This window comes from Dyella soli, from assembly GCF_054482295.1.
Window position 1 is genome coordinate 1 of record NZ_JBTFFU010000002.1, and the last position, 112,238, is coordinate 112,238.

Genomic DNA, 112,238 nt, shown 5'->3' on the forward strand with positions numbered 1-112,238 from the left:
GCCAAGACCTATACCGACGCCACGGCAACGCAGACGCTGAACACGGCCAAGGCCTATACCGACGCGGCGCTGGGCAACCAGCAGTCGATCTCCGACTTGCGCAACCAGATGAACGACCAGTTCAACAACGTCAACCGTCGCCTGGACCGCGTGGGTGCGATGGGTGCGGCCTCGGCTCAGATGACGGCGAACACCTCGGGCCTGGCCGGTGACAACCGCGTGGGCTTCGGCGCCGGCAACTACAACGGCCAGTCGGCCTTCGCCGTGGGCTACCAGCGCGCGTTCAACAACAACCACGCCAGTGTCTCGATCGGCGGCTCGGTATCGGGTTCCGAATCGTCCGTCGGCGTCGGCGGCGGCATCAGCTGGTAACGCGAAGCGGGCGCCCGCCTTGGGCGCCCGCTTTCCTGCACAGAATCATTCGGGGAATACACATGAATCGCTCGAACTTTTTTCGCCTGACCGCGCTCGCTGCCGCCATCGGTTTCACCACGGCACACGCTGCCGGCGCCACCACGGCGGCGCCGGTGCTGCACTCGACCATCAACCTGACGACGATGAATGCCAACGATACGTATGACGGCTTCATCGTCACCTATCGCAACGGCACGACCGAAAAGACCAACGGCAGCGCAGCGGCGCAGAACGTGAGCGCCGCGGTGTCGCGAGCCAGGCTCGACGCCGCGGCCTTCAAGACGACGCCGTCGAAGGCCGTGACGGTGAGCTGGAAGCGCAAGCTCGGCATCGGCGCCGACCTCGTGCGCACCAGCCGCAAGCTGAGCCAGGGCGAAGCCGTGGCACTGATGCAGCAGATTGCTGCCGATCCGGCCGTGGCCCACGTCGAGCCCGACGTGCGCATGCACATCGTGAAGGACACGCTGCTGGCGACGAAGAGTTCGGTCGGCACCAGCACGCCGAACGATACGCTGTTCGCCAAGTATCAGTGGCACATGCGTGCGGGTAACGGCACGGTGGAAACCATCGGCGCGGATACCACCGGCTACGCCAACTATGGCGGCAGCAATGCAGCCACCGCGTGGCTGAACTACGACGGCACCGGCGTGATCGTGGCCGAGATCGACACCGGCGTGACCCAGCATCCGGACCTCAACCTCGCACTGGCCAACAGCGGCTACGACTTCATCAACGATGCGGGGACTTCCGGCCGTGCCAGCGACGGCCGCGTGGCCGGCGGCTGGGACACCGGTGACTGGGCTTCCAATGCCGTGTGTGGTTATGTCGAGAACAGCAGCTGGCACGGCACCCATGTGTTCGGCAACATCGGCGAGGTGACCAACAACGCCACCGGCATGGCCGGCGTGGCCTCCGGTGCGCAGGTGCTGCCGATCCGCGCGCTGGGCCATTGCGGTGGCATGACCTCGGACATTGCCGATGCGATCACCTGGGCTTCGGGCGGCCACGTGGACGGCGTTCCGGACAACCAGAATCCCGCGCAGGTCATCAGCATGAGCCTGGGCGGTCCCGGTACCTGCCAGGCCACCGATGCGTTTGGCACCGCGATTGCCGGTGCGATGTCGCGCGGCGCCACCGTGGTGGTCGCCGCGGGCAACAACAGTTCGGACGCTTCGCAGTTCTCGCCGGCCAGCTGTCCGGGCGCGATCGCGGTATCTGCCGTGGGCATCACCGGCAGGCGTGCGTTCTACTCCAACTACGGCAACCTCATCTCGATCGCCGGTCCCGGTGGTGGCATCTATACCAATGATGATCCGAACACCGCGACGCAGAACGACGCCGGTGCGGTGTGGTCCACGCTCAATGACGGCACTACCGTCGTGGGTAATCCGACCTACGGTGGCATGGCGGGTACCTCGCAGGCCACGCCGCATGTGTCGGGTGTGGTGGCGCTGATGGTGGGCGCGGTGAAGGCCGCCAACCAGCCGGCGCTGACGCCGTTCCAGATCCAGGAGGCACTGATCGCCTCCGCCCGTCCGTTCCCGGTGAACCAGGGTCATCCGTTCGGTGCAGGCATCGTCGATGCCAATGCCGCCGTGGCGGCCGCGCTGAATCCGAAACTCACGGGGCTGCCGACCGCGCTGTCCAGCGGCACGGCGGTATCCGTGTCGGGCAAGGCGGGTGATTCCTCGCTGTACACCATCACGGTGCCGGCCAACGCCACCAACCTCACCATCCGCACCGTGGGTGGTACGGGCGATGTGTCGCTGTACGTGAAGCAGGGCATCCCGGCGGCCGCCAACGGCAGCAACGCCGATTACGCGTCGGCCAAGCCCAATATCAACAACGAAAGCGTGGCGATCACCTCGCCGGCGGCCAACACGTGGTACGTGCGCGTGGCGGGCGTGAAGGACTTTGCCAACGTGCAGCTGATCGCCAGCTACGTTGCGCATTGATAGGGGGGCATGCCTTCCGGTCCCCTCGGGTGGGTCGATGACCACCCGAGGGGCCGGAAGCGTGTTTGGCCTGGCGAGGCCCCGGCAACAGGGCCTTGTTACCTGTCAGGGCGTGCGGGTCACGACGCAGGTGTGTTGAGGAAGTCCAGCGTCGCCTGCAACATCGATTCCATGCCGACCTTCAGCGCGCCTTCGTCCATGAAGAATTTCGGCGAATGGTTGGCCGGCGCGCTCGACGCGTCCTGGCCCACCGGCGTCGAGCCGACCCAGAAATACACGCTGGGTACCTGTTGCGCGAAATAGGCGAAGTCTTCCGACGCCATCCACGGTTTGGTTTCGACGACATGTGAGTCGCCGATGGCCTTGCCGATGCTGGCCTGCACGCGCGCGGTCAGCGCGGGCTGGTTGACCAGCACGGGGTTGCTGTCGCCGACCGGCGCCTGCACGTCGACGGTGGCGCCATTGGCGGCCGCGACATGCTCGGCAATGCTCTTGAGGTTGTCGATGGCCTGCTGGCGCATGCCCGCGTTTAACGTGCGCAGCGTGCCCTGCAGTTCCACCTGGTCGGGCACGATGTTGTAGCGCGAGCCGCCTTCGACGATGCCGAAGCTGAGCACGGCGGGCAGGTCGCCGATGTTGAGCTTGCGGCTCACGATGGTTTGCGCGGCGCTGATGATTTCCGCCGAGGTCACGATCGGGTCGACGCCGTTCCACGGCATTGCGCCGTGCGTCTGGCGGCCGTGCACCACGAGCTTGAACCAGTCCGAGCCCGCCATCGCCGGGCCCGGCCGCACGGCCACGGTGCCGACGTTGAGCGAGCTCACCACGTGCATGCCGAACATGGCGTCGGGCTTGAAGTCGCGGAACACGCCTTCCTTAAGCATCAGCGACGCGCCGCCCTGTTCGCCCGGAGGCGCGCCTTCTTCCGCCGGCTGGAACACGAACATCACTTCGCCGGGCAGGTCCTTGCGCATGCCCGCGAGCGTGGTGGCGAGGCCGAGCAGCATGGCGGTGTGGGCGTCGTGTCCGCAGGCGTGCATCACCCCCGTCTGCTTGCCGCGGTATTCGCCCTTCGCCTTGGAGGCAAACGGCAGGTCCACCTGCTCGGTCACCGGCAACGCATCCATGTCGGCACGGATGGCCAGCTTCGGCCCCGGCCTGCCACCCTTGAGGATGCCGACGACGCCGGTATGCGCGATGCCGGTATGGACTTCCATGCCCAGCTTCTTCAGCTGGGCAGCCACCATGGCCGACGTGCGTGTTTCGCGATTGCCCAGTTCGGGATGCTGGTGGATGTCGCGTCGCCACGCGGTGACCTGCGGCAGTTCGCCCTGCACGAGTTGCGCGGTGTCGGTGGCATGAGCGGAACCTGCAGCAGCAGTGGTGGCAAGGGCGAGGGCAAGCACGGTGCGACGCATGGGAAGTCTCCGCGGAAGGAGGCTCGATCCTAGCGCGTCACCGCAGCCGGCAGGGAAGAGCCAGGGCCGCTGCGGCGAAAATCGAAGCCGTTCGAAGGACACACGGGGGAATGCTATGCTCGGGCGCCGGTCACCGAGGGATCCCGCGATGCGCGCGCCAAGCTATGTCCAGGGCGTCAGCCGGCAGCCGCTGCTTGGCGACACGGTGGGTTCGCTGCTGGATCGCATTGCCGCGGCACACCCCGAGCGACCCGCGCTGGTCGTGCGCACGCAGGACGTGCGCCTGAACTACCGGCAGTTCCACGCGGAAGTCGAACGTGTCGCCGCTGCGCTGGTCGCGCTCGGCTTGCGCCCCGGTGACCGCATCGGCATCTGGGCGCCCAATCGCGCCGAATGGGTGGTGTTGCAGTTTGCCGCGCCCAAAGCCGGGTTGATCCTGGTCAACATCAATCCGGCCTATCGTCTGCACGAACTGGAGTTCGCGCTCAACAAGGTGAGTTGCCGCGCGCTGGTCCTGCCGCGGCGCTTCAAGACGTCGCATTACCTGGACCTGCTGCTCGGGCTGGCACCCGAGCTCGCTGACTGTGCGCCGGGGCAGCTGCAATCGGCGCGACTCCCCGCCTTGCGCGAGGTGATCCTGCTCGACGACGAGGGGGCGCCGGGCACACGCACGTGGCGCGAACTGGCCGGGCACGCCACGGCGGAGGCGATCGCCGGACTGCGCGCGATCGAGGGCGGGCTGGGCTTCGACGACCCGGTCAACATTCAGTTCACCTCGGGCACCACCGGCGCACCCAAGGGTGCCACCCTCACGCACCACAACATCATCAACAACGGTTTCTTCATCGGCGAGGCGATGCGCCTCACCGAGCATGACCGGCTGTGCATACCGGTGCCGTTCTACCACTGCTTCGGCATGGTGCTGGGCAATCTCGCCTGCGTGACGCACGGTGCCTGCATGGTGATCCCGGGCGAGGGCTTCGACGTACTCGCCACGCTCGAGGCCGTCGAGCAGGAGCGTTGCACGGCGCTGCATGGCGTGCCGACGATGTTCATCGCCGAGCTGGAGCACCCGGAATTCCATCGCTTCGACCTCAGCACCTTGCGCACCGGCATCATGGCCGGCTCGCCGTGCCCGATCGAGGTGATGCGCCGTGTGGTGGACGAGATGCACATGGCCGAGGTGACCATTGCCTACGGCATGACCGAGACCAGCCCGGTGAGCTTCCAGACCACCCGCGAGGATCCGCTGGAGCGGCGCGTGGACAGCGTCGGGCGCATCCATCCGCACGTGGAAGTGAAGCTGGTGGACGAGGACGGCCGCATCGTGCCGCGCGGCACGCCCGGCGAGCTGTGCACGCGCGGGTATTCGGTGATGCGCGGCTACTGGGACGACGAGGCACGCACGCGCGAGGCCGTCGACGAAGCGCGCTGGATGCACACCGGCGACCTGGCCGTGCTCGATGACGATGGCTATTGCACCATCGTCGGCCGCCTGAAGGACATGATCATCCGCGGCGGCGAGAACGTGTATCCGCGCGAGATCGAGGAGTTCCTGTACACGCATCCGAAGGTGCTGGACGTGCAGGTGTTCGGCGTGCCTGACCCGAAGTTCGGCGAGCAGGTCTGCGCCTGGGTCCGGCTGCGCGACGGCTGCGCGTCCAGCGAGGCCGAGATCCAGAGCTACTGCCGCCACCACCTCGCCTACTTCAAGGTGCCGCATTACGTGCGTTTCGTGGACGCCTTTCCCATGACGGTCACCGGCAAGGTGCAGAAATACCTGATGCGCGAGGCGATGGCGGACGAGCTCGGCATCGGCGCGGGCATGGCGCCCTGACCGGCGCGAAGGATTGTTTCGTCGGCCTAGACCGCGCGGCGCCCAGGTAGCGCGCCGCGATGCGCGGCCAGCCACGCCGGCACTTCGTTCGCCGGCAGCGGGTGGGCGATGTGGAAGCCCTGTGCCTCGTCGCAGGCCATGCCCAGCACGCTGTCGTAGAGCTGCATCGTCTCGACCCCCTCGACCACGACGCGAAAGCCCAGGCTGCGGGCCAGTTCGGTCACCGAGCGCACGATCGCCTCGTCGTGCCGGCTGCTGCCCATGCCGCGCACGAATGACTGGTCGATCTTCAGGCTGGTGGCCGGCATCTGGCGCAGCGCGGCGAGATTGCTGTAACCCGTGCCGAAGTCGTCGATCGCGATGCTCGCCCCCAGCGCGCGGATCGCGCTGAGGTGGCGGTGGGTGGCGGCGCTGTGCTCCAGCAGCGTGTTTTCGGTGAACTCCAGTTCCAGCGCTTCCAGGTTGAGGTCGTGGTGCGCGGCCACGCGCTGCAGTCGCCCCACCAGATCGGCGCCGAGGTCGGTGCTGGAGACGTTGAGCGAGAGCTTGATGTCATGGCCGGCGCGCCGCCATGCCGCCAGCTGCGCCACGCCATGTTCCAGCACCCATTGGGTGAGCGAGTGCATCAGCCCGGCGCGCTCGGCCAGTCCGATGAACTGGCTGGGCGGCACCGACCCGAGTGTCGGGTGGTTCCATCGCGCCAGTGCCTCGACGCCCACGCAGCGACCGCTGTCGAGGTCCACGCGTGGCTGGTAGTGCAGGTCCAGCTCGGCGCGCTCGGTGAGGGCGGCGGCCAGTTCGGTGACCAGGAAGAATTCCTGCTGGTGGCGCTGGTCCTGCGTGCGGTCGTACACGGCCCAGCCGCGCACGCTGCGTTGTGCCTCGTGCGAGGCGTTCATCACCAGTCGCAGCGGATCGCCGCCACGCAGTTCGTTTGCGTTGATCCTGAGCAGCCCCACGCCGGGCTGGATAGTGAGTGGAATGCCCAGGCAATCGAACGGCCGGCGCAGGCGCGCGATCAGGTCGTCGAGCCGCGCGGCGTCGGCCAGCATGCGGTCGTCGGGCAGCACGGCGGCAAAGCGCGCGGTGCCGACCTGGTACAGGCGCGTACCCTGCGGAATCCAGGCCAGCAGGCGGTGGGCGACGGCGCGCATCAGCTCATCCGCATAGGCGTGGCCCATGGCGCGGATGAACGCGTTGAAGCGCTGCACCGGAGCCACGTCGATGGCGATGGCCCAGGCATGCGGCACCTCCGCGTTCAGGTGCGCGCGCAGGTCGTCGAAAAAAGCGTGACGATGGGGTAGCTGGGTGATCGGATCGGTGCGGCCCAGGTAATGGCGCAGCACGACGCCGGTACTGGCCAGCACGGCGGCATCGCGCAGCGCGTTGTGCTCGCTGTCGGTGAGCGACGCGCGCGGCACCCGGTCCATCACGCACAGCGCGCCGATCTGCTGGCCGGTCAGGGCAAACACCGGCTCGCTGGCAAAAAAACGGATTGGCTCGGGCGCGGCGTCGAGGCTGAGCGCAGCGTCGCGGAAGCGCGGGTCGAGCAGCGTGTCGGGGACGACCTGCGAGGCCTGGCTGCGCATCGCCTGGCGATACAGCGGGTGGAGCACCAGCGGATGCTGCCCGGCCACTTCGTTGCCGCCGGCAAACCAGTACGCACCGCCGCCATTGAGCACGAGCGCCACCAGCGGGACATGCAGCGAACGCGAGACGAGTCGTACCACGGCGTCGAAGCCGGGTACCGCGAAGGCATCGGCCGGCGCGTCGCTGGCCAGCTCGCCGGCCGCGGTCGGCAGCTCCCCCCACTCGGCCGCGTGCAGCCCCGGGCCTGGTCCCGTGGTCGTGTGCATCGCGAGTTCCCCCCTTAAGGAACGGCGTTACGTCTCCCGGGGGCAGGCTACTGCAGCGCAACGGTCCCGCACAATCACGAAACCTCGCGTGCCTGCGTGCCCGTCTGGCAGCCCGTCGGGGGCCTTATTTGGTCACGCTGAAATCGATTTCGATCGGGTAGGGCGTGGGCTGGGCCGGCGGCGCCGGCACCATCAGGCTGGCGAACTGGCCGGCCATGCAACGGGCGACCGGCGTCTCCGGCTGCACTGCGATCTGGGCGAGGCGACCGTCCGCAAGAATGTTCGCCACCAGGGTGAACGGGGTCTTGTCGGCGGGCATGTTGCTGGCGATGCAGGACTTGTACATGTCCGTGGTGCCATTGCCGATGTGGTCCCAGAACTGCTTCTGGTAGGCCGGGCCGGTGGCGGCGCCTTCGGTCAGCTTGGCCTGGGTGATGCGCGCGTGGAAGTCGGCGCCGGCGGCGGGACTCAGCTGCAGGGCAAGGGCGAGCAGGATGGGCATGGCGGCTCCGGCGAATCGGGATGCGTGACGTTACCAGTTGCGCGGCCGGCATTCATGACGGCGCGCTGTCGCGCGGTTATGGTGGCGCTGCCTGTCCATGGGGGTGCATCGATGATGGCGTTACCGCGTCTGGCCGTGTTGCTCGCATCCGCCGTCATGGCGAGCGGCGCGTTGGCGGCGACCTCCGTGCCGGTGCCGCGCGCCGACGGGGCGACGACCCCGCTGCTGGTCTACGAGCCGGCGTCCACCAAGGACTGCCCGCCGCTGCTGTTGATCTCGCACGGCGCCGGTGGCAGCGAACAGGGCTACCGCTATCTCGCCGAGGCGATGCAGCGCGATGGCTGGCTCGCCATCGTGATGGGTCATCGCGAAAGTGGCAGCGCGCCGCTGCGCGCCGATATCCGCGCGCAGGGACTCAAACAAGGCATCGGTGCGCTGGTCGCTGACGCGGGGGCGTATCGCGCACGCTTCATGGACATCGACGCGGCCAGGCAATGGGCCGGGCAGCGGTGTCGCGCGCCGTACACCGCCTTGCTCGGTCATTCGATGGGCGCCGTCACCGTGATGCTGGTGGCCGGCGCGCGCAATCTGCTGGGCGTGCAGGGCGAGGGCGGCTTCGATGCCTACGTCGCGTTGTCGCCGGAAGGGCCCGGTCGCGTCTTTCCGGCGGATGCCTGGGCCTCCATCCACGCGCCGATGCTGCTGATCACCGGCACTCGCGACGGCGGGCTCGATGGCGATTACCAATGGCGCACGCAGGCGTTCGACGGGCTGGGCCCGGGTTGCCGCTGGCTGGGCGTGATCGACGGCGGCAGCCACCTCAACTTCGCCGGCCTGGGCGTGTCGGGCAAGACCGAACAGGCGACCGTGGCGCTGACGCAGGCCTACCTCGATGCCTTGCGCGCCGGGCACTGCGGCGCGCCGCCGTCGCTCCCGGGTGTGCGGGTGCGAAGCAAATAGCGCGGCCCGCCGGTCAGGGCAGGTGCTCGCTGGCCAGGTACTCCTCGCTCTGCATCTCGATCAGTCGCGATTCGGTGCGGCCAAATTCCGCGCGCAGGCGCTCGCCGTCGTACAGCTCGGTGATCGGCGCGGCGGCGGACAGGATCAGCTTCACGCGACGGTCGTAGAACTCGTCGACCAGCAGCACGAAGCGGCGGGCGGCGTCATCGGTGTAGACGGTGAACTGCGGCACGTTGGAGATGATCACCGCCGGGCCCATCCTGGCCAGCTCGATGTAGTCGGACACCGCGCGCGGGCCTTCGCACAGCGCGGCGAATTCGAACCACAGGATGTTGTCGGCGCGCTTGCGCAGCGGCACCAGGCGATCATTGAGCACGATCCCGCCGCCTTCCACCACCGCGCCCCGGGCCTGGGTCGAAAAGATGCGCGCGAGCGCGCGCTCGGCTTCCGCGCTGGGCGGCGTGTGGTAGACCGGCGCCTGCGACAGCGCACGCAGGCGCCAGTCGTGCGAGGAAATCATCTGCACGACCTGGCAGTGCTTTTCGATCAGCGCGATGGCGGGCAGGAAGCGCGCGCGCTGCAGGCCGTCCTTGTAGAGATTCGCAGGCGCCGTGTTGGACGTGGTCACCAGCGTCACCCCGCGCTCAAACAGCGATTGCAGCAGCGTGCCGAGGATCATGGCGTCGCCGATGTCGTTGACCAGGAATTCGTCCAGGCACAGCACGCGGCAACGTGAGGCGATGCTGGCGGCCACCTCGAGCAGCGGATCCTGCCGCTCGCCCAGCGCACGCAGCTGTTCGTGCACCTCGCCCATGAAGCGATGGTAGTGGCGTCGCAGCGCCATGCCATGCGGCAGGCTGGCGACGAACATGTCCATCAGGAAGGTCTTGCCGCGACCGACGCTGCCCCACAGGTACAGGCCGGTTACACCCTCCCGCGGGTCGCTGCCGAGCAGCGACTTCAGGCGTCCGAACAAGCCGCCGCCCTGGTCGGCCGCGGCGGCGATGAGGGCCGCATGCATGCGGTCGAACTCGGGCAGCAGCAGCTGCTGCGCAGGGTCGCACTGCCAACGGTGCGCCGAGACGCCTTCGAGGTAACGCGCGCTGGGCGCGAGCTGGGGGGAATCACTCATCGGTACGACAGGCTCTCAGGGCGCTTCGCCGCAGGGCGACGCGACAGACTGGACGGGATGGAGCGCGCGCGGCATCAGCCGTGCCGCAGCGGCGGCAGCCAGGGCTGGATGGCGTGCTTGACGGCGCCGCGCAGGTCCATCAGGCGCCGGTGGAAGAAGTGGCTGGTTTCGGGCATGCGCACGAGCTCGGGCTTCCTGGCCATGCCGTCGATCCAGTCGAACACAGCCTGCGGATCGACCACTTCGTCTTCTTCGCCCTGCACCACCAGCCAGGGGCAGGTCGGCAGCTGGAAGCCCTCGAACGACCAGCGCCCGGCCGGCGGCGCAATGCTGATCAGCGCGTCGGCGCGCAGCCGCATCGCATTGCGGATGGAGACATAGCTGCCGAACGAAAAGCCGGCCAGCCACAGCGCGTCATCCGGGCGCAGGCGTCGCACCCAGGCCACCACGGCGGCCAGGTCGTCGCCTTCGCCGTTGCCGTGGTCGAAACTGCCTTCCGACTCGCCGGTGCCGCGGAAATTGAAGCGCACGGTGTCCAGCCCCGACTCGCGCAGCGAGCGTTCCACCATGGTCACCACCTTGTTGTGCATGGTGCCGCCCTGCAGTGGGTGGGGATGGCAGATCACCGCCGTACCGCGCCGGGCCTCTTCGGGCAGCGCCACGTCGCTGATGGATTCGAGCTTGCCGGCCGGGCCGCCTAGCGCGAAGCTGGCAGCCTGCTCGGGAAAATGGTCGGGCTGGGTGGGGAGCGTGACGGGATTCATGGCCAAGATGATAACCGCCGTGCGTGTCGACCGGTCGCGACGGGACGGGGAGGGCGCATGAACCACCTGGCGCACACGCTGCTGGCCGGCGATGACGAGCTGCTCCAGCTGGGCGGCCTGATGGGCGATTTCGTGCACGGCAAGCCCGACCCGGCCCTGCCGGAAGCCCTGGTCGCCGGCATCCGCCTGCACCGCGCCATCGACGTCTACACCGACGCCCACCCCGAGGTGGTCGCGGCGCGCGCGCTGCTGCCGTCGCCGTACCGGCGCTATGGCGGCATCCTGCTGGACATGTGGTTCGACCACCTGATCGCCCGGGACTTCGGGCGCTGGAGCGCGAGGGGGCTGGAGGACTATTCCGCCGCCGTGCGCGACATGCTGCGCCGGCACGAGCCGTTGCTGCCGCCTACGCTGCAGCGGTTCCGCCTGTACATGGAAGCCCACGGTCTTCCCGCCGGTTATGCGCGGCCCGGGGAAATGGCGGCGGCGCTGGACGGCATCTCGCAGCGGCTGCGCCGGAGCAACCCGGTGGGCGAGTCGTTGCCGGTGCTCAGCCGGCTGGACGCGGCGCTGCAGCCGCACTTCGAGGCGTTTTACCCGCAATTGCAGGGGTTTGCCGCGGAGTGGATCGAAGCGAACGGCTCGCCCGCGCCCGAGGGAGCCGGGCCGGGCTGAGCATCGCTGGTGCGCCGGCGCCGTCCGCGGCAAACGAAAACGCCGCCCGTGGGCGGCGTTTCTCGCAGGCTTGCCTGATCAGGCTGTTACTTGGCCTGGTCGACGATCCAGTGGACAGCGTTCTTCACCTGCTCTTCGGTCAGCGCGGGGTTGCCGCCCTTGGCCGGCATCATGTTGCCGTCCGGACCCTTGTAGCCGTCGATCGCGTGCTTGACCAGGGTGTCGAGGCCCTGGGCGATACGCGGAGCCCAGTTGCTCTTGTCGCCCAGCTTCGGCGCACCGGCGATGCCGGCGGTGTGGCAGCTGTGGCAGAGGTTGTCGTAGATGGTCTTGCCGTCGGTGGAACCACCGTAGGCAACCTGCGAGGCGGCGGCCTTGGCGGCGGCTTCCTGCGCGGCGGCCATGGCGGCGCGGCCGGTGTCGCCGGCATAGACGGCGCCGGCCGGAGCGATGCGTTCGGCGACCTGCTTGGGGGTCTCCGGGTTGATTTCCTTCGGCTCGTGATCGTAGATCAACCAGGCGCCCCCAATCAGAATGAGGGTCAGCACACCCAGGCCCGCGATCAGCAACGAGAAGCTGCGCATGAAGCTCTGGTCGGATTTGGTCAGGGAACCGCTCACGCAATTACTCCAGTCAATGGACGGCCCATGCGCCCGAGTGGGCCATGGGGCAGACAACAAGCGACCGATTATAGTCGAAGCTCGCGGCAGTTTTCAGGTCATTGCGACAGTTCAGCGCCGGGACGGCCAATGCGCCTGTTTTCACGCAGGTTTCGTCATCCTGCCGCCAAATGCATGTAAAACCCTGCCATCGGTCATAGGGCACCCATGTCAACTGGCATTGTCCATTACCGTTGAACTGACCCTATGCTTTCATCCGTCGTACGAGTCAGGCGCGCGCGGCGCGCCGGTGGGGCCGGATGGCCCGCCTTCAATTCTGGGAGTTTTTCATGTCGCGTTTTTGGAAGATCGCGCTGATCGTTGTGGCCGTGATCGTGGTGGGAGCCGTCGGCTTCCGTCTGCTGCGCAAGCCTGCCACCGAGGACGGGGCGCAGGGGCAGCAGAGCGGTCAGAAGCAGGGACAGGACGGCAAGGGCCAGGACACGCCGGTGCCGGTAACGGTCGAGCCGGTGGTCAAGCAGGACGTGCCGGTGTATCTCACCGCCCTTGGCACGGTGCAGGCACTCAATACGGTCACCATCAACCCGCAGGTCAGCGGGCAGATGCTCAGCATCAATTTCAAGGAAGGCCAGGAAGTGAAGAAGGGCGACCTGCTGGCGCAGATCGACCCGCGTACGTTCCAGGCCGCCTATGACCAGGCCTCGGCCAAGCAGGAGCAGGACGAGGCCCAGTTGTCCACCGCCCAGAGCACGCTCAAGCGCAACGATGCGCTGGTGGCCAAGGGCTACGTCGCGCAGCTGGACATGGACACCTTCCGCAACAACGTGGCCAACCTGACCGCCACCGTGGCGGCCGACCGCGCGGCCGTGCGTTCGGCCAAGGTCAACCTCGACTACACCCGCATCATTTCTCCGATCGACGGCGTGGCGGGCATCCGCAATGTCGACCCGGGCAACGTGGTGACCACCACCACCTCGGTGGTCACGCTCACCCAGATCCATCCGATCTACGTGACCTTCAGCCTGCCCGAGCAGAACCTGGACATGGTGCGCAAGGCCGCCGGCGTCGGCGACGCGCTGGAAGTGCTGGCGCTGGACCGCGCCGACGCACACACCATCGCCGGCGACGGCCAGTTGAACGTGATCGACAACCAGATCGACACCACCACCGGCACCTTCAAGCTGCGTTCGATCTTCCAGAACACGACCGGCGACCTGTGGCCGGGCCAGTTCGTCAACGTGCGCCTCAAGGTGCGCACGGTGAATGGCGGCCTGGTGATTCCGGCGCAGTCGGTGCAGCGTGGCCCGGACGGCGATTACGTCTATCTGGTGCAGCAGGACCAGACGGTGAAGATGCAGGCGGTGAAGGTCGCCGGCGAAGTGGGCGACAGCCACGTGATGATCGGCGCGGGCCTGGCCCTTGCCGACAAGGTGGTGACCGAAGGCCAGTTCCGCCTCAAGCCCGGCAGCAAGGTCAAGGCGCTCAAGCCCGGCGAAGTGCCGACCGCGCCGACCGCCGCCGAGGTGGACAAGGCCAAGAAGCGTGCACAGCAGGGTGGCGGCGGCCGCCGCGGCTGAGCCCGGAGGGGCGAGGGATGAGTGGCGAGGGCGCGATCACCGCACGTTTCGCGACACACCACGGCAAGGAGGCGCCACGGACGGGCGCCTCGGCAATTCGCCCCGCGTCCCTCGCGCACCGACGTAGCGCGTCTCCAGGACTCGCGTCCGCCACTTAACAGACGGCATACCTATGGGCTTCTCCACACTCTTCATCCGCCGACCGATCGCGACCTCGCTGCTGATGGTGGCGGTGTTGCTGCTCGGCGTCCTGGGCTACCGCGAGCTGCCGGTTTCGGCGCTGCCTGAAATTTCCGCGCCTAGCCTGGTGGTCACCACGCAGTACCCGGGCGCCAGCGCATCGACGATGGCCTCGCTGGTCACCACGCCGCTGGAGCGCAACTTCGGCCAGATCTCCGGCTTGACCATGATGACCTCCGACTCGTCGGCGGGCCTGTCCACCATCGTGCTGCAGTTTGCGATGGACCGCGACATCGACATCGCGGCGCAGGACGTGCAGGCGGCCATCAACCAGGCGCGCGGCACGCTGCCCAGCACGCTGCCGTATCCGCCGGTGTACAACCGCGTGAACCCGGCCGATGCGCCGATCATGACGCTCAAGCTCACCTCGGACAGCCTGCCGCTGCGCGACGTGAACAACTACGCCGATTCGATCCTGGCGCAGAAGCTCTCGCAGGTGCAGGGCGTGGGCCTGGTGTCGATCGCCGGCAACGTGCGCCCCGCCGTGCGCGTGCAGGTGAATCCGTCGCAGCTGGCCAACCTCGGCCTGACCATGGAGGACGTGCGCAGCTCGCTCACCGAGGCCAACGTCAACGCGCCCAAGGGCACGCTCAACGGCGCCACGCAGTCCTACAGCATCGGCACCAACGACCAGCTGGCCGATGCCGCGGCCTACAAGAGCACCATCATCGCGTACCGCAACAACGCGCCGGTGCGCCTGTCCGACGTGGCCAACGTGGTCGACGGCGTGGAGAACGACCAGCTCGCCGCCTGGGCCAACGGCAAGCCTGCCGTGCTGCTGGACATCCGTCGCCAGCCGGGCGCGAACATCGTGCAGACGGTGGAACAGATCCGCAACATCCTGCCGCAGCTGCGCGCGGTGCTGCCGGCGGACGTCCACCTGGATGTCTTCGCCGACCGCACCATCACCATCCGCGCCTCGGTGGAGGACGTGCAGTTCACCCTGATCCTCACCATCTGCCTGGTGGTGGCGGTGATCTTCGTGTTCCTGCGCCGCCTGTGGGCCACCATCATTCCGTCGGTGGCAGTGCCGCTGTCGCTGATGGGCACCTTCGGCGTGATGGCCTTCACCGGCATGTCGCTGGACAACCTCTCGCTGATGGCGCTGACCGTGGCCACCGGCTTCGTGGTGGACGATGCGATCGTGATGATCGAAAACATCGTGCGCTACATCGAGCAGGGCAAGGACGGCAAGGAAGCGGCCGAGATCGGCGCGAAGGAAATCGGCTTCACCGTGCTGTCGCTGACCGTGTCGCTGATCGCGGTGTTCCTGCCGCTGCTGCTGATGCCCGGCGTCACCGGCCGACTGTTCCACGAATTCGCCTGGGTGCTGACCATCGCGGTGGCCATCTCGATGCTGGTGTCGTTGACGCTGACGCCGATGATGTGCGCCTACCTGCTCAAGCCCGATGCGCTGCCCGAGGGCGACGACGCGCACGAGCGCCATCACGCGGCGGGCAAGCGCACCTGGTGGTCGCGCCTGGTCGGCCTGTATGAAGGCTCGCTCGACTGGGTGCTGGCCCACCAGCGCCTGACCATCACGGTGGCGGCGATCACCGTGGTGGTCACCGTGTTCCTCTACATCGTGATTCCCAAGGGCCTGTTGCCCGAGCAGGACACCGGCCTGGTCACCGGCGTGGTGCAGGCCGACCAGAACGTGGCCTTCCCGCAGATGGAGCAGCGCACCAAGGCCGTGGCCGAGGCGCTGCGCCGTGACAAGGCGGTGAGCGGCGTCGCTGCTTTTATCGGTGCCGGTTCGATCAACCCCACGCTCAACCAGGGCCAGCTCAGCATCGTGCTGAAGGATCGCAGTGACCGCGATGGCCTCGACGAAGTGCTGGCGCGCCTGCAGCAGGAAGCCGCCGGCATCCCGGGCGTGGCCCTGTACCTCAAGCCGGTGCAGGACGTGACGCTGGATACCCGGGTGTCGGCCACCGAGTACCAGTACTCGTTGTCGGACGTGAACGCGACGGAACTGTCCGGCTATGCCAGCCAGATGACCCAGGCGCTGCGCGAACGCAAGGAGCTGTCCGACGTCGACAACAATCTTGCCGACCAGGGCACCTCGCTCAAGCTGACCATCGATCGCGAGAAGGCCAGTCGTCTCGGCGTGCCGGTGCAGACCATCGACGACACGCTGTACGACTCGTTCGGCCAGCGGCAGATTTCCACCATCTTCACCCAGCTGAACCAGTACCGCGTGGTGCTGGAGGTGGCGCCGCAGTTCCGCAGCAGCACCGCGCTGCTCAACCAGCTCACCGTGAAGAGCAACGGCAGCGGTGCCTTGACCGGCAGCAACGCCACCAGCTTCGGCCAGGTCGCCTCGAGCAACTCGTCGACCAGCACCGGCCTGGGCGTGGCCAACACCGGCGTCGTCATCGGCGTGGGCGGCACCATTCCGCTGGCCTCGCTGGCCACGGCCCAGGTGACCAATGCGCCGCTGGTGGTGAGCCACCAGCAGCAGCTGCCGGCGGTGACGGTGTCGTTCAACCTCGCGCCGGGCTATTCGCTTTCCGAGGCGGTGAAGGCGATCCACGAAGTGGAAGAGCAGCTCAACTTCCCGCCGCAGGTGCGCGGCCAGTTCATCGGCAAGGCAGCGGAGTTCTCCACCTCGCTGACCAACGAAGTGCTGCTGCTGATCGCCTCGATCGTGGTGATCTACATCGTGCTGGGCGTGCTGTACGAGAGCTACATCCATCCACTGACGATCATTTCCACCCTGCCGCCCGCGGGCGTCGGTGCCTTGCTCGCGCTGATCCTGTGCGGCATGAGCTTGTCGGTGGACGGCATCGTGGGCATCGTGCTGCTGATCGGCATCGTGAAAAAGAACGCGATCATGATGATCGACTTCGCGATCGAGGCGCAGCGCGAGGGCATGAAGCCGCACGAGGCGATCCGCCGCGCCTGCCTGTTGCGCTTCCGCCCGATCATGATGACCACCGCCGCGGCCATGCTGGGTGCATTGCCGCTGGCACTGGGCAACGGCATTGGCGCCGAACTGCGCCGTCCGCTGGGTGTGTCGATCGTCGGCGGCCTGCTGTTGTCGCAGCTGGTGACGCTCTACACCACGCCGGTGATCTACCTGTACATGGAACGTTTCTCCGACTGGCTGCGCGAACGACGCGAGCGTCGCGAGCTGGCCCGCGCACAGGCGCGTGGAGCGATGTGACCGGGCAGGCCAGGCGCTGGCTCGCCTGCGAAGTAACGACGACGGACCCCGAGGGGGAGCAGCCATGGGCTGCTCCCCCTTTCGGCGTGTTGGACCCGGCGGTGATTCAACCGTTCGCGCGCCCATGCGTTAAGCCTGTTGGGCCGGCGGCCCGTTCATTCCGGCGCATCCGTGCGTTGCTCCGGCTATCTCCAGCAGCTGTACTGCGGTGGCTCATCCCCAAGCCGCCATACGGCGATCCGCTTTTGGCGTTACGGTAAACCGCATGAACATCTCCGGCCCCTTCATCCGCCGTCCGATCGGCACATCGCTGCTGGCGATGGGCGTCTTCGTGGTGGGCCTGATCTGCTACCTGCTGCTGGGCGTCGCCGCGTTGCCCAACCTGCAGTTCCCGGTGATCTTCGTGCAGGCCAGCCAGGCCGGCGCCAGTGCGAGCACCATGGCCACCACCGTGGCCGCGCCGCTGGAGCGCCACCTCGGCCAGGTCACCGGCATCGATACCCTGCGCTCGTCCAGCTCGCTGGGCAGCACGCAGCTGTTCCTGATGTTCGGCAGCGGACGCAACCTGGACTCCGCCGCGCGCGACGTGCAGGCGGCCATCAACGCGGCGCAGTCCGATCTTCCCAGCGGGCTCAACGCACCGCCGAGTTACCAGAAGGCCAACCCGAACGACGACCCGATCATCGCCTTCGCGCTCACCTCCGACACGCAGTCCGCGCGCGATCTCTACGACGTGGCCGACTCGCTGCTGGCGCAGCGCCTGCGCCAGCTCGAAGGCGTCTCGGAAGTGGACATCACCGGCGCGGCGACGCCGGCCATCCGCGTCGACGTGAACCTGCGCCAGCTCAACGCGCTGGGCCTGTCGCCCGACCAGCTGCGCAACGCGCTGACCGCGGCCAACGTGACCTCGCCACAGGGCTTCCTGAGCGACGGCAAGACCACCATGGCGGTGACCGCCAACGACTCGCTGCACAGCGCCGAGGATTTCGCCAACCTGGTGATCGCCTCGAACAAGGGCGTGCCGGTGCGCCTGTCGGACGTGGCCAAGGTCTACGACGGCGTGCAGGACGCTTACCAGGCAGCGTGGTTCCACGGCAAGCCGGCGATCCTCATGTACGTGTATCGCCAGTCAACCGCCAACATCATCGGCACGGTCGATCGCGTGAAGGCGGCGGTGCCGGACTTGCGCGGCTACCTGCAGCCGGGCACGACGCTCACGCCCTATTTCGACGGCACGCCAACCATTCGCGCGTCGCTGCATGAGGTACAGGCCACCCTGCTGCTCAGCCTCGTCATGGTGATGCTGACCATGGCCGTGTTCCTGCGCCGCCTCGCGCCGACGCTGATCGCCACCGCGGCGGTGCCGCTGTCGCTCGCTGGCGCGGCGACGGTCATGTACGTGCTCGGCTTCACGCTCAACAACCTCACCCTGCTGGCGCTGGTGATCGCCATCGGTTTCGTCGTCGACGATGCCATCGTGGTGATCGAGAACATCGTGCGCCACATCGACCAGGGCATGACGCGCATGGATGCCGCGCTGTCAGGTGCGAGGGAGATCGGCTTCACCATCGTGTCGATTACCGCCTCGCTGGTGGCCGTGTTCATCCCGCTGCTGTTCATGGGCGGCATCACCGGCCTGTTCTTCAAGGAGTTCACCATCACCCTGGTGGCGGCGATCCTGGTGTCCGCGCTGGTGTCGCTGACGCTCACCACCTCGCTGTGCGGCCAGTTCCTCAGCGGTCACGACGACGACAAGCCGACCTCGCGCCTGGGCCACGCGCTGGAACGATTCCAGGCGGGCCTGCTCGGGCTGTATTCGCGGGCGCTGCAGTTTTCGCTGAAGCACGCGCTGGCCTTCGCGCTGACGCCGCTGGCGCTGATCGTGGCGACCATCTTCCTGTTCGGCGTGGTGAAGACGGGCCTGTTCCCGGCGCAGGACACCGGCCTGATCCGCGGTCGCGCCACGTCCGGCGCCACGGTGTCGTTCAACGACGCGATGGCCCGCCAGCAGCGCCTGATCGACATGCTGCTGAAGGACCATGACGTGGCGCGCGTGGGCTCGCGCCTGGGCAGCAGCCGCCAGGGCGCGTCGGGCACGTTCGACATCGAGCTGAAGACGCATGCGGAGGGCCGCAAGGACGACACCTTCAGCGTGCTTGCGCGTCTCAGCGCCAAGGCCGCGCGTTATCCCGACCTCAACGTGCGCCTGCGCCCGATCCAGGACCTGCCGAGCTTCGGTGGCGGCGGCAGCGGCCAGGGCGCGCAATACCAGGTGTCGCTGCAGGGCGACAACCCCGAGGAACTGACCCAATGGCTGCCCAGGCTGGTGGCCGAACTGAAGAAGAATCCCAAGCTCAAGGACGTCGGCAGCGACATCGACGACGCGGGCCTGCAGCAGAACATCGTGATCGACCGCGACAAGGCGGCGCGCCTTGGCGTCGGCATCGGCACCATCGACGGGGCCCTCTACAACGCCTTCGGCCAGCGACAGATCAGCACCATCTACTCCGATCTCAACCAGTACAAGGTCGTGGTCAATGCCATGCCCAACCAGACCGCCACGCCGGCGGCGATCAATGCGATCTACGTGAACAGCACGAGCGGTGCGATGGTGCCGCTCACGACGATTGCGCGGCAGGTGCCCGGCCTGGCGCCGACGCAGATCACGCACGAAAACCAGTACACCACCATGAGCATGAGCTTCAATCTCGCTCCCGGGGTGAGCATGGGCGAGGCGCTGCAGATCATCCAGAAGACCGGCGCCAACATGCGTCTGCCGGGCGACATCCGTATCAACATCGGTGGCGACTTCCGGCGCTTCCAGCAGTCGCAGAGCGGCATGTTGTGGCTGCTGCTCGGCGCGGTCGTCACCGTCTACATCGTGCTGGGCATGCTGTACGAAAGCCTGATCCATCCGGTGACCATCCTCTCGACCCTGCCGGCGGCCGGTGTCGGCGCGCTGATGGCGCTGTGGATCACCGACACCGAACTGTCGGTGATCGCGCAGATCGCACTGGTGCTGCTGATAGGCATCGTGAAGAAGAACGCGATCATGATGATCGACTTCGCCCTGGTGTCCCGCCGCGAGCGTGGGCTCAGTGCGATGGACGCGGCCTACGAGGCATGCATGGTGCGCTTCCGCCCGATCATGATGACGACGATGGTGGCGATCCTCGCCGCCGTGCCGATCGCGGTGGGCCTCGGCGAGGGCTCGGACCTGCGCCGTCCGCTCGGCATCGCGCTGATCGGCGGCCTGATCATTTCGCAGAGCCTGACCCTGCTGAGCACGCCGGCGCTATACGTGATCTTCTCCTGCCTGGCGGACCGGTTCAGTGCCTGGCGGGCGCGGCATCGGGCGCCTGGGCGGGTGCCGGCGAGTGAGGGTGTGTAAAGGGTTCTCTGGCGGCGTTGTCGCCAGCATGCCGCTTACGCAGCGGGCGTTTCGACCTCCTGCCGGAGGCCGAGTCACTTTTCTCTTGCTGGCCCAAGAGAAAAGTAACCCAAAGAGAATGGCCCTAAAGGCTGGCAGCACGGCGCGGGATACGAGCGCCGGAGCCTGTCGCAACCGGGCCGTGAGACGTGCTACCTCGACGACCGCGGCTACTCCGCCACGCGTCGATGTGCCGAGGGCTTAAAGCAATGCGAGGAGCGGCTCTTAGCCCCTCTCCCCGCGGGAGAGGGGTTGGGGTGAGGGTACGGGGCTTGCGCAGCGTTTCTATCTCGCGCGCTCCGCCCGAACCGTCATCCGCCTGCCGGCACCTTCTCTCCCACAGGGACTACCTTCGGGTCGCCGAAGGGAGAAGGGCTCCTTGGACGAGCGCTGACTTAGCCCCTCTCCCCTCGGGAGAGGGGTTGGGGTGAGGGTGCGGGGCTTGCGCAGCGTTTCAAGCTCGCGCTCCGACCGAACCCTCATCCGCCTGCCGGCACCTTCTCCCGAAGGGAGAAGGGTTGCTTCGGTGGAGCGTGCCTTAAGTCCTCGCCGCCCAGGCGCCTCGCGGTGTAGCCGCCATCCATGAGGTAGCACGCACCGAAGTGCGCCTTGCTCCAGTCTCCAGCGCTTGTATCCCGCATCGCGCTGCCAGCCTTTAAGGCCATTCTCTTTGGGTTACTTTTCTTGACTCCGGGCATCCTGCCCTCCGCCCTTTGGGCCGGCTTCGCCGTTCGCACGCGCTCCTGCGCGTGCGTGGGCCAGCAAAAGAATAGTGACTCGGCCTCCGACAGGAGGCCGAAACGCCCGCTGCGCAAGCGGCAAGCTCGCCGCAACACCACCATACTCCGGCGCATCGTTGGCGCCTCGCGCTTTCCCCTCCCGGCCGAAATCGTGACAATGAGGGGCTTTCGTCCGCGGACTATGCCCCCATGTCGGTTGGCTCCGGACGATCCGTGCGTCCCGCACGCTCCCCATTTGGTAACGCCGTAGCCAGCGAGGTCAATGCAGACAATGTCGAACACGCCCAAGATCATCTACACGCTCACGGATGAAGCGCCGTACCTCGCTACGCAGTCGCTGCTGCCGATCGTCAAGGCGTTCGTCGCCACATCCGGCATCGCGGTGGAAACCCGCGACATCTCGCTGGCCGGCCGCATCATCGCGCAATTCCCGGACATCCTCCCGGACAACCAGAAGATCGCCGACGACCTCGCCGAGCTGGGCCAGCTGGCGACCACGCCGGACGCCAACATCATCAAGCTGCCCAACATCAGCGCCTCGATGCCGCAGCTGAAGGCAGCGATCAAGGAGCTGCAGGGCCAGGGCTATGCGCTGCCGGATTACCCGGAAGATCCCAAGGACGTCAGCGACTGGAACGTCAAGGCGCGCTACGACAAGGTCAAGGGCAGTGCCGTGAACCCGGTGTTGCGCGAGGGCAATTCGGATCGCCGCGCTCCGCTTTCGGTGAAGAACTACGCGCGCAAGCATCCGCACAAGATGGGCGCGTGGAGCAAGGATTCGAAGACCCATGTCGCGCACATGGCCGGTGGCGACTTCTACGGCAGCGAAAAGTCCGCGCTGGTCGCCCAGGCCGGCAACGTGAAGATCGAATGGTTCGGCAAGGACGGCAGCCACGTCGTGCTGAAGGAAAAGACCGCGCTGAAGGCGGGCGAGCTTATCGACGCCGCGGTGATGAGCAAGAAGGCGCTGGCCACCTTCGTCGACGCGCAGATTGAAGACGCGAAGAAGCAGGGCGTGCTGTTCTCGCTGCACCTGAAGGCCACCATGATGAAGGTGTCCGACCCCATCATGTTCGGCGTGGTGGTCACCGAGTTCTACAAGGACGTGCTGGCCAAGCACGCCGATGCGCTCAAGGGCGCCGGCTTCGATCCGAACAACGGCATCGGTGACCTGTACGCGCGCCTCGGCTCGCTGCCGCAGGCAAAGCAGGACGAGATCCTGGCCGACATCAAGGCCGAGTATGCCAAGCGCCCGGCGCTGGCCATGGTCAATTCCGACAAGGGCATCACCAACCTGCACGTGCCCAGCGACGTGATCGTCGACGCCTCGATGCCGGCGATGATCCGCGACTCGGGCAAGATGTGGAACACCGAAGGCAAGCTGCAGGACACCAAGGCGGTGATCCCCGATCGCAGCTATGCCGGCGTCTACCAGGTGGTGATCGAGGACTGCAAGGCGAACGGCGCGTTCGACCCGGCCACCATGGGCAGCGTGCCCAACGTGGGCCTGATGGCGCAGGCTGCCGAGGAATACGGTTCGCACGACAAGACCTTCAAGATCGCCGGCGACGGCGTGGTCAAGGTCAGCGACGAGGCCGGCAACGTGCTGCTCGAGCATGCGGTGGAAACCGGCGACATCTGGCGCATGTGCCAGACCAAGGATGCGCCGGTCCAGGACTGGGTGAAGCTCGCCGTGACGCGTGCGCGCCTCAGCAATACGCCGGCGGTGTTCTGGCTCGACGCCAACCGTGCGCACGACACGCAGATCATCGCCAAGGTCGAGCGCTACCTGAAGGACCACGACCTCACCGGCCTGGACATCCGCATCCTTTCGCCGGTGGAGGCCACCAGGTTCTCGCTGGAGCGCATCCGCAAGGGCCAGGACACCATCTCGGTGACCGGCAACGTGCTGCGCGACTACCTCACCGACCTGTTCCCGATCATGGAGCTGGGCACCAGCGCCAAGATGCTTTCCGTCGTGCCGCTGATGGCCGGTGGCGGACTGTTCGAGACCGGCGCGGGCGGTTCGGCGCCCAAGCACGTGCAGCAGTTCCTTGAAGAGGATTGCCTGCGCTGGGATTCGCTGGGCGAATTCCTCGCGCTGGCCGCCTCGCTGGAACACCTGGCCAACCGCTATGACAACGCCGACGCGCGCGTGCTGGCCAGGACGCTGGACCAGGCCAACGGCAAGTTCCTCGACAACAACAAGTCGCCGGCGCGCAAGGTCGGCGAACTCGACAACCGCGGCAGCCATTTCTACCTGGCCATGTACTGGGCGCAGGCGCTGGCCGAGCAGAACGACGACGCCAAGCTGAAGGCGAAGTTTGCGCCGCTGGCCAAGGTGCTTACCGACAGCGAGGCCACGATCGTCGGCGAGTTGAACGGCGCGCAGGGCAAGCCGGTCGACATCCAGGGTTACTACCACCCGAACCTGGAGCTGGTCGGCAAGGCGATGCGGCCGAGCAAGACGCTCAACGATGCACTGGCGTCGCTGGGCTGATCGCCCCGCACCATCCTTGTTGCCACAGGAAGACCGCGCAAGCGGCCTTCCTTTTTCGTGTCATGCCGCGTCTGGTCGCAAGCCATTCTGCGCGCATGGTAACCGGCACGCAGAACCGGACCGGCCCGCTGCGCTAGGCTCGCAGGCATGAGCGCGCCCACCGCCGCCAGCGAAACCAGCCCACCCGCCGGACGGCCGTGGGAGGTCTTCGCCGTCTTCCTGTCGCTGGGCCTGCGCTCGTTCGGCGGGCCCATCGCGCATCTTGGCTACTTCCGCCAGGCCTTCGTCGAGCAGCGCCGCTGGCTGGACGATGCGCGCTATTCGCAGCTGCTCGCGCTGTGCCAGTTCCTGCCGGGGCCGGCGAGCAGCCAGCTGGGTTTCGCCATCGGCCTGCAACGTGCGGGCTGGCGTGGCGCGCTCGCCGCCTTCCTCGGCTTCACCTTGCCGTCGGCCACGCTGATGCTCGCCTTCGCATGGTGGGCGCCGTACCTGCGCGATGCCTGGGGACAGAGCTTGCTGCATGGACTGAAGCTGGTGGCGGTGGTCGTGGTGGCGCAGGGCGTGCTCGGCATGTGGCGTTCGCTGGCGCCCGACTGGCCGCGACGCGCGCTGGCCGTCGGGGCGGCGATGCTGCTGCTGTGGCAGCCGCAGGCATGGATGCAGCTGCTGGTGGTCGTGGTCGCCGCGCTGCTGGCGCCATGGGCGTGTCGCCGGGTCATGGCGCATGCGGGTGCCGTCGCCGCGCCGCGCTATGGACGTCCGCTCGCGGTCGTGCTGCTGGCATGCCACGCCGCGATGCTCCTGTTCGCCTTCGTCGTCGGCACCCGCGGCAGCCTGCTGGTGCAGACCGCAGCCGCGTTCTATCGCGCCGGTGCGCTGGTGTTCGGTGGCGGCCACGTGGTCTTGCCGTGGTTGCGGCAGGCGCTGGTACTGCCTGGCTGGGTGGATGAGAACAGCTTCCTGGCCGGCTACGGCGCGGCGCAGGCGCTGCCCGGGCCGATGTTCTCGCTGGCCGCCTACCTTGGCAGCCGGATGCTGGACGGGCAGGGCGGCATCGCCGGGGCGCTGGTGGCGCTGCTGGCGATCTTCCTGCCCGGCTTCCTGTTGCTGGGCGGCGTGTTGCCGTTCTGGCATCGCCTGGCCGCGCGCGCCGGGGCGGTGCGCGTGGTGGCGGCGATCAACGCCGCGGTCGTCGGGCTGCTGGCTGCCGCGCTCTACAATCCCGTGTGGACCGGTACCGTGCATGGGCCGGCCGATGTGCTCATCGCTGCCTGCGGCTTCCTCATGCTGGTCGTGGCGCGGCAGCCGGCCTGGGTGGCGGTGGTGTGGTGCGTGCTGGCCACCGGCGCAGGCACCTGGCCTGGCCACTGAACGGAAAACCCGCACGACCGGAACCGCGCCGCAGCAGGCACGGTCAGAATGCATACCCCGCAAGGAACCCACCGTGATGCCTCCAGTCACCTGCGCACATCCACGACCGGGCCGCCCGCGGCTCCGGGCCCTGCTTGCCCTGTTGCTCCTCGCCGGCACGACGCCCGCGTTCGCGCAGTCGAACGCGCCCGCCACCCCATCGACGGCACAGGCCGTCAATCTCGATGCGGTTTCGGTGAGCGGCGTGCAGCCCGGCCCGGGCCTGTGGAAGGTGAGCAAGGGCGATCACGTGATGTGGGTGCTGGGCACGCTGTCGCCGCTGCCCGACCACATGCAGTGGAAGACCGACGAAGTGGAGCAGACCATCGCCGGATCGCAGGAAGTGCTCGGGCCGCCGTCCGTGTCGCTGAAGCCGAAGACGAACTTCTTCGGCAAGCTGTTCCTGCTTCCTTCGCTGGTCGGCGCGCGCAAGAACCCGGACGGCCAGACCCTGCAGCAGGCGGTACCCGCGCCGGACTACGCGCGCTGGCTGGTGCTCAAGCAGCAGTACCTGGGCAATGACCGCGGCGTGGAAGACTGGCGGCCGATCTTCGCGGCGGTGCAGCTGTACGACAAGGCGATCAAGCGACATGGCCTCACCGCTTCCGGCGGCGTCAAGGACACCGTGCGCGACCTCGCCAAGAAGCACGGCGTGAAGTTCACCGTTGCGCGCTACACCATGCTGGTCGAGGAGCCGCGCAACGCGGTGAAGACCTTCAAGACCTCGCCGATGGACGACCGCGAGTGCTTCGGCCGCACGCTCGACACGGTGGAACGCGACATGGGCCGCATCACTGCACGTGCCAACGCGTGGGCCACCGGCGACATCGAAGCCTTGCGCGGCCTGCCCATGAACGACCAGCGCGAGGCCTGCATTGCGGCGGTGACGGAGGCGGGCTTCGCCAAGCAACTCGGTTTCAGCGACGTGCAGCGCAAGGCCCAGGCGACCTGGCTCGCCGCGGCGGAGCAGGCGCTGGGCAGCAACGCGCAGACCTTCGCCCTGCTGCCGATGGAAGAAGTGCTGTCGCCGCGCGGCCTGATGGCCCGGCTCAAGGCCGGCGGTTACCAGGTCGAAGCGCCCGACGGCAGCGACGAGGCGGGGGCGGACGCCCAGACCACGCACCCCTGACCGGGCGTCCGGCCCGGACCGGGGCGCCGGGGCCGGCCTGCCGCCACTGGCCCCGCACGCCGGGCCAGGCCTCCCGTGATGGGGCCGATACCGGTGGCATGGGCACCCCGGTTCGCCGTCCGGATCCGACTGGCATTGACACAGTCCCATCAGGGTCTGTAGCAATACCAGTGTCATGATCCGACTGCCGCTCAAGCTCGTGAACCCCGGCGGGGAAGCCCGCGCCGCATGGCTGACCCGCCTGCTGGACGCGACTGCGCCGGTGGACGTGGGCAGGCTGCTGGTCGAGGTCGTCGAGGCGCAGGGACGCGGCATCCATGCCGCCGTGCTCTGGTTCGACCCCGCGCTGGACTGCGTGCTCTCCACCGCGATGGTGGCCCCCGACGACGAGGCGCTCGCCCTGGCCCGCGCGGCCCTGGCCTGCCGCGGCAGCGTGCGCTCACCCGATGGCCGCCGGCTCGCGTGCTGTCTGCTCGCCGACGAACGGGTGGTGTTGCTGCGGACGCCGGCCGGCGCGGCCCGCGCGCCGTCGGAACGGGTGCTTGCTGATCCCAGCCTGCAGCTGGCCGTGTCCCAGCTGCGCAATGCCATGCGGCTGGCCGACCTGCAGTATTCCCACGCGCACCTGGAGCACTCCGAGAACCTGCAGAGCGCGCTGTTCGCCATTTCCGACCTGGCCGGATCCGACCTGGACATGCCGGACATGCTGCGCGAGCTGCATCGCGTGGTCAGCCGGCTGATGTACGCGGAAAACTTCTTCATCGTGCGCTATGCGCGCGACCTGGGCACGTTGCGCTTCCTCTACTACGCCGACACCAAGGACGACCAGGTCCTCGATACCACGCGCGAGATGGCGCTGGACGAACGGCGCCACACGCTGACCTGGTACCTGGTCACCCAGGGCCGGCCCCTGATGGGCAGCAGCGAGCAGTTGCTCGAGCAGGTCAATGGCCCGCTGCTGCTGGTCGGCCCCGACAGCGACGACTGGCTGGGCGTGCCCATGCTGCACAACGGCGAGGTGCATGGCGCGCTGGTGGTGCAGAGCTACGAGAACGGGCAGGTCTACTCGCGCGAGGACATGTCGCTGCTCGAGTTCGTCGGCAGCCACATCCTCACCGCGCTGGAGCGCAAGGAAAGCAAGGACCGGCTCGAACAGCGCGTGCGCGAGCGCACCCAGGAGCTGGCGGAGGTCAACCGCGGCCTGCAGCAGGAAGTGCTGGAACGCCAGCGCGCCGAACACCTGCAGGAAGTGCTGTTCAAGCTGGCCCAGCTCGCTACCGCCGACATCGACGAGAACACGTTCTACGAACGCGTGCACGAAGTGGTCAACGGCCTGCTCGACGCCGAGAACTTCTTCATCGCGCTGCTCAGCAGCGACGGCGAGCAGCTGGAGTTTCCCTACTATTTCGATGCCGGCGTGCGCCTCGCCATGTCGCGGCCGCTCGGCCGTGGCCTGAGCGAATACGTGTTGCGCAACGGCCGTCCCTGGCTGGGCATGCGCGAAGACATCGTGGCCTTGGGCAAGTCGGGCGAGGTGGTGCCGCACCATATCGGCCGGCCCGCCGCCTGCTGGCTCGGCGTGCCGCTGCGGGTCGAGGAGCAGGTCATCGGCGTGGTGGTGGTGCAGAGCTACGACAGCAACACCAGCTACGGGCCGGCCGAGCAGGAGCTGCTGGGTTTCGCCGCGCTGCAGATCGCCAACAGCATCTACCGCCGGCGCTCCGCCGCGGCCCTGTACCAGGCCAACCTGCGGCTGGAACACCGCGTGGACGAACGCACGCGCGAGCTGCGCGCCGAGATCGTCCGGCGCGAACAGGTGCAGCAACAGCTGCACCACCAGGTCATGCACGACCCGCTGACCGGATTGCCCAACCGCGGCTACCTGCGCGACCGGCTGGACCACGTGCTGGCGCTGATGCAGCGCGAAAAGGACCGGCGCTGCGCCTTGCTCTATCTCGACGTGGATCGCTTCAAGGTGATCAACGACAGCCTCGGGCACCTGGCGGGCGATGAATTCCTGCGCGCCATCGCCACGCGCCTGCGCGAGCACGTACCCGAGCCCGGCATCGTGGCGCGCCTGTCCGGCGATGAATTCGCCATCCTGCTGGAGAGCGTCGAGGCGGTGTCGTCGGCCACGCACGTGGCCAATCGCATGCTGCAGACCATCGCCGCGCCGCTGCGCATCGCCGGCAAGGAGCTGGAGCCGTCGCTCAGCGTGGGCATCGCGATCGGCGATGCCAGCTACCTCGATGCGGACGAGTTGCTGCGCGATGCGGACGTCGCGCTGTACCAGGCCAAGCAGCTGGGCCGCAAGCGCTGCGCCGTATTCGACGAGACGCTGGCGCGCGACGCCATCGACGTGCTGGCGATGGAGAGCGACCTGCGCAAGGGGCTGCAGCGCGGCGAGTTCGAGCCGTATTTCCAGCCGATCCAGCGCCTGCGCGACAACGAAGTGGTGGGCTACGAGGCGCTCATCCGCTGGAACCATCCGCAGCGAGGCGTGCTCAAGCCTTCGGACTTCATCAAGGTGGCCGAGGACAGCGGGCTGATCGAGGCGATCGACTGGTACCTGTTCGAGGCGGCGTGCGATTCACTGGCACGCCACGGCCATGGCGAACCGTTCATGACGGTCAATGTGTCGGCCCTGCACCTGCGGCGCGGCGACTTCGATGCGCGCATCGTGGAGATGCTGCACCGCTGCGAGCTGAAGGCCTCGCGGCTGGTCACCGAGGTGACCGAGGGCTCGCTGCTCGACAATCCCGAGTCCGTGCGCGCCATGCTCGATCGCCTGCGCGCGGTCGGCGTCGGCGCGGCGCTCGACGATTTCGGCACCGGCTATTCGTCGCTGAGCTACCTGCATTCGTTGCCCCTGCGCATGCTCAAGATCGATCGCGCCTTCGTGCAGGAGCTGGACAAGGCCAACAGCAACAGCACCACGGTGGTCGAGGCGATCCTCGCGCTCGCGCAGGCGCTGAACATCCAGGTGATTGCCGAGGGCATCGAGACGCAGGCCCAGCGCAGCGCACTGCTACGCATGGGTTGCGAGATGGGCCAGGGTTACCTGCTGGGACAGCCGGCGCCGATCAGCTACTGGCTGGAGCCGCTGCCGGCGCGCTAGCGTGCCGATGCGCGGTCGAGCGTCGTCAGGTCGTTCGCGTCCAGTGCCAGCGTCGCCGCGCCAGCCAGTTCCTGCAGTTGCGCCAGGCTGGTTGCGCTGACGATGGGTGCCGTCACGCTGGGGCGGGCGATCAGCCACGCCAGCGCGACCTGCGCCGGCGTGGCGCCGCGTGCCGCGGCGATCGCATCGAGCGCGGCAAGCACGGCCATGCCGTGCGCATCGAGGTATTTGCGCACGGCGCCGCCGCGCGCGGTGCTCTTGGCCAGGTCGGCCTCGTTGCGGTACTTGCCGCTGAGGAAGCCGCTGGCCAGCGCGTAATAGCTGATGACGCCGACGTTCTCGGCCACCACCAGCGGCTCCAGTTCCTTCTCGTAAGTGGCGCGATTGACCAGGTTGTATTCCGGCTGCAGGGTTTCGTAGCGCGGCAGGCCATGCTCGGAGGAAAGCGCCAGCGCTTCGCCGAAGCGGCCGGCGCCGTAGTTGGAAGCGCCGATCACGCGCACCTTGCCCTGTTCGATCAGCCGGCCGAAGGCGCCCAGGGTTTCATGCAGCGGCACCGAGGCGTCGTCCTCGTGCGCCTGGTACAGGTCGATGTAGTCGGTCTGCAGCCGCTGCAGCGAGCCATCCACGGCCTGGCTGATATTGACGGGCGACAGGCCCGGGTGTTCCGCCCATTTGCCCACCTTGGTGGCGAGCACGACCTGGTCGCGCTTGCCGCTGCGCCTGAGCCAGCGCCCGATGATGGTCTCCGACTCGCCGCCGCGATTGCCGGGTACCCAGGCGGGATAAACGTCCGCCGTGTCGATGAGGTTGAAGCCCGCATCGACAAACGCGTCCAGCAGTTCGAACGAGCGCTGTTCGTCGGCACTCCAGCCGAACACGTTGCCACCGAAGGCGAGCGGCGCGACGGAGAGCGACGAGCGACCGAGGGGGCGAAGGTTCATGAATGTGCTCCCGATGCGATGAATGGGCGGCGAGCTTCATGCATACTCGAAAGCTCGGGACGCCGGAGTATACGCGCCACCCTCGTGATGCCGAGGCGAGCGCATGGCGACGCCACCAGCGGAGGACGGCCGATGAAGGGCAAGGCGAAGACGGCATTGCGATGCGCGATCGTGATGGGTTTGTGTACATGGATCGGCGTGGCCGCGGCGCAGCAGCCTGATGCCCGGCCGTGGAACGACAGCAAGCTGTCGCCCGATGCACGCGCCAGGCTGCTGGTGGCGCAGATGACCCAGGACGAGAAGTTCCAGCTGATCCGCAGCTACTACGCGGGCCCGGATCGTCCGTCCGACAAACCCATGCCCAAGGGCGCCATCGCATCGGCGGGTTACGTGCCTCCCATCGAGCGGCTGGGCATTCCGGCGCTGGAGGAGAGCGACGCCGGCCTGGGCGTGGCGAGCTCCGATCGCATGCGCCCGGGCGACAGCGCGACACCGCTGCCCGCAGGCCCCGTCACCGCGGCGAGCTGGGATCCGCAGGTCGCCTACCGCGGCGGCGCGATGATCGGCAACGAGGCGCACGGCAAGGGCTTCAACGTGCTGCTCGCCGGTGGCATCAACCTGATGCGCGATCCGCGCAATGGCCGCAACTTCGAATATGCGGGCGAGGATCCCTTGCTGGCCGGCACCCTCGTGGGCGAGGCGATCCGTGGCATCCAGAGCCAGCACGTGATCTCCACCATCAAGCATTTCGCCTTGAACGACCAGGAGACCGGGCGCAACACCATCAGCGCGCAGATCGGCGAGAAGGCGATGCGCGAGTCCGACCTGCTCGCGTTCGAGATCGCCATCGAGCGCGGCAAACCCGGTTCGGTGATGTGTTCGTACAACAAGGTCAATGGCGACTGGGCCTGCGAGAACGACTACCTGATGAACCAGTTGCTCAAGCGCGACTGGGCCTATCCGGGCTTCGTGATGTCCGACTGGGGCGGCGCGCACAGCGCGGCCAAGGCAGCGAATGCCGGCCTCGACCAGGAGTCGGCCGGCGAGATCTTCGACAAGGAGGTGTATTTCGATGCACCGCTGCGCCAGGCGCTGGCCAGGGGCGAGGTGAAGCAGTCGCGCGTCGACGACATGGTGCAGCGCATTTTGCGCAGCATGTTCGCCGCCGGCGTGTTCGAGCATCCGGCCAGGAAGGCGCCGATCGACAGCAAGGCCAACCTCGCGGTGGCGCGCGCGACGCTGGAGGCGGGCGCGGTGCTGTTGCGCAACCAGGACGGCCTGCTGCCGCTCGATGCCGCCAGGCTCGAATCGGTGGCGGTGATCGGCGCGCACGCGGACAAGGGCGTGCTGGCGGGCGGCGGTTCGTCGCTGGTGACCGCGATGGGCGGCAACGCCGTGCCGGGCCTTGCGCCGAAGACGTGGCCGGGTCCGGTGATGTATCACCCGTATCCGCCGCTCAAGGCCATCCGCACCATGGCTCCGAAGGCGAACGTACAATACGCCGACGGCGACGACGTGGCCGCTGCTGCTGCGCTTGCCGCGAAGTCGCAGGTGGCGGTGGTGTTCGTGCAGAAGTGGTCGACCGAGTCGGTCGACGCGCCCGACCTCGCGCTGCCCGATGGGCAGGACGCGCTCGTCGCCGCCGTGGCCGCGGCCAACCCGCACACGATCGTGGTGCTCGAGAACGGTGGTCCGGTGGCAATGCCCTGGCTCGACCAGGTGGGCGCCGTGCTCGAGGTCTGGTACCCCGGCGGTGATGCCGCCAGCGCCATCGCGAACCTGCTGTCGGGGAAGGTCAATCCTTCCGGCCGCCTGCCGATGAGCTGGGCACGCGACGCCTCGCAGCTGCCCCGCGCGGAGATTCCCGCGGCGACGGGTGGCACCCCGCCGGACACGGTCGACTACGCCATCGAAGGTGCGGACGTCGGCTACCGCTGGTTCCAGTCGCGCGGGATCAAGCCTCTGTTCCCGTTTGGCTACGGGCTCTCCTACACCACTTTCCACCATGGTCCGCTCAGGCTGGCCACGCATGACGGCCAGCTGCAGGTAGCCGTGGACGTGGCCAACGCCGGCAAGCGCGCAGGTGCCGAAGTAGCACAGGTCTACGTCCGCCCGCCCGCTGCCAAGGTGCGCCGTCTGGCCGGCTTCGCCAAGGTGTTCCTGCAGCCCGGCGAACATCGCGAGCTCACCATACCGCTGGAGAAGCGGCTGCTCTCCGACTTCGACACCAACGGGCACCGATGGCTGCTGCGCGGTGGCCAGTACGAGTTGAGCGAAGGGCCTTCCTCGGAAGACCTGGGCGCGCCCGTCAGCCTGGCCCTGCCCGCCGGCCCCTGAGCCGACGCGACGCCGCGCCCTCGGCGCCGGCGTCGCTCCGGTCGGACGGGATCAGCTGCGCAGGCAGGCCGCGCCAACCAGCGCCGGCTGCATCGCCGGGGCTTTGGTGGCGGTCGACGGCGGTTGCGCCTTCACCCGCTTGCCACCCGTACGCCGATCGTCCGGCGGAGGGCTGGCCAGTCGGCGTGCCAGCTCGAGATCGGTGATGTGCCCATGCATGAACAACAGATTGGTCCAGAGCGAGCTCATGACGTCCTCCCTTGTACGGCCATGTCTGATGGAGAGCTCAAGATAGGCGCCTAGCGTGGGCTTAAAAAGCGATATATTCGCAAGCCAGGCTTGAGGAAATTTCAATATGGCACGCATCTCGCTGGATCTCCTCCAACAGTTCGTGCAGGTGGCCCGCCTGGGCAGTCTTTCGCGCGCGGCGGAGCAGGCCAACCTCACGGTGAGCGCGCTCAGCCATCAGGTGCGTCAGCTCGAACAGCGGCTGGAGCGCAAGCTGTTCGACCGCGGCCCGCGCGGCGTGCAGCTCACGCCCGAGGGGCGTCGGCTGATGGACTCGCTGGGCCATCACTTCGACGGGATCGACCGCGCCCTGGCCGGCTATCGCTGCCGCCGCGAGGAGGCGCTGACGCTCAGCACCATTCCGGGCGTCATGTCGAACTGGCTGGTGCCCCGGCTGGCGCGGCTGGTCGCGGCGCATCCGGAGCTGGAACTGAACCTGCAGTCGGGCGTGCAGCTGGTCGAGTTCGACCGTGACCCGGTGGATGCCGCCATTCGCTACGGCCGCGGTTCCTGGCCGGGGTTGACCAGCGAGCACCTGTTCGGCGAGTGGATTGCGCCCGTGGCGGCACCGGCACTGCTCGAACGCATGCGCGGCACCGATCCGGCCGACCTCGGCCGCTGGCCGCTGCTGGGCGATCCGGGCGACCGCTGGCGCGACTGGTTCGCCGCCACGGGTGGCGAGCCGCCGCGCCGCTACGTGGCGCATTTCGACAACACCGACGCCTTGCAGCGCGGTGCGCTCGAAGGCATGGGCGTGGCACTGGGCCGCATGGTGACCGCGCGCCCGATGGTTGAAGCCGGGCTGCTGCAGGTACTGGGTACGCGCTACCTGCAGATTCCCGAAGCGTATTACCTGGTGTACCCCGAGCGTTCGCGCGACCACGCCGGCCTGCGCGTCTTCCGCGAATGGGTGCATGGCGAAGCGGCCCAGTATGCCGAGGCCATGTCGTATGCCACCGCCGGCATCGTCGCCACGGCGCCGGAGCACGCCTGAGCCTGCGGGTGTTTTCGATCCGCCCGCAAGGCCTCATCATGGCCGTCTGCAGTGCTCCCCGATCCCCCGGAGAACCAAGATGAAATCGCGCGCCGCCGTTGCCTGGGAAGCAGGCAAACCCCTTTCCATCGAGCAGGTCGACGTGGCCGGCCCCAGGGCGGGCGAAGTGCTGGTGCGCATCGTCGCCACCGGCGTGTGCCACACCGATGCATTCACGCTGTCGGGCGCCGATCCGGAAGGGCAGTTCCCGGTGATCCTCGGCCATGAAGGCGGCGGCATCGTCGAGGAAGTGGGCGAGGGCGTGACATCGCTCAAGGTCGGCGATCACGTGATTCCGCTGTACACGCCCGAATGCGGCGAGTGCAAGTTCTGCCTCTCCGGCAAGACCAATCTGTGCCAGAAGATCCGCGCCACCCAGGGCCGGGGCGTGATGCCCGATGGCACGTCGCGCTTCTCGCTCGACGGCAGGCCGCTGCTGCACTACATGGGCACCAGCACCTTCAGCGAATACACCGTGCTGCCGGAAATCTCGCTGGCCAGGATCAACCCGGCCGCGCCGCTGGAGAAGGTATGCCTGCTCGGCTGCGGCATCACCACCGGCATCGGTGCCGTGCTCAACACCGCCAAGGTGGAGCCGGGTGCGAGCGTGGCGGTGTTCGGCATGGGCGGCATCGGCCTGTCCGTGGTGCAGGGTGCAGTCATGGCAAAGGCCGGCCGCATCGTGGTGGTGGACACCAACCCGGACAAGTTCGCCATGGCCAAGGCGCTGGGCGCCACCGACTGCATCAATCCCAGGGACTATCCGGACACGCCGATCCAGCAGGTCATCGTCGACCTCACCGATGGCGGCGTGGACTATTCGTTCGAGTGCATCGGCAGCGTGCAGGTCATGCGCTCGGCGCTGGAGTGCTGCCACAAGGGCTGGGGCGAGTCGATCATCATCGGCGTCGCCGGCGCCGGGCAGGAGATCAGCACGCGCCCGTTCCAGCTGGTGACCGGCCGCGTGTGGCGCGGCTCGGCGTTCGGCGGCGTCAAGGGGCGCTCGCAGCTGCCCGGCTACGTCGACCGCTACCTGGCCGGCGAGATAAAGATCGACGAGATGATTACCCGGGTGTTGCCGCTGGAGCGCATCAACGAGGCGTTCGAGCTGATGCACGAAGGCAAGGTCATCCGCTCGGTGATCCACTACTGAGCCCGGCGCGGGCGCGAAAGGCGGGGTCCAGCTTGCGGTGGTTTCATGCCGCGCGCCGGTGCGCGGCGATCGTCCATGCACCATTCGTATACATGGCGGCCGGCAAGCTGCGTGTTAGCCTGCCGCCAGCGTGATTTGAAGTCTTTCCAAGGGGTAATCAATGAAGAGCCGTATGTTCCTGGGGCTGGCAGCCGCGCTGCTGGCAGCGTGCAGTGGCAATTCCGGACAGGCCAGCGCGCAGGTCCAGGACCAGCCCGCGGGCTCCCTGGTGCCGCCGACCAGTGCCAGCGATTTCACCGCGACGCAGCTCGACCAGGTGCTGGCGGGAAGCTGGCGTTCGCCGGAGCACAAGGCGCGCGACGTCTATCGCCATCCGAAGGCCACCCTGCAGTTCTTCGGCATCCGGCCGGACCAGACCGTCATCGAGATCACCCCGGGCGGCGGCTGGTACACCGAGATCCTCGCGCCGCTGCTGCATGACAACGGCCACTACATTGCCGCCGTGTTGAAGCCCAACGCCGATGGCGAGGCGCGCCGCGACGTCACGGCGCTGCGTGCCACCTTCGCCGGCGACGCGGCGCACTACGGCAAGGCGCAGATCCTCGAATTCGATCCCAAGGCGCCGGTGCTGGGTGCGTCGGGTTCGGCCGACCTCGTGCTGACCTTCCGCAACGTGCACAACTGGGTCGAGGCGGACACCGCCCCGGCCATGTTCAAGGCGTTCTACGCCGCGCTGCGCCCGGGCGGCGTGCTCGGCGTGGTGGACCATCGTGCGGCCGACAACGCCAGCGTCGATGCCATCAAGGAAAGCGGCTACCTGCCCACCAGCTATGTGGTGAAGCTCGCCACTGACGCCGGCTTCAAGCTGGAAGACCAGAGCGAGATCAACGCCAACCCGAAGGACACCAAGGATTATCCGAAGGGCGTGTGGACCCTGCCGCCCACCTTGACGCTGGGCGAGCAGGACAAGGCCAAGTACCTGGCCATCGGCGAATCCGATCGCATGACGCTTCGCTTCGTCAAGCCGCAAGCGCCCGCGCCGGCACACTGACTCGGGAGGATCGCACCCGTCCGCGGGTGCGATCGGCAAGGCATGCTGATTGCGCTCAACAAACCCTATGGCGTGCTTTGCCAGTTCACCGCTGCGGACGGCCGCCGCACGCTGGCGGACTTCGTGGCGCAGAAGGACGTCTATCCGGCGGGACGGCTCGACCACGACAGCGAAGGCCTGTTGCTGCTCACCGACGATGGCGGGCTGGCGCACCGGCTTACCGATCCGCGGCACAAGCAGCCCAAGACCTACCTGGTGCAGGTCGACGGGCAGGTGACCGATGACGCCGTGGCGGCCTTGCGCCGGGGCGTGACCTTGAACGACGGACCGACCCTGCCCGCCGGCGTGGAGCATGCCGCCGAACCCGCGTGGCTGTGGCCCCGCGATCCGCCCGTGCGCTTCCGCAAGGCCATTCCCACCAGCTGGCTGCGCGTTACCCTGCGCGAGGGGCGCAACCGGCAGGTGCGGCGCATGACGGCCGCGGTGGGCTTTCCCACCCTGAGGCTGATCCGGGAGAGGGTCGGCTCCTATGCACTCGAAGGCCTGGCGCCCGGCTCCACCCGCGTGCTGATGCCTTGACGGCGATCAGCGCAGGCCGAAGAACGCCTCGGCCGTGGCCGTGGTGTGGGCTGCCGTCAGCTCCGCCGGTTCGCCGCGATCGCGGGCGATTTCCTCGCAGATGTGGCGCAGGAACATCGGTTCGTTGCGGCGGTGCGATGGCTGCGGTCGCACGGTGCGCGGCAGCAGATACGGCGCGTCCGTCTCGATCATCAGGCGGTTGACCGGAATTTCCTTCACCAGCTCGCGCAGGTGCGTGCCGCGCCGCTCGTCGCAGATCCAGCCGGTGATGCCGATGTGGCAATCCAGTGCAAGGTAGTCGCGCAGCGCCTCGCCGGTATCGGTAAAGCAATGCACCACGGCACCGGGAATCTTGTCGCGATAACGGCGCAACAAGGCGACGAAGTCGTGGTGCGCGTCGCGCTGGTGCAGGAACAACGGTTTCTGCACCTCCACCGCGATCTGCAGCTGGCGCTCGAATACCTGCAGCTGCACGTCGCGGGGCGAGTAGTTGCGGTTGTAATCCAGCCCCGTCTCGCCGACCGCACGCACTTCAGGCTGCGCCGCCAGCTCGCGCAGCAGTGCATCGGTGGCGTCGTCGTAGTCGATCGCATGGTGCGGATGCACGCCCGCGGTGGCGTAGAGCACCCCCGGATGCGCCTTCGCCAGCGCCAGCGCATGCGTGCTGCCGTCACGGGACGCCCCGGTCACCATCAGCCGCGCCACGCCATGCGCCCGCGCCCGCTGCAGCACGGCATCAAAGTCGTGGCGGAACGATTCGTGGGTAAGGTTGGCGCCGATGTCGAGCAGCTGCATGGTGTGGCCAGGCGGTCCAAACGCGCATTGTCCCAGATCGCCCCGGGCGGCAAAACCACGCTGAACTGCGTGCGCGACACCGTCGCATGAACCTGCTGGCCCCGGCGGTTCCAGCGAGGCATCCGGTGCCTGAACGACCAGCTACGGGGCGGGTGGCGGTCGCCGCCGAACGGTCATCCCACGGCCTTACCCTTGCGGCAGTCGCAGGAAGCGGTTCGCAAAAGCCCGCAGGAGCGAAGCTTCGTGAGATACCGTGGTCGCGTGGCGGCCGCCGGGTGTGCTACCAATGCGCCTTGCATGCCGTTGGGGGCGGCATGATCGAGGCAGGTCTGGCTCTATGAGCGGGGGTGAGCGCATGTCGGCAGCCACATGGCCGGCGGCCAACGAGGAGGGAAGGGCGATGGACAGCCAGGAGGCGGCGGTCTGTGCGCTGCTGGTTTCGCGTGGGCGGCTGAAGGACACCGATTTCGCGCGGGCGCGCCGGCTGCACGAGGAGTCGCCCGAGGGCACGCTGACGGCGCTGATGGCGCGGCTGGGGCTGGTGTCCGAGCGCGAGCTGGCCGAAGCCTGGTCCGAACTGCTGCAGACGCCGCTGTTGGCCGCGCGCGATGCCCCCGAACTGCCGCCCGCCGAGCTGGATGTTTCCGTACGCTTCCTCAAGCAGCAGCACGTGGTGCCGGTGCGCGTGGGCGAGGACGGTCTGGGGCTGGTGGTCGCGGACCCGGCCGATCCGTATCCGCTGCAGGCCATGCAGCTGGCCGCGGGGCGCCCGGTGGCGCTGCGCATTGGCCTGCGCTCGGAAATCGACGACCTGATCGAGCGCTATTACGGCTCCGGTCGTTCCGCCATGGGCACCATCGTGGAGAACCTCGACGGCAGCGCCGCGGTGGAAGACGACGTGGAGCACCTGCGCGACCTCGCCTCCGAGGCGCCGGTGATCCGCCTGGTGAACCTGATCCTGCAGCGCGCGGTCGAACAGCGCGCATCGGACGTCCATATCGAGCCGTTCGAGAACCGACTGAAGGTGCGCTATCGCATCGACGGCGTGCTGCACGAAGTGGAGGCGCCGCCGTCCAGTTCCACCGCGGCGGTGATCTCGCGCGTGAAGATCATGGCCAAGCTCAATATTGCCGAGCGCCGCCTGCCGCAGGACGGGCGCATCCAGCTGCGCGTGCAGGGCAAGGAGCTGGACCTGCGCGTGTCCACCGTGCCGACGAGCTTCGGCGAGTCGGTGGTGATGCGTATCCTCGACCGCGAGTCGGTGGTGTTCGACTTCGCCTCGCTCGGCTTCACCGACCACTTCCAGCAGCGCTTCATCGACGTGCTGGAGCGCCCGCACGGCATCCTGCTGGTCACCGGTCCTACCGGCTCGGGCAAGACCACCACGCTGTACACGGCGTTGTCGAAGATCAACACGCCCGACGTGAAGATCATCACCGTCGAAGACCCGGTCGAGTACCAGATCGAGGGCATCAACCAGATCCAGGTGAAGCCGCAGATCGGGCTGGATTTCGCCGGTGCGCTGCGCTCCATCGTGCGCCAGGATCCGGACGTGATCATGATCGGCGAAATGCGCGACCTGGAAACCTGCCGCATCGCGATCCAGTCCGCGCTCACCGGCCACCTGGTGCTGTCCACCCTGCATACCAACAGCGCCGCAGGCGGCATCACGCGGTTGCTCGACATGGGCGTGGAGGATTATCTGCTGGGCTCCACCGTCAACGGCATCCTGGCGCAACGGCTGGTGCGGCGACTCGATCCGGAAACGGCGACGCCTTACGAAGCCTTGCCCGAGGTGATCGAGCAGTTCGAGCTGCACAAGTACACCGACGAGCGCCCGATCCGTTTGTGGAAGCCGGGCAGCAGCGCGGCCAATCCCACCGGCTATCGGGGCCGCCGGGCCATCATGGAATTCCTGGTGATGAGCGATCCGTTGCGACGACTGGTGATGCAGCGCGCCGATGCCGGCGAGATCGAACGGCAGGCACGCGCCGAAGGCATGCGCACCATGTATGAAGACGGTATCGCCAAGGCGGTGGCGGGCATCACCACCATCGAGGAGGTCCTGCGCGTTACGCAGGAAAGCTGATGTCGCAGTTCCGCTACCGCGCCGTCAGTGCCACCGGCGAGATGCTGCAGGGGCAGATGGAAGCCAGCAGCGTCGAGGACGTGGTCAGTCGCCTGCAGGACCAGGGCCATACGCCGCTGGACGCGCGCGCGGCCGATGCCGACGCGGGTGCCGGCGGTCTGGCGGCGCTGTTCAAGCGCGGTCCGTTCACCGGCGACCAGCTGGCGCAGTTCACCCACCAGCTCGCCACGCTGCTCGGCGCGGGCCAGCCGCTGGACCGCGCGCTGGGCATCCTGCTGGACCTGCCCGAGGGCGAGCGCGCGAAGAAGCTGATCGAGCGGGTACGCGATCGCGTGCGCGGCGGCACGCCGCTGTCGCAGGCGCTCGACGATGAGCATGGCGTGTTTCCCAAGCTGTACATCAGCCTCGTGCGCGCGGGCGAGGCCGGCGGGTCGCTGGAAGACACGCTGCGTCGCCTCGCCGATTACCTCGAGCGTTCGCAGCAGCTGCGCGGCAGCATTATCAACGCGCTGATCTACCCGGCGTTCCTGCTGGTCGGCGTGCTGGGCTCGCTGCTGCTGTTGCTGGCCTACGTGGTGCCGCAGTTCGTGCCGATCTTCCAGGACATGCAGGTGCCGATCCCGTGGATCACCCAGGTCGTGCTCGCCGTGGGTGACACGCTGCAGTCGTGGTGGTGGTTGCTGCTGATCCTGCTGGTGATCGGCGTGCTGGCGGCACGCTCGCGGCTGCGCGTTCCGGCCACGCAGCTGGCATGGCACGCGCGCCTGCTCACCTTGCGCGTGGTCGGTCCGCTGCTGCTCAAGATCCAGACGGCGCGCATCGCGCGCACGCTCGGCACCCTGCTCAAGAACGGCGTGCCGCTGCTGTCCGCCCTGGGCATCGCGCGCCAGGTCACCGGCAATCGCGCACTGGACCAGGCGCTCGAGCAGGCCGCCGAGCAGGTCAAGGGCGGCGCCGGGCTCAGCTTCGCGCTGGCGCAGTCGCAACGTTTCCCGCGGCTGGCGCTGCAGATGGTGCAGGTGGGTGAGGAGGCGGGACAGCTCGACACGATGCTGCTCAAGGTGGCCGACACCTTCGAACTGGAAAGCCGCCGCTCGATCGACCGCCTGCTGGCCGCGCTGGTGCCGGCACTGACGATCGTGATGACCGTGATGGTGGCGATCATCATGGCCGCGATCCTGCTGCCGCTGCTCAGTCTCACCAGCAACATTCAATGAGTGGCGTGGTCCGCTGACGCCGCTCCCCGAACCATCGATCATCCGAGGTACCACCATGCGAGCAAGTCCCATCCGCCGCCGACGCGCCACCCGCGGTTTCACCCTGCTGGAAATGCTGGCGGTGATCGTGCTGATCGGCATCATCGGCGCCGTTGTCGTCACCCAGGTCGGCAAGAACGTCGACAAGGGCAAGTACGGGGCGGGCAAGGCCCAGCTCACCACGCTGAGCCAGAAGGTGGAGAACTACGCGCTGGACAACGGTGCACCGCCGCAGCAGCTGCAGGACCTGCTGGTGAAGCCGGCCGGCGCGCGCAACTGGCAGGGACCGTACGCGAAGGAGTCGGAGCTGCACGATCCGTGGGGCCATGACTTTGGCTACAAGTACCCGGGCGACCATGGCAGCTTCGACCTGGTCTTCTACGGCCAGGACGGCAAGCCCGGCGGTGAAGGCTACAGCGCCGACGTGGGCAACTGGCAGTAATGAAGGCGCCTGGCGACATGGGGCATGGCGAAGCGCGCGGCGGAATCGCGCGGCGCCGTGCCGTGTCGCGCCCGGTGCATGGATTCACCTTGCTGGAGATGCTCGCGGTGATCCTGCTCATCGGCATTGCGGCCGCGGCCGTGGCCGTCTCGGTGACGCAGGGGCTGGCCAGCGCGCGGGTGCGTGCGGCCAGCGGCGAACTGGCGGCAGCGCTGCGAGCCACGCGTACGCAGGCCATCGTGCACGAAGACGAACGCAGCTTTGACGTCGACACGCGCGCCAACACGTATCGCGCCAGCGGCGGCGAGCCGGTGCGGCTGCCCGCGGGCATGCGCATCGGCATCACCAGCGCGAAGGAAGACCAGGTCAACGTCACCACGGGTCGCATCCGCTTCTTTGCCGATGGCAGTTCCACCGGCGGCCACATCACCCTGCAGCGCGAGCGCCGGCAGTGGCGCGTCAACGTGTCGTGGCTCACCGGCGCGGTGAGCGTGGCCGACGCGGGTGCGCAGCCATGAGGCAGCGGGGCTTCAGCCTGCTCGAAGTGATCGCCGCGATCCTGCTGCTGGCGATCACCTTTGCCGCGCTGATGAAGGTGGCCGGCGGCTCCATCGCGCTCACCCGCAATGCCGACGACCACAGCCAGGCCGCGATGTGGGCGCGCAGCATGCTCGACACGGCCGGCATCGCCACGCCCTTGCAGCCCGGCAGCAGCGACGGGCGCTTCGACCGGCACTACCGCTGGCACCTGGTGGTGACGCCGTGGAGCCCGGGGCAGGTGGCCGCCAATGCGCCGCTGCAGATGGTGAAGCTCGACCTGGACGTGTTCTGGGGTGGCGTGCCGCGCGAGCATTCGGCGCATTTCAGCACGCTGCGCGCGCTCAACACGCCCGCGGGGCAGAACCCATGAGCCGCGCACGCCGGCCAGCGCGCGGCTTCACCTTGCTGGAAGTGCTCGGCGCGCTGGCGCTGCTGTCCCTGCTGTTGCTGGGCGTGTATTCGGGCGTGCGCACGGCGACCCACGCGGTGCGTTCGGGCGAGGCGGCGATCAGTCGCCTCGACGAGACGCGCTCGGCGCAGCAATTCCTGCGGCGCGAACTTGCCCAGGCGCGGGCAGTGCCGATCGCGCACACCGACAACAGCGAGCCGATCTATTTCACCGGCGACGCGCACGAGCTGCGCTTTGTCGCCGCCTTGCCCGGCTATATGGGCCGGCTCGGTCCGCAACTGCAGCAGTTGCAGCTGGTGCCCAACGGCAAGGGTGGTTCTCGCCTGGAAGCGCGCTTTGCGCAGATGCCACCCGATGGCAGCGCGCCGCGTCCGCTGGGCGAGCCCGAGGTGCTGGTGGACGATATCCGCGACGGCAGCTTCAGCTATCGCACGGCCGACACGCCGCAAGCGGCCGGCGACTGGCGCGCGCAATGGAACGACAGCCGCACGATGCCGCGCATCGTGCGCATCGTGCTCACGCTCGACGGTGGCGGATCGTGGCCGCAACTGGATGTGCCGGTAAGGGTCGATCCTTCGGCGACCCAGGGCCCCGCCGACCTGCTGCAGGGCCTGCAGCGACGGAGCACCCGATGAAGCGCACGCCTGCCTCGCCGGCCCGGCCGCAGCGCGGCGTCGCCCTGTTGGTGGTGCTGTGGGCGTGCACCCTGCTGGCCATCCTGCTGGGCGGCTACGCCATGCTGGCGCGCACCGAAGGCCTGCAGGCGCGCTACCAGTTCGCGCAGACGCAGGCGCATTACGCGGCCGAAGCCGGGGTCGTGCGGGCCATTTATGGACTGCAGGATCCGCAGCCGCAGCAGCACTGGGTGGCCGACGGACGCAGCTACCCCTTCGATTTCGACGGCGTCCGGGTCAGCATCAGCGTCATCGACGAGGCGGGCAAGGTAGACCTCAACGCCGCCACCCCCGAGGTGCTGCAGAACCTGTTCCGCGCCGCCGGCATGCCCGACGCCAAGGCGCTGGCGCTGGCGAAGAACGTGGCTGACTGGCGCAGCTTCGCCACCACGACGCCCGGCGTCGGCATCGACCCCGCCTACGCGCTGGCAGGCCGCGATTACGGCCCCCGGCATGGGCCATTCGCCACCATCGAGGAGCTGCAGATGGTACTGGGCATGGATCCGGCGGTGTACCGGGTGGTGGCCTCCCAGGTCACCCTGTGGTCGGGCCGGCCAAGCCCGGACCCGGCCACCGCGCCGCCGCTGGCGCTGGCGGCCATCCCCGGCATGACCCCGCAGCAGGCGCAGGCGCTGTCCGCCGCGCGGCAGGCGTCGCAGCCCGTACCGGGTATGGTGGCACCCCAGGGCGTAACGCATAGTATTCGTTCAGAAGCTACGCTGGCCGACGGGACGCGCGCTGTACTGCGCGCCACGGTGCGCTTGCAGGGACTGCGTCCCGGCGCACCGCCGTATGCCGTGTTGCGTTGGCAAGAGGGTGACGGGGAATGAGTTCTGCAACGCAACCGCTGCAGCTGCAGCTGGACCGCGCCCGCCGCGCGTGGCGCGGGTCGCCGCTGCCGCGCTTCCTGGCGTGGTGGGCCGGCGAACTGCTGGCGTTGCTGCCGACCCGCTGGCGCACGCTGTTCGGCGGCAGCTCGGCCTGGCACCTGCTGGCGCGTGCCGGCGACGACTGGGTGCTGCGGCGTGCCGGCAGCACCGACCTGCTGGCGCGCTGGCACGGCCAGCTCGACGCGACGGACCAGCAGGCCGCCCTCGCGCAGGCGGTGCGCGGCGTCGATGCGGAAGACTTGCGCGTGGCGCTGTGCCTGTCGCCGGCCGACGTGTTGCGTGCGCGCCTGCTGCTCCCGCTGGCCGCGCGCGACAACCTGCAGCAGGTCGGCGCCTTCGAGATGGACCGCCAGACGCCGTTCCACGTCGAGCAGGTGCGTTACGACGTGCGCGAGTTGCCGGCCACGGCGCCGGCGGGCCGATTCGCCGCGGAACTGGTGGTGGTGCCGCGCAGCACCCTCGATCCGCTGCTGGGCCAGCTGACGGCTTCTGGCCTGCAGGTCGATGCGGTGGACGTGGCCGTCGGCGCCGACCGCCTCGGCGCCAACCTGTTGCCCGTCGACCTCGTTCCGCGTCGCCGGCATCCGCGCCAGCGTCTCAACCTGGTGCTGGCGGCCAGCGCACTCGCGCTGCTGGTGCTGGCGCTGCTGCAGTTCCTGCACAACCGTGAAAGTGCGCTCGAGCAGATGCGCAGCGAAGTCGAGGCCATGCACGCCGATGCGCAGCAGGTCGCCACGCTGCGCCAGCAGTTGCAGGACAACGCCGGCGCGGCGGGCTTCCTCGCCGAGCGCAAGCGGCACACCGTGCCCGCGCTGGCCGTGCTGCAGGACATCAGCCAGCGCCTGCCCGCCACGGCATGGCTTGAGCGCCTGAGCATCGACAACAGCGGCCAGGTCGGATTCCAGGGACAAAGCCCGCAGGCGGCGCGCCTGGTCGATGCGCTGAAGGGTTCGCCGGTGATCACCGACGCCAATTTCCAGGGCACCATCCAGGTCGATCCGTCCACCGGCAAGGAACGTTTCTACATGGTGGCGCAGCTGCGCAAGATCACCGACGCCAGGCCGAAGGCCGCGACGGCCCCGGCGGGAGGCGCGCCATGAAGCTGGCCACGCTCAAGCCGCGCGAAAGCCGCATCGCCGCTATCGTGTTGCTGCTGGTGGTGCTGGTGGTCGGCTACTTCGTGCTGTTGCACTGGTGGTTCGTGGCGCCGCTGCGAAGCATTCATGCGGAGATGGACGACCTGCGCGACACGCATGCGCGGTTTGCGTCCGCCATCGCGGAGAAGCCGCGACTGCAGCAGCGCATCGCCGCCATGGGCGCGGGGCAGGTGGCCAGTCATGCATTCCTGCCCGAGGATGATCCGAACGCGGCCGCGGCCGGGCTGATGCAGCGCGTGGTCGATGCCGTGGCAGCGCATCCGCAAGGTGGCAGCTGCGACGTGACGCAGAAGATGCCGGTGCCCAATCCGCCGGCCGCGCCCGACGAGCCATATCGCAAGGTGGCCGTGAGCATCAGCCTGCGCTGCGAAGTGCAGCCGCTGGCCGAAACCCTGCACGACCTGGAGCAGGGTGCGCCCTATCTGTTCGTGGACGACCTGAGCATCTACCGCAATCCGGTGGCGGCGATGCAGCAGGCCGCGGCGCCGCTGGAAGTGCAGTTCACCCTGTCCGGCTATGTGCGCCAGCCACGCAGCACCGGCGATGCGCAGGGAGGTGCGCCATGAACGCGGCCGCCCAAAGGCGCCTGACGCCTGTGCTTGGCGGCGCGGCCGTGCTGTGTGGCGTGCTGCTGCTGTTGTTCCTGGCCGGGTTGGGACGTGGCGTGCATTGGGGCGAGCCACGGCCGATGGCGCCGCTGCCCGAAATTCACGACAAGGGCCTGCCGGCACCATTGCCGCTGTCGCAGTTCAGCGCCGTGTGGCAGCAGCCGTTGTTCAGTCCCGACCGCAAGCAGAGCCTCCACGCAGCCAGCGGCGGTGCCAGCCTGGGCGACATGCAGCTCACCGGCATCATCCTCACGCCGTCGTTGCACATGGCCTTGCTGCACGACAAGAGCGGCGCCAACGAAGTGCGCGTGCACGAGGGCGATGCGCTGCCCGATGGCAGCTGGCGACTCGCCGAACTGAAGCCGCGTTCGGCCGTGTTCGAATCGGCCAGCGGCCGCACCGAGCTCGAGCTGCCCGCCGGCGCCCCCATCGACATGCCCGCTGGCAGCGCCTCGGCGCAAGCGCCAGCCCAGGCCGCCGCAGGCCAGGTGCTGCCGCCGGGCGCGGTCCGCATGCTGGGCGGCCCGGTGCCGGCCACCGGCCAGCCGGCGGCGTCGCCGACGGCCACGAATGACACGCAGGCGGATCGCCTCCGCCTGCTGAAAGAAGCCATACAGAAGCGCCGCGTCCAGCAGCAGGCTGCGTCCCCCGAAGGAGCACACTGATTTATGTCCACCCAGCGCACGTCGCGGATCAGCCGCATCGGTACGCTCACCCTGGCCCTCTGGCTTGCCGGATGCCAGACCCTGCCGCAGCCGAGCGACAACGGCGAGCTTCAGCGGGAGGCCATGGCCGGCACGGAGAAGCCCGCCCCGACGCCACAGCCACTCAACCGCAACGTCGGCACCGAACAGGAGCCCGTGGTGCGTCCGCAGATCAGCAGCGGCACCGGCCAGTTCGTGCACGCCACCGGGCTGGCGCAGCCACGCAAGGCGGCGACGGGCGACGGCGCAGTCACCTTCAATTTTGAAAACCAGCCCGTGCAGGCGGTGGTCAAGGCGATCCTCGGCGACCTGCTCAAGCAGAACTACACCATCGTGCCGGGCGTGCAGGGCAATGTGTCGTTCTCGACCTCCGAGCCGGTGGACAGCAGCCAGGCGCTGCCGATCCTCGAGACCCTGCTCGCCTGGACCGGCAATGCGCTGGTGCAGCGCGACGGCCGCTACATCGTGATGCCGGCGAAGGACGCGGTGGCCGGCAACCTGGTGCCCAGCCTGGGTGCCGTGGCGCCGCAGGCCGGCCTGCAGGCGCGCCTGTTTCCGCTGCGCTACATCTCCGCCAGCGAGATGCAGAAGCTGATCAAGCCGTTCGCGCGACCCGACTCGGTGTTGCTGATCGATCCGTCGCGCAACCTGATCGTGCTGTCCGGCACGCCGCAGGAGCTGGCCAATTACCAGCGCACCGTGCAGACCTTCGACGTCGACTGGCTGCGCGGCATGTCGGTGGGCGTGTTCAGCCTGCAGCACGCCGGCGTGACCGAATTGATGCCGCAGCTCGATCAGATCTTCGGACCCAAGAGCGACTCGCCGCTGTCGGGCATGCTGCGCTTCATTCCCATCGAGCGCACCAACGCGCTGGTGGTGATCAGCACGCAGCCCAACTACCTGCGCGAAGTGGGCGAGTGGATCGCCAAGATCGATCGCGGCGGCGGCAACGAGCCGGAACTGTTCGTCTATGACGTGCGCAACATCAAGGCGTCCGACCTGGCGCAGTACCTCGCACAGATCTATACCAACGGCGCCGGCAACGGCGACAACAGCGGCAAGGTAGGGCCGGGCCTTACCGCCGGCTCGCTCGGCCTGGCCGGCAACGGCAACGGCAGCGGCATGGGCAGCACCGCTGGCAGCTTCGGCAGCAGCACGACCGGCGGCTTTGGCGGCGGCAACGGCACGCAGGGCAGCGCCGGCCTCAACAACAGCGCCGGCCTGAGCATGAGCGGCCAGGGCCAGCCCGGCGGCATCGGCACCTCGAGCTACGGCGGCGGCGCCTTCGGCAACGGCAACGCGAACAACGGTGCGCAGCCGGGCAAGCAATACACGTCCGACGACGGCAGCATCCGCATCAGCTCGGTGGACTCGAACAATCAGCTGCTGATCCGTGCGCGACCGTCGCAGTGGGCCGAAGTCGAGTCGGCCATCAAGCGGCTGGACAACACGCCGCTGCAGGTGCAGATCGAGACGCGCATTCTTGAAGTCAATCTCACCGGCCAGTTCCAGTTTGGCGTGCAGTGGTACCTGGAAGGCCTCGCCGGCGGCACCAACAACGGCAATGGCACCTTCACCCCGGGCGATCCGAACAACCAGCACCAGGGCGCCCTGGGCCAGGGCGGCAACCAGTACAACCCGGGCACCAGCACGTCGCCTGGCGACGGCCTGTTCTATTCGTTCGTCAATCACAACCTGCAGGTCGCCTTGCGCGCGCTGGAAATCAGCGGCAACACCAAGACCTTGTCGGCGCCGTCGATGGTGGTGATGAACAACCAGATGGCGCAGATCCAGGTCGGCGACCAGATCCCGATCAACCAGACCAGCGTGAATCCCGGCGTGGGCACGGCGGTCTACAACTCGGTCAACTACCTCAACACCGGCGTGATCCTCAGCGTGCAGCCGCGCGTGAATCCCGGCGGCCTGGTGTACATGAACATCAGCCAGCAGGTGAGCCAGGTAGACCCGACCATCGCATCGGTCAACGGCAATCCGACCATCAGCCAGCGCCAGCTCGCCACCCAGGTGGCGGTGCAGAGTGGGCAGACGGTCCTGCTGGGCGGCCTGATCCAGCAACAGGAAGGCGCCACCGACACCGGTATTCCCGGCCTCAACAGCATCCCTTTCCTCGGCCGCCTTTTCGGCACCACCAGCCGCAACCGCAACCGCACCGAGCTGATCGTGCTGATCACGCCACGCGTGGTCGGCAGCAGCGACGAGGCCCGGCAGGTCACCGAGGAGTACCAGCGCAAGTTTGAATCGCTGGCGCCGCTGAGGGCGGAAGGGACGAATGGGGCGGCGCATCCGTAAGGGGGTTCTTTCTCCCTCTTCCTTTTTGATGAGAGGGTGGATGCTCGCGGGACGGTTTCTACTCGTCGTTCCTGCGAAAGCAGGAACCCAGTGACTTGGCTGTCTGGTTGTCGCGCTTCCGTGTTCGGGCCGCTTGCGCAGCGGGCGTTTCGACCTCCTGCCGGAGGCCGAGTCACTTTTCTCTTGCTGGCCCAAGAGAAAAGTAACCCAAAGAGAATGGCCTTAAAGGCTGGCAGCGCGATGTGGGATACAAGCGCTGGAGACTGGAGCAAGGCGCACTTCGGTGCGTGCTACCTCATGGATGGCGGCTACACCGCGAGGCGCCAAAGAGGAGAGGGCTTAAGGCACGCTGCACTGAGGAAACCCTTCTCCCCTCGGGAGAAGGTGCCGGCAGGCGGAAGAGGGTTCGGTCGGAGCGCGAGCTTGAAACGCTGCGCAAGCCCCGCACCCTCACCCCAACCCCTCTCTCCCACAGGGACTACCTTCGGGTCGCCGAGGGGAGAGGGGCTAAGTCAGCGCTCGTCCAAGGAGCCCTTCTCCCCTCGGGAGAAGGTGCCGGCAGGCGGACGAGGGTTCGGTCGGAGCGCGAGCTTGAAACGCTGCGCAAGCCCCGTACCCTCACCCCAACCCCTCTCCCGGGGGGAGAGGGGCTAAGTGCGGCGGCGCCACGCATCTATCATGCCCCGATGAACTCGCCCGCTACCTTCCCCATCACGTCACTGCTGCCGGAGATCTGCGCCTCGCTCGCTGCGCATGCGCGGCTCGTGCTGGAAGCGCCGCCCGGTGCCGGCAAGACCACGCAGGTACCGCTGGCGCTGCTCAGCCAGCCCTGGCTCGCCGGGCAGAAGATCCTGATGCTGGAACCTCGCCGCATCGCTGCGCGCGCTGCCGCGCAGTTCATGTCGATGCAGCTCGGCGAAGAAGTGGGCAGGACGGTCGGTTATCGCATCCGTTTCGAAGCGAAGACCAGCGCGGCCACGCGCATCGAAGTGGTGACCGAAGGCATCCTGACCCGGCTCATCCAGGACGATCCCGAGCTTGCCGGCATCGGCGTCATCCTGTTCGACGAATTCCACGAGCGGCATCTTGCCGGCGATCTCGGCGCCGCGTTCGCGCTCGACGTACAGGGCACCCTGCGGCCCGACCTGCGCATCGTGGTGATGTCCGCCACGCTCGATGGCGAACGCATCGCGAAGTGGCTTGACGCGCCGCGCATCAGCAGCCCCGGGCGAAGTTTTCCGGTGCGCGTCGAATATCCGCCGGCGCGGGTGCAGGAAGGCACCGAACATCACGTGGCGCGGGTCGCCCGCCAGGCCTTGCAGGAAAACGATGGCGACGTCCTCGCCTTCCTGCCGGGACGCCGGGAGATTGCACGCACGCAGGCGATCCTCGAAGACGCCCTCAGCCACTCGCCGCTCGCTGCGGGTGATGGAGCAAGGGTACGGGCAGAGCGGGGCGCATCGGCACGGCCGAACCCTCACCCCCAGGCCCTCTCCCGCGGGGAGAGGGGAGAGGTGGAAGTCGTGGCGCTGCATGGCGAACTTTCGCTGGCCGAGCAGCAGGCCGCGCTCAGTCCTGCCGAGCCAGGTACGCGCCGCATCGTGCTCGCTACCAACGTGGCCGAATCCAGCGTCACCTTGCCGGGCATCCGTGCGGTGGTCGACAGTGGCCTCGCCCGCGAACCGCGCTTCGATCCCAACTCCGGCTTCACCCGACTGGAAACCGTGAACATCTCGCAGGCCTCGGCGGACCAGCGTGCCGGTCGCGCGGGGCGCGTCGCCGAAGGCACGGCGTATCGACTGTGGCCGCAGAGCAAGCGGCTCGATGCGTCGCGCACGGCGGAAATCGCGCAGGCGGAACTGTCCGGCCTCGCGCTCGAACTGGCGGCGTGGGGCATCACCGCCGGTGGCGGCAGCGACCTGCCGTGGCTGGATCCGCCGCCCGTCGGCGCGCTGGCGCAGGCGCGCGAACTGCTGGTGCAACTGGGTGCGCTCGATGCGGCAGGTCGCATGACCAGCCTGGGTCGCGCCATGCTCGAACTCGGCGCGGCGCCCCGGCTCGGCGCGGCCGCGTGGCGCGCCGAGCCGGAACTTCGTGCCCTGGTGGCCGATCTGCTCGCCCTGATGGAGGCGCGCTCGCCGCTGCGCGGCGAGCAGGCGCGCAGCGACGACTTTCGCGCCCGGGTCACGGCGCTGCACGCCTGGCGCGACCGGCGCACGGCAGGCGCGCGCGGCGGAGCCGATACCGGCGCGCTGGCGGCCATCGAGCAGGCCAGCAAGGGCTGGCGTCGTCGGCTCGACGTGCGTTCGGCGGCCAGTGGCGTGCCGGACAGCCACGCCGTGGGCGACCTGTTGCTGCACGCGTTTCCCGATCGCGTGGCGCGACGCGACGACGGCAACCCGTTGCGCTACACGCTCGCCAATGGTCGCGGCGCGCGCCTGCATGAGAACACCGCCCTGCATGGCGAGCCGTGGCTGGTGGCGCTGGACCTTCGCTTCGAGGCCCGCGACAGCCTGATCCTGGCCGCGGCGCCGGTGGACCTGCGCGTACTCGAGCGCGACTACCCGGCGCAGTTCCGCAGCGAGCGCGTGCTGCGCTGGAACGACGAACGTAACGCGGTCGAAGCGTTCGAGGAGCATCGCTTTGCCGCCATCGTGCTCGATCGGCGTAGCGTGCCGGTGACGCCGGAAGACGCCTTGCCTGCGCTGCTCGCCGCCGTGCGTGCGAAGGGCATCGACGCCCTGCCATGGAGCGAACACGCACGCCGCCTGCGCTCACGCATGCAGGCGCTGCGTGCATGGATGCCGGAGCTGGGCCTGCCCGACGTATCGGACACCGCCCTGCTCGGCACGCTGGAAGCGTGGCTGGGGCCGTACCTCAACGGCAAGCGTCGCCTCGATGCGCTCAGTGCGGAGGAACTCTCGCAGGCGCTGGGCGCCTTGTTCGACTACGAGCAGCGTCGGCAACTCGATGCACAGGTACCCGAAAGCCTCGCCGTGCCCAGCGGCATGCAGCGGCGACTGGAATACGCCGAAGGCGAGCCGCCCGTGCTCGCGGTGAAGCTGCAGGAACTGTTCGGTCTTGCCGACACGCCGCGCGTGGCCAACGGACGCATTCCCGTGACCCTGCACCTGCTGTCGCCGGCCGGGCGCCCGATCCAGGTCACGCAGGATCTCAAGGGCTTCTGGGAGCGCACCTATCCCGAGGTGAAGAAGGAACTGAAGGGCCGCTACCCGCGCCATCCCTGGCCGGACGACCCATGGACGGCCGCACCCACACACCGCGCCAAGCCGCGCGGTACCTGAGGCCACCACCCGTGCCAGCGCGTGCGCCGCTGGTTCAGAGCGCATCCACCGGAATGGACGTACTCACCAGGGCCATGGTGATGGCGATGGCAATGGCAGCCCAGAGATATCCCAGACGAGCAGCTTTCATCGTCTCCTCCGACATTCAGGCGGGCGATCGCAAACATCCCGCTTTGCGACCTTACCGGTGGCGACGTGAAGAACGCGCCTTCCGGCGGATGCCCGGCCCGTTTCGCGCCATGGCCGCCGGCTTTCCGCCGCGGGCGCTGCCGGCGCGGCCCTGCGCGGCCCATGCGGGCGCAGGCTTTGGCATCATGCGCAAGGCGTCGAGGGACGGCAAACCCGGCGCAGCGCATGGATCGCGGTCCGGATACGCAACGATCTCCCATGAGGGCAGCGCGCATGAACCCGACCAGCAGGAACGCGAGAATCGCCGGACTCATCTATCTGTTGTTGACGATCTTCGGCCCCGTCCGCCTCATCTATATCCCCGACACGCTGTTCGTGCATGGCGATGCGGAGGCGACCTCGGCCAATATCGCGGCCCACGAGATGCTGTTTCGCCTCGGCATCGCCAGCGACCTGGCCTGCGCGGTGATCCTGATCTTCCTGGTGCTCGCGCTGTACCGGCTGTTCCGGGGCGTTCACGACAGCATGGCGATCCTGATGGTGATCGTCGGCGGCGTGATGCCTGCCACGCTCTATTTCGTCAACGTGGTGAACGATGGCGCGGCGCTGATGCTGGTGAAGGGCGCCGAATTCCTGTCCGTCTTCGACAGCCACCAGCGCCATGCGCTGGCCATGTTGTTCCTGCGCCTGCATGGCCAGCAGGTCGTGGCCGCCGAAGTCCTCTGGGGGCTGTGGCTGTTTCCCCTCGCGATCCTCGTGCTCCGTTGCGGATTCCTGCCCCGCTTCCTGGGCGTCTGGCTGATCCTCAACGGCGTCGCCTATATCGTGCTGAGCATCGCCGGCACCTTGTTCCCGCCTTACGACGATGTCATCGGCAAATACACCTTCCCGGTGCAGTTCGGCGAAGTGGCCTTCATGCTGTGGATCCTGATCATGGGCGCGAAGCCGCGGACCGCGGCTCCCGCATGATGCAGTCGATGCCGCTCATGGCAGCCGGCTTCAGGTGCCGGCGCTGGCGTCGTCCTGCAGCACGTTCATGCCCTTGATGACGGCCGGGCGCTGGGCGAGCTCGCTCATCCAGCGGTCCATCGAGGGGCGGCTCGCGCGGGCATCGCCGAGCAGGGTCGGATTGCCGGCCATCACCGCGACCACCCACGGATAGATCGCGATGTCGGCAATGCTGTAATCGTCGCTGCCCACGTACTTCGAATGCGCCAGGCGCTGCTCCAGCACGTCGAGCAGGCGCCTGGATTCGGTCAGGTACCGGTTCACCGCCAGCGGAATCCGCTCGGCCGCGCGATTGGCGAAAAATCCCAGCTGCCCGAACATCGGTCCCACGCCGCCGATCTGCCAATGCAGCCACTGCAGGGTGGTGTAGCGCGGCGCGCCGCCAGTGGGCAGCAGCTGTCCGGTCTTCTCGGCCAGGTACTGCAGGATGGCGCCGCTCTCGAACAGCGTCACGCCGGTGTCCCGATCGACGATGGCCGGTATCTTGCTGTTCGGCGAGATGGCCACGAAGCCGGGCAGGAACTGCTCGTCGCGACCGATGTCCACCGGGTGCGCCACGTAGTCCAGCTGCAGTTCCTCGAGCGCGATGGCTGGCTTGCGGCCGTTGGGCGTCTTCCAGGTATAGAGATCGATCATGGCGTCCTCGACGAATGGTTGGCTGTGGCGCGAGCGGATGGTACGCGTCGCCCTGCCACGCACCCATCCCTGGCGGCGCACTTCACTTGATACCTCGCGTAACAAGTGGTCCGGCGCGCGCACCGCGCGAGACGGCCGGGCAGCGGGGTCAGGCGACCCTCTGCACCAGGAAGTCGATGAAGCTGCGCACGCGCAGCGGTACGTGGCGGCTGTGCGGGTACAGCAGGCTGTACGGCCGCGAGCGGCCACCGAAGGCCTGCAGCACCGCCACCAGGCGGCCTTCGCGCAGGTCGTCTTCCACGATGAAACGGTAGGTCTGGAACAGGCCGGCGCCGTGGCGCGCCAGCGTGACGCCGCCGAGCACGTCCTCCGACAGCACGTAGCCGCCGTCGCCGGCCAGCTCGATGTCCTTGCCCTGGTCCCGGAACAGCCACGGAATGCGGCGACCGCTGCTGGGCAGGTCGAACTGGATGCACTCGTGCTGGTCCAGTTGCTCCAGCGTCGTCGGCGTGCCCCGTCGGGCCAGGTAGGCGGGCGTGGCCACCACGACCAGCTCGGCGTCTTCGAGATGGCGAACGATCAGTCCGGAATCGGCCGGGGCGCGCACGCGGATGGCCAGGTCGAACCCTTCGTCGGAGAAATCCACGTTGCGGTTGCTCACGTGGATGTCCAGCCGCACCTCGGGATGGAGCTCGTGAAACGCCGGCAGCAAGGGCAGCAGCCGGTAGTGGGCATAGGTGGTCGGCACGCTGATGCGCAGCGTACCGACGGGCCGAAGCTGTTGGCCGGTGGCCATCCGCTCGGCTTCGATCAGCTGCGCCAGTGCCTGCCGGCATTGCTCGAAGTACTCGCGGCCAACGTCGGTGAGGCGGATCTGCCGCGTGGTGCGGACGAACAGGCGCACGCCCATGCGCTCTTCCAGGCGCGCCACCGAACGGCTGACCGCGGCGGGCGTGACGCCGGCCGCCGCGGCGGCGGCGGTGAAGCTGCCGAGTTCGGCGGCCAGGCAGAACAGCTCGATGCTTCCCAGCTGCAGGTCATCAAACTGGCGACGCATGATTCGTTACGCCACGTATCAAATGAAATGCATTGAAGCATATTTATCGGGTCGGAACGCGAGCCTAGAGTGCGTCGCAAGTCAAGCCGATGGGCAACGCGGGCGGTGACGTCGTCATCAGCCGCAGGGCGGCATCATCCGGGCGGGGCGCAGGCCATCACCGTTATCGAGACTCTCTCCGAGGTACTAAGCATGAAACTTGTCCTGGTCGCCGACCCCATGTGTTCCTGGTGCTACGGGTTCGGCAAAGAAGTCACCGAGCTGCAGCAGGCGGCCCCCGGGCTTGAGCTGCGCGTGGTGGTGGGCGGACTTCGTCCCGGCGAGACGGCGGTCATGCCCCGGCACCAGCGCCTGGCCCGTCTGGAGCACTGGTCCCGCGTCGAGGCGGCGAGCGGCCTGCCGTTCAATCGCGAGGCCTTCCTCGCCAATGACAACCTGGTTTACGACACGGAGCCGGCGTGCCGCGCCGTGGTCACGGCACGCCGACTGGCGCCCGCCATCGACCAGCTGGCGGTGCTGCGCAGCATCCAGCGCGCCTTCTACGTCGACGGACGCGACATCACCAAGGGCGACGTGCTGGCCGATGTCGCCGCAGCGGCCATGGCCGGGCTTGGGTTTGCGATGACGCCGGCGGCGTTCCTGGCGGCGTGGCAATCCGCCGACGCCGTGGCGGAAACCCGCGACGACTTCCTGCAGGCACGGCGCTGGGGCGTCTCCAGCTTCCCTTCCTTGCTGCTCGAGGACGGGGACAAGCTCTACAGCGTGGCGCCCGGCTATATCGATGCGACGCAACTGATGTCGCGCGTGCGTACCGTGGCCGGATCGAGCGCCATGGCGGCGGCGCGGGCGGAGGCCTGATGCCATGAGCGACGATCAGGCGGTACTGGACCTGGCGCATCAGTACCTGCGCAGCATCTACGAGGGCGACACGACGGGACTGCGCGAGGTGTTCCATCCCGGCGCCCGCGTCGAAGACATGGTGACGGGAAGCTTCCGCTCGCGTACCGCGGAGCAGTACATCCAGGCTGTCGCTTCGCGCCAGAGCCCGGCGGCGGCCGGCGAGCCGTTTGCCATGAAGCCGCTGGCGGTCGAGGTACTGGGTGACATGGCGACGGTTACGGCGGAGCTGCGCTTCCTCGGCAACCACTTCTACAACGTGCTTTCGCTGCTTCGCTGCGAAGGCGGCTGGCTGATCGTGCACAAGCTGTTCGGTCCGGCCGGTTGAGCACGTCAGCTGCATCGGAAAGCACGGTCCAGCCAAGGCTCGCCGTGCAGTAGAAGCCCCGGATCAACGCGTTCTTCACGGTGATCATCGTCGAACGCACGCGCCGCGCCGCGCCGCCGGCATGCTACGACGGCCTCCGTCGACGGCGTGCGACGGTGCAGCGAGGGATCGCCTGCGGGGGCCTACTTCGATGCCGCCTGGCGCCTTCGTCGAAACTCGAGCGCCGGCAGGCCGCCCCAGCCCCAGTTGTCCAGGGGCACTTCTTCGATCACCACAAACGTCGATTCCAGCGGCTTGTTGAGCACGCGCAGCAGCAGCTCGCTGACACCCTTGATCAGCTCGGCTTTCTCTTCCGCAGTCGCGGCGTCACGGCCGGGGCCGGATCCTTCACGGGTTATCTGGATGGTGACGATGGGCATGTTCGTGGACCTCGCGCGGATCGACCGGATGATGGTGCTTGCCTTCGCGTCGACAGGACGTGTGGTAAGCATGCAGGCCGACGTGAGGCATGCCATGACAATCGATCGGGCGCAGCAATTCCATCGCACCAAGGTGTCACCCGGCATCCGCGACGACGGATCGCAAAACCTTGCCAGTACTTGCGCGCCGGCACGTGTGCACCCATGCCAAAGCTTCATGGACGATGGGGCAGGACTGGCGCCATGACATCGCATGGGCGCCTGTTGCTGTCGGTACTCGCCTGGCTCGCCTGGGCCATCGCGCTCGCGGGCCCGGCGGACCAGTCGCCTGCGACGGCGGCCACGACCGGTGTGCTGGATCTGCCGGTCGAGGGGCGGTTGCCGTCCCTCGATGGCGCGACCGGGTGGGTCGACTCGCCGCGGCTGTCGCCGACCGACCTGCATGGCAAGGTCGTGCTGGTCGACTTCTGGACCTATTCCTGCATCAACTCGATCCGGCAGTTTCCGTATGTCCGTGCCTGGGCGCAGAAGTACCGGGACCAGGGCCTCGTGGTGATCGGCGTCCACTCGCCGGAGTTCGCCTTCGAGCGGGATGCCGCCAATGTTCGCCAGGCGCTGGTGGACCTGCACATCGGGCCTCCCGTGCACACCGCGATCGACAGCCGGCACGGCATCTGGCAGGCCTTCGACAATGCCTATTGGCCGGCGCTCTACTTCATCGATGCCAGGGGAAACATCAGGCACCACGTCTTTGGTGAAGGCGAGTACGACAAGTCCGAGCGTGTCATCCAGCAACTGCTGCGCGAGGCCGGGGCCAGCAACGTCAGCCGCGACCTGGTCGTCGTCGACGGCCGCGGCGTCGAGGCCGCGCCCGACTGGGATGAGGTGAAATCCCCGGAGTCCTATGTCGGCTCCGAGCGGCGCCAAAACTTCGTATCCACCGGCGGCAGCCTGTTCAAGGAACGCAGCGACTATGCCGTGCCCGCGCAACTGAGCCTCAATCATTGGGCGCTCGCCGGCGACTGGACGGTGCAGCCGCAGTCCGCCGTGCTCAACAAGCCCAATGGACGCATCGTGTATCGCTTCCACGCGCGCGACCTCAACCTGGTGATGGGCCCGGCGGCAGCGGGCACGCCGGTGAGATTCCGGGTGCTCATCGACGGCAAGCCGCCAGGTGCGGCGCACGGTGACGACACCGACGAAAACGGCTACGGCAAAGTCACCAAACCCCGCATGTACCAGCTGTTGCGACAGCCGCCGCCGATTTCCGAGCGGGAATTCACCATCGAATTCCTCGACCCGGGCGTGGAGTCGTTCGTGTTCACCTTCGGATGAGCCGACGCGTCGTGAACCTTGAGTCAAGCCGAGGAGGTTCGATATGAACGACACCGTTCCGGCGGAGGACATCGACCATGGTCGCCGCCATCTGGTCGGCGCGGCGGCAGTAAGTCTTGTCGCCGCGCAGCTTGGCGTGGCCACGATGGCCAATGCCGGGCCGGGAGAAAGCGGGCAGGCAACCCAGCCCGCGCCGGGCAGCGCAGGGCAGGCCTCGTTCGGCGCGCTCAAACAGGTCGATGCAGGCGTGCTCAACGTCGGCTACGCGGAGACGGGACCTGCGCATGGACCCGTCGCGCTGCTGCTGCATGGCTGGCCCTACGACATCCACAGCTATGTCGACGTTGCGCCCCTGCTTGCCTCCGCGGGCTATCGGGTCATCGTCCCGTATGCACGCGGTTATGGCTCGACCCGCTTCCTGGCGGGCGACACCATGCGCAATGGCCAGCCCTCCGCGCTCGCGGCCGACACGATCGCCTTGATGGACGCACTCAAGATCAAGACGGCAACCATCGGTGGCTTCGACTGGGGCGCGCGCACGGCCAATATCGTCGCGGCACTGTGGCCGGAGCGCTGCAAGGCGATGGTGTCGGTGAGCGGCTACCTGATCGGCAACCAGGCGGCGGGCAAGGTCCCGCTGCCGCCCAAGGCCGAACTGCAGTGGTGGTACCAGTTCTATTTCGCCACCGAACGCGGCCGCGCCGGTTATGACAAGTACCGGCATGACTTCGCCAGGCTCATCTGGCAGCTCGCCTCGCCGAAATGGAGCTTCGACGACAGCACGTTCGATCGTTCGGACGCCGCCCTCGACCATCCCGATCACGTCGACATCGTCATCCACAACTATCGTTGGCGGCTCGGTCTTGCCGAAGGCGAGGCCAGGTACGACGCATATGAAAAGAAGCTCGCCGAGGGGCCGCTCATCACGGTGCCGACGATCACCATGGAAGGCGACGCCAACGGCGCGCCGCATCCCGAGCCGGCCGCCTATGCGAAGAAGTTCTCGGGCAAATACGCCCACCGCAACGTCGATGGCGGCATCGGGCACAACCTTCCGCAGGAAGCGCCACAGGCATTCGCCAAGGCGATGGTCGACGTGGATCGCCTTTGAATGGCGATGGCGCGTTGCGCGTCCCGCGGAGACACCACGGAGGCAACGGTATGCGTCATGACAGCTTGGTGGTTTCAGCGATGGCCGTATGGATGGCATGCGCGGCGCCCACGCTGGCTCACGCCGGTGGTTTGCCCACCCAGAGCTTTGGCTCCGTGTTGCCGGAAGACGTGCACTTCGAACCATTCGCGGCATTCCCCCCGGGTGCGCAGCTCGCCGTGCTGGTGGGCAATCCGAAGAGTCCCGGGCCCTATGTCGTCCGCGTCAAGGTGCCGGGCGGCGTCAAGCTGATGCCGCACACGCATCCCGAGGATCGTATCTACACGGTGATCTCCGGCGTGTTCTACATCGGGCTGGGCAAGACCTTCGACGCATCGAAGCTGGTTGCCTACGGTCCCGGCAGCGTCATCGTGCTGCCGGCGAACACGCCCCACTTCCACTGGGCCAGGTCCGGCGAATACGTCACCCAGGTATCGGGCAACGGGCCGCTGGGCATCGAGTACGTAGAGCTCAGCAACGACCCGCGCAGCCACTGAGCAAGTGTCCGCGCAGTCGACGATGTCCGTGCTCTGTGCCCTCACCATGACCGATGTGCTATGGCGTTCGATCAGTAGCTGACCGGCCATTTCTCCAGCCAGAGTGGATGTTCTGCATCCACCACGGGAAGGAGACCACCCATGCGAGTCGCAAGTGAGGGTCACGCACCATTGACGCCAGTCCGGCGCGGACGCCTGATGCTGGGAACGGTGAAGCCGTTCACCGGATCGCCCACGCATATGCTCGACATCGGCGCGTCCGGCACGGGCGTATTTGCTCCCGCGGCACCGACGACACTCGTGCCTGGCGGAGGCCCGGTGCTGCAACGGCCGACGATCATGCCGATTTTCTGGGGTGCCGAGTGGACCTCACCCAGTCCGCCCATCGCTCCGGCGACCCTGCTGGACCGGCTCAAGACCATCATCGACGGCAGCTACCTGGACGGTCTCGTCCAGTACGGCTTCACCGGCAAGCCGACCTTGCTCGGGCCGCGCTACGTGACCAACACCGAGCCGGCGGCCAGCACCACGGTGGCCGGCTGGTCGACCGAAGGCGTGAACCTGCTGCGTGGCCTGATCGATGCCGAGCAGATCGCCGAGCCCGACGAGGACTGGTCGCGGCTGACCGTGATCTTTCTGCCCTCGACGGTGGCATACCCGTCCGACAGCACGGGAACCACTTTCGGCTTCCACAGCTCGTTTCAGTGGGTGGACTACGACCTGCTCGACGTCGATGACGACCCGGTGCGCTTTGCCATGATCGGCACCGCGCCGTTCGGTGCCATTCCCGGAATCGACATGGCGACGTATTCGTTCTCGCACGAACTGGTCGAGGCCATGACCGATCCGGACGGTGCCAGCGGCTGGCGCCAGTCACCCGGAACGGGAAGCGCATCCGCGGATGAAATCGCCGATTCGCCATGCAACCAGATTGGCCGGCTGGACGGAACCGCGGTGGCGTCGTATTGGTCGGACGCCGACAACGCGTGCATCATCCCCAGCCTCACGCGTACCGCGTTTTTCGAGGTGTCCGACCGCCATCTGGACGCCGAGGTCGATGGCCCGGAGCAGTCCTTCCATGTGGAACGCGATTGCGGGCGTAATCACCACTGGTCGGGCGACTACACCTATCACATTGCGCAGCGCCATCTGACCGTCACCCTGCAAGGCAAGCCAAGGAACTGGATCAACCCGACGGGCGACTGGATCGTGGCCGGCCAGAAGATCACCACGGCCGCGCAACCGGTCAGCGTGAACCTGCCGGTCAGCTTTCCGGGCTATCCGGATGCGGTCACGGCCAACCGGCTGGTGACGCTTACCGCGACGGCCACCAACGACACGCTCGTGCTGGTCAATGATCCGGCTGACGGCAGCTATTCCGTCCCGGTCGTGTTCGAGGTGACCGAGACCTTCAATGACGGCAATGCGCAGGCGCACAAGGAAACCTGGACGCTGGACGTCGACATCGACGGGCAGGAGATCGTCTATTCGCAGGCCTATATCGACGCGCTGAGTCGATGCATGCAGCAGCAACTCTCCACCATGACCCGCGACATGAAGGGACTGCGCGAGGTCTATGCGGAATTTGCCGAGCTGCTGAGGACGCACCGCGGCCCGCCCATCGACCAGGATCCCATCGCCGGGCTGGCGCGGGCGGCTGAGCGGGGGCTGCGTGAACTGCGCGACCTGGCGAAGGATGTCCGGCGCAGCCGGGTGATCCTGGGTCGCGACAGCGGTTGATCAGCTGCCCGCACGCGCGCTTGCGGTCCGGAGTGGATACCTTCCTGTCTCCGAACAAGCCCGGAAGAGGACGTCATGCACTACTCCCGTCTTTGCGCGCTGCTGATCGACTGCCAGACGCCGGATATCGACCAGGCCGCCAGCTTCTGGGCCGAAGCACTGGGGCGGCCGGTCGACCTTGACCACCCCGGCACGCGCGGCAATTACCGCATGCTGGACACGCCGGAGGGCGAACCCATCGTGCAGATCCAGCGTGTCTCGCACGAGAGCCGGGTCCACCTGGACATCGAGACCGACGACATTCCCGCCGAGGTGGCTCGCCTGGAGAGGGCGGGCGCCCGGGTGGTGGATCGCCTCGAGCGTTGGGTCGTGATGCAGGCGCCTACCGGGCAGCGTTTCTGCGTGGTCCGGGTGCAGCGCCCGGGATTCCCGAAGAATGCCAACCGCTGGGACTGAGCCGCGCCGCTTTACGGATGCACAGGATGGCGTAGCCTTCGACTGGCAAGATGCCATGCAGGGGCTGGCCCCGGTAACTTGCGACCGGGCCGCCCCGACGGCGGCCCGACCAACCATGACCACGAGCGAGGAATCGAGATGAGCAAGGGTATGGATTCAAAGAAGAGCGACAAGAAAAAGCCGGCGAAGACCATGAAGGAAAAGAAGGCGGCCAAGGACGAAAAGAAGCGCAACGCCAAGTAAGAGGGTCTCCCTCGCGCGAACCGCGAGGCATGAGGTCGCCGTCCCCCGTGGCCGGCGACCACGACCAGCCCGCCCTGCCAGTGGCGGCTAGGTCGCCAGCGGCTCGCTCAGCGCGGGTCGACGCACGCTCAGCGCCGTGCCGGCTGCCGCCACGATGATCGCCACGATGGCCAGCCACTGCAGCAGGCTCAGCCGTTCGCCCAGCAAGGCCACGCCGGCCACCGCCGCAATCGCCGGCTCCAGGCTCAGCAAGGTGCTGAAGGTGCGCGCGGGCAGCCGGGTCAGGGCCATCATCTCCAGCGAATAGGGCAGGGCCGAACTGAGCAGCGCCACGCCCAGCGCATAGGGCAGCAGCGCCGGCGACAGCAGTGCGCTGCCGGCATGCGCGACCCCGAACGGGATCGCCAGCAGCGCGCCGATCGTGGTGCCCAGCGTCACCGCGTCACCACCGTAGGCCGCCCCGGCCTGCTTGCCCAGCACGATGTACAGCGCCCAGCCCACGCCCGCAGCCAGCGCATACATCACGCCGACCGGATCGAGCGCATGCATCTGCCCGCGCAGCGGCAGCAGCAGGGCCAGCCCCGCCACCACCAGCGCGATCCACACGAAATCGACCAGCCGGCGTGAACCGAGCAGGGCCAGCACCAGCGGTCCGGTGAATTCCAGCGCCACCGCGATGCCGAGCGGAATCGTGCGCAACGACATGTAGAACACCAGGTTCATCGCGCCCATCGCGAGTCCGTAGCCCCAGATCACGCGCCGGCCGCGCCGCATGCCCAGCCGTCGCCACGGCCGTCGCCATGCCAGCATGATCAGCGCGCTCAGGCCGAGTCGATAGGCGGTGGCGCCCTGGGCGCCGACCTCGGGGAACAGGTGCTTGGCCAGCGACGCGCCACACTGGTACGAGACCATGCTGATCAACAGCACGCCGATGGCGAGCGCGACCGGAGCAGCGGCGGAACGTGGAGACATGAGCGCAGTGGCGATGGGCAGGGGATCCACGCATGATGCCCGCAGTCCCGCCCGAAACCCACCATCCGGGCCGCCTCGGCGCCGCCATTGCTGACAGCATGTGGCAGCAATGGCGGCGCAGGGCGCCGTCAGGCTTCGACCAGGCTGCCGTCCTCGGTATCGGCGATGACGCGATTGCGCCCGGTGCGCTTGGCGCGATACAGCGCCGCATCAGCATCATGGCTCAGCCGCTGCAGGCCATAGCCGGAAGTGTCGGTGGCGGCCAGGCCGACACTGGCGGAGAACGACACGGCAAAGCCGTCGCCATGGACCGGCGTGGTCTCGATGGCGACGCGGATGCGGTCGGCAATGGCCATGCCCTGCTCGCGGGAGCACTCGAGAATCAGGATGCCGAACTCCTCGCCGCCCAGTCGGCCGAACAGGTCGGTCGTGCGCAGATGCTCCCGGCAGATGGCCACGGTGTGCCGCAGCACCGCGTCACCCGCCGCATGGCCGTAGGTATCGTTGACCTGCTTGAAGTGATCGAGGTCGATGAAGATCAGGCAGCCCGCGCCGAGCTTCTTCTCCAGCAGGCGCAGGGCGCGTTCGACTTCGCTGATGAAGTGCTGGCGGTTGAAGATGCCGGTGAGGCCGTCGTAGCTGGACAAGCGCTTGAAGCGAAGCTGGGAGCGCTTGAGCCGGTACATCCATAGACACGCGGAGGCCAGGAACACCAGCAGGAAGGCGTTGTACAGCCGGCCGGTCTCGATGGCCTTGGTGGTGAGTGCCTGCTGCAGGCGCAGGATGTGGTTCTGCTTGCTCAGCCCTTCGGTTTCGAGCTTCTGCACCTGCATGCGCTGCTGGGACACTTCATAGGCCAGTGTCCGGGCCGTGATGTCGTTGAGATAACCCTTGTCCTGGGCCACAAAGTGTTCGTAGTACGACAGCGCGGCGCTGTGGTGGCCGCGCTTCTTCTCTACCCGGTAGAGCACCTCGTAGGCATCCCTGAGCCAGTCACTGAGGTCGCCCGATTTGCCCATGGCCACGACAGCCAGCGCCGCCTTGCGCGCATTGCCGTCGTCACCCAGCCTCGCATAGGCCTGCGCCAGCAGGGCCTGATAGGCCAGCGTGTGGTTGTAGTAATGGTTGGCGTTGATGCTGGGGCTGATCTGCCGGAGCAGATCCAGCACCCTGGCCGGCTGGCCCTCGTCGAGGTAGAGGTTGCCCTTGAGCAGGCGCATGGTGTTGGCGAACACCGGCTGCCCGGCGGCCAGGCAGGCATCGATGGCGTGCTGCAGCCGTGGACTGGACGAGCTCAGGTGCTTGCTGTCGTAGAGCGCGGTGGCCTGCATCGACAGCGGGTTGCACAGCGTTTCGCCGGGAGGAAGCGAGTCCTCCATCATGTGCGCATACGTGATGGCCAGGTCGTACTGGCCGGCGAAGGTCATCAGCTGCGACAGGTTGGCCAGCACCGTGAAGCGCGCCAGCCGGTCGGTGATGCCCGGCAGGTCGGCCGCCAGCCGGTTGGCCAGGGTGAAGGCCTCCTCGTAACGGCTGTTGAGGCCGAGATCGTTCATGAGCAAGGCGGACGCCTTGGCCACCAGCGTCTTGTCGCCGGAGTGGTCGATGACGTCCTGCAGCATGCCGTTGGCCTTGGCGTAATCGCCCTCGAAGGCCGTCTGCCACGCATCGAGGTAGCGCAGGTGCCATTGCTCGCCTGCCGACAGCTGCGATGCGTCGAGGTGGATCTGCTCCAGCATCCGCACGAAACGCGGGTGGTCTTTGGTGCGTACGCTCTCGGTCTGGTCGAGAAACGCGGCCGGGTCGGTGACGGAAGTGGCGGCATGGCCAGGCTGCACGAGCGCGCCACAGGCCATGCCCGCCAGTGCGGGCCATGACCAGAAGCGGCGCGGCAGCCGGATCAAGGTGCCTTCGCTTAGGCCAGGGACGAGGACATGTCTTCGTCGGTGGCCGGGACATCCTGCGGCTCCGCGTCCGCATCATCTTCCGGCTCTGCTTCCTCGTGGCCCGTCTGCGAACTCTGCGGGGAATACATCGGCTTGTGGCCTAGCTCCTGGGCGAGTCGCGAGCTGTCGCCCGTGGCAACGGCAGCAGTGAGTGCCGCCGACGCCTGCGCCTGCTCGAGCTTGCTCTTCAGCTCGTCGGCCGGGGCGTGACGCAGCGAAGCATCCCGCCCGATCGCCTCGAGCCATTCGATCGTGTCTGCCATGGGTATCCCCTGTTCCCGTTGATGGTCATGCAACCAGTCTCCGAGCATGCAAGCATGGTGCCACGTGGCAAGCCGCAGGCTGGTGCCTGATACAGGCCATCAGTGGCGTCCGGCCATGGCGCCACGTGCGTCACGCAGGGGCACTTTCGCGCTCAAGCTGGTCCAGTGCCGCCAGCCGTTCGCGCATGGCCAGGTTCGGCTTCAGGCCGGCAGCCGGCGGCAACACCACGGTCTCTTCGGCCGGCAGCTCGACCTGCGGCAGCTCGCGCAGGCGCACGCGGCGAATGCGTGGCTGCTGGATCGGCAGCGTCGCCGCCCGGTAAATGATGACTTCGTGGTCGAGCGGATAGTCGCGGCTGAGCAGGTCCACCAGCACCTGCCGGTACGCCGAGCCGGTCTGGAAGCGGGCCAGCGAGCGATCGCCGACCAGTCCGACCTGCCACAGCACCAGGTAGGCGGTGGGGTCGATGCGTCGCTCGAACAGCAGCAGTTGGCTGGCCTCGTAATGCTGGCAACCGAAGCGCCCCGGATCGATGCCAAGGTCTGCATACAGGCAATCCTCGGCGGAGATGCCAGGCTCCATGTGGGCTTCGAAGCCTTCCGCACGCGCAACCTCGACGGCCTTGTGCGGCGACCAGGCGAAGATGCCGGGATGGCCGTAGAACACCCCGCAGACACGCCGGCCCGCGCGGACCTCCGTCATCATCAGCTCGACCCACTGGCGGTAGGTCTGCATCCGCGACTTGCCTTCCTGGTAGTAGGGCTGAAGGCTGCGCACATCGGGGTGCATGCGTTGCAGCCACATCTCCACTACGCCGTCGGAAAGCGCCGCGAACACCACGTCCGCCTGCTCGATATGGCTACGCGCCAGCGGCGTGAGGTGGGAGCCAAGGGTCATGCCCATGCCGATGCAGGCCAGGCGGCCGCTGCGCGTGTGGACGGGTGCAAACAGAGGAGGAGTCGTCATCGCGTGATAGTAGGGCAAGTGGTTGAGACCGGAGCCGCCGGGGTAACCGTTCCGCCCGGCCTGCGTCCGTGTGACCGTACAGGCAATTTCTTGCGCTTCGGCAGGCGTGGCCGCTGGTTTGACTTGGCGCGTCTGGCATCAGTAATTTGCGCGAGCCAGTGGGCGCCATGGCATGCAGCACCGGGCGCCTTCAACAACAGGGGAAACAAGCATGAGCATCACTTGGGGCAAGACGGTCTCCGTCTGGTGGAGCGCTGCCTGGCGCGGCGGCATATACGGCTTCATCGGCGGCTTCGTGCTGGGCTTCATCGGTGGCGTCACCGCGGCCGTGCTGCATACGCCGGAGAAAGCGCCCATCTATGGCATGGTCGGTGGCTATATCGCCGCCATCCCCGCTTCGATGCTTGGGCTCAAGCAGGCGCTTTCCAAACACCTCGCTTCGCTGGCGGCGATTGCCAACGGCACGTCCTCCTGAAGAACGGCTGCGGTCGCGCTCGGCAGGCACTACAGCGCGGGTCGGCACCGGCCTGCGCGACATCATGGGCAGCTTCGCGCCGCCAACGGCGCCGGGCTGCAAGGCAAGGCAATCCAGGAAGGGGGAAACGGCAATGCGCAAGTGGCTCGCGGGTGTGATGCTGGTGGCGTGCCTGGTCAGCCCGGCGATGGCGGCTGACCAGGTGCCAAGTGATGCTTCGCTGCATCAACTGCTGGATGCCTTGCACACCCGCGCCCAGGTGGACGGCGTATTGGCCAAGGCCGCGGAACGGATCCATTCCGGCGTGCTGGCCGGTCTTGGCAACACCACGCCGGACGCTGCCCAGTGGAAGATGCTGCAGGAGGGCGAGCGCCGCATGGTGGAGCTGCTGAAGCGCGAACTGACGTGGGAGCAGGTGGAGCCCATCTATCTCGACGTCTATCGCAAGCGCTTTTCGCAGCAGGAGGTGAACGACATGATCGCCTTCTACAAGTCGCCTTCGGGCCAGGCCCTCCTCATCAAGATGCCCCTGGCCACACAGGACGCCACCCAGATGGAGGCCGAGAAAATGCGCTCGCTGCAGCCGGAACTGACGAAGATCGGCCAGGAAACCATCAGCCAGCTCAAGGCCTATACCGCCAGCAAGAGCGGCGCTCCCGCCCCGGACAGCATGGCTGCGCATGACTGACGCCGAGTTGCGCGCCACGGATGACGCGCGTGGCTGCCGCCCTTTCAGGTTGGCATTCTTGGCGCATCGGCGAGGCGGGTCCGCGCTCAACCAGAAGCGGAAACCTGATGATCCAGGCAGCGAAGCGCAAAGGTAGTGTTGCTGCAAGTTGGTGCGCCGGCTTGCACGTGTGGGCGACAACGCGAGCCAGCCATACCGGTTGGCTCGAAGACTGGGGGATGTCGTGCTCAGGAAACTGATGGTTCTGTTTTTGGCGCTGGCATCATTACCTGCGGCGGCCGGTTCGCTATGCCCGGCGAAGACGAGTGATGGATGTGCTTCGCTGTTCGCTCGGGATATGTCGGACATCATCAAGAAAGTTCGCACCGGGCGCGGACCTTTCCAGCTTGTCGCAGTGACCTCGTCAGGCAGCAAGGTGATCATGACGTATCGCGGGGAATTTACAGCCCAAGAGTTCGCCGACTTCCTGACGAGCCAGGGAGATACGAAGGAAAACTTCTTGGGTTTTACCCACGCGGATTTCGCAGGCTATCAATGCGATGGCCCGATCAAGGACATGGTGGGACTCGGCGTGCAGGTCCACAACATCCTTACCTTCAAGGACGGCAGCGAGCTCGATTCCTTCGACTTGGCACCGTGTCAGTAAAGGCCGGAATCTTGTCCTGCCATGCGGACGTCGCCGGTCTTCTTCCGGTCAGAGGCGGACGCCGCGCCCACCACGCTCGTTGCATGTTCGTTTGATGAGCCAGACAGGGACACCCATGAAGCTTCGAAAGGTCGGCCTTTTGTCCATCGCGTGCACGGCGATGCTCATGAGTGGCTTGCTGTCTCCGAACGAGGCGCATGCGCAGCCGTCTCTCACCCAGGACGACTACGCGGCCATGGTCACCGCGATCCTCCAGAAAGAAACCGCACCCGATAGCGGGGCATGGACGATCTTCGTTGGCGTCGAAGACGCTGATGCCAACGCGATGATTCCCAGGCTCAAAGTCCTGTACCAGGATCCGACGCTCCTGAAGGCGATGGGCAAGGACTGGGGTAACGGCGCACAGGGTTGCCATATCGACAAGGCAACGGGAACGGGAGCCACGGGAATCTTCGTTTCTGCGCCCGAGTGGCAAAACCTCGACCAGGTCGCCTTCACCGTCACCTTCGCCGCCTGCGCCATTGGCACGCACATCAACACCTACGTCTTTGACCACCGCCGTGGCACCTGGGTCCTGCGGCCCGTGGCATCAGGTCCCATGTCTTGAGCAGGGAGCAGAGGGAAGCTTGAGCGGCTTGATTCTCCAGGCCGGGACCGTCGCTAAGGTCCGCTTTCGACCCATAGCAGACATGTAGGTTGAGTGGCGCACCCATGGAGCGCGCCACTCGAATTGCCTGGTTCTGGTTCGGGCTGGCGTCCCGTCAGGATTTGATGAACGCGAGAAGGTCGGGGTTGAGGACGTCCGCGTGGGTGGTCAGCATGCCATGCGGGAAGCCAGGGTATGCCTTCAGCTTACCGTTCGCGAGCAGGTCGACCGCGCGCGGCACCGCACTGGCGAACGGGACGATCTGGTCGTCTTCGCCATGCATGACCAGGACCGGCACAGTGATCTTCTTCAGATCTTCCGTGTAGTCCTCCAGCCAGGAGGAGACGGTCTCGTAGTGGGCCTGGGCGCTGCCGGCCATGCCCTGGCGCCACCAGTTCGCGATCACCGCCTCAGACGGCTTGGCGCCCGGACGGTTGAATCCGTAGAACGGACCCTCCGGGACAGCCCGGTAAAACTCCGACCGGTTGCCAAGCATGCCTGCCCTAACCGCGTCGAACCACTCGCGCGACTGACCGGCTGGGTTCGCGTCGGTTTTCACCATGTTCGGCGTCAGCGAGGCCACCAGCACTGCCTTGGCGACCCGCTCCTGGTGGCGAGCGACGTAGCGGGCCACCTCACCACCACCGGTGGAGTGCCCGATGTGGATCGCGTCGCGGATACCGAGGTGCTCGGTCAGTGCGGCGAGGTCGGCGACCCAGTGGTCCATGTCGTTGCCGGTGCCGACTTGCTCGGACCGACCGTGTCCGCGCCGGTCATGGGCGATCACCCGGTAGCCGTGCTGAAGGAAAAACATCATCTGGGCGTCCCAGTCGTCGGCCGACAGGGGCCAGCCATGGCTGAAGACGATCGGTTGACCGGACCCCCAATCCTTGTAGAAGATCTTTACGCCGTCTGGCGTGGTGATCGTAGGCATCGCTGGTACCTCCTCTCGTGGTTTGTCCCCTGACATCTCTAGTGGTCCAAACGATTCAAGCACCGCGAGCGTGACTCCCTTGTCACGACGTTACCGCTGCGTGTAATGCCCATGCATGATCAAGCGAAGCAGCGAGATTCGTAGGGTCCGCTTTCGACCCAAAGCGGACATTTTGAATCCGTTGGTCTCGCTGCGCGTTAGACTCCGACAATGCTCTGGATCATTACGAAGTACGTCATCACTGCCGCCATCGTCGTGGCTGTCTCAGAAGTCGCCAAGCGAAGCGACAGGGCGGGTGCTCTCCTTGCGTCGTTGCCATTAGTGACGCTACTGGCACTGACATGGCTTTACATAGAAAAGCAGCCGGCGGAGAAAATCACCAACCATGCTTGGTACACCTTCTGGTATGTGTTGCCGACTTTGCCGATGTTCTTGGCGTTCCCGCGACTCTTCTCCCGATTTGGATTCTGGCCAGCACTCGGGCTGAGCGCAGTCATCACCATTGTGTCCTTTGCCTTGTTTGCGTGGGCTGTGCGCCCGTTGGGAATCAAGCTGATGTGATTTGATGGGCTCGTTGAGTTCGGTCTGGCGTCCGCATCCAACCCAAAGCGGACAGATTCGGAAATGACACGGTGCACACCTATGCCATCTAAGGAACACTGGAATGACGTCTACAGTAGAAAGGCGTCGAACACGGTGAGTTGGTTTCAGCCGCGTGCGAGTGTGTCACTCGAGTTGATTCATAAAGCAGGAGTCGGCACCTCGGCGAAGATCATCGATGTCGGCGGCGGGACATCAACTCTGATTGACGACTTGATTTGCGAAGGCCATTCGGAACTGACTGTTCTGGACCTATCGGTGCAGGCATTGGCGGTAGCCCGGTCCCGTCTCGGGGACAAAGCAGATGCAGTCACCTGGCTTGAAGCAGACATTACAAAGGTGCAGCTTGCGGATAGCACTTACGATCTCTGGCACGACCGCGCCGTATTTCATTTCCTGATTTCGCCGGAGGATCGAAACGCCTACGTCCGGACCGTTGAGCGTTCTGTTAAACCAGGTGGGGCTGTGATTATCGCCACCTTTGCGGAAGACGGACCTGAGAAATGCAGCGGCCTACCGGTGATGCGCTACAGCACCGAAAGGTTGCATGACGAATTTGGTGTCTCCTTTGCTCTGGTCGAGCATGCAACTGAAGAACACCAGACACCATCTGGAGCAATGCAGTCGTTTGTCTACTGCCTGTTGAGGAAGAAGTCGTAATCGACGTCATTGATCCAACTGTTTCGCCGCGATGTCCGCTTTCGACCCATGGCGGACACAACGTGGTCGAACGTTATCTTGAGATAGGGGCCACGAGGGGGCGAAAGCTTTTGGATGCAGGTCGATAGTCACCGCGGCTTACGGACATCCATGCCGCTGCTTGCCGTTGATTTGGCGGGCGATGATGAGTTTCTGCAGATCTGACGACGGCCGCCGCAGGCGCCTGGATGGCTGCCGCAAGTGCAGCCACACAGTTTGGGGCTGACCATTGCGACGGAAATTTCCGTTACCAGCCAGGCTTCACAGATTCCAGGATCGTCTACAACCAGCTTGCGAGCACCGGCTATCGCATCCCGGAATCGCAAAGGATCGCCACATGGGCGACCTGGTCCGAGCGGACCGTGGCCTCGACTGTTTCGCATCGCGGCAATGCAGTGCTCCGGGTATCGACCCGGATCGCATAAGTGCCCGCGGGCACTGCCACGGTGAACTGCCCTTGCGCATTCGTGGTCGCTTCAGCGACGACGCTACCCAGCGCATCACGAAGCTGCACGATCGCGTTCGGGTAGGGTGAGGCATCTGGCTCGCCGGCATGTTGTGGCCCGGGGTGCGCGGGCGACATGCTGACCGTCCCGCTCACACCCGTGACATCGTCCGTAGCCATGCAGGGCGCTGCCAGCACCGTCAGTGCGCCGAGACCAAGAACATATGTGCGTATTGCACGCCACATGTGATCGACTCCGGAAGTTGAGATGGCGCCGCACAAGCGCCTCCCACAGCTTCTTCCCACAATCTTCACGCCAGCGGCATCCATCCGGCGATGAAGGGGGCAACCATGGCGCCCCAGCCAACGACTGAAATGATACGCCTCTCTGCGCTTCAGCTTGTGAGTGCTTCAGTGGGTTGGCGGCACATGATCGCCAGCTTGGGGCAAGGCATTCCTGGCCGGTGGTGCTTATCGATTTGGTCGACTGCGTCGCAATAACCCTGATTGACGAAACGCAGCATCCGGGTCTACGTTCGGGCGGGCTTATCGAGGGGGGCCGTAACAGGAGGTTGCGTGTCGATAGGCGCTCCCGATCCGGACATTGCGTAAGTGGCTGCAGCTGCGGCCGCATGCGTCGCATGTGCGCGTCGGGTTACCAATCAAGCCAACGTATTTCAACTGGAGGGGAATTATGTTTGCGAAAGCATCAGGCTTAAGGCTTAGCGCACTGTGTATCGCTGTCGGCATCGCCCTTGCGGGCCCGGCCCAGGCGGACACCCAGTCAGCACCAGAAGTGACTTCCGCCGTACAGCACGACACGCTCCATTCCTTGCGTGGCACCATGCCGCGCCCCGACGATTTCTCCAAGAGCGGCCAAAACCACAAGGCGCGCCCCTTGCCCTGGCTCGACGGCCCAGGTAATCCGACAGATGGTGCCGTGCAGGGCTTCCCCACCGGCAGCTTTGCGCCGACGCTGGGCTCTGGTGTCGATGGGGTAGGGAACGGCTTCAGCGGCCCGCAAGGCACGTTTACGGTCAACAGCGCGCCGCCGGATACCAACGGTGCCGTAGGTGCCACCCAGTATGTGCAGATCGTCAACAGTGGTTTCGCCGTGTTCGACAAGGCGACGAAGAACGTGGTCTACGGACCTGTAGCGACCAACACGCTGTGGTCCGGATTTGGTGGTCCGTGCGAAACCGATAACGATGGCGACGCAACGGTGGTTTACGACAAGGCCGCTGGGCGCTGGGTGATCTCGCAGTTTGCGGTGACGGCTTCGCCATACTTTGAATGCGTGGCTGTGTCGGCGACCAGCGATGCCACGGGTGCGTACTATCGCTACGCATTCCCCTATGGCACGACCTTTCCCGACTACCCGAAGATGGGCGTCTGGCCGGATGCGTACTACGAGACCTTCAACATGTTCAATGGCAACACGTTTGCCGGTGCCAAGCTGTGCGCCTACAACCGTAATGCCATGTTGAGCGGTGCCGCAGCCACCCAGCAGTGCTTTCAGCTCTCCACCAGCTACGGAGGCGTCCTGCCGGCGGATCTGGACGGCAGCACCGCGCCGCCAGCTGGTTCGCCGAATTATCTGATGAACTTCGGGGCCAGCAGGTTGAATCTGTGGAAATTCCATGTGGATTGGGCCAATACCGCCAACACCACGCTGACGGGACCGACGGCGATTCCGGTGGCGTCGTTTGCGGCGGCGTGCGGGGGCGGCACCTGCGTGCCGCAATCGGGTGTTAACCAGCAGCTCGACTCACTGGCCGATCGCCTGATGTTCCGCCTGGCCTACCGCAACTTCGGCGATCACGAGTCACTGGTGGTCAGTCATTCAGTCAAGGTCGGCACGACCAAGCGGAACCCTTATACCGGCGTGCGCTGGTATGAGGTGCGCAGTCCGGGAGGAACGCCGGTGGTGTATCAGCAGTCGACCTTCTCGCCCGATACCACCTATCGCTGGTTGGGTTCGGTCGCGATGGACAAGCAGGGCAACATGGCGTTGGGCTACAGCGCCTCGAGCAGCTCGATCCATCCGGCCATCCGTTACACAGGCCGACTGGTCACCGATACGTTGAGCACCATGCAGGCCGAAGCGAGCATCATCGAAGGCCTGGGTTCGCAGAGCGGCAGCAATCTGTCGCGTTGGGGCGACTACAGCGCGATGACGGTCGATCCGACCGATGACTGCACGTTCTGGTACACGAACGAGTACCTGAAGAGCACAGGTGCATTCAACTGGAGCACGCGTCTGGCGTCGTTCAAGTTCTCGACCTGCCAGTAATGAAGATGGCCCTTGCCCGGAAGGGCAAGGGCCGTTTCTGACCGACACGTGAGGAAACAGGGGCGAGCGTGATTTTCTGGTTCGAAAATGTCTCTGACCCCTTTGTAATCGAAGCGCACCCAGACGGATCCGCAATGCGGGGTGTCCGCCTTCAGCCCGACCTGGGCACGGTGACCTGGTCGAGCGATCCGGACATGGTCGTGCGGTGCGTCCCGAGCTACGACCGTAACTCGTGATCGGGGAACCCCTTCAAACCTGGTTTCCGGAAGGTGGCGCGACAGTTACCGATGCCGGTAATCGGTGAAGACGTAATCTCTGTCCTTGACTATGGTGTGGCAGGCAAATCCACACTTGGCGTCGTGGGCTTGGGGCGGTTTGCTAGCCTCGGTACCGGGTGCGAATTTATCGGATGTGGCGTCGTATTCGAATACGGCGTATCCCCAACCACCGCTATCGGCGAACCGCTTGCTGTCCTTGACCATGAAATCCACGTCATGCTGTGTGGCGGGCACGGTCGCTGCCGGGAAGGTCTCAAGCTTTTTCGGAATCCAGTGAATCTTTGCCATTCTCGCTCCGTCGGGAAATGGCTTGCCGTTGCCTGGAATGCCGGACCGAAAGGCGTCAATGATCGTCGGGTTGCCTAGTATCGCGGCGTAAACTCCCCCGTTCTCACTGACAGAGATAAGTTGCCAGCCTTCATATCCCCTGAACTCGGAGAAGGCGAGTCCGTTTGGCACTTTCAGTTCGTACTTGTCTTGCCCGGAAAGGGCCAGGGCCGCGCCTCCAAGCGATACAAGGGTTGCGGCGACGATGGCAATCAAGAGTTTGCTGTTGTTCTTCATGGTCGACCCTCGGCTGTTGTGGACGAGCGTTCTGCCGCTGCGTCACTTGGGCGAGTGCCAGACCGTCTAGCCATGGAGGTGAAGCACCCACATCACTCGCAGCGTATGCGCTACTGCGCTGGCTCGAAATAGACCGTTTGGAGAGTTTAAGGACGAGCCTGTTGTGGGCGTAAAATACGAGTTTGTACGCGTCACGATGGTTGACCCCTGCCAGCGCCATGTGCCTTGTCGCGGCCGAGAGTTCTCGGCCCTTTCAATGCAGGTTTTCTTCCCATAGGCCTTGACCGCTCTCGGCGCGCGTCCAGTGTGCCGTTCGCATTCGGTCTGTGCTCGCGCTCCTGGCCTCGGTGCGCCACCCAGGTGCGGCCGCCAGGCTTTCGCCCATCTTTAGAAGACCAGGGCGAGGGAATATCATCAGAGCCCGACCTCAGTGTTCCATCACTCATCAGCACATGAGAGGAAAGGGCAATGAGCAAGCTCCTGGAGTGCGTTCTTGACGCGCACGGCGGGCTCGACCGCTGGAACCAGTTCAGTACGGTAAGCGCGCAAATCGTGACGGGCGGTGGTCTGTGGGCACTCAAAGGGCTCATCCAGGATTCGGCGCCGCGGCAAATTCGTGCGGCTCTTCGTGAGGAATTCGCGTCGGTGGCGCCCTTTGGCCAGCCGCATTGGCGCACAAGTTTTCGACCTGAGCGCGTGGCCATAGAAACGCTCGACGGTGAGGTCGTAAAGGAACGTAGGGATCCGCGTAGTGCCTTCGCCGGACACGCGATGAATACGCCGTGGGATCCCCTGCATCGAGCCTACTTCAATGGCTACGCGCTGTGGACCTATCTCACCACGCCATTCCTCATGGCCATGCCTGGTTTTGAAGTCGTGGAGATTGCGCCGCTCATGGAGGGCAGTGAAGAGTGGCCTGGTTTGAGAGTGAAGTTCCCCCCGCACATTGCGACCCACAGCGAAACGCAGGAGTTCTATTTTGGGAGCGATTTTCTCCTGCGACGTCACGACTATCACGCCGACCTGGCCGGCGCTTTTCCCGTTGCCCAATATGTCGACGGCATGGCCGATGTCCATGGCTTCAAAATGCCCAGCCGTCGGCGTGCCTACGTACGTGGTCCCGATCAGCGGCCCGTTCGAGACCTGCTCATGGTCACCATCGACTTGAGCGATTACGTGTTTACGTAAGGATCCCGCCTGCAAGCAGGGCAAACATGTCCGACGTCTAGTGGCGCTTGCAGCCAATCATTTTGATTGGGTCGGGATGCCTGCGGTGCGCCGGACGTTCGTCTGTCGTCGAGCGTGATCGGCCCGAGACGTAGGTCTGGATTCGCAAGATGACCGGCGACACTGCTCGTCGATGGGCCGGCATGGCTGTACACGAGCCGTGCTGGCAGGCGCTTGCTCATCCAGGGGTCAACCGATTCGGCCAGGGCTTCCTCCCGCGCGGACGGCGGGAGGGAGCATCATGCCAATGATCGGTTCTGCACAGGCTGGCGCCAACGCACCGGCCGGCACTTCACACAGTGACGACATTCAGGTCGACTTCGACGTTGCCGCGCACGGCACTGGAGTACAGACACATCTGATGGGCCGAGTGGGCGATGGCCTCGGCGACCTCTTGGTTCAGGCCCGGCAGGCGCACGGTGAACCCGGCATTGAGGAACCAACCTGGGCCAGTCTGGCCAGCATCCATCTGGATATCCACGGAAATATCAGGCGGCAACGTAACCTTCTTCAGTGAGGCCGCAATGCCCACGGCGGTGATGTAGCAAGCCGACCAGGCGCCCGCGAACAGCTGCTCCGCCGTCGGGTGCGGCTCAACCGCCTTGAATTCGTAGTTCTCGCCGCCGGGAGTCGACAGCTGGATATCAACGACGGGGTAATCACCACGCTGGAGGGCGGGGTCGTGATTGACGGTGGTGTGGGTATTGCCCGTATAGGCGACTTTTTCGATCTTGGTCATGACACGATTCTCAGTAAGAGGTAATTGGATGTGAACCGCATACGACTAAAGCGGATGCGATGTAAATAAGTTAGGCTTTCTTTGGCAGGCAGTCAAGCGAATCGCGCGCCTTTTTTGTATCCTTTTGTATAAAGCGCATGCGTGTGACTCGTATGCGCCATATAAATCGAACCGCCGCAAGATGGCCGATATCAAGTGCGCCTGCTACGGGCCGTTGTCTCCCAGGTCGGTGATCCGACTGGCCACGGCTCCATTAGCCCCAATCCGCCACCATGGGTTTATGGCGATCGCGATTTAGTCGGATGCGCGATATACTTTGTCGTGAAGGACATCTGTCCCACGCTAATTGAGAGCAAGTCATGACAACCAATCCCAGACTGGCCGACTTTCTTTGCTTCGCCGTCTACTCGACAAATCTGGCGTTCGGCAAGGTATATCGGCCGATACTCGATGAGCTAGGCCTGACCTATACCCAGTACGTAACGATCATCGCGCTGTGGGAAGAGGACGATCAGACGGTGGGTGGCCTTGGCGAGAAGCTCTTTCTTGAATCGAACACACTCACACCGATCCTCAAGAAGCTCGAAGCGATGGGCTATGTAGAGCGTACGCGCGACGCCAAAGACGAGCGTGTGGTGAGGGTGCGTCTTACCAGGAGCGGGCGGCGCCTGCGCGAAAAGGCCTTGAGTGTCGATCTTGACGACGCCAGTGGCCTCACTGCCAAGGACTTCGCGAGGTTGCAGAAAGAGATCGTCGCGTTGCGAGGCAGCCTGCTCAACTTCGTTGACAGCAAGGGTTGACGACGGAGTTCTCCGCCTAAGCGATGCTTCTCCGGTGTGGAAATAGGGGTGCAGAGTGATTTTCTGGTTCGAAAATCTCTCTGCACCCTTTGTATGCGAGATGGACTTCAGGCCCTCAGACTTTCATTCAGGCCCGGGCGCGCGTACGTCGCTCCTGGCGGCCTCCAGCGTGACAAGCGCCTTTTGCTTGCGCCTCCGCGCGAGCCGGTCCACGCCTTCATGGCGCTTTTCCTCTCCGGCGAGCATGGCGTGAATGTCGGGTAGCCGAAGGATGATCCCCTTTGCACCCCATTGCCCGTCGGGTATTTCTGTGGGAAAGATCCAGACGCGGGGCGCGATTTCCTCGAATGGCGTGTTCTCGGCACGAGCAACCGCCTCGGTGATTTCCTTCACCAGGGTCGCACGCGACTCGTCGGTGTACTGGCCTTCGGGCGCCGACGGGATAATGCGATAGCGTGGCAACTTGGAGGGTTCGCCACCAACGAGGACTGCGGCGGGGCGATGCAGATAGAGCACGGAGATCCGTTGTGCAACAGGGTTCCCTGGATCATATCCTTCGGCTCTGATGAGGATGTCGGTAAGCTCCTCGAGAAGGTGCCCTTCAGCTTCAGGGGTGAGCGCATGTTCCGGGATGAATGCGTCGATCATTGGCATAGTGATAAACCTCTTTGTGCTTCGGGATTTGGCAATTCGCCTGCAGCCATTGGTTGAGTTGCACGCTCGCAATCGCGATTCGCCACCGCGCGGTGGGCAGTGCCACCCGCCACGGCGATCACGTCTGGATCGCCAGACGGTTTGATGGGCCGGGAAGTGGCGATAACGCGATAATTGCGTTCGCGGAAGGCCTTGACGAGGCCCGCGCCGATACCTTGGTATGCGCCGGTAGCGATGGCGACCTTCTGGTGATTGCTCATGCCTGTCTTTCTCTTGATGGTCGATGGCACAGCGTGTGCTGGTCTGGCTAATGGGGCCGACCCGGCCAATCTAAGAACGCAGGACAGAGAAGAGAATCCGTACTATTCGGCAGTCAATCTTCCGTGTCTTGAAAGAATGGGCTTTTCGGGCGGTCTTTCAGCATCTTTCGTGAGCACGGCAAAACGCGATCGCAGGCGTGGCAGTGCGAAGTCAGCGAAGGCGCGCACTTCAGGCACTGACGGGCGTCCATGCGACGTGATGAAACGAGAGGGGGCCAGAGTGACTTTCTGGTCTAATCTGTACAAACCGAAAGTGGGGAGTGCCATGAGGTCCAACGAGACCAACGCGCCTGCACTTCAGGACATGAAGGTACATGTGAAGCTGAAGCTCGCTTCCCTATGGACCAGCCTGATGTTTTGCTACATCTACGGTGACTATTTCGGGCTTTTCAAGCCGGGTAATCTCCAGGACATGCTGAGAGGTCAGATGGGGCCTCTTGGTCCGGTAACTCAGGGTGTCCTGGTTGGAACGTCAGCGCTGCTAGCTATCCCCGGCTTGATGATCTTTCTCTCGTTGGTCATGAAGCCCGTCATCAATCGAGCGGCAAATGTCGTCCTTGGCCTGTTCTATACCCTGGTCATGCTGGTTACCATGCCCGGCGCCTGGTAGTTCTATCTCTTCCTCGGGGCGATTGAGATCGTGATTTCGCTGTTGATCGTCTGGTACGCGTGGCGATGGCCAAGGCAGGATGCCGCTGGTTGAGGGAATGCCCGCCTCTGACCCGAACAAACCGGTCGGGATTTCCTGATCGATGGACCGGTGTACCTTGCAGGCCGACGCACCCTGGTCAGGGTGAAGGCAGGCTGGCTAGCGCTCGACGCTGTCCGCCAGACGCCGTCCGAAGCCCTTGATCGCTTCGATGATCGGTGCCGTTTCGCCTAGCCACCACCAGTGCGCGGTACCGGGCAATTCGAGCCACTGGGCGCCGGAAATGGCGGTCGCGAGGTGGCGGCCGGCGTCGACGCGCACGGCGCGGTCACCCGTTCGATGCATGACAAGCGTCGGCACGCGCACCTGCGGCAGCAAGGCGCGTACATCGCTCAGCGCAAGCGTGCGCAGAACGGCGTGCATGCAGCACGGGCTGGAGCCGAGACGCAGCATGCGTGCCCACCAACGCTGCAGTAGCGGATCGCTCGCGTGCTCTGGTGCGAAAGTCTCGATTGCAGCCGGCCGCCCCCATTGCGCTACGAGCGACTCGAGCCAGCGCTCATAGCGCTCGGCGGTTAGTGCCCACGGATAGTCGTGCGTGGCGGTACCTCGCGCAAGCGGGGCCCAGAGGGCCAGCCCCGCGACGCGCTCTGGATGCTCGACGGCGAGCCGAATCGCGATCGAGCCGCCTTCGGACACCGCGAACACGAGCGCGCTTCGGCTGCCCGCGGCGTCAAGTACCGCCAGCGCATCCGCGCTGCTCACCGACGTATCGGCGGGATCGACGGTGCGATCGGAGACCCCGACACCGCGCCGGTCGTAGAGAATGAGGCGAAAGTCGCGCGCCAGTTCGCGGAAGAAGGCCGCCGGCCCGCCAGGCTCCCACGCCTGCTCCAGGTTCGAGACGAAGCCGCTGATAAGGAGCACGTCGAGCGGACCGGCGCCATGCACTTGATAAGCGAGATGAACGTCGCCGCTGCGCGTGAACTTCACCGCCGCCGGCGAGGGCGGGTTGTCGGCAAGTATCGTCGTGGCCACGTCGCGTACGCCGATCTCATCGGCGACCTGGAGCGTCTCGGCTTCCGGCTCAACGCCGAGTTCGTCGTGCAGGACCTGCCGGCATCGCTGGAACTGCTGCAACGCTGTGTGGGGTTGTCCGACGGCGGCATACAGCCGGATGAGACGGCGCTGCGCAGCTTCGTTCAGCGAATCGATCGCTACAAGGTCTTGCGCATGGCGGAGCGCACGTTCGTGCTGCCGTGCGCCTTCGAGTCGCGTGACCAACTGCGCCAGCGCCTGCTCGCGCGCCTGCCGCAGTGATTCGCGCTGTCGCTGCAGCCACGCCGACAGCTCGTCGCATTCGTCGATCACCAATCCCTCCGCAAACTCGGCGGCGGCAAGGTTTGCCGCGTGCTCAAGGGCGGCCAGGCTCTCCTCGCTGGCGTCCTCGGTCGAGCGATACAGTCCTCGCGCCAAAGAGTTGCGCAGCGAAGCCAGATCGGTGGCGGCACACACATCGTTCGCGAGCGCGACGGTTTGACGATCAGTGACAAGTGCACGGTGCCCCACATGGATCGACAGCTCGTGCAACAACCGGCGCATGCGCCCGCGCGCGTCGACGTCCTCGGCATCGGGCCAGAGCAGTGCAGCGAGGCGGGCGCGACTCATCGGACGCGCCTCGGCGGCGAGCAGGGCGAGGAGCGCCTGCTCGCGCCGTGCACCCGGTTCGAACGTTTGCGATTCGTGCTCGAGCCGCACCGGCCCGAGCACGCGAAGCGCCAGATGTGCCGCCACCTCAAGGCTCATACGACCGCCTGCTCGAGGTATTCGACGTCGGTTCGGCGAGACTGCGCGCGCACCCAGGAGGTGATTTCAGCGACCACCTCGTCGGGACTCCGCGCCCAGGAAAAGTGACGCCGCCACGGCGCATCGGCCGTAACGCCGTCGATCTGCCGGCGCTCGATCGTGCAGGATGCGAGCTTCGCGAGCAGCTCGGTCGCCGCGCCCGTCGGCGCCACGGGATCGTCGCGGATCTCGACCGAAAGCACGGGCAACGCGATGTCATTCAGCGCCTCCTCGTAGTCGATTCTACTGCCTGCGCAGCGATACCGGCCGGTGCAGGCGTTGTAACTCCAGTCGGCCATCAATCGACGCGGCTGGTCGCCGCCAAAACCCAGCAGCCGGCCCGGGTACCAGGGAAGTAATGCAGCCACGAGGCGGATCGCCTGCACCGCGACGCCTGCACGCCACCGCAACGCTTTTGGCCACGCGCGATAGTGGGCGGTGCCGCTTGCCACCAGGATCAAACCCGCCAGGCCGGGTGCCGAATGCACTGCCGCGAGACTGCCGAGCTGGCCGCCCAGGCTATGGCCGACGAGATAAATGGGCCGACCGGGAAACTGCGTGGCGATGGAGGCGAGCAACGACGGAATGTCTTGCGCGACGATTTCCTGATAGCCGAATCGCGCGCCGTGTCGTGCGAGCGCCGCGCTTTCGCCCTGGCCGCGCAGATCGGCCAGGACCGCCGCGCCCCCGGCGGCTTGCGCAAGCGCTTCCGCGAACGGCGCATAGAAGCTCGCGGCGACACCCATCGCCGGTAGGCAGACGAACACCGGCGCGCTCGCGCCCGGCCTAGAATGATTGAAGATGACCACGAGCGTCACCTCATCGTCATCGGCGAACAACGTTCCGCTGGGATCGAAGATCGTCATGATCGGCTCCAGGTTCTATGGGGAGCCGTGAGACTAGCGAGCGAGCGTCCGCTGATCGTCCGCTGGCAGCAGGGTGGGGCCTGGAGCCGGTCGCATCGGCCCTGGGGACCGGGCAGCCTGGCGCGCCGCGTCCTGGAAGTAGCCTTCGGAGATTCGACACTGCGACGCAAACCTGTATCGGCCGGCGCCTCGGACCCGTCCTTCCCAAAGCGGCTTTCCGGGCCGCCGGGGGCAGCTCGCGGCCGCCAGCGGTCAAAGGCGCGCGCGGGACGGCGGAGCTGGTGCTAGTGTCGGCTTGCGACCCAAAGCGGACCTGACAGTTGTTCGCCAGCTTCCAGGGAAATTCTTCGAGGCCGACATGCGAGAGAGAGGGATTTTTGGCGTTGTTATGGTCATGTTGACGCTGCCGACCTTCCTGGCCGCGGCACCAGCCGCGCCGGGATCTGGCGTCCTTGAAGGCGTTCGAGCAGTTCTTTCCGCCGGGAGATTGGACATTTCAGATATCCAAAAGCGCTTCTGTGTGAACTTGCAACCGGTGCCGCTGTCCCGTGGCTATGCGGGCTCCTTCGAGAGCAAGAAGATTGGATGTGGTTTGCCAATCACCTATGTGCGTGTAGATACAGCGCCACGTGGCTCAACCGCGAGCGGGTGGCTCAGTATCTGGTTTGAGCGCACTGCGTGTGTTCCGGGTGACACGCTAGAAGCCGCTTTCCCTGGTGGTGAGCGAACAATGGCGACCGATACTGGTGCAACCGTATATGGCGCTCGAATCGGCACGGCCGATGTCTCTGCGATCTACGAAACAGAGACGAGTCGATTTGGCTGCGTTTCACAGCTTGATGTGCGGCTCAATTGAGGTCCGCTTCCGACCCAAAGCGGACCGTCGCCAGGAAGGGGCAATCCATATGTGAGAAGGGGGGGGCGAATTGGAATTTTATCGGGTTGAGCCGCTGGTTCTCGGAATGCTCGCATGGGTAGTAGGGGCGAACCTCATCCTTCGTAGTGTCGCCAGGCGCCTGGGTGTTTCAAGGCCGGGATGGGGGCGCCCGCCACTGAAAAAATGGACACGGAGTGAGCTGCTCATGCTTGCTGGATGTGCATTGGCCTTTTTTGGCGGATTTGTTGCGACCGTTCTACTAACGACGCAGTGATTTAGCGTCCGCATCCGACCCGAAGCGGACATTGGTTGAGAGGGAATTTCAGTGGTGAGACTCATGCCTGGCCGACTGGCCTTCATTGCAACTGCCTTGCTTGCCATGGCGCCCATCGGCGTCGCGTCGGGCAATCAGGTTCCGGAGAAGAGCCTGGAGGAACGGGTGGCGACGTCGGACCTGGTGGCCATTGCCACGGTGCTTCGGGTCGACAAGAGCGGCTGCAGGAAGGACTTCTCGTGCGCCCATCTAAGCGTGTCGAAGTCTCTGAAAGGTCCGAAGGTCGAGCAGATCGTGCTCCTCGTTGATGGGCCGATCGCTGAGCTTGACCCGGCGTGTTGCGTCATCGGATCGACCTACCTGCTGTTTCTGCAGTCCGTTGGTGGCGGCGTCTATGGTTCCACCAACGGTCCGTTCGGCGCCGTCCTGGTGAAATGAGGGCGCGCTTGTGCGAGCAGAAGACCGTACAACTTGGCGGACTGCAAACCAAGGGGCGCCTCCGGCCCGGAGCGGACACTTCATCCGCCCGTGCGCCAACCTCTTCGGTAAGTAGAAATACCTAATCGGGGTTCGTACGTTTTCGGACGAAATAGCCGGCCCGGAAGGTGCACGCTGTGGCACATGCGTCCGGAGAAAGTCATGATATCTCGTGAGCGGTTCTTGAGTCTCATCCTGGTGGCGGTCTTTGCAGCAGCGGCCCACGGACAGGCCGTGGCACCTCTGCCGACGGACAAAAAAGTCAGCGATAGCTATATCTATCTTCTCAGTCGCCTTTTGGTGCTCAACCAGCAACAGGCCGACTTCGACAGCGGCTTCAAGTGGAACCAGCTCGTTCACCGCAAGGTGGGCGACGTGGCCTGGCCGAACCCGAATCTTGATGTCGCCTATTCGGAAGCCTGGGTTGCCATCGACGACAAGAGCTGCGCCCTGGTGTCGGTCCCGAAGGTGAAGGACAGGTACTACACGGTCCAGTTCCTCAACGGCTGGGGAGAGACCGTGGCCAACATCAATGAACGCGTGTATCCGCAGCACCCTGACGGCGAGTTTGCGGTGTGCCTGAAAGGCGCCGATATCCAGCTACCGAAGACGACCCAGCGTGTCGATGTATCGACCACGTCGCTGCGTGTCCTCTCGCGCGTCGAACTTGGCGCGAACCGGGATGAGGCGGTGGCCTTGCAGAAGCGGTTCAACATCCATGCCAGTGGCCATCCGGTTGTACCCGAGGTGCCAGCGACGGTGAGGTTCGACATCGAGAAGTTGCCGGGCGTTGAAGCTTTCGAGTCCGCGACCCTGGCGCTGGATAGCGCGGCCGATACCAATCCGGGCATGGAGAAGCTGCAGGCGAGCACCCGCGCCATCGCCAGGGCCATCAAGGAGCCGGGCGCGCGTCAGCATGTCGATCAGGTGATCCACCAGCAGGCCATCCCTTCGATCTACAAGGCCTCGCCGACGCTCGGCGATGGCACCGTAAAGAATGGCTGGGCGGTGCCCTCGACGATTGGTGTCTACGGCAGCAACTGGCTGTTGCGCACGCTGGTGAATCTTGGCGGCATCTGGGCCAATACGTACGAGGAGGTGATCTACTACAAGGGATTCGTTGACCCGGACGGCAAGCCTCTCAATGGCGACCGTGCCTATGCACTGCGCTTCGAAAAGGACCAGCTGCCGTCGCTCTACGCCACCCACTTCTGGTCAGTGATTGCCGTTGACGCGGTCCATCGCCGCGTCTTGCCCAATCCGTTGAAGCGGTACCTTCTGAACAATTTCTCGAAGCTGACGTATGGCGAGGATGGCTCGTTGACCTTGTATTTCGGCGCCACCAAGCCCAAGGGCGCACCGGACGGCAACTGGATCCCGACGCCGAAGGGAACGGGATACAGCCTGACCTTTCGCTTCTATCGACCCAAAGGCGCCGTGGCCGACCGAACCTACTTTCCGCCGGGTTTGAAAGCGCAGTAATGCTCGCAGGTACCCGCAAGGGGAACCGCGGTCCGCTTCTGACCCGAAGCGGACCTGCCCTATCGGATACCCGGTCAGCGTGACTTCTGGCACATGGGCGGTGACACGCGCCCTACGCCACTCCTACCGAAGGAAGCGGGCGCCAGGATGTCGATTTCCAGGCCTCCCGTTCGTCGTTCCAGTGAGCTGCCGATGAGGTCGGGCCCGACCCGGCGTCTCCGGCGAAGTCGCCGCTGTGTGCCAAACCGGCGTAACCATGGGCGACACCCAGGCCTGGTCCGGATGGCGCCGGCATGCGGTGGCGTCAACAACGGAATCCATACGTGGGATCTACCGGGGCTTGCGACCGACTTGGTGTAACCTGAACCGGGTCAGGAGCGGCGATGGAGGTCGAGCAAATGGCCGTAGAGTCCACCACTGCTGCGTGGATTGCGTTCGGCACGATCGAGATCGACACCCTTGGCCATCGCCTGTTTGTCGACGGCGAGGAGGTCGGGCTCGAGCGCAAGGCATTTGCCGTCCTGGTCCTGTTGGCCCGTGAGCCCGGTCGCGTGATGAGCCGCGACGAGATTTTCGACGAGGTGTGGGGGCATAGCCACGTCACGCCTGGCGTGCTTAGCCGCGTCATCGCCATGTTGCGCCACGCGCTCGGCGAAAGCGGCGAAGAGTGCCGCTATCTGCACACGGTGCACGGCGTCGGCTTTCGCCTCGATGCCCAGGTGCGATTCGCCGCGTCACGCGAAGAGTTGCTGCCGGACAGGGCATTGCCGGCCAAGAAGCTCGCCTTTGTACCGCCCGTCACCCGCGATGCTGCCCTGCCACCGGTCACCACCGAAGTCATTCCGTCAACGCCGGTGGAGCCCGACAAGCCACGTTGGTTCGACTGGCGACTCGTTGCCGGGATCGTGGTCCTGCTCGCGCTGGCGGGCGCCGTGATTGGCCTGCACCCGTTCGCCCGTCGCCCGGTGGAAACGGCGTCGACGGTTGACCTGAAGTCCATCGCGGTATTGCCGTTCGAGAGTCTCAGTACCGACCGCAGCAACGCGTATTTTGCCAGCGGCATGCAGGACATGATCCTCACCGAGCTGGTGGGTATCGGTGGACTCAAGGTGATCTCCCGTACCTCGACGGCGAAGTATCCGAGCCATCCGGAAGACGTGAAAACCATCGCGCGACAGCTGGGCGTGGCGACGCTGCTCGAGGGCACGGTGCAGAAGGTCGGCGATCAGGTGCTGATCAATGTGCAGTTGATCGACGCCAACAGCGGCAACCATCTCTGGGCGAAAGCCTATACGCGCATGCTGGACAACGTCTTCAGCGTGGAAGGCGAGGTCGCGCAAAACGTGGCACAGGCGTTGAAGGTGCAGCTGACGGCCGCCGAGACCGCGCGCATGGACAAGGCGCCCACCCAGAACGCCGCCGCCTACGATCTGTACTTGCAGGCCGGCGCGCATGCCAACCGTGCCTACGATGATCCGGTGCTGTCCTCGTCCGAGTTGCCGCTGGCCATCGCGCTGTATCAGCAGGCCCTGGACAAGGATTCGCACTTCGCGCTGGCCGCGGCCGCGTTGGCGCGTGCCCACATGCAGATGTACTTCTTCGGGCCCGATCGCACGGACGCGCGCCTGGCGGAAGCGAAGACCGCAGCCGACCGCGCGCTGGCACTGCAGCCGAATCTCGGCCAGGCGCACTATGCGCTGGGCTTGTATCACTACTGGGGTCATCGGGATTACGCCGCTGCCAGCACCCAGTTGGCGCTGGCCCGGCAGGCCTTGCCCAACAGCGCCACGGTCGAACTGCTGATCGCCTCGGTCGCCCGGCGCCAGGGGCGCTGGGATGAGGCGGTGGCGCTGTTTGAGTCGGCCACCGTGCTGGAACCGCACAGCGAATTTGCGTTCGGCCAGCTCGCGGTGACTTATCAGAGCCTGCGTCGCTACGCAGACGCCGACCGGGCCTTTGCCGCGGCCCTCGCGGTGAGCCGCAATCCGGCTGGCGAACGCGCGTCACTGGCCTTCAACCAGCTGATGTGGAAAGCCGATCCGGCACCGCTGCGCACCGCGCTGGCGGCACTCGCGCCGGGCACCGATGCCTACGCCGGCAACATCATGGCCATGTATTTCGAGCGCTTGTTGGCGCGCGACTATGCCGGGGCCGTCAAGGTGGCCGAGTCGGACAAGGCGGAAAACTGGGACGACCCGGACAACATCGTCCTGCCCCGGCGCCTGTACGTGGCCTGGGCCATGCAGGGGGCGGGCGACGCGGACAAGGCGTCAGCGGTGTTTGCCGAGGTGGCGGGGCAGGTGCGTGCCGCCCTGGTCCAGCGACCGGATGACGCCGACCTGCATCTCGCCCTGGGCTTTGCCTATGCCGGACTCGGGCGCAAAGCCGAGGCCGTTGCGGAAGGCGAGCGTGCCGTCGCCCTGATGCCGGTCACCAGGGACGTGCTCACCGGCGCGGACATGCTGGTGTGCCAGGCGCTGCTGTACGTGCGGGTCGGCCAGCCCGAGCAGGCCGTCGCCCTGATCGAACGCGTGCTGGCCATGCCTACCGGCGGCATCCTCTCGGGCGCGTTGCTCCGGCTCGACCCGGTCTGGGATCCGCTGCGCGAGGATCCACGCTTCAAGGCGCTGCTGCTCAAGCATCCCATCGGCAGCTAGCCCGCCATTCGTGAGGCGGGCTCGCCCCGGCGCCCACCGGGGCCGCGGGTAGTCAGGGCGGTTCCCCAGCGTCACCTCCAGTTGCCGGGACCTCCGCGGCCATCACGGCCCCACGGCCCTGCCAAGATTCCTAGAGACGGATGGACGGCCATCTGGCAGCGTAGACGTGGCGCTGCTCCCCGGCGCGTCAAGGAATTGCCATACTGCATGCCGGGGACTCCAGGCTACGTCGGCCTTGCTGGCGGACGGAAAGGGGAAAAAAGGGGGGGATATGGGGCTTTGGTCAGTCTTGGCCGTCGGGCAGGGATTTCAGCGTCCCGAAGGAACCGTCGGCTTCGAGCTTTATGGCGTCGTCTCAGCCGGCGACCCCGGCTCGGCGCTGTCCAAGGCGATCGATCTCGCCACGCGGCACTGGCCCGAAATCGCACAAGGGCATCCAAGCTCCGGCTCCGAGGCGGCCATTCATGCCGAGGAGATCAACGAGGTTGCCCTGGTGCCGGGCATGGAAGTCGACGTCGTCGACGTCTCCTGGATGTAGATCTCACTCCGCGCGCGCCGGCGGACAGCAACAGCTTGGCTTACGCAGCTACACACTCGTCGATTCAGAACGGTCTTCCAACACAGAGGGTGGAACTCCATGCAATCGAAAAGCTTGGTCATGGCTACAGTTGGGCTCATCGTCATCGTGGGCTTTTTAGTACAACGAACCTACAGTTCGAATGCACTGCCAGACAGAAAACCTGATCCGCAGAAAAACGCGTTGCCCGTGACCGCCCTGCAGTTCCAGCCCATCGATCACGCAAGCTATCAACTGGGTTTCGAGGCAGGCAAGTCGGCCACCAGCAGCAACAAGAAGCCCAGTGACTGGGTCAGCTACTGGCTTGGCTATGGCGACGAAAAGCGGGCCGAGGGCGATACGCCGCCGCGTACGGGCAGTTTTGCCGACCTCCTCCATGAGGACCAGCGCTGCGTGCAGGGCGAAGTGCTGACGGTCCGCGAAAGCACCTATGCCAAGACCAAGGACGCTTCCGGAAACACGTTCCTGTGTAACCGCTTCACGGTCCTGCCGCCTGGTCGCTGAGCGGCCAGGTTTACCGGGTGGGTCCTGACCGCAGCATCGCCCTCAGGGGCAGGAGTGATCGGCTAGCGCGTTGGCGAGCCTGGGAGGTCCGCTTGTGATCCGAAGCGGACACCCGGGCAGGGCCGGGTTTGTTGCGAGGTTGTGTCGACCATTGATTCGGAGAGGGAAGCACCGGTGCTCTACACAACGTTTTGGCAGCGCGTAGGGGCATCGCTGCTGGATCTTGTCTGTTTCGTGCCCATCCTCGTGCTGTACCTGCTGGTCTGGAGCCTGGGGCGCCATTTCTATGTGGCTTGCACGGTGCTCCAGGTGCTGGTGAACATCGGGTTCTATGTCTTGCTGGTGCAGCGGTACGGTGGCACGCCCGGAAAGCTGATGATGGGACTGCGCATCGTGAAGACCGACGGATCGCCCGTGGGCTATCGCGAAGCTTTCCTGCGCAACGTGGTCCCCTTGTCACTGTCGGTGCTTGCCGGGCTGGCCTTGGTCATGGGCACGTTGAGCATGACCGATGCCGAGTATCTGTCACTCGGATGGCAGCAGCGCCTGACGGCACAGATAAGTCTGGCGCCCGAGTGGAACGCCGGGGTCAGCGCGCTTTCCCACCTCTGGAACCTGAGCCTGCTCGTCGTGATGCTGGCCAACAACAAGCGTCGGGCGACCCACGATTTCGTTGCCGGAACGGTCGTCGTAAAACAGGCGCGATCTCAGGAACTCGCGTCAGATGACGTTTCCGCGCAAATGTCGCTGTAACCGGCTGCCTGCTTTCACCCGGAGGTGTCCCATGCGCGTCGCGCGATCAGGCAGGCACGTAGCTCAGGCGGATCACGTCGTCGCCCATCAACTCGCTGGCCACGAGGTGGAGCGGCGGCCGGGGTCCGGCGAAGTAGGGCTTGCCGTGGCCCAGCACGACGGGGTGGACGTAGATCCGATACTCATCGATGAGGCCAAGCCCGGTCAGGCTATGCGCCAGTTCCGGCCCGGCGATTTCGATCTCCCCGGCGAACTCGGCTTTCAGTCCGTGTACCACCGCCTCGATGTCATCGGCGACCAGGGTGGCGTTCGGACCGACTGACTCCAGCGAACGCGATACGACCCACTTCGGCTGGCTCCGCCACGCCGCCGCGAAATCACGTTCCTCCGCGTTCCACTCGTCGGACTCGTCGTCCCAGTAACGCATGACCTCGTACATGCGGCGACCGTACAAGCTGCCCGTCAGTTCGCGCGCCTGCTCGATGAAGTGACGGAACAGCAACGGACTTGGCGCAAACGCCATATGGTCGACGTAGCCATCCAGGGACTGGTTCAAGCAATAGACAAGCCTGGCCATGGAAAGTCTCCACTCCGGAGTCTTCAGGATAGCCCGCGCCTCAGTCGCGCAGTAGTGAGGCTGGAAGCCATCAGCGCGCCGCGTTGTCGGTGTGGCCCATGGCCCGCCCGGGCAGCCTCCCGGGGCATTCGGGACTGTACCGGGGCCGCCCGCAGTCGCATCGGCCGGGCGCTCCTGCCGTTCGCGGACCGGCGCTAAGATGACCCGGGACAGAGCGAGCGGAGGCGCTGATGTGGAGGCGGGTGGTCGGCTACGGGGCGCTGCTGGGGGCGGGAACGCTCGCCCTGCAGTGACTGGACTACCAGCGCCTGGCGCGGATGCATGCGGGCGACATCTACCTGTTCCTGGTCGCGGCCGCCTTCCTGGTGCTGGGCATCGTGCTGGGCGTGCGGGTTTTCGCCGCGCCTGCGGCGCGCAGCTTCGACGGCAACCCGCAGGCGCAGGCGGCGCTGGGGCTGAGCGGGCGTGAGCTGGACGTGCTGCACGAACTGGCAGCCGGGCACTCCAACAAGGAGATCGCGACGCACCTCCACGTGTCGCCGAACACGGTCAAGACGCACGTCGCGCGGCTGTACGAGAAGCTGGGTGCGAAGCGGCGCACCGAGGCGGTTCGCCGGGCACGCGAACTCGGGATCGTGCCCTGAACCCGGATGATTAAGGGTGAATCGGCGGGAATCACCCATTCGGGCGATTGCCGGAGGACACCGGATGGCGGTCAATGACGGCTCCAACCACTACCGAGGAGTATGACCTTGTTACGCACCATCCTGAAATACGGCGTGATCGCCGGCCTGGTCGTCGGCGGGTTCGAACTCGTCACCTTCATCGCGTTCTCCGGTATGCCGCCACTGAAGTACGGCATGGTGATCGGCTACACGACCATGCTGATCGCACTGAGCGCGGTGTTCGTGGGTATCAAGCGGCACCGGGACGTGGACCGGGGCGGAGTCATCGGCTTCTGGTCGGCGCTAGGGGTCGGCCTGGGCATCAGCTTCATCGCCGGGATTTTTTACGTAGTCGCCTGGGAAGCGGTGCAGGCGATGACGCATATGGATTTCGCCAGCTCCTATGCGCAGGCGATCATCGCCAGCGAGAAGGCCAAGGGCGCGAGCGCCGAGGCGCTGGCGAAGCTGGGTGCCGAGATGGATGCCTTCAAGATCCAGTACGCGAACCCGATGTACCGCCTGCCGATGACCTTCGTGGAGATTTTCCCGGTCGGCGTGCTGGTGTCGCTGGTCTCGGCCGGACTGCTGCGCAACAGTCGCTTCCTGCCTGCACGCCGGGGCTGAGGCGGTATTCAACGAGCGCAGTCATCGATTCGCAAAGACCGCGTCTGGCCCGGCGCGGGCCTCGCTTGGTGAGTCAGCACGAACACGCAGAGGACGATGCCTTGGACCGACCCCTCAAGCTGTTGACGCTCAGCCTGCTTTGCCTTGGCCTGGCGCTGCTCCTGCCATCGGTCACGTGTCAGGTGTTGGGATCTCCGGTGGAACTGCCCGGTTGGCAGGCAGCCTATGCCGCGCTCGGGTTGGGCGGTGCGGGCCTGGTGGACGCGATCGCGCATCCGGCGGGCGAAGCATGGCGTTATCTTGGCCTGGTGCTCGCCGCGACGATGAACCTGTCCTTCGTCCTGGCGGCCATCGTGCTTGCGAGCCAGCGCAGGTCTGAGGGCACGCTCCGGCGCCTGCTTGCCGGTGTCGCGCTGGGGCTGGTGTTCGCCGTCATCGCACCATGGTTGCCCGATAATCCTCATGTATCGGTGCTCGCGGGCTACTACGTCTGGCTGGTGGCCTATGCGCTGCTGTTCGCGGCGGTGGTGAGCGCCTGGCGTCGCCCTGCGCCGCGTGTCGGTCTGCCGGCAAGCGCCTGACTTCGCGTTTCTCCATGGCTGCTGCGGCTTCCGGAGCGCCCGCGGTGTCATGCCGATGCGCGCCAACGACTCCCGTTAGCGGGCGCCTTTCAGCTGCCGCAGCACACGTTGCAACCAGGCGCCGGCCCCGCCCGGGTTCCATACGAAGGTCGCCACGCTTTGCGGCGGCATGGTGTATTCAAAGCGGGTCTGGCCCTCTGCCACCGACAGCTGGCGCGCTTCCGCATGGCTGTTCACCATCACCAGCACGACCGAACCGTCGGCAGCATTCTGGAATGCCACGTTGTCGATGCCCTTGTCGGTGGCGGTGGAGTCCACCCGCACGGCGCCAGGCAGCAGGAAGCTGCTGAAGTGCGCCAACGCGTAGTATTCGTCGTTGCGACTCACTGCCCCGGTAGCCGAGTCGATCGTGACCACGCCCTTGCAGGCGCTGCAGCCGCCGAAATGCGGGCCGTGCTGCTCGTCGAGCGCCAGGTTCCAGTACACGACGCCGCGCGCCCACTGCCTGATGCCGGCGATCAGCAGGTCCCGTGCGAACCACAGCAGTTCGCCATGGATGCTCGACGCCCAGTCGCCGCCGGAACACTCGGTGATATAGGCGTCCTTTTGGGGAAACGCGCGATGCACGCGACTCTGCGCATACGGGCTGCCTTCGTAGCAATGCCAGGCAACGCCATCGATATAGCGTGAGGCAGCGGGGTCGCCCAGCACGGCCAATGGCTGCTCCGGCCGGTTCCAGTTGTGATCCCATTCCAGGATGCGGGTCCTGGGCCTGCGGCTGGCCAGCTTCGGGCCGAGATACTGCGCGACGATGCGTGCCCGCGTGTCCGACGACAGCGCCATGCCCGGGTAGGTGATCGGAATGAAACCCGGCTCGTTCTGCAAGGTCAGGGCGAAGATGGGAATGCCATAGCCGCGGTACGTATCGACGTATTTGACGAGATAGTCCGCGTAGGTGCTTTCGTATTGCTCCAGCAATTCACCGCCAATGAGGTTCTCGCTGCTTTTCATCCACGCCGGCGCGCCCCATGGCGAGGCGATGATGCGCAGGTCCGGATCGATGGCAAGCACCTCGCGCACGGTCGGTATCACGTCGCGCAAATTGGACGCGACATTGAAATGCTCCAATGGCTGATCGGTCTGGCCGAACGGAACGTCATCGAGCGTGTACGGCTTCACCGAGAAATCCGATGCGCCGATGGTCAGGCGCATCATCCTCAGGTTGAGGTTGGGCGGCGGGCCATACAGCTCGTGCAACAAGGCGCTGCGCTGCTGCTCATTCAGCCGGTTCTGCAGCAACCACGCCGACGAGTCGGTCATCGCCGCCCCGAAGCCGTCCATGGTCTGGTAGCGGCTGTGGACGTCGATCACCACATCGGCGGGCAACGTGCCGCGGGCGCTCATCACGATGTCGGGTTGCCTGGCCAGCTTCAGCCGCCGATCCGCCGTGCTCAGCCACAACTCGGCGGCAGGCATGGCCGGCCGAATCGAAGGGCTGACCTTGGGCCCTGGCGTGAGGAGCCTGAAGCGTGGCGCCAGCAGGACGGCCACGGTGAGCACGGCGATCAGGACGCTGAAGACAAGGGCTGCCCGGTTTGAATCCGACTTGCGCTCATCCATGGCGCACACAAAGCCCATCGCTCACGTTGCAGTTCACTTGAATCACGAAGCTCCCGGGCCATTGCATCAAACAGGGGGCGGGGTCGACCGTCAGGCAAGGCCTGCTTCAGTCCCTTCCGATCCGGGAGTGGGCTCGACACCGCACCTGCAGCATAGCGAACCTGACGCCGCTTTTTTTACGCAGGGGGTCATGGAATGGCCACGGCACCAACCCCTGTGCCGGCGTTGATCGTGGCTCCGGGCGCGCCGGCCATGGCTACCAGTACCTGACGCGGGATGAGCAGCAGAGCGGGCGCGAAGGCTTGCCTGCCTTCGTCGACGGATGCCGCCATGTCCGTCCGTGCGTCGCAATAACTTGCGTATCAGGAGGCTGCCTTGACAGCTTAAATGGCCAGCAATTAGAAGTGCCGCAGCCACGCGCAACGCGTGGCATGTGCAGGCATACAGGGGGGGAGATGAAAACAGGGACAGGCAAGACCTGCCTGCAAATGGTGGGTGCGTTGTGCATGGCGAGCGGCATCATGGCGATGTGGGCGCCAAACGCCTACGGACAGGACCAGGCGTCGCCCAGCGAGCCAGCGACTGCAGGCAGTACCCAGCCGGCAGCACGTCACTTCTATTCGTTGGGTGGCTCGTCGCGGACCCGTCCCTCGTCGATGAACCTCACCACCGCCACGCGGCTCCGGCCGAAGTACCCGCCCGAGGCCATACGTGACCATCATGAAGGCACGGTCATGGTCATGGCCCAGATTGGCGTGAATGGCCAGGTCACCGAAACCAGGATCGAACAGAGCAGCGGCTACCGCGAGCTGGACGACAGCGCCGCCACCGCCGTCGGCAGCTGGACCTTTCGCCCCGCCATTAGAGACGGTGTCCCGGTGGTTTCCTGGGCCCGGGTACCAGTCAATTTCGCCTTGCCCAAGCCGGATGTACTGCCCTCGGATTGAACAAGTGAACGAGATGCCTGCTTTCGACCCGAAGCGGACAAAACACTTGAGGCACAGAGACCACAGGCGGGAGCAATGGATCTCGATCGGATAAGAAAGGCCGCCGAGCAGCTTGAGCGCGCGGTGCAGGCTGCCAGAGAACAGGGTTTTGAGAACGCCGATTGCGTACTCACATCCGAAGTCCTGGCGCTCTTGCCCAAGGCGAAGGCCGGGGAACTAACGGCGGCCGTCCAATTGAAATTCACGGCAGGACCACGATGGAACTTCACTGAAACCCGGCTCGGGGATTGCGGGGAACTGGAAGACGCCTGGTGTGAATTCCGGATGGCGGTTGAAGATCGGGATTCCGATCCGGCTTTTCGGGCCTACAACGCGCTACTCAACGGGGAACGACCGCCGTAACTCTTGCTTCTATGTCCGCTTTCGATCCCGATGCGGACGGACCGGTTATGCAACCAGGCTGAAGGAATGTGCATGTCGCGAAGGAAAGGATGGATCGCATTCGTTACCGTGGCTCTATTGTCGGGCTGCGCCCCATTGGAAAACACGCGCCCAGCTGAGGGCTATCCAGATAAACAACACCCCACTTCCGACACGGCCATCGTCGCTTGCCATTCGTCTCAAGGGTACGGCTGCAGTATCAATGGCGTGGATCACTTCAAGACGGGCAACGCATTCTGGGTACGCGTCCTTCCAGGCCAGCACGTTTTGAGCGTAACCATATACAGAGGAACCCAATTGGGCGGAAGCGTCGCCCAGGTGGTAGCGGTGCCTGGGCATGTTTACGAGATAAGAGTCAACGATATGGGCAAGACCTTCAGCTTGGGCACAGAAGATCTGGGGAAGCGTGACTCCTACACCAAGCGCGTAGGTTTGGAGCACTTCAACGCCACGGACTTCACGGCTTACTTCTAGATTTGAGCGATCTGGAAATGTCCCCTTTCGACCAGAGGCGGACCTTTGCACCCAGTGCGTCATGCGGCTTCCAATGTTCCGCACGCGCGCAGTTGCGGCGTAATCATGGAAAGGCGCGAAGCCTCTTGTATCTGATGATGGATCGATGGTTAGCGGACAAAGGGAGATCCCATGCGGTCAGTTGTTTTGCTGGCGATCGTTGCGTTGTTGTGTGGCTGCGCGGTGGCCCCGGCGTCCCGCACCAGCGGCAAGATGCTCACGATCAGGCCTCCAAAGGGCGAAGCGAATGCCCACGTAAAGCCTTATACGGTTCCGTGGCCGCAGGGCAGCGATGGCACATTGTTGTCTGGCGAGACCATTGTCCTCGCACTTGTCGGCAAAGACGGAACCGTCGAGAGCATTCGTGTCGAGTCCACATCCGGTGTTCCCGCACTGGACCTGGCGGCCGCCGAAAGTGTGCATCGGTGGCACTTTACGCCCGCCACGCGTAACGGTGTCGCGGTAAAGGCTTATGTGCGCATTCCCGTCATGATGGATCCCACGCGCTCATGGGTGGGCCCGGAACCGGTAAGCCCGAGCCTGACAAGGCTACCCTCCTCGCGGCCTCCATGGGGACAGCTCACTCCTTCGAAATCATCCGAAGGCTCGCAATAACCCCAGGGCCAAGATCCGTTCTTCTACTTGGATTGACGAAGGCAAGCTATTGCTCGGCGTCAAGACGTTCTGTCCGCCTCCGATCCGAAGCGGGCACAACATAATTGCTGTGACCAACGGGAGGGAGTTATGTCCGTTCTTCTTGGATTGGCGCTCATGATGGCTTCTGACGCCGCCGGCCCTTGGCGCGTGGTCAAGCCCGAGGAGATGCCCAAGGCCATGCACGACTTGCAGGTGTGGCGACAAAGAGTAACGGTGGCCAGCGACCATCTCGCTGAGTTACCGGAGGCAGATCGGGCCGCAGCACTGAGTGTCGCCATCTCGGGCACGGACGACTATGTCAAGGACATCTATGGCAAGGTCGGTTATCGCTCGCGGGTCGACCAATGGGCCGCCTTCCACATGTCGTCGGTCTTGATGGATCAGTTGGCAGATCTTGCCGATCGCCTTGACTATCCCACGATGGCCGCGTGCCACCGACTGGAGCGGGATCATCTCAGTGAAGTTGCCCACAGTGGCAAGACAACGAAGACGCATTGCCGGGCCCAAGTCTACGACGACGCGTTTAGCAAGGCAGCTGAGTCCTCGTTCCATGGACCGGAGCGTGAACGCATAATGCAAGCCACGGCAGAATGGACTCGCGCCACTAACATGGTGGCGTACATCACGGCAGATCTGGGGCTACCGGAAGCGAACGAGCCCACGGACGGTCCCGGAGAGCCCAATCCGCAGCAAGAAAGCCCGTGACAGCATGAAAGGTGGCGCGGGCGCGGCAGAGGGATTGGAGTGGATGGATTGCTTGCAGACCTCGGTGCGATTGGTACTCATGAGCGGCGCGAGTGGACGCCAAGAGCGTTGCTTCCGACCCAAAGCAAACATGAGTAGCTGTGGACAGCCAAGAATATCGGAGGGGAAATGGCGGGATATCGGGAGCGGTACCAGCGAATGACCGATGATGAACTCATGCATGTCGCCTTGACGGCGTCGCTGATGCCTGAAGCGGAGGCCGAGCTCAGGGAAGTGCTGAGGGAGCGTGGAATTTCCGACTTGTCCATGCAACGTGCTGACCTATCGGAGAACCTTCGCGCGATCGACCTTGATCGAAATAGGCGCCTGGGAAGGTCCCGGAAGAGTCTTCGGAACGGGGTTTTGTTTGGATGCGCCGGCGGCCTTTTGTTGATTGCCCACGGTCTTTACACAATCACGCTGAATGATCCGAAGGTTGGCCCCGGCGACGGTGCACTGTCGATCGCCGCTGGCGTAGTCTGCCTGGTCATTACACTCGTTATCGGCGCCGTATGGCTGTTCCTGTTGAGGAATGTTCTCTTTCGGCGATCACCCGCCAGGATGCGGCCGGGACCCTGAGGCTGGCTCGCATAATGTCCGCTTTCGACCCGAAGCAGACATTCGCAGAGCGCGAAAGACCGGCATACGAAGGAATGGTGGTGTCACATTCTGCTCGAGTGGAGAGAGGCGAAATGCGTTGCTGCTTTTGGGTGATTGTATTGCTTTTGACGGTTGCACTCCCTGTCGGGGCACAGGGAGTCACGCAGCGCGTCACCGGCATCTACAGCGACCTCCACTACAACAAAGAGGGCGGAGATCTCTTGGGCATGGAACTCCTCATCGTACCGAGCGACTCCTCGACAAAAGAGCCTGGCTATACCGTATTCGTCCAGATTGCCGAGGGTGGCGCTCCTATTACAGCGGTCGTCCCACTGGATGTTCGTGGTTCAAAGATCGAATTCACCCTTCCTGAGGGAGATCCGGCGTACGGCAAGATGCACTTTGTCGGCGTCATGACTAAGTCGGCAATTGTTCTGCACTCGGAACACGGCGCCGAGAAGGGCGACGTGGAAACCTTGACGCGGGGCAAGAGTTACTGGCAATAGGTGCTCGAAGACAATTAAGTGTCCGCTCCCGACCGAAAGCGGACCATGCGTGGCATCACCCATTCCATTCGCCAGTCAGGGGAAAGCATGATCAAGTTCAACAAGGGTGCGCTCGGCATGCTCGCCGTGCTGATGTCGGCGCAATGCGCGACGGCCTGGGCGGGAGATCTGCCCATGGCGGAACCGGCCACGCCGTGTGCGGTTCTTATGGGCGGCGGTGGCATGGTCTTTCCGGATGAGCAGGTGAACCAGCTGTGGTTCCGGATCAACAGCACCTTGTCGGGTCACGTGGCAGACGACCTGCAGCAAAAGGGCTATCGGGTCGAGCGGATGATTGTGGACATCCGCAATGGGGACCAGCGTCTCGCCATGCTTGGCCAGGAAGTGACGCGGACGCATTGCAGCAAGATCGTCCAGATCACCCATGCACTCGAGGACATGCCGAAGGGCGCCGGCGGCGGAAGATCCTTCGTGTTCACCGTCTCCATACTCGGCATCGGCGATACGTCCACCCTGACGGGTGGATTCAAGAAAGAGTATCGCTATCCACTGACCCCGGAAGTGATGCACTCGCTTTCGTTGAGCCAGGTGGCAACGCAGATGGCCGACGATATTGCCGCCACCCATGAGATCGACAAGGCCGCCGGGGGATGATGCGCCGGGCTCGGCGGCAACGCGTCGGGCTCGCTTCCGACGCCGGATGAGTCCGTTACCGTGCGCGGACATCTCCCTTCCCGGGGATGGGAGAGGTCTGCGCACATGGCATCCGACGATGCCGCTTCCGGGTCAGAAGCGGTACTGGGCGCCGACCGACCACAGGCGGCGCGGTTCCAGCTGCAAGCCATTGACGCGCTGCCAGACCGGAAACTGCACGAAGGCAAACGCATCCAGTCGCGGGGTGATCTTCATCCCGATGCCGGGACTGAGATAGGCCAGGGTTGCGCCACTGTTCGCACGATCGGCCTGCGCGCCGCTCTCGCGCTGCTCGCTGTGCAGGTTGAGCTGCACCTGCGGCGTGAACCGCCCCGCATCGAGGTAGCGCAGGCCGAAGTTGACGTTGAGCGAATTGCCGGGACGAAAGTGCTCGCGGGCATCCAGGGCGACCTGCGCCATCGCCTGGCCAAAGTAGCCAACCGCCTCGCTCAGATAGCCTGACTTGTAGACGCCGACCAGCGCATCGGTGGTGCCCGTGCCGAGCTGCAAGCCGCGATCGAGCGGTTGGCCCGCCTGCGGGCCGGATTCGAAGTCCTGCGTGAAGCGACCGGTGGGAAGCTTCAGTCCGAATTGCAGGCCGATGCCGGCGTCTTCGCTGAAGCCCTGGTAGCGCGCCACCACCCGCAGGTCGCCGATGCCCTGGGCGTCCGAGGTCGAGACAGCGGTGTCGCCGGCGGCAATCGTCTGGTGGAAACGATCGGTGTACGGCAGCTGCACCGACACGCCCCAGTAGCGCGAAAAATTGTAGTCGGCACCCAGCAGGGTGTTGCGATTGATGGTCTTCTGCTGCACTTCCTGGTCGTTAGGAAACTGGAAGGACGAATGGCTGACCGTATCGGTGCCGCTGACCAGTTGCGACTGGTTGAAGTAGTCCTCGCGCACGCTCAGATGCAGGCCGGTGGTGATGGCATAGCCCTGGCTGGACCAGTCCGAGTTGAGCGAACAGCCACAGGTGGAGCAGGCCGTGGCAAGCCCGGGCACCGACGCGAGGGCGATCAAGGTGGTGGCCATTGCGGGCTTGGAGGCGCGGCGCGGCAGGCGCGAAAACAGGCGCGCATCGAAGCGCGGGCGACAAGCGAAAGTGGACATGGTGTTCCCTGGGAATCGGCGACGCAGAACGACACGACTCAGCGTGTCATTGGAGGAATCAGGCGTGCACGAATGCCGGCGGGCCACGCGGCGCAGCAGCGAGCTCGGAATGCCGCATTCCCGGCAGGGCGATGACCCGGCCGTGCGGCATGGCCACCACAGGTGGAAGGATCGGCGGGTGCCAGGCGGCACCGGTCAGCGTCGGGCTGTCGCTGAGCAACCCGCAATAGCCGCACTTTTCCAGCACGAAGTCGTGAGGCTGCGGCGACGAAGGATGCGTGGGGTTGGTGTTGTGGTCGCCGCACCAGGCGCCCAGGTCGGGCATCGACCAGGCCGCCGGCAGGGTCCGCGACACGGCCGGCGCGACGATCATCAGCCACATGGCGGCGATGGCCAGCCATGCGACGAACCGTCGATGCGCGCGCGAACGAATCACTCTCCACCCCTCCAGGACCGCAGGGGCACTCTGCCGCTGCGGTAGGCGCGCATCATCCCATCCGGGAGTCCCAGGATGGCTGCGACACAGCGCCGCGCGTCCGGCCTTTCGCCGGTTGGAAGGGTCCGCACCGAGCCATGGGCGGGCCGTGTAGCCGGTCGGGCGGACCGGCGGGTCCGAAGCATCCGCACCGGCGTTTGATCCGAGGTGGCGAGGTTCCAGGTCAGCCGCCGAGGTTTGCCAGGTGCGGCGCGGCAGGGCAGCATGACTGCAACAGGGAGGGCAGCATGAACGGAAGTGGCGACCACAGACGTGCGCGTTGTGACCGGGTGGCGCGGGGCCGCCGGTGGATTGTCGCCGCGATCCTGTGCTGCATCGCGCTTCAGGCTTACGGCCAGGCCGCCGCGCCTACGGCCGAGCGCATCGTCATCGAATCGGGTTGGGACGGGATGAGCTACCTGAGCCCATTGCAGACCCGGCTCACCATCGTCAGGGATGGCGCTTCCTACCGGCTGACCGGCGGGCAAAGCAGAGGTCGCGACGGCAAGCCGCAACCCGAGCGCGCGATTCCGCCACGGACTGTTGCAGCCGCCGACGTGGCCCGCCTGGTCGATGCCATGCGGGCACCGCCGCAGCCACGCATCGACCTGCGCATGCTGGAGCCGGGAATCGGGCACGCCCAGCCACTGATCGACAAGATCCTGACGCAGACGCAGGTGCTCCCGGCGCCAGCGAGTCTTGCCGCGAAGGTGCATGCCTGGCGCGACAACTTGCGCCAGCCCGCCGTGCTCGCCGAGGCGGTGACCAAGGGCTTCGACCTGAGGCACATGGATAGCTCGCCCCACATCGACATCCAGGTGACCCTTGGCGATGGCACCACGTTGTCCGCGCAATCCGATTCGCATCAATACCTGATGCTGCCCTGGACGAATGCCAACGGCGATCGCACCTATTCGGCAGCGATTACGCGGGCGCTGGACAAGTTGCTGCCCAAGGCAGCCACCAACAAGGAGCTACTTGAGGGCAAGTTCGACGGCTACGATCTCGAATGGATTCTCGTGACCGGCCTGGCTCCGGAGTTGGCCCGGCTCCGCTCGGAGGAGGAGGCCCCTGACGCGGTTCGCCTGCTGGACGCGAACTTCAACGTCAAGCGGGTTGCCTATGTTTCCGACAAACAGCGCTATGTGGAAGCTGACCTGCAGCTTCCACAGGGCCCGCCGAACCTGCTGCTGACCGCGCGCCTTCCGCTGGCGGGCAAGTCCATCGCGAACGAGGCCGACATCGCCCGGGCTCGCCAACAATTGCAACTTGCCCAGTCCTCCCCGGTACTGGTCGCTCGCATGCAGTCACTGCCACGCACGGCATTCCACATCCAGGACGGCGCCGACACGATCTGGCTCGACCAGGCCACGGCCAGGCAATTCGTGCAGCAGATGCAGGACATGAAGAAGCTCCCGGAGCTGGCAACCCAGCCCGCGCTGATGCAGGGAGCGGTGATGGTCGCGGAGGGAAATCCGGCGGCTTTCTGGATTGTCCTTGCCGATCGCCGAACCGTCCTGTGGAAGCAGACATCGTATGAGCCGACGCCGACGGTCGGCACCAGCTGCCCTCCGGTTCCCCTGGGTGATGGAGCCTCGTCGGAATACCAGGACGGCTGCCTGGGCAAGGTCTACGGCACTGATGGGCAGGAATTATGATGTTCGGGGCATGATGAGCGGCCATGCGCTTTGTTCGCTTTCGGCCCGAAGCGGACGCTCCTATGGGGCAAGCGTTGTCGCCACGCGAGCGGAATAGGACAATCCATCGAATGCGCCTGCACTGCAGGCGACTCGCGCGTCCAAGGGGGGCGGCATGGCGCTTGGTGAAGAACTGGCTGACTTCTACCGTCGAAGCGGTTTCGGTCCGGTCGTTGGTGCCCGGCAGCGTACGGTGCCCGTATTCACCGGATGCATGCTCGTGCCATTGCCCAACATCGAGACCCGACACCGTTACCTGAAGTACCACGATCTCCACCACTTGATGACCGGCTACAGCGTTGGCCGCATCGGCGAAGGCGAAGTGAGTGCGTGGGAGCTTGGGACGGGCTCGATGTATGTCTCCCCCACGCTCGGGCTGATGAATCTGATCGCACTCTCGACAGGCCTGGTACTTAAGCCGCGTCGGATGTGGCGCGCCTTTGTGCGCGGCTGCGCCAGCAAAAATCTATACAGGACCCAAACACGACTGGCCATCGATGGTGGTCGGTGGAGCGACACGGATGCTCTTCGCGAAGAATTCCTGCTGACCAGGCAGAACAAGATGCCGATCTTGCTTCGCATCCCGGAGTTCGCCGCCTACTCGGCGGCCGCGATGTTTATCCATGCGCTGATCGCGATACCCGCCGTGGTCGCCCGCCTGATTACCGACATCATGCTGGGATACTCGTTCTTCCAGGCGGTCAAGCCAAAGAAGCGGGCTGATCTCTATTGAGGTCAACCACCGGTGGACCGAAACCCGCTGTTCGCTTTTGACCCGAAGCGGAAGCTGGTGAGCGCCATCATCTCCGCGCCGTATAACCAGTGTCAGGTGCAATCAACATGAAACTCAGTGATCTTGAAGAGTCAGCACTGCAGCTGAACGCGCTATACGAACAGCTCGAGATCAAGAGGTATGGGCGCGTCTGGACCACAGGCGAACTTGCGCTGGGTTTCGTTGGGGACGTGGGCGATCTGGCAAAGCTGATCCAGGCAAACGCTGGTATCCGGGATATCGATGACTGCAAGGCCAAACTTGGTCATGAATTGTCGGACTGTCTATGGTCGATCCTTGTTCTCGCAAACAAGTGTGGCATTGATCTAGAGGCCGAGTTCGTCAGAAACACCAGAGAGCTAGCCGAACATGTATCTGGCGAGCTGGGCACATAACTTAAGGCCGCACGGCGTCAAATTCGTTGCCACGTTGCGTCACCAAGCTTGCGCGTCAACTTAGGCGTCAAGTGCCATGATCAAAGGACGGCGGCAAAATTCGAGTGTCCGCTTTCGACCCGTAGCGGACCTAACGAAAACTTGAAACTGAGGGCATCGTGGGGCGGCTTGATCAATTCTTTGGCGGCTATTTTCATCAGGACTGGTCTGAGGATGACTCCTCTTGGCAGGCCGTTGTCTGGCGATATCGCGCCGATGGGATGGGCGCTGAGGCGGGTCTTGTCGCGGAGGAGATCGTGCAACTGATCAACCGCAATCCCGATGACGATTCCCTTGCCGCCAAATTGAATCAGCTAGGGTGCTTTTACTGGCCGGGGGCGAAGGATCTTTATCGCGCCTGGTTGTTCGAGGTCGCGGACGCTTTGCGCTAACGCGGCGCAAGGTCCGGTTCCGACCGGGGGCAGACGTTAGCCAAGACGGCATCATTTCATTCGCGAGATCAGTCCCTCTCCCTGATTGTTCGGCAAATCGTTCCATCATGACTAGCGGGTTTCACGGTCGTCCTTCTGCGAATTGATGTTTGCCAAGGCGCGATTCGCACTGACAGAGGCAATCTTCGCCTGGCGCTCGAGGCGCTGCAGCATATGGTTAAGACGGGCCAGCTCAAGACGCCCGTAGGGCTGACTTGCGACTGGATTGGCGCGCCCGACGAAATCCTTCGGCGGGTCCCAGAGCGGATCTACAAGATGTCGCCCTCCAACAACAATGCCTGGACCCACTCCGGAAACCACAACATTTGGAATCGGCGAGAAGGCCTGGCGCAGCTTGCAGAGAGCTCCAACGAGCGAGGCCTCAGCTTCATTGAACACCGCAAAATTGAAGTGACGGGTGACAACTCCGGTTTCGATATCGGAAGACACGGTGACTTGTACTGATACAAAGACAAGGCCTGGCTCGTTGAGATTCAGGAGGACTGACTGTTGGTTGCTCTGACCATGGATCGACGCCGGCCCGCTCTGCACCATCCACCGAAATTCCGTTGACGACACCACTCCAGTAATTTGAAGGTCGAGTATGTTTGCCGTCAGTGAAACGGTGGTTTCCGGCACCTGGTATTGAAGGCCGCAGCCATCACTTTGCCAGCTGGACCAGGAGAACCCGACGTTGAAGAACGCGGGGGCGAGCACCTCGCCCGCAGAAGCCTGCAGCGCAATGGATGTCACACGAGCATCACCAACACTCGTACTGACGGTGAGTGCATTGTTGGTTCCAGTGGTGATCAGCGTGGCCTGGAAGACCCGCGTATTGCCGCCGCAGTCGGTTGCCAGTGTCGGATCGAGGTCGCTGACCTGTGTGGTTATGCTGCCGTAGACGCCGGTCAGGTGAGCGATGCTCTGCCATAGATCGAGTGGCTGGTCGACGACCCACTCAATGGTTTGCTGATCCTGGCTGGGCGTCCCGTGAAATGGAAACGTGAGGCCGCTGATGGGAAGGCCAAGTTGGTCGGACGTCAGCGTGAAGGCAAGGGGTCCATCTTTCGTAACGCACAGTGCGGGTGACGATCCACTGCTCGAGCCAAGTGGAGAATCGAGATTGAACGTTATGGGACCAATCTGGAGCGTGTCGGCATTGAGCACGTGGTCGAGAGCAGACATGTGGATGAACTCCCATAGGATTCCGCGCAATGAATGAGTGCCGCCTTGTAACTCGCCACCCGTAATGCCATCTGTCCCCTGAGCTACTCGCTAAAACTGTAGTCGACTGCGGGGTCGCCTCGACTAGCCAAACGTTGTAATCCTTGATTGAAAGGCTTAGGGAAGCTGCGGCAAACCACTGATCCATCGACGAAGCATGTCTGCGCAGGACAATTGTCGGGTATTTCGTTTCCCTGCGTACCGCTCATTCATCGGTCATCGGTGGATGAAGATCCAATGACGGTGTTGGATCAGAGCATCGTGCCAACGCATCAGTGCATCGGGCAGACCCGTGAGTCAAGAACGACGGAAATTGCCTGCACGTCGTCGGGCCGCGAATTCCGGTCAGATCGCATGGACCTGCCGGGCTAATCCCGGGCTAGACTCGACGCGGTTGCTCGGCAGTTGAATGTGCGTCCTAGGCAGACGTTCAACTTCGAAATACCGGCCGAACGATTCCCGCAATGTGTTGCGTTGACCGGCTGAAGTCGCAACCCAAAGCGGACATTTCTAACGCCCATGTGTGCCGTGTAATGGAAGCCTCGATCGATCAAGGGGGAGTGATCGTGTCAGTCCAACCAAGGTACTTGGCTGTCGCATTGCTTATCGGCGTTTACGCACTGGTTTTGCCGTGGGCGGTCCAATGGCTAGTGCCGGGCGGTGAGCACATCTTTGTCGGTCTTGGGGCTCTTCTGGCCGTCATGGCCATAATTGCCGTGCTTGCTCTGTTGGTGCCCAAGGTTCGGGCGGCTGTCATGACTGAACGTCATCGGGTGATCTTCTACGCGAGCACGTTAGTAATTGCTCTGTACTTGGGCTGGGCAGGATCTTTGCTTTTACGTCCAATCTCGGAATGATCCAGATGTCCGCTTTCGACCCAGAGCGGACATCCGGCAACAGGCCCTGCATGCGCTCCGGGATGCAAGTCACGTCGAAGCGCCGGGCGCGAACGGGCCACATGACGTTGCCCACGAAGCTCGCCTCTGACTCAGGCACGCGCGCGCAGCGTCTCGCCGTGCGCAGAAAATCTGTCGCGATAGTCCACCGGATTGACGCCCATGCGACGCGAGAAGACGCGCCGCAGGTTTTGCTCGTCCCCATGGCCGGTCATCACCGCAATGCGCTTTAGCGTAAGGTCGGTTTCCTCGAGGAGGCGTCGCACGGCTTCCAGCCTGAGTGTTTCGACCATCTTGGCCGGGGTGGTGCCGGCCTTGGCCGCATACGTGCGTGCAAATGTTCGCGTCGACATTCCGGCCTGCTCGGCCAGCCGCTCAACGCGTAAGTCCTGGTCGAGATTCGCGGCGACCCATGCATGCAGTTCGACAAACCGGTCGGACTCGCTCGTCTGGGCCGCCAGCGGCGCGCTGAATTGGGATTGCCCGCCCGATCGCTTCATGAACATGACAAGTTGTCGGGCCGTATCGATGGCGAGCTGGTGGCCGTAGTCCTGTTCGACAAGCGCCAGGGTAAGGTCGATGCCGGCAGTCACGCCCGCGGACGTCCATATCGATTCGTCGCGAACAAAGATCTTGTCGGCATCGACGATCACCTTGGGATAGCGCTCCATCAGCCGCACCGCCCACTCCCAGTGGGTCGCCACACGCCGACCGTCGAGTTGCCCTGTCGCCGCCAGCAGAAACGCACCCGTGCACACCGAGCACAACCGCCGGACATGCGGTGCGCGCTGGCTCACCCAGGCCACGAGGCCGGGTGACACAACGTACTCCTCGCCCTTGCAGCCACCTGGTGCCACAAGCGTATCGATGGCTATGCCATCAAGCGATGACAGGGATACGCTCATTACCTGCAGGCCGGAACTAGTGGTGATCAAGCCGCCATGTTCGGAGGCGACGACGATATCGTATCGAGCAGACGGCCTGCCCTTACCCTCCCGATTGGCCGTGAACAATGTCTGCACGGGCCCGGTGAGATCCAGCAGATTCATGTTTTCGTGCGCAAGCAACACGATGCGTAACGGCGTGGTTGGGAGGGCCATGGGCTTGGCGTGACTCACTTGAAGTCTGGATATTCGAAGACGAGCGCGACGCCGGAAGCCGTCGCGTGATCGTATCTTTGCATGATTCCGGCAAGCGCGACGTCGAGCGCCTTGGCCGGCGGCGTCACCGACGATAGCGTCACGGCGTTGCCCGCAGCCACCGGGGCGCGATCCGTGCGATCGGGAAGCACGGTCAATCCATGGCGGGTAAGCAGCCCCGCTTCCGAAGACGAGACCAGATACGCGCGGCTCCTTCCCGTGGAAGAGTATGCGTCGACGGTCAGCGCAAGGCTTGCTTCATCCATGCCGGGTGTTGAGTGCACGCTCAAGGTATCGGTTCCATGGAACCAGCCGTTCGTATAAGCCACTTTGGCCAATGGCCAGGCTGTCGTGGTCAGGCGGGGATGAAAGGCATCGCTGTTGTGTTGCGGCGACCATGGGCCGCTCCCCATCTCCTCGGCCAGTGACGCCGCCCGGCCATGGCCCGCTATGGCCTCGACCAAGGCTAGCGACGTAGGAATGGCCGCGCTGACACCCGCGCTGGAAACCCAGTTTCCGTCGCTTACGTAGCGCGCGTTCTTCACCCAATGGATATCGCTGTTCTGCGCTAAGCGCTGCGATTCGGTGGACCAGTGGGCGGTAGCGCGGTGACCGGCCATGACGCCGGTTTTCGCGACCACCATGGCGCCGTTGCAGATGCTGACAAGCACGGCCCCCTTGCTTGTCTGGTCAGCGAGCCAGTGCAACAACTCAGCTGAAGGGTTCTGCGCAGGAACGATCACGTAATCGGCACCGTTGGGGTAACGTCCGTCGAAGTCCGACAGGGTGGCCTGCGCGACGATGCGAAAAGCGGGCACCCCGAGATCGGTAAAGGTGTCCATAGGCCCGGGCTGCGTGGAAACGGCGATCACATCCGCCACATTCGCCTCGGACAGAACGCCATAAGGCACCATGAAATCGCTCAACTCCGTACCTCTATTGTCCCCGACGACGGCGATCACCGGCCGCGTACGGTCGAACCTCGCCTGATAAGGCGTGATCTTCTCGTTGATACCCGCCTGCACGGGTCCGGAGGCCGCATTGATGGCAGGGCGTACGGGGGCGCAGGCAGCAAGAAATAACACGACACCGCTCAACACGCATGAAGCCGTGCCGGGATGTCCAATACGGGCAAGGAAAGACATGTTCCGCTCACCGGGAGAAAGGAGCCAGAACTATCGAGGCGCTTTCAACCGGCGCCAATGCCGATGAACCGTCAATTCCTGCCAGCAGTAGCCTGGCGTGTGCGATCAAGCCGTATGATGAATAGAGCGTCCGCTTTCGACCCGAAGCGGACATTTTCGTTTCGAACCATTAGTCTCGATTGGCCCCCATTTGGAGAGCAGGAGAGCGATCTGTGACAAGGGTTGTCCTCGCATTCGTTTTTGTCCCGCTCTTTGCGTCTTTCTTCTTTGGCCCCTTATTTTTGGTCATCGCGCCCATCGCTTGGGCTACCTGTTTGATTCTCGCGGTGCCGCTGTTTATCGGGTTTTGGGGGTGGGGCTGGCTCCAGTGTTGGCAGGTCGTGCTGGCCGGCCTCATCTGCGGACTGTTGTCCGTCGGGCTTCTGACGCTAGGTGATGGGCTGTATTCGAGAATTCAGGGGCCGGCCAACTTCGCTATGGCGGCAGCGCTCGGGGGCGCCATTGCGTATGGTTTCTGGTGGTTTGGCCTCTATCGAAACCCGCGGTTCGGAACCCCTGGGGGCTCATCACCGATTCCTGCGCTCTATCTCTTGCCGGTACTAATTGCCATCGGATCGCTTAGTGCCCTATACACGCCAACCTTAGCGAATGGGGTCGCTCTGGAGGCTGGGCCAACAACCGATAGCCGCGATACGGTGAGAGTTCAAATAACCGATGGAACCATCGTGGATGCTGTTTTATCTGACGGTGGGCGGCTTCCATTGCCCGGTCAGAAGCTCACTGTTGAATCGAGAAGGGCTGTGACGATGATTGGCAGGCGCTATTGGATCATCGCGCGGGCTAGCCCAGCCGCAGCAAACTAACTATGTCCGCTTTCGACCCGAAGCGGACATTAGCGGATTGGTTGCAATTGACGTTGAGGACAGGGATGTATGGAACTTAGGGCGGAAGTTTGGGATCGCGTTATGGAATTTGCCTCTCGATTGGCAAGCGAAGACCAGCGTGAAAAGTTCTGGGCTTGTTACAACGAACTAAGGGAATACTGCGAGCACCAAAGTGTCGCCGGGTATGACCACCCGTTTCTCTGGGAGACCCTTGCGGACTTCACTCCCGACGACGATGTCGCGATACCCCTCTATTTGCGGGCGCTCGATGGTGCCTCGGCCCCCGAACTGGTCGACTATCGAGTGTCCATCAGATTCGCGCTGGCTGAGCGCCACAAGAACAAGGGCGATGGCCTGCTGGCGAGGGAGTTGGCTATAGCCGCCGATGACGAGGCCAAGCAAATAGACGACTTGGAACTGCGCAGGAGAATAAGTAGCTTCCTTCTTGCGCGGGAATAAACTGTCTGCTTTCGACCCAATGCGGACATCGTTGGACATCCTCCAGTGAGGCGGGAGTGGATGGCAGGTCAACCTACAAATCGTGCGAGCAACGGATGACCATGGGAATCAAGCTCGATCTGAAGTGCGTGGCGTTTTTCTTTCTGGCCGCCTGCCTGGCGTCTTGTGCGAATCCCGCGGACCAGTCCGATGAGGCGTTTGTGCAGGCGAAGAGCATTCGACCACCGGTAGATCTGCGGTATACGACGCAGCGGCTGGCCGTTCGCCTTCGACCATCGTCGAACGTCATCAGTATTCCCGCCAACGAGCTTTGGGTCGTAAACGTCATGCCGATTACACGCGGCTATGCCGATCATGACCCCCTGGTCGGAAAGCCCTGGGATTTGGTTGACGTTCGCTTCGCACTGTCACCCGACCCGCAGGTGTACGCACCCAGTATCGACAACGTGTTCGAAGACCCCAACCGGTCGCACCTGTTGTTCCTTCGATTGATGTTCCCTCTGGGCGGGGACGGTGATCCGCGGGCAGATTGGCGACTCGCACGACTTGAACCCGACAACCAGAACAGCGTGGGCATCGAAACGGCGCAGGCGCTGCATGGAAAGCCGATTTCCGTGGTTGCCAGCCATCCAGAGCTTGGGCTCGACGAATACGAGCCATGGGGCGAATATGCGGCGACGTTCTTCCGATCGGAAAGCACGATCATCAAGTGTTGGCGCCCTCCGTTGAACCCCATGGGTCACGCCTGTGAATCCGCCTTCAATTTGGCGAACGGCATGCTGGTGATCGTCACCTTTCCATACGGCCATCTTGCACAGTGGAGAACCATCCTGGATTTCGCCCGCAGGCGGGCCGGTGGTTACGCCTTCGTTACCGGAGGTAGTTCGCCCGCTCTCCTGCAAATGCAGACCTCGCGATAGAAGCGGGAGGTGCTTTGCCGTCAGGCGCACGCTTTCCTGGCGCGGGTCAGGCTGGCCGATAAACCTGCGCCACCGCGCCGAGCGGAAAGACCTTCGAGCTGACCAGCTTGAGGGGTCTCGGCGCGGGCAAGTCGCTGAAGATGGGCACGCCTTTGCCCAGCGCGATCGGATGGACCATCAGGAAGTATTCGTCGACCAGGTTCTGGGCGATGAGGCTGCGCGCGAACGAGGCGCCGCCAAGGGCGATGATCGGCTTGCCGTCCTTGGCCTTCAGCTGGGTGACTTCCTCCGCCAGGTCGCCGCTGGCCACGTAGGCCTCGGCCCAGCTTTCCGCGCCGGGTTGCAGTGGCCCGGCTGGGGTGTCGCCGCCCTGGGCCCGGGCGTCCCGGAGTCCCTTGACGGCCGCCTCGAGCACTGCCGGTCCCCGTCTTGAAAAGACGGCCTTGGGGATCTGGTTCATCGGCGGCGCGAACACCATGGTGGAGGTTGGCCAGAAGGGAGCCATGTCCTGGAAGGAGCGGCTGCCCATGATGATCAGGCTGGCGTTCCACAAGTTCTCCACCTTCCAGGCCATGGCCTCCTGGTCACCGCTGAAAATCCACTTCACGTCGCCATCGGGGCCGCTGACAAAAGTGTCGAGCGACATGGACATCGCCAGGATCAACTTTCTCATCGCTTTCTCCTCGTACTGGCCGGCCCCGGGGATGGGCTGGGTCAATGGTTTCCGACAACTTGCCTTCGCCACGCGCAAAGGCCTGCGGCGAGGGCGGCTCCAGGCGGTTGCCGGGTCTCACTATCACGTCGAACGTCCGGAACCGAAATCGACACTCCGGCGAGACGGGATAAGCCAGGGTCCGATCTCGGCCAGCCCTGGACACTCGACAAAAGGACGCTGGCCGTCATCCAATGCAGGCGCTGGCTTGGATCATTCGTGTTTGCGTCGGTAACCGGACGAGGGCGCTACCGTGGGCAGATCCGTAGAAGTCATTGATTTCGGCAAGACGCTCGTTGGTGATGACGTTGTCGGGCTTCTGGCCAAGCTCCTCTGGGAGATGCGCGAGATCCATGACAGGGCAGATGCGGAGCCCATCGTTCGCTGTTTTCTTTCGTACAACGCCGCGGCCACGGCGTGGCACTTGCACGAATGGCTATGGCGACTCTGCCCTGAGGACAAGCAGGCCATGCTGCTGGATGCCGTTGACGCCGATACGCGGGATCTCAGGGGATTTGCGCATGGTGTGCAACGGGTCAACGGTGCCATCGCCATATGTCGGCAGCTGGCGACGGCAGGCAAGCATGTCGCCGTTCGACATCACCGCGGGGACGTCCGGGTCCAGGTCCATTACGACCCTGATCGGGAGGGTGCCAAGGCCAAGGTGGTCATCCATTGGGAAGGCAAGCAATACGAAGACTTCATCGTCTACCTCGGTGCCTTGAAATGGTGGGTCGAGCTCTATGTGAAGATCGGCTACAAGCACGCCTACGATCTGCTTCCGGCACTCGAAGCCATGCGTAGCTGGTAGGTGGTCTCGCCTGGGTGGACATATCGTGTTGAATGTCGCGCGAAGATGGCGTCTCGCTAACCTGCCGCATCTGCCCACCGGGACTGTCCGCTGCCGAGCCAGAACAGACCTCTATGAGTGCGGCTGAACAATAATGATCGCCATACCCAAGAGGGCGATGCATGCGCCCCCGATGTCCCATGACGTGAGCTTTACGCCATCAACAACGCGTAGCCAGGTCAACGCTACCGCGATGTAGATGCCGCCGTAGGCTGCATAGGTACGGCCGGCGGCGGTAGGGTGCAAGGTCAGCAGCCATGCGAACAGGCTCAGTGATACCAGTGCAGGTATCAGTAGCCATGCAGGCTTGGCCTGCTTCAGAACGAGCCATGGCAAATAGCAACCGATGATTTCAGCCAGGGCCGTGAGGACGAACAAGGCAACCTGCTTGAAGAGGTCGTTCATGGCCATGGAGTGCCATCGTCAAGAAGGGAAATCATCTTCCAGTCCAGCACAGGTCGTCACCGGCCAAGCGCAGCCTCAGAGACCACGAGGCAAGTTGAAACCGTGGCGAGGCCGGGCAAGCCCGCAGCGTCCGCTTCTGACCGAAAGCGGACCTTTCCTGGAGCGCCAATGTATGGCCAACATTGGCATTCATGGGGTCACGATCTCCTCGCGGCGCCGAAGGCATTTTCCAGCACTGAAATTGAGTGGGTCGCAAAGCGGACCGTCAATCAGTGCGCGGACATCAGGTATTCAGCGATAGGCCCGAGCGCCATGGCCGGCAGGAAAGTCAGCGCACCCACAATGACGATCACGGCGGTGAGCAGGATCACGAACAAGGGCGTGTGTGTTGGCAAGGTGCCGGCCGAAGCAGGTACGCGGTTCTTTGCTGCCACCGAGCCGGCCAGTGCGAGCATGGTGATCGCCAGCGCGTAACGTGCCAGGGTCATGCACACG

General features: G+C 65.2%; 108 protein-coding genes and 1 pseudogene (1 of these 109 running past the window's edge). 75 read left to right on the forward strand and 34 right to left on the reverse strand.

Going from position 1 to position 112,238, the window contains the following annotated elements; genetic code table 11:
• Both ACXU4B_RS10365 and ACXU4B_RS10370 read left to right on the forward strand, forming a co-directional pair.
• On the forward strand, positions 1–372 hold a 372-nt coding region (locus ACXU4B_RS10365), incomplete at its 5' end, for a YadA-like family protein (RefSeq protein ID WP_458910872.1).
• A 62-nt stretch (positions 373–434) separates the two neighbouring features.
• Complete coding sequence (locus ACXU4B_RS10370) at positions 435–2,369, forward strand: S8 family serine peptidase (protein WP_131412800.1); 1,935 nt, start codon at positions 435–437, stop codon at positions 2,367–2,369.
• Between the two features lie 119 nt (positions 2,370–2,488).
• Here the strand turns inward: ACXU4B_RS10370 and ACXU4B_RS10375 are convergent, their stop codons facing one another.
• Positions 2,489–3,787: an amidohydrolase gene (locus ACXU4B_RS10375; RefSeq protein WP_131412798.1), complete on the reverse strand. Its 1,299-nt coding sequence runs from the start codon at positions 3,785–3,787 to the stop codon at positions 2,489–2,491.
• A gap of 148 nt (positions 3,788–3,935) precedes the next feature.
• On the opposite strand from ACXU4B_RS10375, the gene ACXU4B_RS10380 reads away from it, so the two are divergent.
• The gene (locus ACXU4B_RS10380) at positions 3,936–5,624 is read left to right on the forward strand and encodes an AMP-binding protein (RefSeq protein WP_131412796.1); all 1,689 of its coding nucleotides are present in this window, start codon (positions 3,936–3,938) and stop codon (positions 5,622–5,624) included.
• A gap of 26 nt (positions 5,625–5,650) precedes the next feature.
• Here the strand turns inward: ACXU4B_RS10380 and ACXU4B_RS10385 are convergent, their stop codons facing one another.
• Both ACXU4B_RS10385 and ACXU4B_RS10390 read right to left on the reverse strand, forming a co-directional pair.
• Entirely contained in the window at positions 5,651–7,480 is a 1,830-nt protein-coding gene (locus tag ACXU4B_RS10385) for a sensor domain-containing phosphodiesterase (protein WP_131412794.1), read from the reverse strand.
• A 124-nt stretch (positions 7,481–7,604) separates the two neighbouring features.
• Positions 7,605–7,982, reverse strand: a complete 378-nt coding sequence (locus ACXU4B_RS10390; RefSeq protein WP_131412792.1) for a peptidase C13 — start codon at positions 7,980–7,982, stop codon at positions 7,605–7,607.
• Between the two features lie 111 nt (positions 7,983–8,093).
• Between ACXU4B_RS10390 and ACXU4B_RS10395 the strand changes: the two genes are divergently transcribed.
• A complete protein-coding gene (locus ACXU4B_RS10395; RefSeq protein ID WP_131412790.1) occupies positions 8,094–8,942 on the forward strand; it encodes an alpha/beta hydrolase family protein in 849 nt (282 codons plus the stop codon).
• Between the two features lie 13 nt (positions 8,943–8,955).
• On the opposite strand, the gene zapE is transcribed toward ACXU4B_RS10395, so the two are convergent.
• Both zapE and ACXU4B_RS10405 read right to left on the reverse strand, forming a co-directional pair.
• Positions 8,956–10,074 carry a cell division protein ZapE gene (zapE, locus tag ACXU4B_RS10400; protein ID WP_131412788.1) on the reverse strand — a complete coding sequence of 373 codons (1,119 nt, stop codon included), beginning with the start codon at positions 10,072–10,074 and terminating at the stop codon, positions 8,956–8,958.
• 74 nt (positions 10,075–10,148) lie between these two features.
• On the reverse strand, positions 10,149–10,838 hold the full coding sequence (locus ACXU4B_RS10405) for an alpha/beta hydrolase (RefSeq protein WP_131412786.1): 690 nt from the start codon (positions 10,836–10,838) through the stop codon (positions 10,149–10,151).
• Between the two features lie 57 nt (positions 10,839–10,895).
• Here ACXU4B_RS10405 and ACXU4B_RS10410 point away from each other — a divergent pair, with 57 nt between their 5' ends.
• Positions 10,896–11,513: an acyl carrier protein phosphodiesterase gene (locus tag ACXU4B_RS10410; RefSeq protein ID WP_131412784.1), complete on the forward strand. Its 618-nt coding sequence runs from the start codon at positions 10,896–10,898 to the stop codon at positions 11,511–11,513.
• 86 nt (positions 11,514–11,599) lie between these two features.
• On the opposite strand, the gene ACXU4B_RS10415 is transcribed toward ACXU4B_RS10410, so the two are convergent.
• Positions 11,600–12,121 carry a c-type cytochrome gene (locus ACXU4B_RS10415; protein ID WP_165583250.1) on the reverse strand — a complete coding sequence of 174 codons (522 nt, stop codon included), beginning with the start codon at positions 12,119–12,121 and terminating at the stop codon, positions 11,600–11,602.
• Between the two features lie 341 nt (positions 12,122–12,462).
• Between ACXU4B_RS10415 and ACXU4B_RS10420 the strand changes: the two genes are divergently transcribed.
• The 7 genes from ACXU4B_RS10420 to ACXU4B_RS10450 all read left to right on the forward strand — a co-directional run bounded on the left by ACXU4B_RS10420 (position 12,463) and on the right by ACXU4B_RS10450 (position 29,446).
• Positions 12,463–13,710 carry an efflux RND transporter periplasmic adaptor subunit gene (locus ACXU4B_RS10420; RefSeq protein ID WP_131412780.1) on the forward strand — a complete coding sequence of 416 codons (1,248 nt, stop codon included), beginning with the start codon at positions 12,463–12,465 and terminating at the stop codon, positions 13,708–13,710.
• 172 nt (positions 13,711–13,882) lie between these two features.
• Entirely contained in the window at positions 13,883–17,119 is a 3,237-nt protein-coding gene (locus tag ACXU4B_RS10425; protein ID WP_131412778.1) for an efflux RND transporter permease subunit, read from the forward strand.
• Between the two features lie 265 nt (positions 17,120–17,384).
• Positions 17,385–20,510 carry an efflux RND transporter permease subunit gene (locus tag ACXU4B_RS10430; protein ID WP_131412776.1) on the forward strand — a complete coding sequence of 1,042 codons (3,126 nt, stop codon included), beginning with the start codon at positions 17,385–17,387 and terminating at the stop codon, positions 20,508–20,510.
• Between the two features lie 1,050 nt (positions 20,511–21,560).
• Positions 21,561–23,789 carry an NADP-dependent isocitrate dehydrogenase gene (locus tag ACXU4B_RS10435; RefSeq protein ID WP_131412774.1) on the forward strand — a complete coding sequence of 743 codons (2,229 nt, stop codon included), beginning with the start codon at positions 21,561–21,563 and terminating at the stop codon, positions 23,787–23,789.
• A 147-nt stretch (positions 23,790–23,936) separates the two neighbouring features.
• Positions 23,937–25,160: a chromate efflux transporter gene (gene chrA / locus ACXU4B_RS10440; protein WP_131412772.1), complete on the forward strand. Its 1,224-nt coding sequence runs from the start codon at positions 23,937–23,939 to the stop codon at positions 25,158–25,160.
• 76 nt (positions 25,161–25,236) lie between these two features.
• Positions 25,237–26,328 carry a TraB/GumN family protein gene (locus ACXU4B_RS10445; RefSeq protein ID WP_131412932.1) on the forward strand — a complete coding sequence of 364 codons (1,092 nt, stop codon included), beginning with the start codon at positions 25,237–25,239 and terminating at the stop codon, positions 26,326–26,328.
• 175 nt (positions 26,329–26,503) lie between these two features.
• Positions 26,504–29,446 carry a bifunctional diguanylate cyclase/phosphodiesterase gene (locus ACXU4B_RS10450; RefSeq protein ID WP_131412770.1) on the forward strand — a complete coding sequence of 981 codons (2,943 nt, stop codon included), beginning with the start codon at positions 26,504–26,506 and terminating at the stop codon, positions 29,444–29,446.
• Here the strand turns inward: ACXU4B_RS10450 and ACXU4B_RS10455 are convergent.
• Positions 29,443–30,390: an aldo/keto reductase gene (locus ACXU4B_RS10455; RefSeq protein ID WP_131412768.1), complete on the reverse strand. Its 948-nt coding sequence runs from the start codon at positions 30,388–30,390 to the stop codon at positions 29,443–29,445. The two genes, ACXU4B_RS10450 and ACXU4B_RS10455, sit on opposite strands and share 4 nt — an antisense overlap.
• Before the next feature lie 132 nt (positions 30,391–30,522).
• Between ACXU4B_RS10455 and ACXU4B_RS10460 the strand changes: the two genes are divergently transcribed.
• On the forward strand, positions 30,523–32,727 hold the full coding sequence (locus ACXU4B_RS10460; RefSeq protein WP_131412766.1) for a beta-glucosidase family protein: 2,205 nt from the start codon (positions 30,523–30,525) through the stop codon (positions 32,725–32,727).
• A gap of 51 nt (positions 32,728–32,778) precedes the next feature.
• Here ACXU4B_RS10460 and ACXU4B_RS10465 read toward each other — a convergent pair whose 3' ends face one another.
• Entirely contained in the window at positions 32,779–32,976 is a 198-nt protein-coding gene (locus ACXU4B_RS10465) for a hypothetical protein (protein WP_131412764.1), read from the reverse strand.
• 106 nt (positions 32,977–33,082) lie between these two features.
• On the opposite strand from ACXU4B_RS10465, the gene ACXU4B_RS10470 reads away from it, so the two are divergent.
• The 4 genes from ACXU4B_RS10470 to ACXU4B_RS10485 all read left to right on the forward strand — a co-directional run bounded on the left by ACXU4B_RS10470 (position 33,083) and on the right by ACXU4B_RS10485 (position 36,831).
• Positions 33,083–34,009 carry a LysR substrate-binding domain-containing protein gene (locus tag ACXU4B_RS10470; RefSeq protein WP_131412762.1) on the forward strand — a complete coding sequence of 309 codons (927 nt, stop codon included), beginning with the start codon at positions 33,083–33,085 and terminating at the stop codon, positions 34,007–34,009.
• A gap of 79 nt (positions 34,010–34,088) precedes the next feature.
• The gene (locus tag ACXU4B_RS10475) at positions 34,089–35,201 is read left to right on the forward strand and encodes an S-(hydroxymethyl)glutathione dehydrogenase/class III alcohol dehydrogenase (RefSeq protein WP_131412760.1); all 1,113 of its coding nucleotides are present in this window, start codon (positions 34,089–34,091) and stop codon (positions 35,199–35,201) included.
• Positions 35,202–35,361: 160 nt separating this feature from the next.
• Positions 35,362–36,252, forward strand: a complete 891-nt coding sequence (locus ACXU4B_RS10480; RefSeq protein WP_240734173.1) for a class I SAM-dependent methyltransferase — start codon at positions 35,362–35,364, stop codon at positions 36,250–36,252.
• Between the two features lie 42 nt (positions 36,253–36,294).
• Positions 36,295–36,831 carry a pseudouridine synthase gene (locus ACXU4B_RS10485; RefSeq protein WP_131412758.1) on the forward strand — a complete coding sequence of 179 codons (537 nt, stop codon included), beginning with the start codon at positions 36,295–36,297 and terminating at the stop codon, positions 36,829–36,831.
• Between the two features lie 6 nt (positions 36,832–36,837).
• Here the strand turns inward: ACXU4B_RS10485 and ACXU4B_RS10490 are convergent, their stop codons facing one another.
• On the reverse strand, positions 36,838–37,626 hold the full coding sequence (locus tag ACXU4B_RS10490) for a TatD family hydrolase (protein ID WP_131412756.1): 789 nt from the start codon (positions 37,624–37,626) through the stop codon (positions 36,838–36,840).
• Positions 37,627–37,981: 355 nt separating this feature from the next.
• On the opposite strand from ACXU4B_RS10490, the gene gspE reads away from it, so the two are divergent.
• From gspE to ACXU4B_RS10555, 13 genes are all read left to right on the forward strand, one after another.
• A complete protein-coding gene (gspE, locus tag ACXU4B_RS10495) occupies positions 37,982–39,715 on the forward strand; it encodes a type II secretion system ATPase GspE (RefSeq protein ID WP_131412754.1) in 1,734 nt (577 codons plus the stop codon).
• Positions 39,715–40,932, forward strand: coding sequence for a type II secretion system inner membrane protein GspF (gene gspF, locus ACXU4B_RS10500; RefSeq protein WP_131412753.1), 1,218 nt, complete (start codon positions 39,715–39,717; stop codon positions 40,930–40,932). The genes gspE and gspF overlap by 1 nt, the downstream gene beginning before the upstream one ends.
• A gap of 55 nt (positions 40,933–40,987) precedes the next feature.
• Positions 40,988–41,413: a type II secretion system major pseudopilin GspG gene (gspG, locus tag ACXU4B_RS10505; protein ID WP_131412751.1), complete on the forward strand. Its 426-nt coding sequence runs from the start codon at positions 40,988–40,990 to the stop codon at positions 41,411–41,413.
• A complete protein-coding gene (locus ACXU4B_RS10510; protein ID WP_458910873.1) occupies positions 41,413–41,931 on the forward strand; it encodes a GspH/FimT family pseudopilin in 519 nt (172 codons plus the stop codon). Before gspG ends, ACXU4B_RS10510 begins: the two co-directional genes overlap by 1 nt.
• Positions 41,928–42,323 carry a type IV pilus modification PilV family protein gene (locus ACXU4B_RS10515; RefSeq protein WP_131412749.1) on the forward strand — a complete coding sequence of 132 codons (396 nt, stop codon included), beginning with the start codon at positions 41,928–41,930 and terminating at the stop codon, positions 42,321–42,323. Before ACXU4B_RS10510 ends, ACXU4B_RS10515 begins: the two co-directional genes overlap by 4 nt.
• Positions 42,320–42,997, forward strand: a complete 678-nt coding sequence (locus tag ACXU4B_RS10520; RefSeq protein ID WP_131412747.1) for a prepilin-type N-terminal cleavage/methylation domain-containing protein — start codon at positions 42,320–42,322, stop codon at positions 42,995–42,997. The genes ACXU4B_RS10515 and ACXU4B_RS10520 overlap by 4 nt, the downstream gene beginning before the upstream one ends.
• On the forward strand, positions 42,994–43,866 hold the full coding sequence (locus tag ACXU4B_RS10525) for a type II secretion system minor pseudopilin (RefSeq protein ID WP_131412745.1): 873 nt from the start codon (positions 42,994–42,996) through the stop codon (positions 43,864–43,866). The genes ACXU4B_RS10520 and ACXU4B_RS10525 overlap by 4 nt, the downstream gene beginning before the upstream one ends.
• Positions 43,863–45,026, forward strand: a complete 1,164-nt coding sequence (locus tag ACXU4B_RS10530) for a PilN domain-containing protein (RefSeq protein ID WP_131412743.1) — start codon at positions 43,863–43,865, stop codon at positions 45,024–45,026. The genes ACXU4B_RS10525 and ACXU4B_RS10530 overlap by 4 nt, the downstream gene beginning before the upstream one ends.
• The gene (gene gspM / locus ACXU4B_RS10535; protein ID WP_131412741.1) at positions 45,023–45,649 is read left to right on the forward strand and encodes a type II secretion system protein GspM; all 627 of its coding nucleotides are present in this window, start codon (positions 45,023–45,025) and stop codon (positions 45,647–45,649) included. Before ACXU4B_RS10530 ends, gspM begins: the two co-directional genes overlap by 4 nt.
• Entirely contained in the window at positions 45,646–46,356 is a 711-nt protein-coding gene (locus ACXU4B_RS10540) for a general secretion pathway protein GspN (RefSeq protein ID WP_131412739.1), read from the forward strand. The genes gspM and ACXU4B_RS10540 overlap by 4 nt, the downstream gene beginning before the upstream one ends.
• A gap of 3 nt (positions 46,357–46,359) precedes the next feature.
• Positions 46,360–48,705 (forward strand): type II secretion system secretin GspD, encoded by a 2,346-nt coding sequence (gene gspD / locus ACXU4B_RS10545; RefSeq protein ID WP_131412737.1) that lies wholly within the window; start codon positions 46,360–46,362, stop codon positions 48,703–48,705.
• A gap of 686 nt (positions 48,706–49,391) precedes the next feature.
• Complete coding sequence (gene hrpB / locus ACXU4B_RS10550; RefSeq protein ID WP_131412735.1) at positions 49,392–52,010, forward strand: ATP-dependent helicase HrpB; 2,619 nt, start codon at positions 49,392–49,394, stop codon at positions 52,008–52,010.
• Between the two features lie 402 nt (positions 52,011–52,412).
• The gene (locus ACXU4B_RS10555; protein ID WP_131412733.1) at positions 52,413–53,108 is read left to right on the forward strand and encodes a DUF4386 domain-containing protein; all 696 of its coding nucleotides are present in this window, start codon (positions 52,413–52,415) and stop codon (positions 53,106–53,108) included.
• Between the two features lie 30 nt (positions 53,109–53,138).
• Here ACXU4B_RS10555 and ACXU4B_RS10560 read toward each other — a convergent pair whose 3' ends face one another.
• On the reverse strand, positions 53,139–53,783 hold the full coding sequence (locus ACXU4B_RS10560) for a glutathione S-transferase N-terminal domain-containing protein (RefSeq protein WP_131412731.1): 645 nt from the start codon (positions 53,781–53,783) through the stop codon (positions 53,139–53,141).
• Between the two features lie 148 nt (positions 53,784–53,931).
• Entirely contained in the window at positions 53,932–54,840 is a 909-nt protein-coding gene (locus ACXU4B_RS10565) for a LysR family transcriptional regulator (protein ID WP_131412729.1), read from the reverse strand.
• Positions 54,841–55,032: 192 nt separating this feature from the next.
• Here ACXU4B_RS10565 and ACXU4B_RS10570 point away from each other — a divergent pair, with 192 nt between their 5' ends.
• Together ACXU4B_RS10570 and ACXU4B_RS10575 are read left to right on the forward strand one after the other, a co-directional pair.
• Positions 55,033–55,698, forward strand: a complete 666-nt coding sequence (locus tag ACXU4B_RS10570; RefSeq protein WP_131412727.1) for a DsbA family protein — start codon at positions 55,033–55,035, stop codon at positions 55,696–55,698.
• Positions 55,699–55,702: 4 nt separating this feature from the next.
• Positions 55,703–56,065 carry a nuclear transport factor 2 family protein gene (locus tag ACXU4B_RS10575; protein ID WP_131412725.1) on the forward strand — a complete coding sequence of 121 codons (363 nt, stop codon included), beginning with the start codon at positions 55,703–55,705 and terminating at the stop codon, positions 56,063–56,065.
• A gap of 182 nt (positions 56,066–56,247) precedes the next feature.
• Here ACXU4B_RS10575 and ACXU4B_RS10580 read toward each other — a convergent pair whose 3' ends face one another.
• The gene (locus tag ACXU4B_RS10580) at positions 56,248–56,484 is read right to left on the reverse strand and encodes a tautomerase family protein (protein ID WP_131412723.1); all 237 of its coding nucleotides are present in this window, start codon (positions 56,482–56,484) and stop codon (positions 56,248–56,250) included.
• On the opposite strand from ACXU4B_RS10580, the gene ACXU4B_RS10585 reads away from it, so the two are divergent.
• The 6 genes from ACXU4B_RS10585 (at position 56,477) to ACXU4B_RS10610 (ending at position 61,662) form a co-directional block, all read left to right on the forward strand.
• A complete protein-coding gene (locus ACXU4B_RS10585; protein ID WP_165583244.1) occupies positions 56,477–56,731 on the forward strand; it encodes a hypothetical protein in 255 nt (84 codons plus the stop codon). The two genes, ACXU4B_RS10580 and ACXU4B_RS10585, sit on opposite strands and share 8 nt — an antisense overlap.
• Positions 56,728–57,819, forward strand: a complete 1,092-nt coding sequence (locus ACXU4B_RS10590) for a redoxin domain-containing protein (RefSeq protein ID WP_240734172.1) — start codon at positions 56,728–56,730, stop codon at positions 57,817–57,819. The genes ACXU4B_RS10585 and ACXU4B_RS10590 overlap by 4 nt, the downstream gene beginning before the upstream one ends.
• A gap of 43 nt (positions 57,820–57,862) precedes the next feature.
• Complete coding sequence (locus ACXU4B_RS10595) at positions 57,863–58,930, forward strand: alpha/beta fold hydrolase (protein WP_131412719.1); 1,068 nt, start codon at positions 57,863–57,865, stop codon at positions 58,928–58,930.
• Between the two features lie 50 nt (positions 58,931–58,980).
• A complete protein-coding gene (locus ACXU4B_RS10600; protein ID WP_205746606.1) occupies positions 58,981–59,466 on the forward strand; it encodes a cupin domain-containing protein in 486 nt (161 codons plus the stop codon).
• Positions 59,467–59,607: 141 nt separating this feature from the next.
• Positions 59,608–61,206, forward strand: coding sequence for a hypothetical protein (locus ACXU4B_RS10605; protein WP_131412717.1), 1,599 nt, complete (start codon positions 59,608–59,610; stop codon positions 61,204–61,206).
• Between the two features lie 75 nt (positions 61,207–61,281).
• The gene (locus ACXU4B_RS10610) at positions 61,282–61,662 is read left to right on the forward strand and encodes a VOC family protein (protein ID WP_131412715.1); all 381 of its coding nucleotides are present in this window, start codon (positions 61,282–61,284) and stop codon (positions 61,660–61,662) included.
• Between the two features lie 330 nt (positions 61,663–61,992).
• Here ACXU4B_RS10610 and ACXU4B_RS10615 read toward each other — a convergent pair whose 3' ends face one another.
• The 4 genes from ACXU4B_RS10615 to ACXU4B_RS10630 all read right to left on the reverse strand — a co-directional run bounded on the left by ACXU4B_RS10615 (position 61,993) and on the right by ACXU4B_RS10630 (position 66,053).
• Complete coding sequence (locus ACXU4B_RS10615) at positions 61,993–62,877, reverse strand: EamA family transporter (RefSeq protein ID WP_131412711.1); 885 nt, start codon at positions 62,875–62,877, stop codon at positions 61,993–61,995.
• A 128-nt stretch (positions 62,878–63,005) separates the two neighbouring features.
• Positions 63,006–64,781 (reverse strand): tetratricopeptide repeat-containing diguanylate cyclase, encoded by a 1,776-nt coding sequence (locus ACXU4B_RS10620; protein WP_240734171.1) that lies wholly within the window; start codon positions 64,779–64,781, stop codon positions 63,006–63,008.
• A gap of 11 nt (positions 64,782–64,792) precedes the next feature.
• A complete protein-coding gene (locus ACXU4B_RS10625; protein ID WP_131412709.1) occupies positions 64,793–65,086 on the reverse strand; it encodes a hypothetical protein in 294 nt (97 codons plus the stop codon).
• Between the two features lie 130 nt (positions 65,087–65,216).
• Positions 65,217–66,053 carry an SAM-dependent methyltransferase gene (locus ACXU4B_RS10630; RefSeq protein ID WP_205746605.1) on the reverse strand — a complete coding sequence of 279 codons (837 nt, stop codon included), beginning with the start codon at positions 66,051–66,053 and terminating at the stop codon, positions 65,217–65,219.
• Positions 66,054–66,264: 211 nt separating this feature from the next.
• On the opposite strand from ACXU4B_RS10630, the gene ACXU4B_RS10635 reads away from it, so the two are divergent.
• From ACXU4B_RS10635 to ACXU4B_RS10650, 4 genes are all read left to right on the forward strand, one after another.
• Complete coding sequence (locus ACXU4B_RS10635; protein ID WP_131412707.1) at positions 66,265–66,528, forward strand: hypothetical protein; 264 nt, start codon at positions 66,265–66,267, stop codon at positions 66,526–66,528.
• Between the two features lie 133 nt (positions 66,529–66,661).
• Positions 66,662–67,216 (forward strand): DUF2059 domain-containing protein, encoded by a 555-nt coding sequence (locus ACXU4B_RS10640; protein ID WP_165583243.1) that lies wholly within the window; start codon positions 66,662–66,664, stop codon positions 67,214–67,216.
• Between the two features lie 238 nt (positions 67,217–67,454).
• The gene (locus tag ACXU4B_RS10645) at positions 67,455–67,862 is read left to right on the forward strand and encodes a hypothetical protein (RefSeq protein WP_131412703.1); all 408 of its coding nucleotides are present in this window, start codon (positions 67,455–67,457) and stop codon (positions 67,860–67,862) included.
• 115 nt (positions 67,863–67,977) lie between these two features.
• Positions 67,978–68,469: a hypothetical protein gene (locus ACXU4B_RS10650; RefSeq protein ID WP_131412701.1), complete on the forward strand. Its 492-nt coding sequence runs from the start codon at positions 67,978–67,980 to the stop codon at positions 68,467–68,469.
• 154 nt (positions 68,470–68,623) lie between these two features.
• Here the strand turns inward: ACXU4B_RS10650 and ACXU4B_RS10655 are convergent, their stop codons facing one another.
• Positions 68,624–69,442, reverse strand: a complete 819-nt coding sequence (locus tag ACXU4B_RS10655; protein ID WP_131412699.1) for an alpha/beta fold hydrolase — start codon at positions 69,440–69,442, stop codon at positions 68,624–68,626.
• A 210-nt stretch (positions 69,443–69,652) separates the two neighbouring features.
• Between ACXU4B_RS10655 and ACXU4B_RS10660 the strand changes: the two genes are divergently transcribed.
• Both ACXU4B_RS10660 and ACXU4B_RS10665 read left to right on the forward strand, forming a co-directional pair.
• Positions 69,653–70,003: a DUF3147 family protein gene (locus tag ACXU4B_RS10660; protein WP_131412697.1), complete on the forward strand. Its 351-nt coding sequence runs from the start codon at positions 69,653–69,655 to the stop codon at positions 70,001–70,003.
• Positions 70,004–70,138: 135 nt separating this feature from the next.
• Complete coding sequence (locus ACXU4B_RS10665) at positions 70,139–70,702, forward strand: class I SAM-dependent methyltransferase (RefSeq protein ID WP_240734170.1); 564 nt, start codon at positions 70,139–70,141, stop codon at positions 70,700–70,702.
• 343 nt (positions 70,703–71,045) lie between these two features.
• On the opposite strand, the gene ACXU4B_RS10670 is transcribed toward ACXU4B_RS10665, so the two are convergent.
• Positions 71,046–71,432, reverse strand: a complete 387-nt coding sequence (locus ACXU4B_RS10670; protein WP_458910874.1) for a carboxypeptidase-like regulatory domain-containing protein — start codon at positions 71,430–71,432, stop codon at positions 71,046–71,048.
• Between the two features lie 448 nt (positions 71,433–71,880).
• Here ACXU4B_RS10670 and ACXU4B_RS10675 point away from each other — a divergent pair, with 448 nt between their 5' ends.
• The gene (locus tag ACXU4B_RS10675) at positions 71,881–73,479 is read left to right on the forward strand and encodes a hypothetical protein (RefSeq protein WP_131412691.1); all 1,599 of its coding nucleotides are present in this window, start codon (positions 71,881–71,883) and stop codon (positions 73,477–73,479) included.
• A gap of 281 nt (positions 73,480–73,760) precedes the next feature.
• Here ACXU4B_RS10675 and ACXU4B_RS10680 read toward each other — a convergent pair whose 3' ends face one another.
• Complete coding sequence (locus ACXU4B_RS10680; protein ID WP_131412689.1) at positions 73,761–74,321, reverse strand: cytochrome P460 family protein; 561 nt, start codon at positions 74,319–74,321, stop codon at positions 73,761–73,763.
• A 468-nt stretch (positions 74,322–74,789) separates the two neighbouring features.
• Here ACXU4B_RS10680 and ACXU4B_RS10685 point away from each other — a divergent pair, with 468 nt between their 5' ends.
• Complete coding sequence (locus tag ACXU4B_RS10685; protein ID WP_131412687.1) at positions 74,790–75,509, forward strand: hypothetical protein; 720 nt, start codon at positions 74,790–74,792, stop codon at positions 75,507–75,509.
• 331 nt (positions 75,510–75,840) lie between these two features.
• On the opposite strand, the gene ACXU4B_RS10690 is transcribed toward ACXU4B_RS10685, so the two are convergent.
• Positions 75,841–76,287 carry an OsmC family protein gene (locus ACXU4B_RS10690; RefSeq protein ID WP_131412685.1) on the reverse strand — a complete coding sequence of 149 codons (447 nt, stop codon included), beginning with the start codon at positions 76,285–76,287 and terminating at the stop codon, positions 75,841–75,843.
• 359 nt (positions 76,288–76,646) lie between these two features.
• On the opposite strand from ACXU4B_RS10690, the gene ACXU4B_RS10695 reads away from it, so the two are divergent.
• Positions 76,647–77,087, forward strand: a complete 441-nt coding sequence (locus tag ACXU4B_RS10695; protein ID WP_131412683.1) for a MarR family winged helix-turn-helix transcriptional regulator — start codon at positions 76,647–76,649, stop codon at positions 77,085–77,087.
• A 123-nt stretch (positions 77,088–77,210) separates the two neighbouring features.
• Here ACXU4B_RS10695 and ACXU4B_RS10700 read toward each other — a convergent pair whose 3' ends face one another.
• Both ACXU4B_RS10700 and ACXU4B_RS10705 read right to left on the reverse strand, forming a co-directional pair.
• On the reverse strand, positions 77,211–77,741 hold the full coding sequence (locus ACXU4B_RS10700; RefSeq protein ID WP_131412681.1) for a tautomerase family protein: 531 nt from the start codon (positions 77,739–77,741) through the stop codon (positions 77,211–77,213).
• Positions 77,732–78,001, reverse strand: a complete 270-nt coding sequence (locus tag ACXU4B_RS10705; protein WP_240734168.1) for a Rossmann-fold NAD(P)-binding domain-containing protein — start codon at positions 77,999–78,001, stop codon at positions 77,732–77,734. The genes ACXU4B_RS10700 and ACXU4B_RS10705 overlap by 10 nt, the downstream gene beginning before the upstream one ends.
• Here ACXU4B_RS10705 and ACXU4B_RS10710 point away from each other — a divergent pair.
• Entirely contained in the window at positions 78,000–78,671 is a 672-nt protein-coding gene (locus ACXU4B_RS10710; protein WP_240734167.1) for a DUF6326 family protein, read from the forward strand. The two genes, ACXU4B_RS10705 and ACXU4B_RS10710, sit on opposite strands and share 2 nt — an antisense overlap.
• 198 nt (positions 78,672–78,869) lie before the next feature.
• Here ACXU4B_RS10710 and ACXU4B_RS10715 read toward each other — a convergent pair whose 3' ends face one another.
• On the reverse strand, positions 78,870–80,516 hold the full coding sequence (locus ACXU4B_RS10715) for a bifunctional AfsR/SARP family transcriptional regulator/alpha/beta hydrolase (protein WP_131412679.1): 1,647 nt from the start codon (positions 80,514–80,516) through the stop codon (positions 78,870–78,872).
• Positions 80,513–81,421 carry an alpha/beta hydrolase family protein gene (locus ACXU4B_RS10720; RefSeq protein WP_131412677.1) on the reverse strand — a complete coding sequence of 303 codons (909 nt, stop codon included), beginning with the start codon at positions 81,419–81,421 and terminating at the stop codon, positions 80,513–80,515. Before ACXU4B_RS10720 ends, ACXU4B_RS10715 begins: the two co-directional genes overlap by 4 nt.
• Positions 81,422–81,809: 388 nt before the next feature.
• Between ACXU4B_RS10720 and ACXU4B_RS10725 the strand changes: the two genes are divergently transcribed.
• The 7 genes from ACXU4B_RS10725 to ACXU4B_RS10755 all read left to right on the forward strand — a co-directional run bounded on the left by ACXU4B_RS10725 (position 81,810) and on the right by ACXU4B_RS10755 (position 89,022).
• Complete coding sequence (locus ACXU4B_RS10725) at positions 81,810–82,277, forward strand: hypothetical protein (RefSeq protein ID WP_458910875.1); 468 nt, start codon at positions 81,810–81,812, stop codon at positions 82,275–82,277.
• A 358-nt stretch (positions 82,278–82,635) separates the two neighbouring features.
• Positions 82,636–83,010, forward strand: a complete 375-nt coding sequence (locus ACXU4B_RS10730; RefSeq protein ID WP_131412673.1) for a hypothetical protein — start codon at positions 82,636–82,638, stop codon at positions 83,008–83,010.
• Between the two features lie 222 nt (positions 83,011–83,232).
• Positions 83,233–84,531: a DUF1214 domain-containing protein gene (locus ACXU4B_RS10735; protein ID WP_205746604.1), complete on the forward strand. Its 1,299-nt coding sequence runs from the start codon at positions 83,233–83,235 to the stop codon at positions 84,529–84,531.
• A gap of 398 nt (positions 84,532–84,929) precedes the next feature.
• Entirely contained in the window at positions 84,930–87,188 is a 2,259-nt protein-coding gene (locus tag ACXU4B_RS10740) for a winged helix-turn-helix domain-containing protein (protein ID WP_131412669.1), read from the forward strand.
• 235 nt (positions 87,189–87,423) lie between these two features.
• A complete protein-coding gene (locus ACXU4B_RS10745; RefSeq protein ID WP_131412667.1) occupies positions 87,424–87,726 on the forward strand; it encodes a hypothetical protein in 303 nt (100 codons plus the stop codon).
• A gap of 99 nt (positions 87,727–87,825) precedes the next feature.
• Positions 87,826–88,269, forward strand: coding sequence for a hypothetical protein (locus ACXU4B_RS10750; protein ID WP_165583241.1), 444 nt, complete (start codon positions 87,826–87,828; stop codon positions 88,267–88,269).
• 174 nt (positions 88,270–88,443) lie between these two features.
• On the forward strand, positions 88,444–89,022 hold the full coding sequence (locus ACXU4B_RS10755; RefSeq protein WP_165583240.1) for an RDD family protein: 579 nt from the start codon (positions 88,444–88,446) through the stop codon (positions 89,020–89,022).
• A gap of 46 nt (positions 89,023–89,068) precedes the next feature.
• Here the strand turns inward: ACXU4B_RS10755 and ACXU4B_RS10760 are convergent, their stop codons facing one another.
• Entirely contained in the window at positions 89,069–89,599 is a 531-nt protein-coding gene (locus ACXU4B_RS10760) for a dihydrofolate reductase family protein (protein WP_131412661.1), read from the reverse strand.
• A gap of 317 nt (positions 89,600–89,916) precedes the next feature.
• Here ACXU4B_RS10760 and ACXU4B_RS10765 point away from each other — a divergent pair, with 317 nt between their 5' ends.
• From ACXU4B_RS10765 to ACXU4B_RS10775, 3 genes are all read left to right on the forward strand, one after another.
• Positions 89,917–90,243 carry a response regulator transcription factor gene (locus ACXU4B_RS10765; RefSeq protein ID WP_205746603.1) on the forward strand — a complete coding sequence of 109 codons (327 nt, stop codon included), beginning with the start codon at positions 89,917–89,919 and terminating at the stop codon, positions 90,241–90,243.
• 108 nt (positions 90,244–90,351) lie between these two features.
• A complete protein-coding gene (locus tag ACXU4B_RS10770; protein ID WP_131412659.1) occupies positions 90,352–90,888 on the forward strand; it encodes a DUF4199 domain-containing protein in 537 nt (178 codons plus the stop codon).
• A gap of 101 nt (positions 90,889–90,989) precedes the next feature.
• On the forward strand, positions 90,990–91,469 hold the full coding sequence (locus ACXU4B_RS10775) for a hypothetical protein (RefSeq protein WP_131412657.1): 480 nt from the start codon (positions 90,990–90,992) through the stop codon (positions 91,467–91,469).
• A gap of 75 nt (positions 91,470–91,544) precedes the next feature.
• On the opposite strand, the gene ACXU4B_RS10780 is transcribed toward ACXU4B_RS10775, so the two are convergent.
• Positions 91,545–93,089 (reverse strand): glycoside hydrolase family 30 protein, encoded by a 1,545-nt coding sequence (locus ACXU4B_RS10780; RefSeq protein ID WP_131412655.1) that lies wholly within the window; start codon positions 93,087–93,089, stop codon positions 91,545–91,547.
• Positions 93,090–93,544: 455 nt separating this feature from the next.
• On the opposite strand from ACXU4B_RS10780, the gene ACXU4B_RS10785 reads away from it, so the two are divergent.
• The 8 genes from ACXU4B_RS10785 (at position 93,545) to ACXU4B_RS10820 (ending at position 98,151) form a co-directional block, all read left to right on the forward strand.
• Positions 93,545–94,036 carry an energy transducer TonB gene (locus tag ACXU4B_RS10785; RefSeq protein ID WP_165583239.1) on the forward strand — a complete coding sequence of 164 codons (492 nt, stop codon included), beginning with the start codon at positions 93,545–93,547 and terminating at the stop codon, positions 94,034–94,036.
• Between the two features lie 75 nt (positions 94,037–94,111).
• A complete protein-coding gene (locus ACXU4B_RS10790) occupies positions 94,112–94,438 on the forward strand; it encodes a hypothetical protein (RefSeq protein ID WP_131412651.1) in 327 nt (108 codons plus the stop codon).
• Positions 94,439–94,510: 72 nt separating this feature from the next.
• The gene (locus ACXU4B_RS10795) at positions 94,511–94,951 is read left to right on the forward strand and encodes a hypothetical protein (protein ID WP_131412649.1); all 441 of its coding nucleotides are present in this window, start codon (positions 94,511–94,513) and stop codon (positions 94,949–94,951) included.
• A gap of 171 nt (positions 94,952–95,122) precedes the next feature.
• A complete protein-coding gene (locus tag ACXU4B_RS10800) occupies positions 95,123–95,605 on the forward strand; it encodes an energy transducer TonB (RefSeq protein WP_131412647.1) in 483 nt (160 codons plus the stop codon).
• A 129-nt stretch (positions 95,606–95,734) separates the two neighbouring features.
• Positions 95,735–96,352, forward strand: coding sequence for a hypothetical protein (locus tag ACXU4B_RS10805; RefSeq protein WP_131412645.1), 618 nt, complete (start codon positions 95,735–95,737; stop codon positions 96,350–96,352).
• Between the two features lie 198 nt (positions 96,353–96,550).
• Entirely contained in the window at positions 96,551–96,970 is a 420-nt protein-coding gene (locus tag ACXU4B_RS10810) for a hypothetical protein (protein ID WP_131412643.1), read from the forward strand.
• A gap of 14 nt (positions 96,971–96,984) precedes the next feature.
• Positions 96,985–97,497 carry a hypothetical protein gene (locus ACXU4B_RS10815; RefSeq protein WP_131412641.1) on the forward strand — a complete coding sequence of 171 codons (513 nt, stop codon included), beginning with the start codon at positions 96,985–96,987 and terminating at the stop codon, positions 97,495–97,497.
• Positions 97,498–97,584: 87 nt separating this feature from the next.
• A complete protein-coding gene (locus ACXU4B_RS10820) occupies positions 97,585–98,151 on the forward strand; it encodes a hypothetical protein (RefSeq protein ID WP_458910876.1) in 567 nt (188 codons plus the stop codon).
• 132 nt (positions 98,152–98,283) lie between these two features.
• On the opposite strand, the gene ACXU4B_RS10825 is transcribed toward ACXU4B_RS10820, so the two are convergent.
• Both ACXU4B_RS10825 and ACXU4B_RS10830 read right to left on the reverse strand, forming a co-directional pair.
• Positions 98,284–99,300 (reverse strand): hypothetical protein, encoded by a 1,017-nt coding sequence (locus ACXU4B_RS10825; protein WP_240734166.1) that lies wholly within the window; start codon positions 99,298–99,300, stop codon positions 98,284–98,286.
• 58 nt (positions 99,301–99,358) lie between these two features.
• Complete coding sequence (locus ACXU4B_RS10830) at positions 99,359–99,736, reverse strand: DUF2946 family protein (RefSeq protein WP_131412637.1); 378 nt, start codon at positions 99,734–99,736, stop codon at positions 99,359–99,361.
• 287 nt (positions 99,737–100,023) lie between these two features.
• On the opposite strand from ACXU4B_RS10830, the gene ACXU4B_RS10835 reads away from it, so the two are divergent.
• The 4 genes from ACXU4B_RS10835 (at position 100,024) to ACXU4B_RS10850 (ending at position 103,070) form a co-directional block, all read left to right on the forward strand.
• Positions 100,024–101,433 (forward strand): hypothetical protein, encoded by a 1,410-nt coding sequence (locus ACXU4B_RS10835; protein WP_458910877.1) that lies wholly within the window; start codon positions 100,024–100,026, stop codon positions 101,431–101,433.
• A gap of 154 nt (positions 101,434–101,587) precedes the next feature.
• Positions 101,588–102,205, forward strand: coding sequence for a hypothetical protein (locus ACXU4B_RS10840; RefSeq protein ID WP_131412633.1), 618 nt, complete (start codon positions 101,588–101,590; stop codon positions 102,203–102,205).
• Positions 102,206–102,312: 107 nt separating this feature from the next.
• Positions 102,313–102,639 carry a nucleoside triphosphate pyrophosphohydrolase family protein gene (locus ACXU4B_RS10845; RefSeq protein ID WP_131412631.1) on the forward strand — a complete coding sequence of 109 codons (327 nt, stop codon included), beginning with the start codon at positions 102,313–102,315 and terminating at the stop codon, positions 102,637–102,639.
• 158 nt (positions 102,640–102,797) lie between these two features.
• Complete coding sequence (locus ACXU4B_RS10850; protein ID WP_131412628.1) at positions 102,798–103,070, forward strand: contact-dependent growth inhibition system immunity protein; 273 nt, start codon at positions 102,798–102,800, stop codon at positions 103,068–103,070.
• Positions 103,071–103,181: 111 nt separating this feature from the next.
• Here the strand turns inward: ACXU4B_RS10850 and ACXU4B_RS10855 are convergent, their stop codons facing one another.
• On the reverse strand, positions 103,182–104,294 hold the full coding sequence (locus ACXU4B_RS10855; protein ID WP_131412626.1) for a hypothetical protein: 1,113 nt from the start codon (positions 104,292–104,294) through the stop codon (positions 103,182–103,184).
• Between the two features lie 411 nt (positions 104,295–104,705).
• Between ACXU4B_RS10855 and ACXU4B_RS10860 the strand changes: the two are divergent.
• Both ACXU4B_RS10860 and ACXU4B_RS10865 read left to right on the forward strand, forming a co-directional pair.
• Positions 104,706–104,819 (forward strand): annotated as a pseudogene (locus ACXU4B_RS10860) (IS30 family transposase); the annotation flags it as partial.
• A gap of 47 nt (positions 104,820–104,866) precedes the next feature.
• Complete coding sequence (locus ACXU4B_RS10865; RefSeq protein WP_131412624.1) at positions 104,867–105,190, forward strand: hypothetical protein; 324 nt, start codon at positions 104,867–104,869, stop codon at positions 105,188–105,190.
• A gap of 131 nt (positions 105,191–105,321) precedes the next feature.
• Here ACXU4B_RS10865 and ACXU4B_RS10870 read toward each other — a convergent pair whose 3' ends face one another.
• Positions 105,322–106,329 carry a GlxA family transcriptional regulator gene (locus ACXU4B_RS10870; RefSeq protein ID WP_131412622.1) on the reverse strand — a complete coding sequence of 336 codons (1,008 nt, stop codon included), beginning with the start codon at positions 106,327–106,329 and terminating at the stop codon, positions 105,322–105,324.
• A 14-nt stretch (positions 106,330–106,343) separates the two neighbouring features.
• Positions 106,344–107,513 (reverse strand): DJ-1/PfpI family protein, encoded by a 1,170-nt coding sequence (locus ACXU4B_RS10875; RefSeq protein ID WP_165583238.1) that lies wholly within the window; start codon positions 107,511–107,513, stop codon positions 106,344–106,346.
• A 965-nt stretch (positions 107,514–108,478) separates the two neighbouring features.
• Here ACXU4B_RS10875 and ACXU4B_RS10880 point away from each other — a divergent pair.
• On the forward strand, positions 108,479–108,856 hold the full coding sequence (locus ACXU4B_RS10880; protein ID WP_131412618.1) for a hypothetical protein: 378 nt from the start codon (positions 108,479–108,481) through the stop codon (positions 108,854–108,856).
• Between the two features lie 101 nt (positions 108,857–108,957).
• Complete coding sequence (locus ACXU4B_RS10885) at positions 108,958–109,776, forward strand: hypothetical protein (RefSeq protein ID WP_131412616.1); 819 nt, start codon at positions 108,958–108,960, stop codon at positions 109,774–109,776.
• Between the two features lie 46 nt (positions 109,777–109,822).
• Here the strand turns inward: ACXU4B_RS10885 and ACXU4B_RS10890 are convergent, their stop codons facing one another.
• The gene (locus ACXU4B_RS10890; RefSeq protein ID WP_240734164.1) at positions 109,823–110,494 is read right to left on the reverse strand and encodes a dihydrofolate reductase family protein; all 672 of its coding nucleotides are present in this window, start codon (positions 110,492–110,494) and stop codon (positions 109,823–109,825) included.
• Positions 110,495–110,741: 247 nt separating this feature from the next.
• Between ACXU4B_RS10890 and ACXU4B_RS10895 the strand changes: the two genes are divergently transcribed.
• Positions 110,742–111,299, forward strand: a complete 558-nt coding sequence (locus tag ACXU4B_RS10895) for a hypothetical protein (protein WP_131412614.1) — start codon at positions 110,742–110,744, stop codon at positions 111,297–111,299.
• 111 nt (positions 111,300–111,410) lie between these two features.
• Here the strand turns inward: ACXU4B_RS10895 and ACXU4B_RS10900 are convergent, their stop codons facing one another.
• Positions 111,411–111,749 (reverse strand): YnfA family protein, encoded by a 339-nt coding sequence (locus ACXU4B_RS10900; protein WP_205746602.1) that lies wholly within the window; start codon positions 111,747–111,749, stop codon positions 111,411–111,413.
• Positions 111,750–112,012: 263 nt separating this feature from the next.
• Positions 112,013–112,238, reverse strand: the 3' end of a protein-coding gene (gene kdpA, locus ACXU4B_RS10905) for a potassium-transporting ATPase subunit KdpA (protein ID WP_240734163.1). It continues 1,712 nt past the right edge of the window; the window shows 226 of its 1,938 coding nt (coding positions 1,713–1,938); its start codon lies beyond the right edge, outside the window; it ends in the stop codon at positions 112,013–112,015.

Coding starts and splice junctions, on each gene's coding strand:
- ACXU4B_RS10370 (WP_131412800.1), top strand. CDS start 435: ATGAATCGCTCGAACTTTTTTCGCCTGACCGCGCTCGCTGCCGCCATC.
- ACXU4B_RS10375 (WP_131412798.1), bottom strand. CDS start 3,787: ATGCGTCGCACCGTGCTTGCCCTCGCCCTTGCCACCACTGCTGCTGCA.
- ACXU4B_RS10380 (WP_131412796.1), top strand. CDS start 3,936: ATGCGCGCGCCAAGCTATGTCCAGGGCGTCAGCCGGCAGCCGCTGCTT.
- ACXU4B_RS10385 (WP_131412794.1), bottom strand. CDS start 7,480: ATGCACACGACCACGGGACCAGGCCCGGGGCTGCACGCGGCCGAGTGG.
- ACXU4B_RS10390 (WP_131412792.1), bottom strand. CDS start 7,982: ATGCCCATCCTGCTCGCCCTTGCCCTGCAGCTGAGTCCCGCCGCCGGC.
- ACXU4B_RS10395 (WP_131412790.1), top strand. CDS start 8,094: ATGATGGCGTTACCGCGTCTGGCCGTGTTGCTCGCATCCGCCGTCATG.
- zapE (WP_131412788.1), bottom strand. CDS start 10,074: ATGAGTGATTCCCCCCAGCTCGCGCCCAGCGCGCGTTACCTCGAAGGC.
- ACXU4B_RS10405 (WP_131412786.1), bottom strand. CDS start 10,838: ATGAATCCCGTCACGCTCCCCACCCAGCCCGACCATTTTCCCGAGCAG.
- ACXU4B_RS10410 (WP_131412784.1), top strand. CDS start 10,896: ATGAACCACCTGGCGCACACGCTGCTGGCCGGCGATGACGAGCTGCTC.
- ACXU4B_RS10420 (WP_131412780.1), top strand. CDS start 12,463: ATGTCGCGTTTTTGGAAGATCGCGCTGATCGTTGTGGCCGTGATCGTG.
- ACXU4B_RS10425 (WP_131412778.1), top strand. CDS start 13,883: ATGGGCTTCTCCACACTCTTCATCCGCCGACCGATCGCGACCTCGCTG.
- ACXU4B_RS10430 (WP_131412776.1), top strand. CDS start 17,385: ATGAACATCTCCGGCCCCTTCATCCGCCGTCCGATCGGCACATCGCTG.
- ACXU4B_RS10435 (WP_131412774.1), top strand. CDS start 21,561: ATGTCGAACACGCCCAAGATCATCTACACGCTCACGGATGAAGCGCCG.
- chrA (WP_131412772.1), top strand. CDS start 23,937: ATGAGCGCGCCCACCGCCGCCAGCGAAACCAGCCCACCCGCCGGACGG.
- ACXU4B_RS10445 (WP_131412932.1), top strand. CDS start 25,237: ATGCCTCCAGTCACCTGCGCACATCCACGACCGGGCCGCCCGCGGCTC.
- ACXU4B_RS10450 (WP_131412770.1), top strand. CDS start 26,504: ATGATCCGACTGCCGCTCAAGCTCGTGAACCCCGGCGGGGAAGCCCGC.
- ACXU4B_RS10455 (WP_131412768.1), bottom strand. CDS start 30,390: ATGAACCTTCGCCCCCTCGGTCGCTCGTCGCTCTCCGTCGCGCCGCTC.
- ACXU4B_RS10460 (WP_131412766.1), top strand. CDS start 30,523: ATGAAGGGCAAGGCGAAGACGGCATTGCGATGCGCGATCGTGATGGGT.
- ACXU4B_RS10465 (WP_131412764.1), bottom strand. CDS start 32,976: ATGAGCTCGCTCTGGACCAATCTGTTGTTCATGCATGGGCACATCACC.
- ACXU4B_RS10470 (WP_131412762.1), top strand. CDS start 33,083: ATGGCACGCATCTCGCTGGATCTCCTCCAACAGTTCGTGCAGGTGGCC.
- ACXU4B_RS10475 (WP_131412760.1), top strand. CDS start 34,089: ATGAAATCGCGCGCCGCCGTTGCCTGGGAAGCAGGCAAACCCCTTTCC.
- ACXU4B_RS10480 (WP_240734173.1), top strand. CDS start 35,362: ATGAAGAGCCGTATGTTCCTGGGGCTGGCAGCCGCGCTGCTGGCAGCG.
- ACXU4B_RS10485 (WP_131412758.1), top strand. CDS start 36,295: ATGCTGATTGCGCTCAACAAACCCTATGGCGTGCTTTGCCAGTTCACC.
- ACXU4B_RS10490 (WP_131412756.1), bottom strand. CDS start 37,626: ATGCAGCTGCTCGACATCGGCGCCAACCTTACCCACGAATCGTTCCGC.
- gspE (WP_131412754.1), top strand. CDS start 37,982: ATGTCGGCAGCCACATGGCCGGCGGCCAACGAGGAGGGAAGGGCGATG.
- gspF (WP_131412753.1), top strand. CDS start 39,715: ATGTCGCAGTTCCGCTACCGCGCCGTCAGTGCCACCGGCGAGATGCTG.
- gspG (WP_131412751.1), top strand. CDS start 40,988: ATGCGAGCAAGTCCCATCCGCCGCCGACGCGCCACCCGCGGTTTCACC.
- ACXU4B_RS10510 (WP_458910873.1), top strand. CDS start 41,413: ATGAAGGCGCCTGGCGACATGGGGCATGGCGAAGCGCGCGGCGGAATC.
- ACXU4B_RS10515 (WP_131412749.1), top strand. CDS start 41,928: ATGAGGCAGCGGGGCTTCAGCCTGCTCGAAGTGATCGCCGCGATCCTG.
- ACXU4B_RS10520 (WP_131412747.1), top strand. CDS start 42,320: ATGAGCCGCGCACGCCGGCCAGCGCGCGGCTTCACCTTGCTGGAAGTG.
- ACXU4B_RS10525 (WP_131412745.1), top strand. CDS start 42,994: ATGAAGCGCACGCCTGCCTCGCCGGCCCGGCCGCAGCGCGGCGTCGCC.
- ACXU4B_RS10530 (WP_131412743.1), top strand. CDS start 43,863: ATGAGTTCTGCAACGCAACCGCTGCAGCTGCAGCTGGACCGCGCCCGC.
- gspM (WP_131412741.1), top strand. CDS start 45,023: ATGAAGCTGGCCACGCTCAAGCCGCGCGAAAGCCGCATCGCCGCTATC.
- ACXU4B_RS10540 (WP_131412739.1), top strand. CDS start 45,646: ATGAACGCGGCCGCCCAAAGGCGCCTGACGCCTGTGCTTGGCGGCGCG.
- gspD (WP_131412737.1), top strand. CDS start 46,360: ATGTCCACCCAGCGCACGTCGCGGATCAGCCGCATCGGTACGCTCACC.
- hrpB (WP_131412735.1), top strand. CDS start 49,392: ATGAACTCGCCCGCTACCTTCCCCATCACGTCACTGCTGCCGGAGATC.
- ACXU4B_RS10555 (WP_131412733.1), top strand. CDS start 52,413: ATGAACCCGACCAGCAGGAACGCGAGAATCGCCGGACTCATCTATCTG.
- ACXU4B_RS10560 (WP_131412731.1), bottom strand. CDS start 53,783: ATGATCGATCTCTATACCTGGAAGACGCCCAACGGCCGCAAGCCAGCC.
- ACXU4B_RS10565 (WP_131412729.1), bottom strand. CDS start 54,840: ATGCGTCGCCAGTTTGATGACCTGCAGCTGGGAAGCATCGAGCTGTTC.
- ACXU4B_RS10570 (WP_131412727.1), top strand. CDS start 55,033: ATGAAACTTGTCCTGGTCGCCGACCCCATGTGTTCCTGGTGCTACGGG.
- ACXU4B_RS10575 (WP_131412725.1), top strand. CDS start 55,703: ATGAGCGACGATCAGGCGGTACTGGACCTGGCGCATCAGTACCTGCGC.
- ACXU4B_RS10585 (WP_165583244.1), top strand. CDS start 56,477: ATGGGCATGTTCGTGGACCTCGCGCGGATCGACCGGATGATGGTGCTT.
- ACXU4B_RS10580 (WP_131412723.1), bottom strand. CDS start 56,484: ATGCCCATCGTCACCATCCAGATAACCCGTGAAGGATCCGGCCCCGGC.
- ACXU4B_RS10590 (WP_240734172.1), top strand. CDS start 56,728: ATGACATCGCATGGGCGCCTGTTGCTGTCGGTACTCGCCTGGCTCGCC.
- ACXU4B_RS10595 (WP_131412719.1), top strand. CDS start 57,863: ATGAACGACACCGTTCCGGCGGAGGACATCGACCATGGTCGCCGCCAT.
- ACXU4B_RS10600 (WP_205746606.1), top strand. CDS start 58,981: ATGCGTCATGACAGCTTGGTGGTTTCAGCGATGGCCGTATGGATGGCA.
- ACXU4B_RS10605 (WP_131412717.1), top strand. CDS start 59,608: ATGCGAGTCGCAAGTGAGGGTCACGCACCATTGACGCCAGTCCGGCGC.
- ACXU4B_RS10610 (WP_131412715.1), top strand. CDS start 61,282: ATGCACTACTCCCGTCTTTGCGCGCTGCTGATCGACTGCCAGACGCCG.
- ACXU4B_RS10615 (WP_131412711.1), bottom strand. CDS start 62,877: ATGTCTCCACGTTCCGCCGCTGCTCCGGTCGCGCTCGCCATCGGCGTG.
- ACXU4B_RS10625 (WP_131412709.1), bottom strand. CDS start 65,086: ATGGCAGACACGATCGAATGGCTCGAGGCGATCGGGCGGGATGCTTCG.
- ACXU4B_RS10630 (WP_205746605.1), bottom strand. CDS start 66,053: ATGACGACTCCTCCTCTGTTTGCACCCGTCCACACGCGCAGCGGCCGC.
- ACXU4B_RS10635 (WP_131412707.1), top strand. CDS start 66,265: ATGAGCATCACTTGGGGCAAGACGGTCTCCGTCTGGTGGAGCGCTGCC.
- ACXU4B_RS10640 (WP_165583243.1), top strand. CDS start 66,662: ATGCGCAAGTGGCTCGCGGGTGTGATGCTGGTGGCGTGCCTGGTCAGC.
- ACXU4B_RS10645 (WP_131412703.1), top strand. CDS start 67,455: ATGGTTCTGTTTTTGGCGCTGGCATCATTACCTGCGGCGGCCGGTTCG.
- ACXU4B_RS10650 (WP_131412701.1), top strand. CDS start 67,978: ATGAAGCTTCGAAAGGTCGGCCTTTTGTCCATCGCGTGCACGGCGATG.
- ACXU4B_RS10655 (WP_131412699.1), bottom strand. CDS start 69,442: ATGCCTACGATCACCACGCCAGACGGCGTAAAGATCTTCTACAAGGAT.
- ACXU4B_RS10660 (WP_131412697.1), top strand. CDS start 69,653: ATGCTCTGGATCATTACGAAGTACGTCATCACTGCCGCCATCGTCGTG.
- ACXU4B_RS10670 (WP_458910874.1), bottom strand. CDS start 71,432: ATGTGGCGTGCAATACGCACATATGTTCTTGGTCTCGGCGCACTGACG.
- ACXU4B_RS10675 (WP_131412691.1), top strand. CDS start 71,881: ATGTTTGCGAAAGCATCAGGCTTAAGGCTTAGCGCACTGTGTATCGCT.
- ACXU4B_RS10680 (WP_131412689.1), bottom strand. CDS start 74,321: ATGAAGAACAACAGCAAACTCTTGATTGCCATCGTCGCCGCAACCCTT.
- ACXU4B_RS10685 (WP_131412687.1), top strand. CDS start 74,790: ATGAGCAAGCTCCTGGAGTGCGTTCTTGACGCGCACGGCGGGCTCGAC.
- ACXU4B_RS10690 (WP_131412685.1), bottom strand. CDS start 76,287: ATGACCAAGATCGAAAAAGTCGCCTATACGGGCAATACCCACACCACC.
- ACXU4B_RS10695 (WP_131412683.1), top strand. CDS start 76,647: ATGACAACCAATCCCAGACTGGCCGACTTTCTTTGCTTCGCCGTCTAC.
- ACXU4B_RS10700 (WP_131412681.1), bottom strand. CDS start 77,741: ATGCCAATGATCGACGCATTCATCCCGGAACATGCGCTCACCCCTGAA.
- ACXU4B_RS10710 (WP_240734167.1), top strand. CDS start 78,000: ATGCCTGTCTTTCTCTTGATGGTCGATGGCACAGCGTGTGCTGGTCTG.
- ACXU4B_RS10705 (WP_240734168.1), bottom strand. CDS start 78,001: ATGAGCAATCACCAGAAGGTCGCCATCGCTACCGGCGCATACCAAGGT.
- ACXU4B_RS10715 (WP_131412679.1), bottom strand. CDS start 80,516: ATGAGCCTTGAGGTGGCGGCACATCTGGCGCTTCGCGTGCTCGGGCCG.
- ACXU4B_RS10720 (WP_131412677.1), bottom strand. CDS start 81,421: ATGACGATCTTCGATCCCAGCGGAACGTTGTTCGCCGATGACGATGAG.
- ACXU4B_RS10725 (WP_458910875.1), top strand. CDS start 81,810: ATGGTCATGTTGACGCTGCCGACCTTCCTGGCCGCGGCACCAGCCGCG.
- ACXU4B_RS10730 (WP_131412673.1), top strand. CDS start 82,636: ATGCCTGGCCGACTGGCCTTCATTGCAACTGCCTTGCTTGCCATGGCG.
- ACXU4B_RS10740 (WP_131412669.1), top strand. CDS start 84,930: ATGGCCGTAGAGTCCACCACTGCTGCGTGGATTGCGTTCGGCACGATC.
- ACXU4B_RS10750 (WP_165583241.1), top strand. CDS start 87,826: ATGCAATCGAAAAGCTTGGTCATGGCTACAGTTGGGCTCATCGTCATC.
- ACXU4B_RS10760 (WP_131412661.1), bottom strand. CDS start 89,599: ATGGCCAGGCTTGTCTATTGCTTGAACCAGTCCCTGGATGGCTACGTC.
- ACXU4B_RS10765 (WP_205746603.1), top strand. CDS start 89,917: ATGCATGCGGGCGACATCTACCTGTTCCTGGTCGCGGCCGCCTTCCTG.
- ACXU4B_RS10780 (WP_131412655.1), bottom strand. CDS start 93,089: ATGGATGAGCGCAAGTCGGATTCAAACCGGGCAGCCCTTGTCTTCAGC.
- ACXU4B_RS10785 (WP_165583239.1), top strand. CDS start 93,545: ATGAAAACAGGGACAGGCAAGACCTGCCTGCAAATGGTGGGTGCGTTG.
- ACXU4B_RS10790 (WP_131412651.1), top strand. CDS start 94,112: ATGGATCTCGATCGGATAAGAAAGGCCGCCGAGCAGCTTGAGCGCGCG.
- ACXU4B_RS10795 (WP_131412649.1), top strand. CDS start 94,511: ATGTCGCGAAGGAAAGGATGGATCGCATTCGTTACCGTGGCTCTATTG.
- ACXU4B_RS10800 (WP_131412647.1), top strand. CDS start 95,123: ATGCGGTCAGTTGTTTTGCTGGCGATCGTTGCGTTGTTGTGTGGCTGC.
- ACXU4B_RS10805 (WP_131412645.1), top strand. CDS start 95,735: ATGTCCGTTCTTCTTGGATTGGCGCTCATGATGGCTTCTGACGCCGCC.
- ACXU4B_RS10810 (WP_131412643.1), top strand. CDS start 96,551: ATGACCGATGATGAACTCATGCATGTCGCCTTGACGGCGTCGCTGATG.
- ACXU4B_RS10815 (WP_131412641.1), top strand. CDS start 96,985: ATGTCCGCTTTCGACCCGAAGCAGACATTCGCAGAGCGCGAAAGACCG.
- ACXU4B_RS10820 (WP_458910876.1), top strand. CDS start 97,585: ATGATCAAGTTCAACAAGGGTGCGCTCGGCATGCTCGCCGTGCTGATG.
- ACXU4B_RS10825 (WP_240734166.1), bottom strand. CDS start 99,300: ATGTCCACTTTCGCTTGTCGCCCGCGCTTCGATGCGCGCCTGTTTTCG.
- ACXU4B_RS10835 (WP_458910877.1), top strand. CDS start 100,024: ATGAACGGAAGTGGCGACCACAGACGTGCGCGTTGTGACCGGGTGGCG.
- ACXU4B_RS10840 (WP_131412633.1), top strand. CDS start 101,588: ATGGCGCTTGGTGAAGAACTGGCTGACTTCTACCGTCGAAGCGGTTTC.
- ACXU4B_RS10845 (WP_131412631.1), top strand. CDS start 102,313: ATGAAACTCAGTGATCTTGAAGAGTCAGCACTGCAGCTGAACGCGCTA.
- ACXU4B_RS10855 (WP_131412626.1), bottom strand. CDS start 104,294: ATGTCTGCTCTCGACCACGTGCTCAATGCCGACACGCTCCAGATTGGT.
- ACXU4B_RS10865 (WP_131412624.1), top strand. CDS start 104,867: ATGGAAGCCTCGATCGATCAAGGGGGAGTGATCGTGTCAGTCCAACCA.
- ACXU4B_RS10870 (WP_131412622.1), bottom strand. CDS start 106,329: ATGGCCCTCCCAACCACGCCGTTACGCATCGTGTTGCTTGCGCACGAA.
- ACXU4B_RS10875 (WP_165583238.1), bottom strand. CDS start 107,513: ATGTCTTTCCTTGCCCGTATTGGACATCCCGGCACGGCTTCATGCGTG.
- ACXU4B_RS10880 (WP_131412618.1), top strand. CDS start 108,479: ATGGAATTTGCCTCTCGATTGGCAAGCGAAGACCAGCGTGAAAAGTTC.
- ACXU4B_RS10885 (WP_131412616.1), top strand. CDS start 108,958: ATGGGAATCAAGCTCGATCTGAAGTGCGTGGCGTTTTTCTTTCTGGCC.
- ACXU4B_RS10900 (WP_205746602.1), bottom strand. CDS start 111,749: ATGGCCATGAACGACCTCTTCAAGCAGGTTGCCTTGTTCGTCCTCACG.